Genomic DNA, 115,019 nt, shown 5'->3' with positions numbered 1-115,019 from the left:
TTCGTCGATATCGGCGCCAATTGCGGCTACTGGTCGGCCTATAGCTTGTCGCTCGTGGGCCAGAGCGGCGAGGTGCACGCCTTCGAGCCGGTGCCGCAATATTTCACCTTTGTCCGACGGCTCGCGGAGCTCAATCCCGGTTATCGGATCGTCGCCAATCAGGTTGCCTGCGGCGCGCGGCTTGGCGCCCTCACGATGGCCGTCGTCGCGCCACGCGTGGAGAATTTCGACAATTACGATATCAACATCGGGTCGAGTTCACTTGCTACCGGCTTCCTCGCACACGCCAGCGAGCTCACGGAAAATATGACCGTTGAGGTTATCGCCCTCGATAGTTATGTACGCGAGTGGAAAATCGATCTCGATCGCGTCAGCCTTATCAAGATCGACGTCGAAGGTTTCGAGGCTGAGGTCTTCGACGGCATGCAAGGCGTGCTGGCAAAGAGCGGTCGCAAAGTGCCGATCCTGTGCGAAGTCCTCACCGATCTGAATCGCCCCGAGCCGCTGGACGGCAGACGTATCATTGAACGCCTTGAGGATTGTGGCTACCGCTGCCTCGATGCCACGAATTTGCGACCGATCGATCGTAATGCGCTTGGTTTTGAAGAGAACATTCTCTGCCTCTGACACTCAACTATCTTTCATCAAATTTGCATCAATCCGAATTTGGCTGCGTCGCGAGCTTTCGCAATCACGGCGCCTTCCACGAGGATTGCACGGTTATGATCGGCAAGCGGATCACGGCCGAGATCAAGCCGAAATGGCTTCGCATCGGCGGCTACTGGTATCCGCGCGGCGGCATCCCGATCGACGTGTTCTGGCAGACGGGCAAACTGCCGAAGGACGTGTGGGTGCCCGACCAGGGCGTCGCGCCCTATCGCGGGCGCGGCTAAGCGCCAACCAGAAGGTGGATGCGCAGCTGACCTCCGAGAACGTTTGAGCTCAAGGGGCCGAAAGGTCAGTTGCGCTGCCACGATCCACATATCCATTCAAGCGCAGGCGCAAAAGTCGTATAGTGCATCTATTCTCTATTCTTTTTCAAAGGGAGGAAGGCCATGCGGAAGTCTCTCCTCGGGTTTACGGTCGCAGCTCTCACCCTATCGACATCCCAGCCATCTTTCGCGCAACAAGATGTCGATCAGCAGCTCGGCCAAGTGCACTTTAAAATCTCTTGCAATGAAGTGGCGCAGCGACGCTTCGATCGCGCGATGCGCTATCAGCACTCCTTTTGGTACGTCAACGCCAAAGAGATCTTTGACGAAGTGATCGAGGCCGACCCCAAATGTGCCATGGCATATTGGGGCATCGCGCTCACGCTGATGGATAACCCGCACAACGCAATCCCGCGGCCGAATCTCGCGCCCGGCCTTGCCGCCATCACCAAGGCCAAGGAAATCGGGGCCAACACCGAGCGCGAACGCGACTACATCGATGCGCTTATGGTGATGTACGCGGATTACGACAAAGTGCCTCATGCCCAGCGCATGCGCGCCTTCCGGGATGCCCAGGCGAAACTCGCAGCGAAATACCCAGACGACGACGAGGCTCAGATCGCCTATGCGATCACGCTCAACACGTCGGCGGACATGAACGACAAGACTTACACACAGCAGAGCAAGGGCGCCTCAATTCTCGAGCCGATCTCCGTTCGGCTGCCGCAGCATCCGGGAGTGACGCACTACCTGATCCATCTCTACGATTATCCGGCGACCGCGCACAAAGGTCTCGATGCCGCCAACCGCTACGCCAAGATCGCGCCGGCCGCGCCGCACGCCCAGCACATGCCGTCGCACATTTACACCCGCGTCGGCTACTGGAAGGAATCGATTGCATCCAACATCGCGTCCGTACAGGCAGCCAAGGCCGAGAAGTCGGTCGGCAACTATCTGCACGCCCAGGATTACATGGTTTACGCACACCTTCAACTTGCCCAAGACCAGCAGGCGCGCGTTGTCATGGACGACATGGCAAGAGAGACCAACTTCAAGGCCACGGTCGCGGCAGCCGACTACGCGCTGGCGGCTTCACCGGCCCGTTATGCGATCGAGCGCGGTGACTGGGAAGCCGCCTCACAACTAACTGTCAGGCCGAGCGGCTCACACTTCGCGACGGCGACCTCGCACTTCGCCCGCGCTCTCGGCGCCGCCCGCTCTGGCAAGCCTGAGGCTGCCAAGGCCGACGTCGAAAAACTTGCTGAATTGCGCGACAAGTTGCGCGACGCCAAGGATATCTATTGGCCGGAAATCGTCGACATTCAGCGTCAGGTCGCGGTTGCCTGGGTGCTTCACGCGGAGGGCAAATACGATGAGGCGCTTAAGGCCATGAGCGCTGCAGCGGACGCCGAGGACAAGACCGAGAAGCACGCGATCACGCCGGGCCCGCTGGCACCGGCGCGCGAGCTCTACGGCTTCATGCTGCTCGATCGCGGCATGGCCAAGGAGGCGCTTGCGGCGTTCGAGGCCACCAAGGCCAAGGAGCCGAACCGTCTCCAAGGCTATGCAGGCGCCGCCAAGGCCGCCGACACGCTCGGTGACAAGGCCGCGGCACGAGACAACTATCAGCAACTCGTGACGCTGACGGCGAATGCCGACACGGAACGGCCGGAAGTCGCGGCGGCGAAGAAACATCTCGCCAGCAACTAGTCCAACCAACGGTGGTGCGATGAGGCGGGTAGGTCGTGTCGCCATTATAGCAGCGTCGCTGGGAGTTGTGCTGGCGGCGCTGCTGGCATGGTCTGGTCTGCCACAGAACGCGGCCGCAACTGCGACCGCGCCGGTATGGACCGAGATGGCCTGGCCCTTCCCAAGCGATCCCTTCGGGAAGGGAAAGGCGTTCCGCTGTAAGGCGGCGGATTGCGGCGCCGAGGTGAACATCTATCTGCGTGCCAAGATCGGCTTTTGCAATTGCACGACCGGGATAGCCGATGACGACGATGTGGACCGTATGGGAGATCTTGTGCTCGTCGGCGACGTCTCGCCGCTCGGCACCAGCCGTCCAATCAGAATTGCGTGGATGGAAGGTCGCAGCCGCGCTTACACGCTGAACACTCGCAATCCGCTTGGCAAGACGGCGATCTCGGTCGTTTTCAGGGAACGCTGCGACATGATCGCCGCGACTGCCGTGCTCGGCCACGACCGGCCAGCAGCTATCGAGCCGAGCGTGATCGAATTTCTCAATGGTAGCACTGTGATGCGCTGGGCCGAGATCACGCTGGGCCTCTGATCTGACCTCGCAGTGGGAACGGATCTCTCACTCAATCACCTCATCAGCACCGCTGACGAATGAAGGCGAGAACTCCCGCCCCAATAGCTTCGCCGCCTTCATGTTGATGATGAACTCCACCTTGGTGACAAGCTGTACCGGAAGGTCGGAGGGCTTCTCGCCTTTCAGGATCCGCCCGGCATACATGCCCGCGCGTCGATGCGATTGCGCAAAGTCTCCCCCATAGCTCATCAAGCCGCCTGCCATGGGGAAGTCCCGGGACTGAGTAATTGCCGGCACGCGATATTTCATTGCGAGTTCGGCCAACTGTCTGCTGCGGAATGCCAAAATAGGGGTCCGATGTAAAGACGAGCCCGCCCGCTTCCTCGGCCGCGCCAGAGAAAATCGGTTCGAATTCCTTCTCGGTACTTGCGTTCACCACCTGCAGAAGGATCCCCAAGGTTTCGGCGGCCGAACGCAGCTTCCGCAATTGTGAATTGGCGGTTGGGCTCGTAGGATTGGCGACCACCGTCAGTTTTGCCGCGACTGGCAGCACTTCATGCATCAGCTCAAGCCGTTTCGGCGACACGTCGACGCTCAGGCTCGAAACCCCCGTGATATTGCCGCCCGGCCGCGACAGGCTGTCCACGACACCCAACTGAACGGGGTCGCCACCCATCTCAAAGACGATTGCATTGTTGGAGGCAGCAGCTTTCACAGCGAGTGCCACCTGCGCGCCGCCGGGCGCGACGACAATGTCGACATTGCGCGCAACGAGGTTGGCAGCCAGGGCAGGCAATCGGGTGTACTGCCCTTGGGCCCACTGATAGTCGATGGCGACATTGCGGCCTTCGACAAAGCCAGCTTCACGAAGTCCTTCATGGAAAGCTTTCAGCCGGCTGGCAAACAGCTCGGGAGATTCCGCGCAGAGATAGCCGATGACCGGCATCGTTGCCTTCTGCGCATGTAGCGGGGTCGTCCAAGCGGCGGCGCCCGCCATCAACGCAAGCAAGTCTCGTCGCCTGACGCATCTGCCGGACGTCATTGCGTTGAACTTGGCGCTCGTCATGCTTTCACCGATTGGCCGTGTTTCGGACGCCGCCCCCAGCATATCCCGTGAAGTTGACCTAGTCCCTAACGGATTACGCCAGACCCCTGCGGCTTGATGTCGGCCACGGTGTCGAAGGAAATTCCGAATACCGGAATAGCTTCGTCAAATCCCTTGATTTGGCGGTCGCCAAGTCGCTCCAGGGGACGCTTGCCCCTAACGCGTTCGGCGACTTCAGCGTCTATCAGGATTTCCCGGTCTGCCGCCGATGCGCATAGACGTGCCGCCAGGTTAACCACACTGCCGATGGCGGTGTAATCGAACCGGTCCGCGTATCCGATCCGTCCAACGGTCGCTGCCCCGCTGGCAAGACCGATCCCGAAGCCAACCTGGTAGCCTCGGGATCGCCAGCCGGCGATGAGCCCTTGCACGCTCTTCTGCATCTCTACGGCCAGATCGACAGCCCTTAGTGCCGGTTCTTCAACGGGCACGGGAGCGTTCACGAGAACCATAAGGCCGTCTCCCGAGAAACTGATGAGTGTCGCCGCAAATTGCGTAATGGCTTTGCCAAGGACCTCATAGTACTCCGACAGCACGTTCATGACTTCCTCTGGTGCAAGTGCTGCGGAAAATGCGGTGAAGCCTCGCAAGTCGCAAAATATGACGACGACTTCAGCGCGGCGCCCGTCCAATACACTGTCGTCGCCCGCTCGATCGACGAGGTCGGCCACCTGCGGTGCGAGGAATCGCTTGAGCTTCGCTATCCGCTCCTGGTGCTCCTGCCCCAGCGCCAACTCGGCAGCCATCTTGTTAAAACTGTTTGCAAGACGCTGAAACTCGTCGCCGGTCTCGATGGAAATGCGGTGGTCGAAAGACCCGGCCCCGATCCTCTCAGTCCCTTCCTCGAGAACCCTTATTGGTTCGGTCATCCGGTGCGCCAGTGCGTAGGCAAGCAACGCGGCAAATATCGTACCCGCGGCGAGAAGCGTCGCGGTCCGCCATAAGGCTGCATAGATGGGCGCGTAGGCTTCAGACAGCGGCTGTTCGACTATTACTGTCCAATCGGGGCCCGCAACGGGAGCAGCGACGGCGGCAATCTCACGGCCTTCCGCATCTCGGCTCGTCGCAAAGCCTGCCCCCGCCGGGCCGATTGCGTCGCGTATGATACGGAACGGCTTGGAGGTCGCTTCCTCCGCCCCACGGAGGACAAGACTGATGTCGGGATGCGCAATGAGCCGACCCGGTCGGTCCAGGACGAAGGCAAAGCCACTCTTTCCCACCTTTATCGCTGAAATCACATCCCAGATCAGCTTGAGATTGACTTCCGCGACAACCGCGCCGACCGATGGGCGGTTGCCAACCACCGCAACCGTCAGGTGCGGTTCAGAGCCTCGATGGTAGCTTACATCGCTGAACCAGACTTGTGCCGAGCGGGCGCCAACTACCGCAGGATCAGCGGATCGGTCCGCGCGGCTTTCAATTCGATTGAGCCCGATCCGTGAGACATAGAGGCGTTCGAGGCCCTTGTGATCGATGAGCGCCAGATCGACGATGGCAGGAGCTTGCCGAAGCAAGCGCAACGCCTCGGTCCGCCGACGTTCGTCTGGCTCGTCGCTCCAGGGAACCTGGACAAACCAGCCGAGCTGGTTTGTGATGCCGAAGATGAAGTCATGGATTTCGGCCGCGGCAGACGTTGCTTGAACGCCGAGCAACTGATCAAGCCTCGCTCGCTGGTCGCGATAGCCAAACCAGGCTTCGATAATACCGTTAACCGCGAGCGGAATCGCGACGGCCATAAACAGCACGAGCAAGTACTTCTGGAAAAGGCCGCGAAAACGTTCTCGGACAATCATCGCTGGTACCAATACAAAAGAAAGTCAAAAACTGCATTGCTTCGGCGGTCCACCGGCAATCTTTATCACAGACTCCCAAGCATACAGCCGCTCCGAAGGATATGGCGGCGAGCGAGTCCCGTTTTCTTACATTTTAAGGTCGTCCCGAGGTCGAAATCCCGGCCCTGCGTCGACATCCGGACCGGTTACGACAAGAAGACTATGTCACGGCGGTCTATCTTATCGAGCGCATCGTCGGATTGTTTTAGACCGGCGCTACTTCGCCGCCGCATCCGCCGGCCGCGTCTGGCGCAGCAGTTTGGCACAGACAAAGCCTAGCGCGATCATCACGGCCGCCGCCGCGAGCAAGGCTGGGACCTTCCCGGCATGCTGGATGCCGAAACCGTAAGCGATCGGGCCGACGGTCTGCCCCATGAAGAAAAAGAACGCGTGCAACGACAGTGCAGTCGCGCGCGCCTCCGCCGACAATTCGCTGGCAAATACCTGCAGACTGCCGTGGATCATGTAGAAACCCCAGCCCATGAAGATCAGGCTGAGCGTTTGCAACTTCCATTCCGGACCCATCGCCACTGCTATGAGCTGGACACCGACCAGCGTGCCTCCTCCGATCATCATCCCGTTGACACCGATCTTCGGCAGAAGCCGCGACACTGTCATGGTGTAGAACAGGCCACCGACCGCAAAGCCCGCGATAACGATGCCCGCGATCGACAGCGAGGTTTGTCCGAGGTCGAACAAGAAAGAGGCAATGAACGGAAACAAGCCGAGCACGCAGCAGCCTTCGATAAAGACGGCCGCGTAGCAGATGCGCGCGTTCGGGTTGGTGAAAATCGTGCGATAGCCCTGTTTGAGGGCTGACAGGCTGGTCCGGGGCGGATGTGTCAGCGCCGCGCCGCGGAATCCGATCGCAACCACGATCGAGGCCAGCACGACGATCCCACCGAGCACAGCCAGCACGCCGCGCCAGCCGAGGAAATCGCCGATCAGGCCGGACACCGTAGCGCCCAGAAGATTGCCGGTCATGGCGCCAGCCAGCGTACGCCCGATCGCGACCTGACGCTTCTCGGCACCAACGAGATCGCTGGTCAGCCCCAGCGCGATCGGAAACACGCCGCCCGAACCGATGCCGGCCAGAATTCGGCTCGCAAACAATAGCGGGAACGAGGTCGCCATCGCGCCGAGAATGTTGGCGAAGCCGAGCAATGCCAGGCAGACGATCATCAGCCTCGCCTTGCCGAAAATGTCGGCAAAGGCGCCAAGCACCGGCTGGATCACGGCAAAGGTGAAGGCGAAGGCGGCGGCGAAACTCGCGGCTGTGGCGATGCTGACCGAAAAATCCTCGGCCACATGCGGCAACACCGGATCGAGCGCGCGGGCAGACAGGGCTGCCGAAAAGGTCGCGAGCGCAATGATGTTGAGCGCCGGCGGCATGGCGCTGGCGGCGGTCACGACGGGGCGTTCTTCGCCAGCGCGTCAAAACCCATCAGCGTCTTCACCAAGGATTCGAACTCGCGCAGCGGCACCATGTTGGGTCCATCCGACGGCGCGCGGTCCGGATCAGGATGGGTCTCGATGAACACACCGGCGACGCCGACGGCGACCGCGGCGCGCGCCAGCACCGGAACGAATTCGCGCTGGCCGCCAGACGAGGTGCCCTTCCCGCCCGGTTGCTGCACCGAATGGGTGGCGTCGAAAATGACGGGCGCACCCGTCGTCTGCGCCATGATCGGCAGTGCACGCATGTCGGAGACCAGCGTGTTGTAGCCGAACGACGCGCCGCGTTCGGTAACCAGCACGTTCGGATTGCCGCCGCCGGTGATCTTGGTGACGACGTTGGTCATCTCCCACGGCGCGAGGAACTGGCCTTTCTTGACGTTGACGACCTTGCCGGTCGCGGCCGCCGCAAGCAGCAGATCGGTCTGCCGGCACAGGAAGGCCGGGATCTGCAGCACATCGACTGCCTCTGCCGCCTCGGCGCATTGGGCGGTCTCGTGCACGTCGGTCAGCACGGGTAAACCGAGCGAGGAGCGTATCTCGGCGAAGATCGGCAAGGCCTGCGCCAAGCCAATTCCGCGCGCGGCCGAGCCCGACGTTCGATTGGCCTTATCGAAGGAGGTCTTGTAGACGAGGCCGATGCCGAGCCGGCCTGCGATCTCCTTCAGCGCAGTCGCCACTTCGAGGGCGTGCGCACGGCTTTCGAGCTGGCATGGTCCGGCAATGATCGAAATCGGCAGATCATTGCCGAATCTGACCGGACCGACCGAGACGACCGGGGCTGCGTTGGGTTTCGCGTTCAAGGGATTTTCCTTCATAACTGGCGCGGACCATGCCGGTCCGCGCTTTCAGGATCAACCCCGTTTAACCCCCGAATATAAGGGTTGCGCCCGCGACTATTTTACCGCGGAGAACGCCGTCGGCACCAAGAGCTGGCTGACGATGTTGTCGATGATCTGGCCGTCCTCCTCGCTTCTAGCGCGGCCGGCGATCCAGTCGGGATCAGACTGGAATGCGGTCCACTTCTTCTCGCGTTCGGCGAGCGAGTCCCAGGCGATGAAATAGGTCAGTTCCTGATTGGAGGTGCCGATCAGCGTGGTGTAGAAGCCGGCCTGCTTGATGCCGTGCTTGTCCCACAGCTTCAGCGTCAGCGTATCAAAACGCTTCATCAGCGCCGGCAGGCGGCCCGGCAGACAGCGATAGACGCGCATTTCCATGATCATCGGTGGCACTCCCTGAATTATTGTTCTTGCAGTTTGCGGACGAAGTTTGTCGCAACAATTGACGCGTTCGTCAAAGGCATGGGCATAGCCGTAGGGTGGGCAAAGCGCAGCGTGCCCACCATTCACGGGGGATTATTGCGGATAGATGGTGGGCACGGCGCAATTGCGCCTTTGCCAACCCTACGATTCCGCAAGCAGGTCTAGACCAGCCGGCTCTGCACCACCGCGGCCTGAATGAACGACGCAAACAGGGGATGCGGCTCGAACGGCCGCGACTTCAGCTCGGGGTGGAATTGCACGCCGATGAACCAGGGATGGTCCTCGTATTCGACGATCTCCGGCAGCACGCCGTCGGGCGAAAGGCCTGAGAAGCGCAGGCCGTGCTGTTCGAGGCGGTCCTTGTACGCGGTGTTGACCTCGTAGCGGTGGCGGTGGCGCTCGGAAATCTCGGTGGCGCCTCCATAGACGGCCGAGACGCGGCTGCCGCGCTTGAGCGTCGCGGGGTAGGCGCCGAGCCGCATGGTGCCGCCGAGATCGCCGGACTGCGAGCGCTTCTCCAACTCGTTGCCACGCAGCCATTCCGTCATCAGTCCGACCAGCGGCTCCTTGGTCGGGCCGAACTCGGTGGAGTTGGCTTCCTCGATGCCGACGAGATTGCGGGCGGCTTCGATCACCGCCATCTGCATGCCGAAGCAGATGCCGAAATACGGAACGTCGCGAACACGAGCGAACTGCGCCGCGCGGATCTTGCCCTCGGCACCGCGCTGGCCGAAGCCGCCGGGCACCAGAATGCCGTTGACATGTTCGAGAAACGGCGCGGGATCTTCGTTCTCGAACACCTCGCTCTCGATCCAGTCGAGATTGACCTTCACCTTGTTGGCGATGCCGCCATGGGAGAGCGCCTCGATCAGCGATTTGTAAGCGTCCTTCATGCCGGTGTACTTGCCGACAATGGCAATCGTCACGGCGCCTTCCGGGTTACGGACGCGCTCGTTGATGACGTTCCAGCTTTGCAGCGCCGGCGGAATTTTTGGCGTGATGCCGAAGGCGGCCAGCACCTCGTCGTCGAGACCTGCGGCGTGATAGGCCTCAGGGACGGCATAGATGTTGTCGACGTCCCTCGCCTCGATGACGGCGCTTTCGCGCACGTTACAGAACAGGCCGAGCTTGCGTCGCTCTTCCTTCGGGATTTCACGGTCGGTGCGGCACAACAGGATATCGGGCTGGATGCCGATCGAGCGCAGCTCCTTCACGGAGTGCTGCGTCGGTTTTGTCTTCAGCTCGCCGGCGCTCGGAATGTAGGGCAGCAACGTCAAATGAATGTAGACGGCGTGATCGCGCGGCAGCTCGTTCTTGAGCTGACGGATCGCCTCGAAGAACGGCAAGCCCTCGATGTCGCCGACGGTCCCGCCGATCTCGACCAGCACGAAGTCGTACTCATCATTGCCGGAGAGAACGAATTCCTTGATCGCGTTGGTGACGTGCGGGACGACTTGAATCGTCGCGCCGAGATAATCGCCGCGGCGTTCCTTGGTGATGATGTCCTGGTAAATGCGCCCGGTGGTGATGTTGTCGGCCTTGGTCGCCGGACGCCCGGTGAAGCGCTCGTAGTGGCCGAGATCGAGATCGGTCTCGGCGCCGTCATCGGTCACGAACACTTCGCCGTGCTGATACGGCGACATCGTTCCGGGATCGAGGTTGAGATAGGGGTCGAGTTTGCGGAGACGGACCTTGTACCCGCGAGCCTGCAGCAGGGCACCGAGTGCCGCCGAAGCCAGACCCTTTCCGAGCGAAGAAACCACGCCGCCGGTGATGAATATGTACCGCGCCATGGGATTCTACCTTTAAGGCCACAGCCCCGATTCTCCAAAACGAATCGCATGCACGGGCAAACATTTTGCCGGGCTGTGGGTGACGTGAATTTTAAAGCGATTTCAGAGCATTGATGGGAAGTTCTGATGCAGGACGGTAGAGGGCCGCCCTGCATGGCCACCCTGCTTTATTGCGAACGCGGCGCCTGCGGACCCGACTGGCCCTGCTGCTCATCCACCTTCTTAAGCGTATCGAGCACGCCGCCGGAGGTCGGCGGAGCGACCGGCGTCGCGCCACCCGGCTGGGACTGCGTCGTCGGTGTACCGAGGATCGACGCGGGCTTGCGATCAACGCCCGCGAGCCAGGCCAGCGTCATGCTGGTCACGAAGAAAAGGCCCGCCAGGACTGCCGTGGTGCGAGTCAGCAGGTTGGCGGTGCCACGACTCGACATGAAGCCGGCGCCGCCGCCCATGCCGAGGCCGCCGCCTTCGGATTTCTGCAGCAGCACCGCGCCGATCAGCACGGCGACGATCATGAGGTGAACGACGATAATGACGGTCTGCATCTCAAAACCTTCCGTCACAAGCGAAGAGCGCCGGGCTTCGGCTGCACCAAGAGCTTGCGGGTTTTCCTGAAGTTGCGCGGTGTTACACGATCGGACGGGGCATTGTCACCCCCAACCGCCGCCGTGGAGATAATTGCCGCAGGCGCCACGGCAAGGCTGCCCACGGCTCCGCCCGATGATCGCATCCGGCACTTGAGATCGCGACAATTTCTCTTATAATAGACAAATGGATACTTTAGTAGACGATCTCAGCGCCCGGCTCGCCCACCGCCTGCGGCTCGAACGCGACAGCCGCGGCTGGTCGCTGGCAGATCTTGCCGAACGCTCCGGCGTATCAAAAGCCACCATCAGCAAGATCGAGCGCGCCGAAGTCAGCCCGACCGCAGTGGTGCTGGTTCGGCTCGCCAGCGCCTTCGATCTCACCCTCGCCGGCCTGATGCTGCGCGCCGAAGGCCAGGGAGGGCGTCTTTCGCGCGCCGCCGAGCAACCGGTGTGGCGCGATCCCGAGACCGGCTATTTGCGCCGGCAGGTGTTCAACCGGCCCGATCACCCCATCGAGGTCGTCAAGGTCGAGATGCCGCCGAAGCAGCGCGTGACGCTGCCCGCGTCGTCCTACGCCCACATCCGCCAGGTCCTCTGGGTGTTGTCGGGCGCGCTCGTGCTCATCGATGGCGGTGAACGCCACGAACTCGGGCCCGGCGACTGCCTCGGATTCGGTCCGCCGGCGGAAGTGACGTTCGCCAACGAAACGACATCTCCTTGCGTCTATGTCGTAGCGCTAGCCCGGAGCTGAGGATGTCGCCGATCAGGATCGAAGCGCTGACGTCCTCGCCCGTCGTCTGGACCGCGTTGAGCGAAATGCTGGTGGAGACCGTCGCGCATGGTGGCTCGGTCAGCTTCATGCACCCTCTGCCCTTGGCGGCAGCAGAAGCGTTCTGGCGCGACTCGCTTGCATCTGCCGGCCGCGGCGAGCGCATCGTGCTCGGCGCGTTTGATGGCGATGACCTGATCGGCACTGTTACGCTGCTGCTCAATCTGCCGCCGAACCAGCCGCATCGCGCCGAGATCGCAAAGATGATGACGCGTGTCAGTCACCGCCACCGCGGGATCGCCACAGCGCTGCTGCGCGAGGCCGAGCGGTTGGCGATCGCGCGCGGGCGCTGGTTGCTGGTGCTCGACACCGCCGAGGACGAAGGCGCGGCCGGACTATATGAGCGGATGGGATTCAAGCTAACCGGGGTCATTCCGGACTACGCGCTCAAACCCTATGGCGGGCTGACGGGCACGCTGATCTACTGGAAGCGGTTGCAGGAAGGCGTGCCCGCCTGAGACTTTTTGAATAGACGCATTTTCTTGACGCGAACCGGTCCCCACTTCGCTTGAAAACGCTCTAACACGCCTCCGCAATCGCCAGAAAGTCCACAGCTTTCAGGCTGGCGCCACCAACCAATGCGCCGTTCACATCGGCGACCGCCATCAGTTCCGCTGCATTGGAAGGTTTGACCGATCCGCCATAGAGAATCCGGATCTTGCTGCCTTCGGCCTCAAATCGGCTGATGAGAACATCGCGGATAAAGCGATGAACTTGTTCGACATCTTTTGGTGTCGGCGTCAGACCGGTGCCTATCGCCCAGACCGGCTCATAGGCCACCACCAGATTGGCTGATGTCGCGCCGTCCGGCAGCGAACCGGCGAGTTGCCCGCCGCAGACATCCAGCGTCTGGCCGGCATCGCGTTGCTTCTGGGTCTCGCCGATGCAGACGATCGCCACCAGGCCCGCCCGCCATGCTGCTTCAGCCTTCTGCCGCACCAACGCGTCGGTCTCGCCATGATCGGCACGCCGCTCCGAATGCCCGACGATGATGGCACTGGCGCCGGCATCCGCCAGCATCTCCGCCGAGAGATCGCCGGTATGGGCGCCCGAGGCCTTGGCGTGGCAATCCTGCGCCCCGACGGCGAGTTTTGAACCGAGCGCCCTGTCGGCAAAGCTGCCGATCAGGGTGGCCGGAGGGCAGACCAGCAGGTCGGCCTTGCCGGCCAACGCACCTGCACCGGCGATCATGGCTTCGAATTCACCCAAGGAAGATTTCAGGCCGTTCATTTTCCAGTTGCCGGCGATCAGCGGCCGGATGGCATCGGTCATGTCGATTGTCCCGCAAATGTCAGCGTTCTAGATGCGCTAGCAGAGCCACGCCGCCAGTTCCAGATACCGGTCGGGCGATCCCCGGGCCATTAACCGCTTCAAATAGCTCGCATGGGCGAGGTTGCGAGGGGGGCGCGGCCACTTTATGATGCGTTTTCAACTCGGTGACGCCTTGTTGCGGAATTCGGTCCCGGATCGAATTCCCTTGGGCACGACCCGGTTCCCCCCTCTCCTTTAAAAACAAGTTGGACCCATGCTTCGAGGAATTCGGAAAGCCTCATCAAACTGGCTCGGCAAGGTTGTCATGGCCGTCGTGATGGGCGTTTTGATTGTCAGTTTCGCAGTTTGGGGTATTGCCGACATCTTCAAGGGATTTGGCCAGTCGTCGCTCGCCACGATTGGCAAGACCGAGATTTCGACGGAGCAATTCCGCCAGATCTACACGGAAAGGCTGCAGCAGCTCGGCCGCAGTTTCGGCCGTCCGCTGACCCCTGAACAGGCCCGCGCCTTCGGGCTCGATCGGCAGGTGCTGCAACAGACCATCGCCGAAGCCGCGCTGGATGAGGAAGCCCGGCGCATGGGGCTTGCCCAATCGCAGGACGAAGCCATGCGGCAGATCTACAGCGATCCGAATTTTGCGGGATTGGGCGGCAAATTCGATCCCGCTCGCTTCCAGGCCACGATCCGGCAGTTCGGCTATACCGAGCAACGTTATCTGGCGGAACGCCGGCGGGTCGGGCTGCGGCGCCAGATCGTCGGCGCCGTCTCGGCCGGGGCTGAGCCGCCGAAGGTCCTGATCGAGGCGCTCGCCCGCTTCCAGAACGAGCAGCGCTCGATGGAATACGTCAAGCTCGACTCGGCGCAGGCCGGCACGATCGATCCGCCTTCGCCCGAAGCGCTGGCAGCCTATTTCGAGGAACGCAAAACCCAATTCCGCGCACCCGAGTATCGCAAACTGTCCTTTGTCATGATCAGCCCCGAAGAGATCGGCAAGTGGACCGAGGTCTCCGACGAGGATGCGAAGAAGGCCTTCGAGCAGCGCCGCGACCAGCTCGGGACGCCGGAAAAGCGCGAAGTGTCGCAGATGTTTTTTCCGAACGAAGGCGAAGCGCAGGCCGCGCGCAGCCGCATCACGTCCGGAACATCGTTCGACGAGGTCGCCAAGGAGCGCAACCTCAATCTGGCCGACGTCGATCTCGGCATGATCGCAAAGAACGCGATCATCGATCCGGCTATTGCGGATACCGCGTTCTCGCTGCAGTCAGGCGAAGTCAGCCAGCCGGTGCAGGGCCGGTTCGGCGTGGCGCTGGTCAAGGTCGGCAAGATCGAGCCGGGTGTGACGCCGACCTATGAAAGCGTCGCTGCGCAGGTGAAGAAGGAAATCGCGACCGAACGCGCACGCGCCAAGGTCAACGAAATCCAGAACAAGATGGAAGACGAACGCAGCGGCGGCGCCAATGTGGTCGAGGCTTCGCAGAAGCTCGGCCTCACCCCCGTCACGATCGAGGCCGTCGATCGCTCCGGCCGCACGCCCGACGGCCAGCCGGTGGCGAATGTTCCGCGCGGCCTCGACGTGGTTTCGCAGGCCTTCAACAGCGATGTCGGCGTCGACAACGAACCGATCCAGTTTGCCGGCGGCTATGTCTGGTACGACGTGCTCGGCATTACGCCCTCGCGCGAGCGGTCACTCGACGAGGTGCGGAGCCAGGTCGAGGCAAAATGGCGCGAAGACCAGATTTCGAGCAAGTTGCGCGCGAAGGCAACCGAGATGGTGCAAAAGGTCGAGCAAGGCGGCACGCTCGCCGCCGAAGCGGCTGCGGCCGGGGTAAAGGTCGAGACTGCCACCGGTTTCCGCCGCGACGCCTCGCTTTCAGGCGTGCCCTCCGCCGCCATCACGGCCGCATTCCGGACGCCCAAGGACGGCGTCACGCAGACGCCGGGCACCGGTGGCAGCGAGTGGATCGTGTTGCGCGTGACCGACGTGACGGTGCCGCCGGTCGACATGGCCTCCGATGAGCTGAAGAAGTTGAAGGAGACGTTGCAGCGCGGCCTGACCGACGAACAGATCGCGCAGTACGTGACCAAGATCGAATCCCAGATTGGCACCTCCATCAACGCGGCCGCCTTCGCGCAGGTGACGGGCGCGAACAATTGAGCATAATAACTCACCTCATCCTGAGGAGCGGCCACCTGGCCGCGTCTCGAAGGATGAGAGCCGGGCCTCATGGTTCTTCGAGCGATGCGAAGCATCGTCCGGAGAGGGCGCAAGAACGCCGCCTCACCATGAGGTCTCGATTTTGAAAGCCAAACGATGGACGACCTCAAATCTATCATCGGAAAAGTAGCCACCGGCGCGACGCTGTCGCGTGACGAGGCAGCCTCCGCCTTCGATGCCATGATGTCCGGCGAGGCCACGCCCTCGCAGATGGGCGGGCTGTTGATGGCGCTCAGGGTTCGCGGCGAAACCGTCGACGAGATCACCGGCGCGGTGGCGGCGATGCGTAGCAAGATGCTGCGGGTCAAGGCGCCTGCGGACGCGGTCGACGTGGTCGGCACCGGCGGCGACGGCTCCGGTTCGGTCAACGTCTCGACCTGCGCGGCCTTCATCGTCGCAGGCGCCGGCGTGCCCGTCGCCAAGCATGGCAACCGCGCGCTGTCGTCGCGTTCGGGGGCTGCCGACGTGCTGGCCTCCCTCGGCGTCAAGATCGACCTCACGCCCGACCAGGTCGGCCGCTGTGTGCAGGAGGCCGGCATCGGCTTCATGTTCGCGCCCGCGCATCACCCCGCGATGAAGAATGTCGGCCCAACCCGCGTCGAGCTCGCCACCCGCACGATCTTCAATCTCCTCGGGCCGCTCTCCAATCCGGCCGGCGTCAAGCGCCAGATGGTCGGCGTGTTCTCCAGGCACTGGGTGCAGCCACTGGCGCAAGTCCTGAAAAATCTCGGCTCTGAATCCGTCTGGGTCGTCCACGGTTCCGACGGGCTCGATGAAATCACCCTCACCGGCCCGAGCTTTGTCGCCAGCCTCGACAACGGAAAAGTCACCACCTTCGAGGTGACGCCGGAGGACGCGGGCCTCACCTGCTGCAATGTCGACGCGCTTAGGGGCGGCGATGCGGACGCCAATGCGCTGGCGCTGCAAGGCGTGCTCAACGGCAAGCCCAGCCCCTATCGCGACGTCGCGCTGTTGAACGCCGCGGCGGCGCTGATCGTGGCCGGCCGTGCCAGGGACCTGAAGGAAGGCGTCGCGATCGGCGCGAAATCGCTCGACAGCGGCGCGGCGGCGGCACGGCTGAAGCACCTGATCGCGGTCTCACGCGGCTGATCTGAGGGGCTGTAAGAGATGTCCGATATCCTGACGAAGATCGAGGCCTACAAGCGCGAGGAAATTGCCGCCGCCAAGCGCGCGCATCCGCTTGCCGAGGTCGAGGCTCGGGCGAAAGCGGCCCCGCCACCACGCGGCTTCGTCCGCGTCATTCGGGAAAAACTCGCCCGTGGCGACTACGCGCTGATCGCCGAGGTAAAGAAGGCCTCGCCGTCGAAGGGGCTCATTCGCGCCGATTTCGATCCGCCGGCGCTGGCCAGGGCTTACGAGGCCGGCGGCGCGGCGTGCCTATCGGTACTGACGGACGCGCCCTCGTTCCAGGGCCATCTCGATTTCATGGTGGCGGCGCGCGCGGCAACCAATCTGCCGGTGCTGCGCAAGGACTTCCTGTTCGACACCTATCAGGTGGTGGAAGCCCGCGCCCATGGCGCGGACTGCGTCCTGATCATCATGGCTGCGCTCGACGATGCCGCCGCCAGAGATATCGAGGACGCGGCGATTGCGCTTGGCATCGACGTGCTGATCGAAATCCACGACCGCACTGAGCTCGACCGCGCGCTAAAACTTCGTTCTCCGATGATCGGCGTCAACAACCGTAACTTACGGACCTTCGAGACCACGCTTGCGACCAGCGAGGCGCTGGCGCCGCTGATCCCTCGTGATCGCCTGATGGTCGGCGAAAGCGGTATCTTTACGCCTGATGATCTCGCGCGCCTCGAACGCGTTGGCATGTCGACCTTCCTGGTCGGCGAAAGCCTGATGCGGCAGGCCGATGTGACCGCGGCAACCCGCGCATTGCTGGCGCGTTCCGATACGGCCCGCGCGACCGGGACCGGCTAGCAGATGGCGCGAAAGGCTTCCAGAGGCGGCGCTGCCCTCACCCATATCGATGCCGCCGGCGAAGCGCGGATGGTTGACGTCTCCGCGAAGGCAGCGACCGAGCGCACCGCCATCGCCGAGGGGCGTGTCGTCATGGCCAAGGCGACGCTCGATCTGATCGTCTCCGGCAATGCCAAGAAGGGCGACGTGCTGGGCACGGCCCGCATCGCCGGCATCATGGCGGCAAAGCGCACATCGGAATTGATCCCGCTGTGCCATCCGCTGGCGCTGTCCAAGGTGACGCTCGACATCACGCCTGACAAAAAACTTCCGGGCTGCATCGTCCGCGCCACCGTCAAGGTCACCGGCCCGACAGGCGTCGAGATGGAGGCGCTGACGGCGGTGTCGGTCGCGTGCCTGACGATCTACGACATGATCAAGGCGGTCGAGCGCGGCGTTCGCATCGAAGGCCTCCATCTCGTCGAGAAGAGCGGCGGCAAGTCCGGCCATTATCGCGCGGAGCGGTGAGCCCCGACACGGCGTAGCCCTCGTCACGCGCGTGTGACTGGCGCGGCGAGGAATGCGCTCCGATCGCGCGGGGTTGTCTTCATCGGGACCGTTACAAGGAGGAATCCGATGTCGATCTACAGGCTTGTTGGCGCGGCGACCGCGTTGGCCGTGATCTCGGCACCTGCGATGGCTCAGCAGGTGATCTACGAACCCGGCTATTGCGCGTTCTACTATCCGAACGCCAATTGTCAGAACAACGGTCCGGGTAATCCTTCCGATCCGCGACGATTCAGCCAGGGACATGTCGTGCCGGATGGCTCCGCCACGGCTGGCACTGTAGTGAAGAAGCGCGCGAAGCGACCCCCGACATCCATGCGGTGACGGCTTCGCCACCTTTCGCGAGATCGTGCAATTCTGCGGAGCCAGCGCGTCGATCGACGGCCTATTCAGCGTTGCGTTGGCGCTCGCGATACTTTCTTGTCTTCATGCGGTTTCCGCACAATGACGACATGCACCATCGCCGCGTGGCGGGCTTCGAACGATCGAAGAACACGCGGCGGCATTCGTCGGAAGCGCACATTTTCAGCCGATCAAGCGTTCCATTTCTGGAGCCGTCGTAGAGCTCCGCAACGACCGATGAGAGCCCCGTCAGCGCATCGTCACGCGCTGCCTCAAGCACCATGCCGCCGTCATCCCTTGCCGTCGCGAGCAGCGGAAACAGTTTGAGCACTTTATTCAGTGCGCGGACCGAGTCCCTATTCTTGCCTCGCTCAGGCGGATCACGCTGCAGATAGTCGCGGATCAAGTGCCTCAGCTCAAGCGCGGTTGCGTGCATCGTCGGCGAAACCCTCGCGTCGACGAGCAACAGTCCACGTTGCCGCATCCACACTGCGAATCCCCTAGCGTTTGCCAGTTCATCACCTTGCGGATTCCGCACGCCATGATGCGTGAAATGCCGTAGGTCGAGCGTATTGGCGAAATCGTAGAGATTGGCCAACTCGTCGGGAACCTTGAACTGTCTGGACAGTTTCGACATTGCAACACCGGTAAAGCATATTTACCGGTTGACATCAATAGACACCGGTATAACGTTTATACCGGTGTTGACGACGGACGATGGTCCTTCACCGGAAGATTCCAGGCGCCGCATCGCTGACGGAGGCAGGATGGATATTGGCACCGACGATCTGCACTACCTTGAACTCACGGAGCTTGCGGCATGCATCAGGACCCGCAAAATTTCTCCGCTGGAAGCAACGCGCGCGCAACTCGATCGCATCGCCGCTCTGGATGGCGAACTCGGCAGTTATGTCCGGGTGATGGCCGATGCTGCGATGGCGCAAGCCGAAGCAGCCCACGCCGAAATCGCAGCAGGCCGGTATCGCGGACCGCTCCACGGTATTCCGATTGCGGTGAAGGATCTATTTTGGACAAGGAATGTTCCAACCGCTGCCGGTACCGTCGTCCACAGCGATTTTCGGCCCGATGAAGACGCAACCGTCGTGCACCGCCTGAATGAAGCCGGCGCAGTCGTGCTGGGGAAGCTGCAACTCACGGAAGGCGCCTATTCCGACCACCATCCATCTGTAACGCCGCCCAAGAATCCATGGAGTCCCGACTATTGGCCGGGCATTTCATCAAGTGGCTCGGCGGCTGCAGCTGCAGCGGGGCTCTGCTATGGCTCGCTCGCGTCCGATACCGGCGGTTCGATCCGCTGGCCATGTGCCGCCAATGGTCTTACCGGCTTGAAGCCAAGTTGGGGACGCGTCAGCCGCCACGGCGTGTTTGAACTGGCAGCGACATTGGACCATGTCGGGGTCATTGCGCGGAGCGCGATGGATGCCGGCGCCATGCTTGGCGTCATCGCCGGGCGCGATCATGCCGATCCGACAGCCGTCCTCGATCCTGTGCCCAACTATCTGGCTGCGGCGGAGCAGGACGTAAGAGGCCTGCGGATTGGCTTCGACCCGAAGTGGAGCAGCGACGGCGTAGACGTTGCGACCCAACAGGTGCTGGGCGAAGCAATCAAGGCGTTACGTGCGCTTGGCGCTGACATCGTCGATGTGCGGTTTCCCGACGTGAAGCAGGCCGTCGCCGACTGGGTTCCGAATTGCGCGGTGGAGGCCGCGGTCGCGCACGATGCAACTTATCCCGCGCGCAAAGATGAATATGGTCCGATCCTCGCCACCGTTATCGAGGCAGGCCGCGCGTTGTCCGCTTCCGACTACCAGAGGATCCTGCTGCGGCGGCTGGAATTGCGCGGCCGGATCGCATCGCTGTTCGAGACAATCGATCTGCTGCTCATTCCGGTTCACCCATTCCCACCCTTGACGCTCGCCATGATACGAACGCTCGGCGACCGGCCGGACCTGATCGCCAGATTGCAGGAATACACCTGCCCGTTCAACATGACCGGTCACCCCACGATCACGCTGCCCGGCGGTTTTTCCGCAACCGGAATGCCGATCGCGTTTCAGCTTGTAGCCGCCGATCTGGACGAGGCCACGCTGATACGCGCTGGCGCAGCATTCCAGAGGGACACATCCTGGCATCGCCGCCATCCGTCGCTGAGCCCATGGAGGCAACATTGAGTGCCCAGTCGGCGTTGCCCAATTCCGGCATCTTCTATGGATGGTTTGTGGTGGCTGCCGCTTTTGCCGTGACCTTTGTCGGCTTCGGCTCCGCCTATACGTTCAGCGCGTTTCTCGACTCGTTGCAGCGTGATTTCGGCGCCTCGCGTGGTTCGGTGTCGCTGATATTTTCGTTGGCCGGCTTTCTCTATTTCGGCCTCGGCATCGTCAGCGGTCCCCTCGCCGACCGCTATGGCTCGCGCCGTCTCGCGCTGGCGGGCATGCTGCTGATCGGCCTCGGGCTTGCCGCGGCAAGTGCCGCGCGCAACCTGGTCGAGGTGTACGCAGCCTACGGCCTTGGCGTCGGACTCGGCGTCGGCTGCGCCTATGTCCCGGCGGTCGGCGCGGTACAGCGCTGGTTCGTGCGGCGGCGGGGCTTTGCCTCTGGTCTCGCCGTGAGCGGGATCGGGGTTGGCACACTGGTGATGCCGGCGCAGGCAACGTTCCTGATCGAGACGCTCGGATGGCGCGGCGCCTATCTTGCGCTCGGCGCATTCGCCGCGATTGTCGGCGGGGGGATGGCGCTCCTTCTCGAGAACGATCCGCGCGGCCGGGGCCTCAATCCCGACGGCGATCCACTCCAGCAGGGAGCCATGTTGACACGGGCCGAAGGTGCGTCGGTGCGCGAGGCGATCCGGTCGCGACGCTTCATCTCGCTATATGCCGCCTGCCTGATCTGCTCGTTCGGCTTGTTCGTGCCGTTCGTGCATCTCGTTCCCTATGCCGGGGACCACGGCGTCCCGGCCACATCCGCCGTGCTGCTGCTAGGCATCATCGGCATCGGCAGCACGGCCGGCCGGTTTTTCCTCGGCGGTGTCGCCGACCGGATCGGCCGCCAGTCCGCCCTGCTGCTGCTCTTCGCAGGCATGGCGATCGCGTTGGCGATCTGGACGATCTCGACGACATTCTGGCCGCTTGCCATTTTTGCGTTCGTCTACGGCATGATTTACGGCGCCTGGGTCGCCGTGCTTCCGGCCGTGGTGATGGATTGTTTCGGCGGCCGCAACGTCAGCGGCATCATCGGCATTCTCTACACGAGCGTCGCCTTCGGAACCCTGATCGGTCCCAGCGCTGCCGGCTTCGCGTTCGATCTCACCCACGACTATACGCTGCCGATCCTGGCCGGCGTTGCCGCCAACATCCTTGCAGCGATCATCGTCGTCACGACCCGAATGCCTGGGGATGGCCGGAACCCGACCCTCCCCTGTGGTTGTCACAGCCCACACTCGCCACCGAGCTAACCATTCATTAACCAGACTTCCTAACGTCAATTCCATCTCGGCGCGGTATCGAATCTATTGGCCGGGTTTCGGAGAACGCCGCTTCCGGCAGTTCATTTCCCGGCCGCGATCGCGTTCCATGGCTTCGACCGGCACCAAATCATTGAGGATCGCGTTCGCCTTTCGCGGCGGCCCGATCCGCTGGTTGATCCTGGGCGGCACGCTTTTGATCGCCACCATCGCGATCGGCGCGACCATCATGGCCGGCAATTTCCGCGAGCGCGCGCTGCGCAACAGCGAACGTGAGCTGGAAAACACCGTGCTGCTGCTCGCCCGCCATTTCGACCAGCAGCTCGAGGATTTTCAGGTCGTTCAGAAGGACCTGATCGCGTTCATGCGTTCCAGCGGGATCGCCACGCTCGAAAACTACAAGCGCCGGATGTCCGGCCATGACATCCATCTCATCCTGAAATCCAAGATCGACGCGCTGTCCTATGTCGGCGGCATCAACATCTTCGACGCCGATGGCAACCTGATCAATGCGTCGGCCGCCTGGCCGCCGCCGCCGGTCAACTCGGCGGACCGCGCTTTCTTCAGAACATTCAAGTCCGGCCCGCAATCGCCGGAGATGCTGGTCGAGCCGGTCTACAGCCGCATCACCGGCGCCTGGACCACCGTGATCGCGCGCAAGATCACCGGACCGAAAGGCGAATTGCTCGGCGTCATCGGCCGGGGCATCGAACCCGTCCATTTCGAAAAGTTCTTCGCAACCGTAGCCCTCGGCCCAGGCGCCTCCATCGCCATGCACCACAGCGACGGCACGCTGCTGGCCCGTTACCCGCACGTGCCCGAGCTGATCGGCAAGAACTTCAGGACCGGTCCGGCCGCCCAGCGGCAGGTCTTCGAGCTGCCCCGCAGCACCTCGCGCCTCACCAGCCCGATCGACGGCGAGGACCGGCTGATCGCCTCCCGCGCGCTGACCAATTTTCCGCTTCTGATCGTCGCCTCGATCACCACATCGGCCGCGCTGGCCGACTGGCGCGAGCAGATCGGAATCCTGATCGCCATCACCGGGTTTTCCGTGCTGGCGATCGCCGCCCTGCTGTTTCTCGTCGTCCGCAAGCTTTCCTATCAGCACCGGGCATCCAAGCAGAGGCTGACGCTGGAAAAGCAGCGTCTCGACACCGCCGTCAACAACATGACGCAGGGCCTGTTGCTGTTCGATGCCAGGCGGCAGCTCATCATCTGCAACAGGCGATACCTCGAAATGTACGGCCTCTCGGCTGATGTCGTGAAGCCGGGTTGCAGCTTCCGCGAGGTGATCGCCCATCGCAAGGAGACCGGCTCGTTCGTCGGCGACATCGATCACTACGTCGAGATGGTGCTGCGCGACATCGCGCACCGCAACGTCATGGTCATCTCGACGCCCGACGGGCGCTCGATCCAGGTCGTCAACGAACCGGTGGCGGACGGCGGATGGCTGGCGACCCATGAAGACATCACCGAGCGGCGGCGCGCCGAGGAGCGCATCACCCACCTCGCCCATTACGACGCGCTCACCGATCTGCCGAACCGCACCCTGTTCCACGAGCGGCTCAAGCGCGAATTGTCTTACGCCGCGCCGAACCGGCCACTGGCAGTGCTCTATATCGATATCGACGAATTCAAGAGCGTCAACGATTCGCTCGGCCACATGATCGGCGACGAGCTCCTGAAATCGGTCGCGGCCAGCCTCGCCGCCTGCACGCGGAGATCCGATTTCGTGGCCCGGCTCGGCGGCGACGAATTCGCCATCGTGCAGACCGGGATCGATGATATCGACGATGTGATGAAGCTCGTCAGCCGAATCTTCGAGGCGATCCGCTCGCCCTATCAATGCCTCGGCCATCAGGTCACCACCGACGCCAGCATCGGCATTGCGCTCGCGCCGCAAGACGGCTCCGATATCGACCAGATCCTGAAGAACGCGGATCTGGCGATGTACGCCGCCAAGGCCGCCGGCCGCCGCACCTATCGCTTCTTCGAACCGGACATGGAAGCCGAGGTCCGCGCCCGCCGCAGCCTGGAAATGGACCTGCGCCAGGCGCTCGTCGACGGCGGCTTCGAGGTCTATTACCAGCCATGTCTGAGCCTGCAGACCCACGCGATCACCGGCTGCGAGGCGCTGGTGCGCTGGCGCCATCCGCAGCGCGGCATGATTTCGCCTGCCGAGTTCGTGCCGCTCGCAGAGGACACCGGCCTGATCAATCAGCTCGGCGAATGGGTGCTGACCACGGCCTGCAAGGAGGCCGCGACCTGGCCCGGCAATGTCAGGCTCGCGGTCAACGTCTCGCCGATACAGTTCAGGAGCGGCACGCTGGCGCTGAAGGTGATGGCGGCGCTCGCCGCGTCGGGCCTCGCGGCGAGCCGGCTGGAGCTTGAGATCACCGAGGCCGTGCTGATCAGAGATGACGAGGCCGCGCTCGCCGTCCTGCACGACCTCCGCGCCATCGGGGTTCGCATCGCGCTCGACGATTTCGGCACCGGCTATTCCTCGCTGAGCTATCTGCAGCGTTTCCCGTTCGACAAGATCAAGATCGACCGCTGCTTCATCACCGATATCGCCGAGCCGGAAGGTTCGTCCTGTATCGTGGAGGCGGTGGTGAACATCGCCGCCGAACGCCACATGACGACGACTGCCGAAGGCGTCGAGACCGAACAGCAGCGCGACTTGCTGCGCGAGCTCGGTTGCTCGGAAATGCAGGGCTACCTGTTCAGCGCACCGAAGCCGACGGCAGAGATCAGGCCGCTGTTGCTGGCGGACCGGCAGAAGCCCGAGGCGGCACCGACGAACCGGCCGCGCCGGCGCAAACCGGTTGTGCGGACGGCGTAGTTTTACAACACTGCTTACCACCGTCATTGCGAGCGGAGCGAAGCAATCCATCGTTCCGCACGCGGGGTGACAATGGATTGCTTCGCTCCGCTCGCAATGACGCTGAGATACACGTTCGCATTCTCGCAACATGATTTGCCCGAGTTGTACTGTATCGCTTCGCCCTAAAATTGAGAGGGCGCAGGGAATGCCGGGTGCTTGCTGCACCCGCGGTCTCGTGTGCAAACGCACTTAAGAAATGCGCACACGAGCATACAGGTACAGCCGGAGCAGCCCGGCATTCCCTGCGCGATGGTTTGATGGCTTATGCCGCGCTCTCCCTGGAGACGAATTCCTTTTGCCTCCATCGCCGACAGATTGGCGATTCATCGAACCCGGTCGGGTTTCGAAGAACCTCCGCCGGCTTAACACCAGCCACGGGTGCCAGGACCACACGGTTTTGCCGTACGCAGCTTCCTCTGCCAAAGACTTCAACCAGCCAAGTGCTTGCCGGCCGAAGACCTAACGGAGGCGTTTAAGCGCCGTACGTCCTGCGCGCTGTGTTCGCTCACGGATAGCTGCCCTGCGATCACATCCACGCGCCCGACGCTGCCGCGTCCACCGCAACCCGTCCCAACGTTCGTGACGATGGCCAACGCCCCTCTTCTTCGGGACGGGATGGCTAGATCTTTACCGGTGATTTGGGTCTGGCGCGAAGCGGAATATTTTTGATTCCAGGGCTTGACGCGATTTCTGAAAATCCGAAGTGATTTGCCCCGGATGATCTGCCGGGCCTTCAACGAAAGGTGCTTCCCGCAAATCAGCCATTGGCCCGCATTAGCGCGTAGAGTCGAGGAGAGGCGCGGTGACTTGAGCCATGCGGCAACGTTCCGTTTCCTCTCCCCGCTCATCAAACCGGACGTGCCGGTTTCCGGCATCCGGCTTTCCGACTGGATTCATTGCCGAGCACGGCAGCGGGCCAAGGTGCACGCGTCGTAGCTGCACCACGCCGAGAGGAATTACGGAATTACGGTGACAGTGTCACCGTAATTCAGCGCCCTTGAGAGACCTTTTGCTTCATCGCTTTGACTACCAAAGCTTGTATCGGGCCAATAGTCTTTGCCACCATCCGGCTATAGCCCACGCCGTTGAAATGATTGTCTCCCGAGAGGATGAGCGCGGGATTTTTGTGGTCCTCAACATTGTAAACTGGTGGGCGAATGAAATAGCTCTCAATACCCTTCGCTCGAAGGCGACCGACAATGCCGGCTACATTTGCATACACTTCCGCACGACTCTTGCCGTGCCTGACCACATCATTGACGCCGACCCAAATAACAGCAACGCGTGTACCTGCCGGCACCGCGGAGTCTAGGCGCGCTGCGAGACCAGCGCTTGTATCGCCATTCATACCCCCATTGCTGACGCGAACATCCAACCCGCGCGCTCGGAGAGCCGCCTCAAGCTTGCTCGGATAATTCTCCGAAGGTGAGACGCCCTTGCCATAAACATTGCTGTCACCGATTACGGCGACCTGAACCTGCGCGTAGGCGCCATTCCCATATGCGGTCGCAAAAACGAAAAAAGCTGCGGTAGTCAGTGAAGCAAAGAAAGCTCGCGGTCGTATCGGCAAAATCATCATATGTCCCTAATGGATTGGTTGGATAAAACTGCTGAAGTCGGCAGATGCGCGTACTGCAAAAAGGCAACAAAGCAAGGCCGGGAAAAGGACCGAAAGCGTACCCATCTAGAAAAATCAGTTCAACAATCTGGACTTACTTAATCCTGGTCAATACCCCAAACGGGTGACGCCGCCCGCAGCCCGCCGCGATCGGCGAGCAACACAGCGAAGCCGATTTCCAATCAAACCGTCAGCGGGTTGCGGCAAAATTCACCTGCCGTGCGGCCGAATTGGATAAGCTCCGTTATCGGCGGGAGTCTCTTGCGGCCTGGGCTCTCTTGTTCGCCTGTGACACCCGCCCAATTGTTGACCGCGGGAGTTTGATACTTCGTCGGCGACTCGGAATCGCCTTCATGCCTTCATGTGAAGTGGGCTCATTTGTCGGGCGGGAGAATTGCTGTGCTCTACGAAGAGAAAGCGCTCGCCGGGCCGCTTCTCCCAGCTCCCTCCGCGCCTCAAATTTTTGGAGGCGTGCGAGCTCCTTGTTAACCCGCTTCAGGGCAGCGACGAAAACCTGCTTGCGATGGAGAGAATGCTCGGCAGTCCCCGAAACGCTTTGGCCCCGCGGTTGGGCGGTGCCTTTGCTGATCCGACGCCGCTGAAAGGCGAGCGTACGCTCCTTGTCCCGGAGTTTTCTGAGCGATGATTTCAGGTTTTCAAGCGTCGCGCGATCCGCGTCACCAATTTCGGGGTGATGAGAGGTCTGTATGAGCGCTTTCTCATCGTGATTCAGGATACGTAGCTCGAACTTGCAGGGTGCAGACATATGACACCTCATAAATGCAATTTGTTGCCTTCCCGTCGCGGCGCTAGCCAACGTTGCCAATCATATCCACGGTGCGTTTTCGGGATTCTCACGATAGCTTGAAGAATTACGGTGACAGTCCTGGACTGTCACCGCAATTACGTAATTGCGGGCCCAAGGACGCGGCGCGCACGGCGTAGGACGCACGTCGGTCGAACCACCCCTTGCTGAAACTCAGGGCTAGCGCGGACTGCTACTCGGCGTTGCCCCCTGCTTGCCACTCGTGCCGGTGCCCGAACCCGTCGTCTGGCTGCTCGGATGGGGTTGTCCGGGCGGATGTGCGGAAGCACCGGGCTTTTCCTGTTCGCTTACAAGGCCGGATTGTCCGGAGTCGCGTGTCTTGATTCCTTGATCCGCTTCCTCCTGCATCTGTTTGTCGGTTTGCACCTGCTGGCCGGGCGCCGTCGACTGCTGAGCCAGTGCCGGCATGCTGAGCGCGGTTCCAAAAGCGACCATCATCGCGAGAATTGAGGTTCGCATGAGCCATCCTCCTATGATTCTCTCCGCACAACGCGCGAGAGGGAGATGGTTTCCCGGCCCAATTGTGAAGGAGAAAGTGGCGTTGGGCAGACCGCGGTCAGTTCAGAAAGTCGCCCGTATGAGCGCAACAATCTGCGGGAACAAGCCAACCCAGATGTCGCTTCCGCCTACGCTCTTCGAGCTACGGCGGACAAGTCGCTCGTCCGGGCTCTGCTGCGACGTCTAGAGTCGCGCCTTCTGTGCGAGCGGTATCCGAAAGGGCCTGAAGCCTTCGACTCCGGGAAACCACTCGGCGGCTTGGCGCGACGCCAATGTCAGAACCGCGGCCGGGACTTCGCCGCTGATGAGACGGTCGATCGCCCCTCGCTGTCCTTCGCTGAACTGGATTTCTGCGGCCCCCGCCGCCCTGGCGTTGCGCAATGTAATGCGCGGGGCGCGCGGTACCAGCCGTTAGAAATCTTCAATAGTCATATCACGGCGCCCCATAATTGTGCCTCTTGGCCGCCCTTCCGTTGGTCCAACCAACAGGATGCTATCATCGGCGAATCTAATCCGAACAGTTTCACCCCAAACAACCTCCCTGACCGTTGCACCAATCAAAGACCACAAAACTAGCAGGTTTCCACTCCGCTCTTTCGGACTAATAGTTGTCAACGGCGCTCCGCTCGCGGAGACGTTAAATGAGGTGCCAAGCTGAACCACGGATTCGGCGAAAATGAAATGCACCTCGTAAGGCCGAAGCGAAATTTCAATCAGTTCATCGCCGACCAATGGATCTCTGGTTTCTCGCATCGTCATGGCTTTGTTGTGAGCAGTGGTGGAGCTATGGGATAATGAGCCCAATCTCTTGCTACCGTTCGACCGGTAACGGGTGAAATCACCTGTCCATTCGAATTGTAGGTCACAAAGTACGTGTCGCCTGTTACAGCATTTGAATATCCGACCCTAACCGCTGATTGCGGATTAGCGCCAGGAGTAATTACTGGTGAACCAGGGGGCGGGACTACAAATCCGACCTCCAGATTACCTCTGAATTACGGTGACAGTGCTGGACTGCCCCCGGAATGAGACACGATAATTTCTGTGACAGGCTCATTTCGAGGATGACCTGTGGCAGCATGTAACCTGCGTGAGCGCTGCGATATGCAGGGATGAACCAAACCCGGACGGCGGCTTCGCTCATCCGGGCTTCGATTGCCACGGCGACTAGAGCCGCGCCTTCAGCGACAGCGGTACCCGAAACGTCCTGAAGCCTTCGATATCGGGAAACCCCTCTGCTGCTTCGCGCGAAGCCAGCGTCAGCACCGCTGCGGGGACTTCGCCGCTGATCAGCCGGTCGATCGCCCCTCGCTGTCCTTCGCTGAACTGGACTTCCGCGGCGCCCGCCGCCATGAACGCGGCGCTGACACGTCCGCTCGATGCGGATTGCTTCTCCTCGATCGCAATGCTCTTGTTGTTCAGGTCGGATAGCGAATTGATCTCCGGACGTGCCAGCACAAGCGCCACCAGATCCGGGTCGTCTGGCGCTGCGGATGCCGCTTTGTCGGTATCGCTCACGTCGGCGGGCGCTGTTTCCGGATTGTCGGATTTGTTGGCCGCTTCCCGCCCTGTCCCGATCGCCGTGACGAGATCGGCCAATCCCGTCGCTTCCACAAGCTGCTGCTGGATGGTTCGAGAGGCCGGAGCGGGAGCAACGCCGGCCGAGGAAGGCAACGCAGTCGCCTCGGGCGCGGCAGGCGTCGCGGCGATCTCAAGCGTGGCCGGCGGCGGCAGGGCGACCTCGGATTTGACCTCCGGAGTCTCCGCAGGCTGCGACGCAGCGACGGCGGCTGCCTGACTGGGCTCGGGGCTACCAGGGATTTCCAATTTGCGCTCCGGCGGCTGCCCACCCGCGACGGCCTTTTCGCGAGCCACTGGCGCCGTGGCCGCCGGAATGTTCTTCCTGGCTGCTGCGAGCGCGGGAGCGGCGGCCTTCTTGGCGGTTGGCGGCCTCGTATTGGAGGCCGCCTTGCTGCCGCGCGGCGCAGCGCGGGAAACGGGTGCGCCCTGCCTCGCTACGCGTGCGGGACTGGCGTGTTCTGGTCTTGCGGTTTCGGCCTCAGCCGGCACCACGACATCAGTCTCGCGAACCGCGCGGTGCCGGGCAGACAAGGCCTGATCAGACCAGGCCATGTAGGACTGGCACGCGCGGTTGCATGGCAGCCCGTCGATATAAACGATGTCGGGAGAATCCAGCGGATTGGCCTGCAGGGCTCCACTCGAACCAAGGGACAAGATCAGGGCCGGCAAAATCCATCTTCTCGACATGACTGCTCCGTTCGAACGCGCGTGGTGTTCGACGCGAGCTACGAATGGATGGAGATGAGGTTTCAAAACGATCTTGTTTTGTGGATCGCTACGCGCGCCTTGACGATGCGTTTTCGCTACCCGCCGTGGGCAGCAGCAAGTAGCCCGCATGAGCGGAGCGACATGCGGGAAACAACCCCGGATATCGCGGAGCCTGTCATCACTCCGCGAGCGCCCTTGCGCTCGTCGCTGGCCGCGCATTCGCGCGACCCGTTGGCTCATCCGGGCTACAAGGCTCGCAAGCGGAAGCCGGCTTCGCGACCGGCGTGAGGGCTCAGTTCGGCACCGCACGCTTCGCGGCCGTGACCGCATTTGCATTCACGGTGCCGCCGCGCAGCAGGCTGAACGCGGCGTTGAGCGCCTTGTCGTCCTTGTCGTTCGGCGGGACGTAGGCTTGCGAGCCGGTCTGCTCGGCGCCGTCGGCGGAGAGGTGGCCGCGCATCGAGGCTTCGCCCTTGAGTTCGGCGCGGCCCTTCATTTCATCCGGCACGTCCTGCAGCACCTCGACATCGGGCGCGATGCCCTGGGCCTGGATCGAGCGGCCCGACGGCGTGAAGTAGCGCGCCGTGGTCAGCGCCAGCGCGCCGTTGCCCTGCCCGAGCGGAATGATGGTCTGCACCGAGCCCTTGCCGAAGGTGCGCGTGCCGATCAGCGTGGCGCGCTTGTGGTCGCGCAAGGCTCCCGCCACGATCTCGGACGCCGAAGCCGAGCCGCCGTTGATCAGCACGACCAGCGGCTTGCCCTTGGTGATGTCGCCGCCGCGCGCGGTGAAGCGCTGGGTTTCCTCCGAAGTGCGGCCGCGCGTCGAGACCACCTCGCCCCGGTTCATGAAGGTGCTCGACACCGACACCGCCTGGTCGAGCAAGCCGCCGGGATTGTTGCGGAGGTCGACGATATAGCCCGCGAGTTTTTCCGACGGAATTTCCTTCGAGATGCTGGCGATCGCCTTCTTCAAGCCGTCGGTGGTCTGCTCGTTGAAACGGGTGATCCTGATGTAACCGATGTCGCCGCCGTCGGTCTTGAAACGGACCGGCCGCACCCGGATGATCTCGCGCACGATGGCAACGTCGATCGGCGCGGCGGCCCCCTTGCGCACGACCTTGAGGCGGATCTTGCTGTTGGCGGGGCCCTTCATCCGGCCCACCGCCTGTTCGAGGGTCATGCCCTGGATGACCTCGTCGTCGATTTGGGTGATCACGTCGCCTGACAGCATGCCGGCCTTGGCCGCGGGCGTATCGTCGATTGGCGTGACCACCTTGACGAGGCCGTCTTCCATCGTCACCTCGATGCCGAGCCCACCGAATTCGCCATGGGTGGTCTCCTGCATGTCGCTCCAGCCCTTCTCATTCATGTAGCGCGAATGAGGATCGAGCGCGGAGATCATGCCGTTGATGGCGCCTTCCATCAGCTTGGAATCGTCCGGCTTCTCGACGTAGCTGGTCTTGATGCGCTCGAACACGTTGCCGAACAGATTGAGCTGGGCGTAGGCGTCGGAACGGGCCGCGGCCTTTGCCGCCGCCACCAAATGCGCGCCTTGAGGTCCGATCACGAGAGCGGTCAGACACGCGCCCGTCACCGTGCCGAGAAGAAAGGCAAAATTCCTGCGCATCGTGGGGCGTCCCTCTATCTCTACGGACGCCCACCATCCCTGTGAATCGGCGCCCCTGTCCCGGCCCCGCCAACTCACAATGGCTTTTTGGTCGGATCAAGGCACGCCGACCGGGGGCAATACTGTCGCTTTCAGATTTTGAATGAAATCATCACGTTAGATGGAGAGTTCGTCATGCCCGGGCTTGCCGGCGTCTGCTACTTTGCGGCGCCTTCGGCGGATTTGGCCTTTGACTTCGCTGCCGGCGCCTTGGCCGCCGCTTTCGGCGGTGCGCTGTCGCCGCGCATCGTCCCCCAAGGGTCCGAATTCTTCTGCTGCTCGGGGATGTTGCCGAGCGACCTCCGGTAGGCCCGCTCGGCCTCCTTTTCCGCCGCTTTTTCCGAGGGCGTCTTGTCCTTCTCGGTCTCGCCGTATGCGGGAGGACGGGCTTGTTGGCCCCAGGCGGGGCCGGCCAATAATGCGATCACGGCGACGGCGCCCAGGATTCTGCCAACGGTTTGCATGCGACTACTCCCTGAAAATTGGCCCCAAGAAACTGGCCCAAAGCCTTAGCACAGCCTGCGTACGGGCTTAAGCGCCGGATTGGGCTGCGACGCAAATCGCCGTGGCCGTTGCCGAGGCCGGTCCGGTTTTGTAAACGACTGCCATGAATTCGCCGCCAGCGCCCCATTCCGTCGATGCCTTGCTGTTCGACCTCGGCCGTGTCGTGCTCGACATCAGTTTCGATCAGGTAATGACGTGCTGGGCAGGGCATGCCGGCTGCGCGCCTGCCGACCTCGCCGGACGCTTTGTGATGGACGACAGTTTCAAGCACCACGAGACCGGTCGGATCGACGATGCGGCGTTCTTTGCGAGCCTGCGCCGGTCGCTCGGCATCGGCATCACCGACGCGCAGTTCCTGGAAGGCTGGAACGCGATCTTCACCGGCGAAATGCCCGGAATCTCGCCGCTCCTGGCGCGTGCCGCAGAACGCCTGCCGCTCTATGCTTTTTCCAACACCAATCCGGCCCATGTCACGCATTTTTCGCAGGCCTATGCGGATGTGCTCGGCCATTTCCGTCAGATATACCTGTCCTCCAGCATCGGTTTGCGCAAACCCGACGCCGAAGCCTATGATCATGTGGTAAAAGCGATCGGCGTGCCGGCGTCGCGGATCCTGTTCTTCGACGACTCGGCTGCCAATATCGAAGGTGCGCGGGCGCGCGGCCTTTCTGCCATCCACGTGACATCGACGGATGACGTGGCGAGGGCACTGACCGCACTTGGAATTTGAGGGAGGTCTGCCCGTGGCGTTGATGCCGGTTGCCGATGCATTGTCTGCCATCCTCGCGGGCGCCGATCCCCTGCCCGAAGAAATGGTGGCGCTCGATGAGGCGTATCACCGCATTCTCGCACGCGACGTCGCCGCGCGGCGGACGCAACCGCCGCAAGCGATGTCGGCGATGGACGGCTATGCGGTGCGCGCAGCTGACGCCGCCGATGTCAGCGCGCGGCTAAAGGTGATCGGCGAGGTCGCCGCCGGCCGCCCGTTCGAGCGGAAGGTCGGCCCGGGGGAAGCGGTGCGGATCTTTACCGGCGGCGTGATTCCCGATGGCGCCGACGCTGTCATCATCCAGGAAGACACTGGCGTCGAGGGCGATCATATCACCATCACGGAAGCTGCCGTTCCGGGGCGGCATATCCGCGCCGCGGGCGTTGATTTCCGCGAAGGCGACGTCCTCCTCAAACGCGGGCGCCGCCTCACCGACCGCGACCTCTCGCTCGCCGCCGGCATGAACTACCCGGAGCTTGCGGTGCACCGCCGCCCGAAAGTTGCGATGCTGGCGACCGGCGACGAGCTGGTGATGCCGGGCGCAAGCCCCAGCCCCGGCCAGATCGTCTATTCCAACGGCTACGGCTTGCGGGCACTGGCGCGGGCCGAAGGGGCAGAAATCATCGACCTCGGGATCGCCGCCGACACCGTCGCCGCGACCACGGACGGCATCCGCCGTGCCCGCAAGGCCGACGCGGACATCCTGATCACCCTGGGCGGCGCGTCGGTCGGCGACCACGACCTCGTCAAGCGGTCGCTGGAAGCCGAGGGCGTCGCCATCGCATTCTGGCGGATCGCGATGCGGCCGGGCAAGCCGATGATGCACGGCAGGCTGGGCGCGATGCGGGTGATCGGCCTGCCAGGCAATCCCGTCTCCTCGTATGTCTGCGGCTTCCTGTTCCTGGTGCCGCTGATTCGCGCCTTATCGGGCCGCGATACCATCCATCACCGGCGCGAAAGCGCGCTGCTCGGCCGCGACCTCGCCGCCAATGATCAGCGCGAAGACTATCTTCGCGCCCGCCTCGAAGCGCGCGACGACGGCACGCTGGTTGCCGTGCCGGTGAACCATCAGGACTCGTCGCTATCGGGGAATCTCGCTGCGGCACGTGCACTTGTGATACGTCCGCCGTTCGCGCCGGCTGCCGCAAAGGGATCGCGTTGCGAGCTGCTCCGGCTGCCGGAATGACGCCTGAACGGTGTTCCCCCAGCACCTTGGGCCGGAACCGCAATGCGTTCACCTGAAATTAAGTGGTTGCGGAACACATATCGAACATATAGTGTCCGTTCATGATTTGTTTCGACTGCTAGTGTCTTAGATCGGGAGTTTGGGGACTCCACGATCCGGGCCCTGAAGATTCGGAACGAGACGACGCCAACCCGGGGGATTGCTCGCGATGCTTACGCGCAAACAGTATGAACTTCTGCGTTTCATCAATGAACGGCTGAAAGAGGCCGGCGTGCCGCCCTCCTTCGACGAGATGAAGGACGCGCTCGATCTGCGTTCGAAATCCGGAATCCACCGCCTCATCACCGCACTGGAGGAGCGTGGCTTCATCCGTCGCCTGCCCAACCGCGCCCGCGCCATCGAAGTCATCAAGCTGCCCGAGCTCGCAGCCGCCGCCAACAGCCGCCGCGGCTTCACGCCGAGCGTGATCGAGGGTACGCTCGGCAAACGCACAGTGAGCGCGCCGGCCGCCGAGGACGACGGCAATCGCCCGGTGGCCGTGCCTGTCATGGGCCGGATTGCCGCCGGTACGCCGATCGAGGCGCTGCAGACCCGCAGCCACACCATCAGCGTACCGCCGGACATGCTCGGCTCCGGCGAACATTACGCGCTCGAAGTGCGCGGCGATTCCATGGTGGACGCGGGCATTCTCGACGGCGACATGGCGCTGATCCAACGCAACGAGACCGCCGACACCGGCGACATCGTCGTGGCGCTGATCGACGAGGAGGAAGCCACGCTGAAGCGCTTCCGCCGCCGCGGCGCCTCGATCGCGCTCGAGCCCGCCAACACCGCCTATGAAGTCCGCATCCTGCCGCCGAACCGGGTCCGGATTCAGGGCAAGCTGATCGGGCTCTACCGCAAATACTGACCCGTTATGCCGTCCGGGCCGTGACGGAAAAGAGCCTCGGCCCGCGGCCGGGGTTTTTTGTTGCGCGTTTGGAACCAACGCCCGTTAGCGCGTTTGTGAATGTGGCGCAGTGCGCCAGTCGCAGAATTGCCCAGAAACGAGAAAAGGCTCTGCGCCATGTCCACTCTGATAGAGGCCTGTGCCTCCTTCTAGACACGGGTCAGCTATCTCAAACGAGGGAGCCATCCGATGTGTGACTATAGCCTGCATGCTGTGGCTACGCGGCCTGCCGAGGTCGGCGAGACGCTGATCACCACGACATTCCGCGGTACATCGACCCGCGGCTTTGCGTCGGAACGCGAGCCTGCAGTGGCGGTCTGCATGCTTCCCGGCACCGAACTGGCGTTCGCTGAGGACGTCAAATACGACAACCGGTGGATCTGGACTCGAACCACCGACTGGCGGGTCGGCAAGTTCAATCAAATCGACCCCCATATCTCCGACCGTCACCATGACGCGATCGAATTTCCCGACGGAAGCCATGTGCTGGTGACGCAGCTTTGCGAAGGCCAGCGCGCGACCGTGCTGCAATTGCCGGTGGTCCAGACCGGTGGCGAACGCGCGCCGAAGGTGACGGAAGCGCGTCCGGCCGAATCGATCGTGACCGGATAAACGCCCACGCGCATATGATCCGCCGGCCCAGGCCGGCGGATCAGGGTGGTACATTTTTCAGAGCTCGGCACCGCAGGGGGGCAGTCGGTGGTCAACAAGGTAACGTGGCAAAAAGCCGGGCGCGTCACTGAGCCCGGGCGGTACATGTTCAGGTACGGCTGGCTCACCATCACGGCCGAGGATCTCGCAATCTGGCAGCAATTTCCCGACGCATCGTTCACGCTGGTCGCTCTGCCGTCGGCGCCCGACGCGCCCGAGGAATTCCATCTCGGCGCGTTCGAAATTCCAGCCAAACCCACAGTCGACGAGCACTGACGCCCGTCTACTCCTCCGCCTGAAGGTCTGCCTCGGCCGGCGTGGCATCGACGCTGCGCGGTGGCACGACGCGCGGCGCCAGCACGGTGGTGTCGGCCTCACTCTCGTCGGCTATGGCCGGCGACCAAGGCCGGTCGATCCCCCTCGGCTTGACCGCCTCGACGGCAAATCCCTCGCGGCCACGCCGCAACGCCATCGCGCCCTGGCGCCGGAGCCGTTCGGCGCCGATGACGGAAGCACCGCATGCCGCCGGGGCCTGCCGCAGCGTCACAATGATTGCCGCGCGCTCGCAATCGTCCGAAAACGCCTCGGGCCTGAGCGCCTGTGCGATCAGGCCGCCGCCGACGGCTTGCACCACGCAGCCAAGATCGTCGCATGAGACGCCTGACGTGAGCGAGGCGTCAGCCGCCGTTCGTGCGTCCGCATCCGCCGCCAGCCACTCCTTCAAGAGGAAGACGTCTCGAGACCCCTTGGCCGCGTGCATCAAATGCAGCCGGCCATCCTGGCCGCGCACCCCGACATTGCGCCCGTCGGCGGAAATCAGGATATCCGGCTGCGGCGCCCTCGCCGCCCACAGCGCCGCTGATAGTACCAGCGCCGCTCCCGACCAGCGCAGCGGCGTGCGCAACAGGCCGAGCAGGATGATGCCGAGGCTCGCCGCAATCAGCGGTCCGATGCCGAAGGCCGGCACCCGGCCGACCGCGCCGGGTAACGCCGCGACCCATTGCGTCACCGCAATCATCCAGTCGATGCCGAGGCCCATGGCCGCCCAGAACAGTCGATCGAAGCCGAACGGCATCGCGACGAGGCCAAGCAGGCCCGCCGGCATCACCAGCGCGGAGACCACCGGCATCGCCGCGAGGTTGGCCAGCACGCCGTAAGGCGTGACCCGGTGAAAGTGAAAGGCGGCGTAAGGCATGGTCGCAAGCCCCGCCACCAACGAGGCCAGCAACAGCATGGTGACTTCGCGGCCGCCCCACAGCGCCACGCGCGCCGTTGCGGTATGATCCGCCGTCGCGAACAGGCGCGGCATGCCGATCTGCACCAGCGCCACCAGCCCCAGGGTCGCCGCAAACGACATCTGGAAACTCGGATGTACCAGCGCTTCCGGCGCGACCGAGAGCACGATCAGGGCGGCGACCGCGAGCGTGCGAAACGTAATCGCGCGGCGATCGACCATGACCGCGATCAGCACCACGGCCGTCATGAAGAACGATCTTTGCGTCGCGACCTCGGCGCCCGACAGCAGCAGATAGAACGCGGCGGCAACGAGGGCTGCCGCCGCCGACCACTTCTTTATGGGCTGGCCGACCGTGAGCACAGGGAACAGCGCCAACAGCGCCCGCACCGCAAAGAACACGACGCCGGCGACGACGGCCATGTGATAGCCGGAGATCGACAGCACATGGCCGAGACCGGAGATGAACATCGCATCGTTCACCGGCGGTGAGATCGCATCGCGCCGCCCGGTCAACAGGGCGGTCGCAATCGCGCGCTTGTCGCCTTCCAGCGTGGTCCTGATCCGCGCATCGATCGTATCGCGCAGGCCTTGCATCACAGCCGAATAGCGCAGGCGGAGCCCGCCGCCCGCGGCTGGCGGCTCGGTGGTCTTGATCGCGCCCATCACGAAGCCGGAGGCCCCGATGCCGGCGAAAAACATGTCGCGGCTGAAATCGTAGCTACCCGGCCGCACCGGCGAAAGCGGCGGCAACAGCCGCGCCTTCAGCTCGACGAAGCTCCCAACTGGCGGCGCCGTGCCCTTCCTTACCGACAGCCGCACCCGCTCCAGCTTCGTCGTTCCGCGCGCGCTTTCCATGGTGACGACGCGAAGGACAAAACGGTCGGTGCGCTCGCGGATGTCGCGAGTCTCGACAAAACCCGTCAGCGACACCGAAAACATCGGCCGCGCCAGCACGCCATGCGCGATCCGCGCGGTCTTCCAGGTCGCGACCGCAAAGCCCGCGGCGACGGCCGCGATCATCACCGCGGCGGGAAAGAATTTCTGCCGCCGCAACAGCACCGCCACCGCGCACAGCGCGATTGCCACAATGGTAGCCACTGACAGCGCCGGCTCATGATCGGCGGCGAAGTAAAAGGCAATGCCGGTGCCGAATGCAACGGGTACCCACGGCAGCAGGCGGCCCGCGCCGGCTTCGGCGCGTGCCCATGTACGCAAGGTCTCGATCAGTGGCGGCCAGAACGCGGGACGCGATGGCAAAATGCCGCCGACCAGCGCCGCAGCGCGCGGCGGCCAGGTGCCGGCATAGCCCCGTTTTCGGCCCGACGTGTCGCCCTGCTCCGCCACCGAGCCTACACCTTACGATCTCGTGAAGACCGCAAGACTACCGGACGCTGTATTTGGGCCGCTAGCGGAACGAATGCAGAAACTTGAGGAAATGCACGCCGGCCGGCGTTACAATCGCGTTATGAGACTTGCGGCCTGCCTCCTATTTGCTTTGGCGACGTCGGCATCCGCTGTCGCAGCGGCTGAACAATGCCGCTTCATCGAAGCAAGAGCAGAGCGCGAAGCGTGCTATCAGCGCCAGGACGTTGCGCGGGCCGCCCGGCAAAAGGCTAATGAGGACCGGCAGGCACAGCAAAAGCCGTATGAGCCGATGGCCCAGGAGGATGCTCAGCTCGCCAAATCCCTGCGCAGTATTTGCCGGGGCTGCTAGGCCGATCCTGAGGCGCCGCGGGTGCGAGGCCATCACGCTTAACGCAGCGCCCGTCGCGATCGACCGCTACTCAAGACGTAACCGTCCGGCCTGCGTTGTGTTGCCGCTGCTCTTCCCCCGGAGCCACCATCCAATCCGGGCAGCTCACCGGCAGGAACGCGCTCTTGAAAGCACTCTTGCAAGTGCGCCGCGGCAGGATGCACACTGTGTGCGCGGGATCAGGTGTCAACGTCTACGGTTCTCAGCTCGACTGGAATTCCCGGTCGCGCTCAGAATGAGAGGAGCATGACGCCATGCGAGAAACCGAAATCCACGACTATGCGCGGCAATTACTGGAAGCTCATGGCGCCAAGGCCATTGCGGAAGCTGCCCAGAATGCCATCGAACTTGAGGCAAAAGGCGAGGTCGAGCTGGCCAGAACCTGGCGGCATATCGAAGACGCGATGAAGATGATGCGTGGTCCCCACCAAAGCTGAGATTGCCGGCGCGGCAACGCAGAACGTGGGCCAGGAGCCGTCGCAAGTCGCTTCGCCACGGCTGAATGGCATCGCAACGTCCAAGATGCGGCTCTCCGTTACAGGAGTTGAAGCCATGTTTCCGAAGTGTGCGACAGCCGAAGATCTCGTGAAGGCGATCAAAGACGAGAAGGTGCAGATGATCGATCTGCGGTTTACCGACTTGCCCGGGGTGTGGCAGCATTTTTCCGTCCCACCGGGTGCAGCGAGTATCGATGCTCTCAGCGAAGGCATTGGGTTCGACGGCTCGTCCATCCGCGGCTTTCAGGAAATTCAGGAAAGCGACATGCTGGTCGTGCCGGATCCGGCCACGGCCTTTCTCGACCCGTATTCCCCTGTGTCCACCCTGGTCCTGATCTGCAACATCAGGGATCCCGTGACCGGTCAACCCTATAGCCGTGACGCCCGTTACATCGCCCAGAAGGCCGAAACGAACCTGAAGGGTACCGGCCTCGCCGATACGAGTTACTTCGGCCCGGAGGCGGAGTTCTTTGTGTTCGACGAGGTGCGCTACGGGCAGGGCATCAATCATGCCTTCCACGAAATCGATTCCAGTGAAGGCAGCTGGAATACCGGCGCGGAGGAAGAGCCGAATCTGGGCCACAAGCCGCGCCCCAAGGAAGGATATTTTCCCGTTCCGCCGACCGATAGCATGCAGGCTCTCCGCACCGAAATGGTGCTGACAATGGAGCAGCTGGGCATCCAGATCGAGGCCCATCACCATGAAGTCGCGACCGGCGGCCAGAACGAGATCGACATGCGTTTCACTACGCTCACCCGCATGGCGGACAATCTGATGATCTACAAATACGTGGTGAAGAACACCGCCCGCGAGCACGGCAAGACCGCGACGTTCATGCCGAAGCCGCTGTTCGAGGACAACGCCTCGGGAATGCACGTTCACCAGTCCCTGTGGAAGGGCGAGACCAATCTGTTCTACGACAAGGGCGACTATGCCGAATTGAGCCAGCTCGGCCGCTACTACATCGGCGGCCTGTTGACCCACGCCTGGGCGTTGTGTGCGCTTTGCGCCCCCACCACGAATTCTTATCGGCGTCTGGTGCCCGGCTATGAGGCTCCGATCAATCTGGTCTATTCCCAGCGCAATCGCTCAGCCTGCTGCCGGATTCCGATGTATTCGCCGAACCCGCGGGCAAAGCGGGTTGAATTTCGCTCGCCGGATCCCTCCTGCAATCCCTATCTGGCCTTTGCCGCGATGCTGATGGCCGGTCTCGACGGCATCATCAGCCGGATCGATCCAGGCAGCCCGATCGACAAGAACCTTTATGACCTGCCGCCCGCCGAGGCGAAGAACGTGAGGTCGACACCAGGGTCGCTGGATCAGGCGCTTGACGCGCTCGATCGCGATCACGCCTTTCTGCTCCGTAACGACGTGTTCACCGAGGACGTGATCGAGACTTGGCTCGACTACAAGCGGAAGAAAGAGGTCGATCCAATCCGGCTGCGCCCTCATCCATATGAGTTCCATTTGTATTACGACATTTAGGATGTGAACTCATCCGCAGGCATGCGCGGATTTCGGCTTCAGTGGGTCTGGAAAACCGCCAAAATGGACTCGTGCCGCGCAACAATTGCCATTGCTACTCGCTCAGCTCGCGGCGAGCCGAGGCGCCGTGACTTCGGGTGGAACCTATTGCAACGTGACACGTTCTCTCCGCCCAATGAGCAGCGCCGTTGCCCCGGCGCAGCGAGCGCCGAGGCGGAGGCGTTGCGTTGCACCGGTCGGAGGGAACGCTCATGAGACTTACCCTTTCCGTCATCAAGGCTGACATAGGCTCCGTCGGCGGCCACACGAAACCGTCCACACGCATGATGGCGGCTGTCGAGGGCGAGGTCGCGAAGGCGATCTGCGATGGCCTGCTGATCGACGGTTTCGTCTGCCACACCGGCGACGACATTGCGATCATCATGACGCACACACGAGGCGAAGGGAGCTCCGAGGTCCATCAACTTGCCTGGAAGGCGTTCCTCGCGGCCACCTCGGTCGCGAAAACCTCCGGGCTTTATGGTGCCGGCCAGGATCTTCTCGTCGACGCACCGTCCGGAAACGTCCGCGGCGCCGGCCCGGGCGTCGCCGAGCTCAGCTTCGACCACAGCCTCTCGGGCACGAGACCTGCGGAGTCCTTCATGGTGTTCGCCGCCGACAAATGCGGCCCCGGCGCCTACAACCTGCCGCTCTACCTCGCCTTTGCCGATCCCATGTATTGCGCCGGGCTGATGCTGCCCCCAATGATTAAGGGATTCCGTTTCCATGTCATCGACATGGACAACACGGCCGGCGACAGCGTGATCGAACTCGACGCGCCCGCGGACGGTTACCACATTGCCGCGCTGCTCCGCGACAACGAGCGCTTTGGCATTGATCGCATCGTTTCCCGGACCCATGGCGAGGTCGCCGTCGCCGTTTCGGCGCAGCGTCTTCACGCGATCGCAGGCAAGTACACCGGCAAGGACGATCCGGTCGCGATCGTCAGGAACCAGGGGATTTTCCCGGCACCTGAAGAAATCGTCTCGCCGTTCGCGAAGGCGCACTTCGTAGGCGGCGATGCGCGCGGCTCGCACGTGATGCCGCTCATGCCGGTGCCAATTAACACACCGGTGACAGGCATGTACTGCCTCCCGATCGTTTCCTGCGCCGGCTTTTCGATCGACAAGGATGGCCGCTTCTCCGAGTCCTATACCGATTTCTTCGACAATCCGGCGTGGGACGAGGTCCGCCGGCGCGCCCAGCGCAAGGCAATCGAGATGCGCAACCAGGGTTGGTCCGGTGCCGCGATGCTGCCCTATTCCGAGCTGGAGTATGGTGGCTTCCGCGACACCGTGTCCTCACTGCTGAAGCGCTTTCAGGTGCGCAAGGAGCGCAAGCCGGAAGCGGCCGAGTAAGGGATCGCCTGCGAGGTGGGTATGGCAAAAAGGCGTATCGGCATTCTCACGGGCGGCGGCGACGTTCCCGGCCTCAACGCTGTTATCAAGAGCGTGACCTATCGCGGCAGCGAGAACGACATCGAGGTCGTCGGCCTCCGCCGTGGTTGGGAGGCCCTCACGCACGTAAACCTCGAGGACCCGGCCAGCAGGTCCCACTACATCATCCCGCTGAACCGTGACAACACGCGCACCATAGACCGGAGCGGCGGCACCATGCTGCACTCGAGCCGCACCAATCCGTCCAAGATGAAGAAGCTGCCGGATCATCTCGTCGGCAAGGACTTTCCAGCCTCGCTCAGCACGAAGGGCGGCATCGCAACCAAGACGTGGGACGTTACTACCCAGGTGCTGGCTAACCTCTCTGGGCTTGGCATCGAGCACCTGATCGCCATCGGCGGCGACGACACGCTGAGTTACGCAGCCAAGCTCAACGAACTCGGTGTCAAGATCATCGCCATTCCGAAGACCATGGACAACGACGTCCGCAACACCGAGTACTGCATCGGCTTCTCGACCGCGATCACCCGCGCCAGCGACGCCATCCAGCGGCAGCGCACCACGGTCGGTTCGCACGAGCGAATCGGCATCTTCCGCGTCTTTGGCCGCGATGCCGGATTTACAGCGCTCTATACCGCGTACGCCACCTCGATCCGGTGCGTCATACCGGAGTACAAGTTCGATCTCGACAAGCTGATCCGGTTGCTCGTCGAGGAGAAGCGCGCCAACCCAAGCAACTACGCGCTGGTCGTGCTCAGCGAAGGCGCCGCGTGGGAGGGCTACGAGGTGCCGGAATACGGTGAACCTGATGCCTACGGTCATCGCAAGAAGGCGAGCGTGGCGGAATCGTTCGCCGACGAGATCAAGCGACGCGTCGGCGAGGAGACAATCACCTCCGACCTCACCTACGACCTGCGATCAGGCAATCCGGACTTCATGGACAAGCTCGTGGCCCTGACTTTCGGTAACATGGCCTACGATGCCATCCTGGAAGGCAAGACCGGCCGCATGTCGGCGCTGGTGGAGGGGCGCTACGACCTCGTGCCCATCCCTGACGCCAAGCTCGGGCCGCGCAAATTGGACGTCGCCAGCACGTACAATACGGAGCGCTACCGCCCCATCTACGGCAATAAGCGAGGGCTGCCGATCTTTCTCACCCGCGCGTCATAGGGTGGCAGGCCTACGGCTCGATCAGCGGGGTCTTGGACGAGACATGATGGCTGACGATCTTCCAGTCGCCGTCCTCGCGAAGGATCACCCAGGTGATTTTGACCGACAGCGGCGAGGCCTCTTCGCCGAGATCGAAATTCGCGATTCCGGCGAAATTGATCAGATCGGAGCTGACCTGCGCGATCATCACATCCGTGAACTGCACCGTTGGCGCACGCCAGCGTGGAAGCGCATTGAAATAGGCTACAACGCCTTCACTGCCGCGATAGAGCGTGGGGTTCGATCCGTAAAAGAGCGCGTGTCGCGAATAAAGCGCAGCAAGCGCGTCTGCGTCGAGCTTGCGGAACGCCGCCGACCATTTCTCGATGATGGTGGATACCGCGTCGTCGGCCGCGCTTTGCACCGTCGCCTCACCCCTTCCCGCCAAGTTCCTTGGCAAAGGTGTCGCGCAGCCCAATGGTGCGGTTGAACACCGGCTTGCCCGGCGCGGAATCCTTGTCGCGCACGAAATAGCCCTGCCGTTCGAACTGCATCACCTCGCCGGAGTTGTCTGATGCGACCAACGGCTCGACCCGCGCCCCAGGCAGCACTTCTAGCGATTCTGGACTGAGGTCGGCGGCGAAATTCGCGGCACTCGGGCTCGGGTTCGAGAAGAGCTGATTGTAGACGCGCACTTCCGCCGGTACCGAATCCTTGGCCGATAGCCAGTGCATGGTGGCCTTTACCTTGCGGCCGTCAGGGGCGTTGCCGCCCTTGGTCGCGGGATCGTAGGTGCAGCGCAGTTCGATCACTTCGCCCGCGTCGTTCTTGATGACGCCGGTGCATTTCACAAAGTAGGCGTAGCGCAGCCGCACCTCGTTGCCCGGCGACAGGCGGAAGAATTTTTTGGGCGGGTTCTCCATGAAATCATCGCGCTCGATATAGAGCTCGCGGCCGAACGAGATTTTGCGCGTGCCCGCGGCCGGATCGTCGGGATGGTTGACGGCCTCGAGTTCCTCCGTCTGCCCTTCCGGATAATTCTCGATGACGACTTTCAGCGGCCGCAGTACCGCCATCCGCCGCTGCGCCGTCTTGTTGAGGTGCTCGCGAATGCAGAATTCCAGCATGCCGACATCGACCACGCTGTTGGCTTTCGCCACCCCGATGCGCTTGACGAATTCGCGCACCGCGGCCGGCGGCACGCCGCGCCGTTTCAATCCCGCGATCGTCGGCATGCGCGGATCGTCCCAGCCGGAGACGTGGCCGTCGCGCACGAGCTGCGTCAGCACGCGCTTCGACAAGAGCGTGTAAGTCAGATTGAGGCGGGCGAATTCGTACTGCCGCGGCTTTGACGGCACCGGCAGCTTGTCCAGCAGCCACTCATAGAGCGGCCGGTGGTCCTCGAATTCCAGCGTGCAGATCGAATGCGTGATGCCTTCGATGGCGTCCGACTGGCCGTGAGCGTAGTCGTAGCTCGGATAGATCGACCATTTGGTGCCGGTGCGCGGATGCTCGGCATGGAGGATGCGGTAGAGCACGGGGTCGCGCAGGTTGATGTTGCCGGCCGCCATGTCGATCTTGGCCCGCAGCACGCGGCTGCCGTTCGGAAACTCGCCGGCCTTCATGCGTCGGAAGAGGTCGAGGTTTTCCTCCATCGTGCGACCACGGAACGGCGAGTTCTTGCCGGGTTCCGTCAGCGTGCCGCGGTTGGTACGGATTTCCTCCTGCGACTGGTCATCGACATAGGCGTCGCCCGCCTTGATCAGGCCCTCCGCCCAGTCATACAGACGATCGAAATAGTCGGAGGCGTAATAGAGGTCGGTTCCCCAGTCGTAGCCGAGCCAATGCACGTCGGCCTGGATGGAATCGATGTATTCCTGCTCTTCCTTGGTCGGGTTGGTGTCGTCGAAGCGCAGATGACACTTGCCTCCGAACTCCTGCGCGATGCCAAAATTGAGGGCAATCGACTTGGCATGGCCGATATGCAGATAGCCGTTCGGCTCCGGCGGAAATCGGGTCACGATCCGGCTGTGCTTTTTGGAAGAGAGATCGGCCTGGACGATGTCGCGGATGAAATCGCGCCCCGCCTCTGCCGTTACCGGTTCTGTGGTCATCCTGAGTTCCTGTTAGGGATTGGCGAACCTTCTGCCAAATTCGCCCCTGTGAGCCAAGCCCACTTTGCCACCGGCCCGGGCTTTAGTTATGCACCGTTCCTGCTATACACCACCGCCGTTCACCGCTCACGCGCTTGGTAATGACTGATTCCGTCGTCACACGCTTCGCCCCTTCGCCCACCGGCTTCCTCCATATCGGAGGCGCCCGGACCGCGCTGTTCAACTGGCTCTATGCCAAGAAGCGCGGCGGCAAGATGCTGCTGCGGATCGAGGACACCGACCGCGAGCGCTCCACGGAAGCCGCCATCGCCGCGATCCTTGACGGGCTGAAATGGCTCGAGCTCGATTGGGACGACGACGTCATCTACCAGTACAGCCGCGCCGCAAGGCATCGCGAGGTCGCCGAGTCCCTGCTCGCCAGTGGCAATGCCTATCGTTGCTATGCCACTGCAGAGGAGCTGACCGCGATGCGCGAGAAGGCGCGCGCGGAGGGCCGCACCCGCCTCTATGACGGGATGTGGCGGGATCGTGATCCGGGAGAAGCGCCTGCCGGCATGAAGCCGACCATTCGCCTGAAGGCCCCGCAGACCGGCGAGACCGTGATCGAGGATCAGGTGCAGGGCCGCGTGGTCTGGCAGAACGAAAACCTCGACGACCTCGTGCTGCTGCGTGGCGACGGCAATCCGACCTACATGCTGGCTGTCGTGGTCGACGACCACGACATGGGCGTGACCCATGTCATCCGCGGCGATGATCATCTGATCAACGCCGCGCGCCAGAAACAGATCTATGATGCGCTTGGATGGGACATCCCGAACATGTCCCATATCCCGCTGATCCACGGGCCCGATGGTTCAAAACTGTCGAAGCGCCATGGCGCGCTTGGTGTCGATGCCTACCGCGCCATGGGATATCTGCCGGCGGCGCTGCGCAATTACCTGGTCCGGCTCGGCTGGAGCCATGGCGACCAGGAGATTTTCTCGACGCAGGAAATGATCGACGCGTTCGACCTGCCCGCGATCGGGCGGTCTGCTGCACGCTTCGATTTCGCCAAGCTGGAAAACCTCAACGGCCACTACATCCGCCACGCCGATGACGGCGCGCTGGTGGCCCAGTTCGAGAGCGTCTTGGACTATGTCCCCGACGGCGCCGAGCTGAAGGCAAAACTCAACGACACCACCCGCGCACAATTGCTGCGGGCGATGCCGAGCTTGAAAGAACGCGCCAAGACCTTGATCGAGCTGATCTCGGGCGCCTACTTCATCTTTGCCGACCGTCCGCTCCAGATCGAGCCGAAGGCCCTGGCTCTGCTGACGCCGGAAACCCGGGCGCTGATCGGCCAACTTCGCATCGCGCTGGAAACCGTGACCGACTGGCGCGCCGAGACCACCGAATCCGCCATGCGGAATTTCGCGGAGCAGAACAACCTCAAGCTCGGCGCCGTCGCCCAGCCACTTCGGGTGGCGCTGACCGGACGGACGACTTCGCCCGGCATTTTCGACGTTTTGGCGGTCCTGGGGCGGGAGGAATGCCTGGCCCGTCTGGGCGATCAAGCGGTCGGCTGAGCCCCTACCATATGGGGGGCTGCGGCCATCTTGCAGTGCACAGGGCAATAAGCTACGCCTTTGGCGCCGCTTCTAGACAGTCCGGCCTCTCTTGCTACTGCCTTACGAATGGCACCAAGGTCGGCCCGGTTTTTCGTAACGATTTCATCGGGGATTCACGATGGACGCAAAATCCAGCAACAAGACTGCAACGCTCACCGTAGGTAATAAGACCTACGATTTCCCGATCCTCAGCGGCACGGTGGGGCCAGATGTCATCGACATCGCCAAGCTCTACGCCCAGGCCGGGATGTTCACCTACGACCCCGGCTTCACCTCCACCGGAAGCTGCCAGTCGAAGATCACCTATATCGACGGCGACGCCGGCGTGCTGGAATACCGCGGCTACCCAATCGAGCAACTCGCCGAACAGGGCGACTTCCTCGAGACCTGCTATCTGCTGCTCTACGGGGAACTTCCGACCAAGTCCCAGAAGCAGGATTTCGACTACCGCGTAATCCATCACACCATGGTTCACGAGCAGATGGCCCGCTTCTTCCAGGGTTTTCGCCGTGACGCCCATCCCATGGCGATCATGGTCGCCGCCGTCGGCGCGCTGGCCGCATTCTATCATGATAGCACCGACATCAACGATCCGCGGCAGCGCATGATCGCTTCGATGCGCATGATTGCGAAGGTCCCGACGCTGGCCGCGATGGCCTACAAATACACCGTCGGCCAGCCCTTCATGTATCCGAAGAACTCGCTCTCCTTTGCCGAAAACTTCCTGCACATGTGCTTCGCGGTGCCTTGCGAGGAATACAAGATCAATCCGGTGCTGGCTGACGCGCTCGACAAGATCTTCATCCTGCACGCCGACCACGAGCAGAACGCCTCGACCTCGACGGTGCGTATCGCCGGCTCCTCCGGCGCCAATCCGTTCGCCTGCATCGCCGCCGGCATCGCCTGCCTGTGGGGTCCGGCGCATGGCGGCGCCAACGAGGCCGCGCTCGCGATGCTCGCGGAGATCGGCACGGTCGACAAGATTCCGGAATTCATCGCGAAGGTGAAGGACAAGAACAGCGAAGTCCGCCTGATGGGCTTTGGCCACCGTGTCTACAAGAACTACGACCCGCGCGCCAAAATCATGCAGAAGATGTGTCACGCCGTGCTGGCCGAGACCGGCCACGGCGACGATCCGATGCTGAACGTCGCGATGGAATTGGAAAGGATCGCGTTGAGCGATCAGTACTTCATCGACCGCAAGCTCTATCCGAACGTCGACTTCTATTCAGGCATCACGCTGAAGGCCATGGGCTTCCCGACCTCGATGTTCACCGTGCTGTTCGCGGTCGCCCGCACCGTCGGCTGGATCAGCCAGTGGAGCGAGATGATCGAGGATCCGCAGCAGAAGATCGGCCGTCCGCGCCAGCTCTATACCGGCGTCGCCCGCCGCGACTACGTGGCGATGGACAAGCGGAAGTAACCGACGTCGCGTACACGACAGCTCGGAAAGCCGGATGCGATCACCGCGTCCGGCTTCTCTGCTTTTTCGTAGGATGAGTGGAGCGGAAGCGATACCCATCGCCAGTGTATGCCGCGATTGATGGGTATCGCTTCCGCTGCACCCATCCTACAATCCTACCCCCGCCGCGCCTGCCACATCGTCGCCAGCACGACGTCGGCTGCGCGCACGCTGGGCGGCTGGTTGCCGCTCGACATGATGCCGTCGATCTTGCCGAAAGCCTCCAGTTGCCTTCGACGCAGGTCGCTGTCGCTCAACACATCACGCAGCGCTGCTGCGAGCTTTTCCGGAGTACAGTCTTCCTGCAGGAGTTCGGGAATGACGTTCTCGCCGATCACGAGATTGGCCAAGATCACCGAGTTCACCTTGATCGCGCGCCGCAAGATCCAGGCTTCCATGGCGCCGACCCGGTAGCCCGTCACCATCGGCACACCGGCCAGTGCCAGTTCGAGCGTCACCGTACCGGATTTGGCCAGCGCCGCATGGGCGATCCGAAAGGCCGCCCGTTTGTCCTGCTCGCCGATTACGACCTGGGGCTGGACCGGCCAGCCCTTCACCGCATCGACGACCGCTTCCTGCAGATGCGGCATGGTGGGCAGCACCAGTTCGAACGGCGTGCCCTGCTCCTGCAGCAGTCCCACCGCCTGGCCGAACACCGCCATGTGGTGGCGGATTTCGTTGCGCCGGCTTCCCGGCAGCACCAGCAGCACCGGCGGCGATTCCGCCCGCCGTCTAGCCTCATCGGCGTTCGGGCGCAGCGATGACAACTGCTCGGTCAGGGGATGGCCGACATAAGTGCAAGGCGGCCCGTGCAGCCTGCGATAGGCCTCCGGCTCGAACGGCAACAGCGTCAGCACGTGATCGACGTATTTGCGCATCGCGCGCGCCCGGCCTGGCCGCCACGCCCATACCGAGGGTGACACATAATCGACGATCGGAATCTTGGGATCCTTGGCGCGCACGCGCCTGGCGACGCGATGGGTAAAGTCGGGGCTGTCGATGATGATGAGAATATCGGGCGATGCCTCCGTCACCACGATGGCCGTTTCCTTGATGAGCCCGAGGATCTTCGGCAATTCCTTGACGACTGCGGCCAGCCCGATGATCGAGAGTTCTTCAATCGGAAACAGCGACTCCAGGCCTTCGCGCGCCATTGCGCGGCCGCCGACGCCCTCGAACTGTACCGCATCACCAAGGCGCTGGCGCAGCACCTTCATCAAGCTGGCGCCGAGGCGATCGCCGGATTCTTCCGTCGCGATCAGAAATATCCTCCGCTCCATCCCGGCGGTCGCGCGAGGCGGCGTCACGCGGGCAAGCCCTGGATGAACAAGCCGGCACTATCAGCAACCTCGATCATGGCTTGCGAGTCCGCGGCAATGGTGTGGCCGGCGATCACGGCAATGCCGGCGAGCCCAGCTTTTGCCACGCCTTCGATGGTTTTTGCGCCCACGGCCGGCAGGTCGAACCGCAAATCCTGCCCGCTCTTCGGCGCCTTCACCAGCACGCCGCGGCCGGATTTGGCGCGAATGCGCCCCGCCTCGCGCAGCCTCGCCACGCGCGCCAGCAGCCCGTCGGTACCCTCGATATCCTCCACCGCGACCACGTGCCCGTCGATCACGACCACGGCCTGGCCGATGTCGAACGGACCGAGCGCGCCGAGCACTTCCCGCCCCTTGGCAATATCGGCGGTGGCGGCAGCATCCGGCATGGCACGGGCAATTTGCCCCTCTGGCATCAGCACGTCGGGGGCGACATCCCTGATACCGACCATCCGGAAACCGTCCTGTTCGAGGATGCGGCCGATCCCCGACAACAGGTGATCGTCGCCGCCGCGAAACGCCGCCCAGACGCGGCCGATCACGCGGATCGTTCCCCAGTCCAGCCTGATTTCCGACAGCGCAGGCCGCAGCAGCGTACCGATGAAGATCAGGTCGCGGCAGCCCTCACTACGGAACAGCCTTGTCGCGCGGCCGAGTTGTCCGACCGAGATCCAGTGATGGCGGAAGCGGCCGACGCGATCTGGATCGCAGGCGCCGCGCAGTGCGAACAGCACTGGCGCCAATCCCCGCGCGGCAAGCGAATCCGCCACCGCAAATGGCATTGCGCCGCCGCCTGCGATGACGCCGACGGGCGATGAAATGTCGGAAGCCGCTGAGATCATGGCTGCGGCGATCCCGTCATCAAGGCTTGTTGCCGTCGCCGGCGGGAAGGCAGAGCGGACGAAGTTTACCGTCGCCGATGAAGGCAAGGATTTCGGCGATCGCCGGATCCTCTCCAGCCATCGGCTGAACTGCATTCAGCCGCTCGGCAAAAATACCGGGTCCGTGAAACAGCTTTTGGTAGAACGAGCGCACCTTGGCCAGCCGCTCCCTGGTGAACTTGCGGCGCTTCATGCCGATGATGTTCAGCCCTTCGAGGCTGGCATACTGTCCATTGGCGAGACCGAACGGAATGATGTCGCCGCGGACGCCGCAGACGCCACCGATCATAACCTGCGGCCCGATCCGCGTGAACTGATGCACGGCAGACAGCCCGCCGATGTAGACGAAATCGCCGATCTCGCAATGACCGCCCAGCGTCGCAGACGTCGCGAAGATAACATCGCTCCCCACGACGCAATCGTGGCCGACGTGGCTGTTGTTCATGAAGTAACCGCGTGCGCCCACCCGCGTGAGGCCGCCGCCCTTCTTCGTTCCGACATTCATCGTTACGCCTTCGCGGATGGTGCACCCTTCGCCGATCTCGAGCCGGGTCGGTTCACCGCGATAGCTGAGGTCCTGCGGCGGGCCTCCCAATGCAGCAAATGGGTAAATGACACAGCCATCGGCGACGGTCGTATGCCCCGCCACGTTCACATGCGCGGTCAACTTGCAGTTCGCGCCGATGGTGACGTTCGGCCCGATGATGCAATAGGGGCCGATTGTCGTCCCCTCTCCGATCACAGCGCCATCCTCAACCCGCGCGGTTGGATCGATCGTACCCATCAAGCAGCCCAGCCCATCGATTGCGCGCGAATATCTCGCGTTTTCCGGTGGTTAGCGCGGCATTTCAATGCTGTCTAGTGACGTATGATTACGTCATGTGTCGGGCGCGCAGCGCCCGCAAGATTCCCCTCCGCTGCCGCAGGCCGAGACAAGCCGTCACTATGTCATGCTGCCGGGCAGGAAGCAGCGGATCGAAATCCCGAGCGAATCCTTGAGCGGCCACACCATGGTCCGGCCAGCGCGATTTGGTTCGGTAATCACCGCATCGTCAGGGACGTCGATCCATTGGCCCTCGAGCCGCACACGGTAATGACCGTCCTTGGATTCCCAATCGACATCGGCGACAGCAGAGCCATCAGCGTCGGAGCAACATGGCCCCTTTCCGCTCCTGAGGCTGTCGAACCACGACTTCAGCGGGGATTTGGCGTAGCGACCGTCATCGCGGGCTACGGCATGTCCGCCGAGAACAATAGCTGCGCCTAGCAGTGCAACACCGACCCAGAGAGACTTCATGCGGCCATCCGCCAACAGATTCCCCACGGTATCTATAAAGCTGCTGGGCCGGCTGAAGTTCCCTCAACACGTCACAATTAGGCTGGACCGATCACCCAAGGTTGATGCACGGTCGAACGGTGTCCTGCTGGAGTGTTTTCCAGCGAAAGCCTGCCCCGGACTTGGTCCGGGGGCGGACAGCGGTTCTCGCGTCAAGAAAACGCGGAAAAACAAGAATCTAAAGCCCGGTTCTGATTCAATCAGAACCGAAAAAGGCTCTAGCTGCCGGTCTGAGCAATCCATTCGCCAGGTTGCACGCGCGTGACCAGGACGGCCGGGCCTGAGCCACCGGTCTTGTAGACGAGCGCCTCGCCCTCGCGGATATCGCCAAATTCCTTTCCGAAGGCATCGGCGACGTTGGTCTTGTGTGTCACGACCACATTATTGACGCCGGCTTTCAGAGGCGCATTGACGAGATCGCGGACGGCGCGCCCAATTTTGGCGTTCTTGCCGTCGGGGTTCGCCATCGCCGACGCACTGCCCGCGCCGCTGTCGGTCAGGGCGTCGACGGGAGAGACGTCCTTACCGCTGAGCAGCTTGCCTGTCTCGACCGCGCGGTTTAGCTGGCTCGTGTAGACTTCGCCGATCGGTATGCCAAGTTTCGCGAGCGCGGCCCCAAGTTCGCGCGCAAGCGTGCGGCCCTTCTCGCTCAGTTGGCGCTGTGCACTCATATCGTCGAATTTGAAGGGGTAAATGTCCTTCTGGCTATCGTCAGTGGCGCCGTGTCGAAACACGATGACGTAGCCGCAACCCTTGAGAGAGGCGACAAGACCATTGAGGTCTGCCGCGTAACCTTGCGGCGGCATCAGCAGAAAAATGACCAAACACGAGATGGACGCAAACTTGTTCAAGGACGCCTCCGTTAAAAAACGTCGACCCAAGCCAGGTCTAATCCGCAAATTTCGTCAAACGACCTCGAAAATGGGTCCCACTACCAAGGATTGAACAAAGACATCAGGAAGACGTCAGGTGTGTGACGGGTAAATTCAATCCGGCTCAATCCGTCAGCATCGCGCCGACGTCGGCTTCCGCGACCACGGCACCATTTACCTTGGCGTCGCCGTGAAACCACCACATCGCCTTGCGGCGGCCGATCGAGCGCATGTGGTACTCGATGGTGTCGCCGGGCATCACCGGCTTGCGGAATTTGCACTTGTCGATGGTGAGGAAATAAACCGCGCGTGGCTTCTCGGTGCCTTCGACCGACTTGATGCCGATCACGCCGGCGGTCTGCGCCATGGCCTCGATCATCATCACGCCGGGATAGACCGGACGTTCGGGGAAATGGCCGAGAAACGGCGGCTCGTTGAAGGTAACGTTCTTGATGCCGATACCGCTGTAATCGGTCCGGATCTTGATCACCCGATCGATCAGCAGCATTGGATAACGGTGCGGGAGCGTCTTGAGGATCTCGTTGATATCCACGAGCTCAAACCTGACCGGTGCCTCCTCCATCACTCGCGCCCCTCGCCTTTCGGATCGACGGTGCCACCCTGCACCAGCCGCTCCACTGCAACAATCTCCCTGAACCACTGCTTGGTCGGTTTGGCAAAATGTCCGCCCCAGCGGCCATTGGGTGGGATATCGTCCTTGACCGCGCTCATCGCCGTCACCTGCGCGCCATCGCCGATCTTGAGGTGGTTGTTGATGCCCACCTTGGCGCCCAGCGCGACGTTGTCACCGATCGTCAGGCTGCCCGCGAGCCCGATCTGGGCCGCGAGCAGGCAGTGCCTGCCGATGGTCACATTGTGGCCGATCTGGACCTGATTGTCGATTTTGGTGCCCTCGCCGATCACGGTATCCCGCAGGCTGCCGCGGTCGATGCAGGTGCCAGCGCCGATTTCGACATCGTTCTGGATCAGGACGCGGCCGGTCTGGGGCACCTTCAGATGGCCCTCGGGGCCGAAGAAAATGAAGCCATAACCGTCCTGGCCGATGCTGCAGGCGGGGTGGATCAGCACGTTGTTGCCGATCAGGGCGAACTGGATCGCGGTGCGCGCACCTACATTGCAGTCGCGGCCGATTTTGACGTCGGCGCCGATTACCGCGCCGGCACCGATTACGGTGCCAGTGCCGATCTCGACCCGCGGGCCGATCACCGCGAGCGGATCGACGATGACGCCGTCCTCGAGATGGGCGGACGGGTCGATGATCGCCGACGGCGCGATGCCGTCATTGTCGAACCAGGATTGCGGGCGGAGCGCATCGGCGTGCCACTCGCGCGCCAGCTTCACGAAGGCGCGGAACGGCTGGGCCGCCCGCAGCACCGCCACATGGGCGGGCACCTGGGCCTCGAAACGCGGGCTGACCAGGCAAGCGCCAGCTTTGGTCGCCTTGAGCTGATCGGTGTATTTGAGATTGTCGAAGAACGCCAGATGCATCGGACCGGCTTCGTCAAGCGAAGCGAGGCCCCTGATCACGTCACCGTCCCGCGCAGGGTCGACCAATACCGCTCCTGTCAACGCGGCCAGCTCGGCCAGCGTTGAGGAAGGAGGTTGCTTGAAGAATATCGGCTGCGCCATTTCACCCGTCGCAGTCCGGCCGCTATTCACACCAGAGAGCCGGCTTCGAAGACGCGAAGCCGAACCCTCCTCCTATTCCTTGGTGTTCTCGTCACGTGGACCTTAGTCCATTTCGCTTCAAGACACCTTAGAACGATGTGCCACCGCCAAACTTGAATTCCTGCACGCGGTCAAACTGGCCCTTCGTAAGCGGAACCGCATAGTCGAAGCGGAGCGGACCGAAGGGCGAGGCCCAGATCAGGCCGACACCCACCGAGGTGCGAACCACATTGCCGTTGTCGAACTGCAATCCCGTACAAGTTCCGGCACTGGCCGGAGTGGTCGCCGTCGCCTGCGTCGGCGGGATGCAACCAGGCAGGTTGACCTCGCCCGTTGCCGCCCACGACGTCGGTCCCTTGTAGTCGAACAGTCCACCGGCGTCGGCATAGACCGAGCCCTTGAGCCCGACTTCCTTCGGCAGGAACCAGAACGGCATCTGCAATTCGAACGAAGCGCCCCAGTACTTGGTGCCGCCGAGCGCATCACGTGTACCGAACGGATTCAAATCGCGCGGACCGATACCGTTTGGCGCAAAACCGCGCACCAGGTTCGGACCCATCTGGAAGTGATCGAGCATGCGCAGTTCGCTGCCGCCGAACTGGTTGAGAATGCCGCCCTGGAGATGGATCAGGCCGACGATATCGGCGACCAGCGGGGTGTAGTACTTCGCGTCGATCGCCGACTTGATGTACTTCACGTCGCCGCCGACGCCGGCGAAGTCCTGCTTCCAGTCGATCAGCAAGCCGTCGGTCGGGTTCTTGTTGTTATCAAGCGTGTTGTAGTTCAGCGAATAGCCGACCGACGAGGTCAGCGCCTTGCCGCTCTGCAGTTCCCTGCGGATCGGCAGCGAAGCTTCGCCGTCGAAGTAACATCCGAGACCGTTTGTGGATGTCAGGTCGATGGGGGGAGTCTGACTCGCCGCAAAGGCCGGGCTTGGATTGAAGGCGAGCAACGAGTTCGCCGGGTTGTTGTTACAGTTGGCGAGCGTGCTCGGCAGCGAGATTTCCTGCTGATAGATCGAGTAGCGCAACTGAAGCGCGAGATCTTCGCGCAAGGTGAAGCCGAGCCGCGGGCTGAAGCCCAACGTCTTGGTGCCGTACGCGATGTAGCTGTTGGCGAGCTGTTCACGATAGAACAGGTCGAGGCCAAGCGCGACGCGATAGTCGAACAAATAGGGGTCGACGAACGACAGCGAACCGCCGCGCGCGTACTGACCGTAGGTCACAGCAGCCTTCGCATACAGGCCGCGGCCGAGGAAGTTGCGCTCAGAGATGCTGACTTCGGCCAGTGCGCCGTCCGTGGTCGAATAGCCGCCCGACACCGAGAAGTCGCCGGTCGATTTTTCTTCGAGGTCGACGATCAGGATCACGCGATCGGTCGACGAGCCGGGCTCGGTCAGGATCTTCACGCTCTTGAAGAAGTCGAGGTTCTTCAGCCGGCGCTCGGCGCGATCGACCAGGGCGCGGTTGTAGGCGTCGCCTTCGGACAGGTCGAACTCGCGGCGGATCACGTAGTCGCGGGTACGGGTGTTACCGCGGACGTTGATGCGCTCGATATAGGTTCGCGGGCCTTCGTCGACGGCGAACACGATCGAAACGGTGTGCTGCTCGAAATTGCGATCGCCGCGCGGACGCACCACGGCGAAGGCGTAGCCGCGCCGTGAAGCCTCGATCTGCATTTCCTCGACGGATTTCTCCAGCGCCTCGGCATTGTAAACCGAGCCGACGCTGACGCGCGAGAAGCTGCGCATCGAGGCGGCATCGAGGGTCGGGATGGAGGTCTGGAAATCGACGGAGGCAACGCGATATTGCTGCCCCTCATCGATCTTGAAGGTGACGAGGAAGCCCTTCTTCTCGGGGTCATACTCGGTCAGTGCGGCGACCACCTGCACGTCGGCGTAACCGTTCTTGAGGTAGAAGCGGCGAATCAGATCGCGGTCCGCCTCGACCCGGTCGGGATCATAGACGTCGGCGCCGCCGAGGAAGCTCAGAAGGTTCGATTCGCGCGTCTTGATAACGTCCTTGAGGCGATAGGACGAATAGGCGACGTTGCCGATGAACTCGATCGACTTGACGCCGGTTTTGCCGCCTTCGGTGATCGTGAAGATCAGGTCGACGCGGTTGTTCGGCTGCTCGATGATTTCCGGAGTGACGCGCACGTCATAGCGGCCGGAGCGCCGGTAGATTTCGGCGATGCGCTGGGCGTCCGACTGAACCATCGGACGCGAGAAAGTACCGCGCGGCTTGGACTGGATTTCAGCCGAAAGCTGTTCGTCCTTGACCTTCTTGTTGCCTTCGAAGGCGATGCGCCCGATCACGGCGTTTTCGACGACCGTCACGACCAGCCGACCGCCGACCTGGTTGATTCGCACGTCCTGGAACAGGCCGGTCTCGATCAGCGCTTTCAGGCCATCGTCGATCTGGGCCTGCCCGAGGCGGCCGCCGGGGCCCGGCTTGAAATAGGAGCGGATGGTCTCGACCTCGACACGCCGGTTCCCTTCAACGACGATCGACGCCGCGGTCTGGGCCGCAGCCGGCACAGACACCAACGCGCCCCCCATCGGCGCGGCAACCATGATCAGAGCGGCCAGCAGACCCCCCCGCACTCGCATTCCCAACATCATGCGCAACGCGCCCTCGTCATTGCACTGCCGGCTCGTACCCCTACGAACCGGCAGAATCCCAAAGTTGCATTGCTTGTAGCCAATTTCGACAGGGGGGCAAACCAGACATCGCGATGCGATTCCAATTTCATTCCAAGACGTTGCCAAAGGGCAACGTCATAAAAAAGCCGCTTCTACGACCTCCCGAACAGCCCCTTCAGCCACGGCACCTGATGGAAGTCGTTATAGAAGGCGAACACCATCAGCATCAGGACCAGAACCAGCCCGACTCGGAACCCGTATTCCTGGGATTTTTCCGACAATGGACGCCCGCGGAGCACCTCGGCCGTGTAGAACATAAGGTGACCGCCATCGAGCAAGGGCACCGGGAACAAATTCAATAGCCCGATCGAAATGGACAGCACCGCCGCCAGATGCAGCAGCGGAATGATTCCCAAGGTAGCCACCTGCCCCGAAATCTGCGCGATCCGAATCGGCCCGCCGATCTGGTCCGCGCTCGCCCGGCCGGTAAAGATGTTACCGATATAGGCGAGCGTCTGCTCGATGACGAACCAGGTTTCCTTGATTCCGAGCCAGAATGCGGTCGCCGGATCGACCTTCTCGGTGGTCACCTCGCCCGGCGAGGTCGCACGGGTAATGCCGAGAATTCCGAGCCTCTGGGTATTTCCGAACGGATCCTTCACTTCGCGCAGTTCCGGCGTGCCCTTCAATTCAAACGTGGAATCACCCCGCTTGACGGTGAAGGTCATGGTCTCGCCTGCGCGAACGCTCACGAAGCGCTGCATGTCGGAGAAGCTGCCGATCTTTTTGCCGTCGATGGCGGTGACGACGTCGCCGACCTGAAAGCCCGCCCGCTCGGCGGCGCTGCTGGCTTCGATCTTGTCGACGCGTGCCGTCGTGCTCGGCTTGCCGAAGAAAGTGAAGAGACAGGTGAAAATGACGATCGCCAGAATGAAATTCGCGATCGGACCGGCGGCCACGATGGCTGCGCGCGCGCCGACCTTCTTGTGATGGAAACTGCCCGCGCGCTCTTCCTCGCTCATGCGGGCGAGCGATTCGGCCGACGCGGGCGTCGAGGCTTCCGATTCGTCGCCGAAGAACTTCACGTAACCGCCGAGCGGGATCGCGGAGATCTTCCAGCGCGTGCCGTGACGGTCGTTGAAGCCGGCAAGTTCCGGCCCGAACCCGAGCGAGAACGTCAACACCTTCACGCCCGCCCAGCGGGCGACCAGGAAGTGGCCGAGTTCATGGAAGAACACGACGATGGTCAGAACGAACAAAAAGGGAATGATGTAGCCGATGAGCCCGTGGCCCAACGTACTGAAACTGCTTAGAAAAAACTCTGACATCAGGTTCCCCTCGACAAGAGCCGATGGCTCCGTCCCCAACCCTCTAGGATGCCTTTAAGGCAATTTGAGGCAATAGGGAGGCGGCTCGATTTCGCGCGTTATGGTCAACGGAGATCGCGTCGTCCGCCGAGCTCAAAGGCGCAAGGTTCCCGGCACGAATCCAATCGTTGATGGTGGCTTCGACGAGGCGCGCGATCGATCCGAATTTGATCTTTCCGGCGATGAACGCCGCCACCGCCACCTCATTGGCGGCGTTGAATACCGTGGTCGCGCCACGCCCTGTACGTAACGCCTCGTAGGCCAGCCGCAAGCCCGGGAACCGCTCGAAGTCCGGCGCCTCGAACGTGAGCTGGCCGATTTTTGCGAGGTCCAGCCTGGCCGACGGGCCAACGATTCGATCGGGCCATCCAAGGCAGTGCGCGATCGGGATGCGCATGTCGGGCGCGCCGAGCTGCGCAACCACAGAGCGATCGGAGAATTCGACCATGCCGTGGATGATCGACTGCGGATGCACGAGGACGTCGATCTCGTCGGCCGAGAGCGCGAACAGATAGGAGGCTTCGATGACTTCGAGGCCCTTGTTCATCATCGAGGCCGAATCAATGGTGATCTTCTGGCCCATGCTCCAGTTCGGATGCTTCAAGGCCTGCTCAAGCGTCGCCTGCTCGATGTCGGCCGGCGCCCAGGTGCGGAACGGGCCACCGGATGCGGTGATGATCACGCGCACCAATTCCTCGCGATTGCCGGAAGAGAGCGCCTGAAACAGCGCGTTGTGTTCGGAATCTGCCGGGAGGATGCAGGCGCCGGCCTTCGCCGCGCGCTGCATGAAGAAATCGCCGGCACACACCAGGCATTCCTTGTTCGCCAATGCGACGGCGGCGCCGCGGTCGACCGCAGCAAGCGCAGGCTTCAGCCCAGCCGCGCCGCTCACCGCCGCCATCACCCAGTCGGCGGGACGCGCGGCGGCTTCGATGATCGCGCTTTCGCCGGCGCCGCATTCGATATTCGTGCCTGCCAGCGCATCCTTCAGTTCGCCAAGGCGCGTGGGGTCGGCGATCGCAGCGAATCGTACGCCGAATTCCTTCGCGAGCCTGGCCAGCGCTTCGACGTTGGAATTCGCGGTCAGCGCCTCGACCTGGTAGCGGTCGCGCGCGCCGCGCAGCAGATCCATGGTGCTGTCGCCGATGGAACCGGTGGCGCCCAATACCGTGACGGTGCGCGCATCCGACCAAGCGGCCTTGTTGTTACGCAATGGAACTGCGCTCATCGTTTCACCAAACCATAAGACCGCGACCGACGCCATCGGCGCCGCCCCGCAGAAAGCCGAAAAGTGCCGCCACGACAACGGCTGCGACAAACCCATCCAGACGATCCATTAGTCCGCCATGGCCGGGGATGATGTGACTTGAGTCCTTTACGCCAAAACGGCGCTTCACGGCGGATTCGAAGAGGTCGCCGAGCTGCGAAACCACCGAAAGGGCCGCCGAAAGCGCCAGCAGCGGCCCCACTTTGCCGAGACCAAAGGCGGCAAATCCGCCTGCCACGGCCAGACTGGCGGCAAATCCGCCGACGGCGCCGGCCCAGGTCTTTTTCGGGCTGACGCGCGGCCACAGTTTTGGTCCGCCAATACCGCGGCCCGCGAAATAGCCGCCACTATCGGTCACCCACACAATCAGCAGCACGAACATCAGGGCGGCAAATCCCTTTACGGAATCCAGACGCACCAGGACCGAGGCAATTTCGGCCGCGGCCGCGTACAGAAATCCGGCCGCTGCCCAGTTTCGCCGCTCCGGCGCGATCGACACCACCGCGACAAAGCCGATGCCGAGTACGATCAGCGCGGCATCGAGCCGGCCGATCGCAAAGCAAACTCCGCCGAGCGCAAGCGCGGCCACGCCCGGGACGATTACACGCGTTGCCCCGGCGAGGCCCACGATCGCAAGCCATTCGACGAACAGGCCGACGGCCGCCAGCGTCACCAGCGCGGCCCACAGCCAGCCGCCCGCATAGGCGATGGCGACCGCAAGCGGAATCAGCACTGCGGCGGCGGCGATACGCATCACGAGATTGCGCGAATCGGGCGCGCTTGCTGCCGCCGGCGCGGGCTCGGGGTCGGTCACGATCCGGTTTTCGCAACCAGACCGCCGAAGCGGCGTTCCCGTCTGGCATATTCGGCAATGGCGCTTTCGAGCGCGGCCTTGTCGAAATCGGGCCAGTGGATCGGCACGAATACAAGTTCGCTATAGGCCGCCTGCCACATCAGGAAGTTCGACAGCCGCTGTTCGCCGCTGGTGCGGATGATCAGGTCGGGATCGGGAATGTCAGGTGCATCGAGATAGCGGCCGAGCGTATCGGCATCGATCGAGGCGGGATCGCGCTTGCCCTCCGCGACTTCACGCGCCAGCCGTTGGGCAGCGCCGGCAATTTCCTGGCGCGATCCGTAGTTGAACGCGACTACGAGATTGAGCTTGGTGTTACTTCTCGTCAGTTCCTCGGCCTCGTTCAAGAGTGTGCAGATATCGGGCTCCAGCCCCTCTCGTTCGCCGATCACGCGCACGCGCACGCCGTCGCGGTGCAGCGTCGCCAGATCGTTGCGGATGAAGCGGCGGAGCAATCCGAAGAGATCGCCGATTTCGGTCGCCGGCCGCGACCAGTTTTCGGAGCTGAACGAAAAGATCGTCAGATAGAGCACGCCGAGTTCATGGGCGGCGCGAACGACGCGGCGCAGCGCCTCGACGCCGCGGCGGTGGCCTTCGGCGCGCGGCAAGCCGCGCGCTGCCGCCCAGCGCCCATTTCCGTCCATAATGATCGCCACATGCAACGGGACGGAGCGATCCGGTCCTTCCGTGGCGGGGGCGGCGGCGTTCGGCATTATCTGAATTCCAGGGCCAGTCTCAACTCGTGAACCTTGTCATCAAACGGTGAGGATTTCCTTTTCCTTCGCCGCCAGCAACTGATCGATTTCCGCAATTGTACTATCGGTCGCCTTCTGCACGTCATGGGCCAAGCGCTCCTGATCGTCTTCGGAGATCTCGTGATTCTTCTCGAGCTTCTTGACGATATCCAGGCCGTCGCGACGGACGTGGCGAACGGCAACCTTGGCCGCCTCGGCGTATTTATGCGCGACCTTCACCAGTTCCTTGCGCCGTTCCTCGTTAAGCTCGGGGATCCGCAGGCGCAGCACCTGCCCTTCGGTCGCGGGTGAGAGGCCGAGATTGGAATCGACGATCGCCTTCTCCACGGCTTTCACCATCGACTTGTCCCACACCTGGACGGAAAGCAGCCGCGGCTCGGGCACGCTGACGGTGGCGAGCTGGTTGAGCGGCATGTGCGATCCGTAGGCCTCGACCTGCACCGGCTCCAGCATGGACGCTGCCGCGCGGCCGGTTCGCAGGCCACCGAGCTCGTGCTTGAGCGCGTGAGTGGCGCCTTGCATGCGGCGCTTCAATTCGTTGATGTCAAAACCGGGCGTGGGCATAACGCTCTCCCCTCCTTGGAAACCAGCCGCTGGCGTCTTCAAGCCGCGGTTCGAAAAGTGCAACCGGCATATCAGCCGGCAACCACCGTGCCGTGGCCGGTCCCGCGCAGGATCGCGCCGATCGAACCCGGCTCGGCGATCGAGAATACGATGATAGGCAGTGACGTCTCGCGGGCAAGCGCGAATGCAGTCGCGTCCATCACCTTGTAGTCGCCGGCGATCGCCTGCGAATGCGTCAGCCGATCAAAACGCTTGGCGGACGGGTCCTTTTTGGGGTCGGCGCTGTAAACGCCGTCGACATTGGTGGCCTTGAGCACCGCCTGAGCGCCGATTTCGGCCGCCCGCAGCACTGCCGTGGTATCGGTGGTGAAGAACGGATTGCCGGTTCCGCCACCCAGCAGCACGATACGCCCCTCGGCGAGGTATTTGTGCGCTGCACCGCGGGTGAAGACCTCGGAAATCTCAGGCATTACGAACGCCGACAGGGTCCGCGCCGGCGCCCCCTTGCGCTCGATGGCAGCCTCCAGCGCCAGGCAGTTCATCACGGTGGCTAGCATGCCCATGGTGTCACCGGTCGGGCGCGAAACGCCGCGCGAGGACACTTCCACGCCGCGAACGATGTTGCCGCCGCCGATCACGACGGCCACCTCGACGCCGAGCTTGTGGGCCGCGATCAGGTCGTCGGCGATGCGGTCAACGGTTGGCTGGTCGATGCCGAAGAAATGGCTACCTGCGAGATACTCGCCCGAGAGCTTGATCACGACGCGACGATAGACCGGCTCAGCCATGGCTTACGCTTCCCTCTCCCGCGCAGGCGACTTCCGGCGCATTTGCGCCGGAAGACTGTGACCGCAGCGGTTACTTCTTGCCGCTGGCCGCCGCGACTTCGGCTGCGAAATCGGATTCCTGCTTTTCGATTCCCTCGCCGAGAGCATAGCGCACAAATCCGGCAATCTTCACCGGCGCGCCGATCTTGCCTTCGGCTTCCTTCAGAGCTTGCGCGACCGACTTGCCCTTTTCGTCGTGGATGAACGCCTGCTCCAACAGGCAGACTTCCTTGTAATAGGTCTTCAGGCCGGACTCGACGATCTTCTCGATCACGTTTTCCGGCTTGCCCTGCTGGCGATACTTGTCGGCCAGCACGTCCTTTTCGCGCTTCACGATCTCGGGGTCGAGGCCGGACGGATCCAGCGCCTGCGGATTGGTTGCAGCCACATGCATCGCAAGCTGCCGGCCGAGATGCGCGAGTTCATCGGACTTGCCGGTGGATTCAAGCGCGACCAGCACGCCCATCTTGCCGGCGCCATCGATCACGGCGCCATGGATGTAGCTCGACACCACGCCCTTGCCGACTTCGAGGGAAGCCGCGCGGCGCAGCGTCATGTTCTCGCCGATGGTGGCGATCGCGTCCGAAATCGCGGTTTCGACCGTGACGCTGCCGACCTTCGCCGCCTTGATCTTCTCGACGTCGGCGCCGACGTCGAGCGCGACCTGCGCGATCATCTTGACGAGGCCCTGGAACTGCTCGTTGCGGGCGACGAAATCGGTCTCGGAATTGACTTCGACCACGACGCCCTTGGTGCCCGACGTCACCGCACCGATCAGGCCTTCCGCCGCGACGCGGCCGGCCTTCTTGGCGGCCTTCGAGAGGCCCTTCTTGCGCAGCCAATCCTGGGCGCCCTGCATGTCGCCCGAAGTTTCGGTGAGCGCTGCCTTGCAGTCCATCATGCCCGCGCCAGTCGACTCGCGCAGTTCCTTGACCATTGCCGCAGTGATCGTTGCCATCGTCGAATATCCTTCTTGCCTGTGAGCTGCGGGCGCGGCGCGCGCTTTGCGCCGTGCCGTCGTCAGCTACAGGGAATGCCGTATCTGGGGAGCAGGACCGGTGGCCGGAAGACCCGGCCACGCGGCGAACCAATTATTCCGCTTCCGCGGTCAGCGTCTTGGCCTGGGCGACCCAGGCATCGGCGCGGCTCGGAAGACCAACCTCTTCACCGATCTTGTGCGCGGTGTCGTGGTCGAGTTCGGCAAGCTGCCAGTAATGGAAGATGCCGAGGTCGTTGAGCTTCTTCTCGATCGTACCCGACACGCCGGTGAGCTTCTTGAGGTTGTCGGCAGTGCCGCGCGGACCGGCCAGTCCCTGGAAGCCGGTCGGCTGGGGCGCTGCCGGAACTTCCTCGCGGACCGGCTGAACGGCGGCGCCGATATCGATGCCGGAGTCGCCCTGCGCGCGCGAAATGCCGTCGATGGCGGCGCGGGCAATCAGGTCGCAATACAGCGAAATGGCGCGGCCGGCATCGTCATTGCCCGGCACCACGAAGGTGATGCCCTTCGGGTCGGAGTTGGTGTCGACGATCGCGGCAACGGGAATGTTGAGCCGCTGCGCTTCCTGGATCGCGATGTCTTCCTTGTTGGTGTCGATCACGAAGATCATGTCGGGAAGACCGCCCATGTCCTTGATACCGCCGAGCGAGCGGTCGAGCTTGTCGCGCTCGCGCTGCAGCGTCAGCCGCTCCTTCTTGGTGTAGGAGTTGGCCTCGCCCGACGACAGCACCTCATCGAGGTGACGCAGGCGCTTGATCGATCCTGAAATCGTCTTCCAGTTGGTCAGCGTGCCGCCGAGCCAGCGCGAATTGACGAAATACTGCGCCGAGCGCTTGGCCGCCTCGGCAACGCCGTCCTGCGCCTGGCGCTTGGTGCCGACGAACAGGATGCGGCCGCCCTTGGCAACCGTGTCGGAAACCGCCTGCAGCGCGCGATGCAGCATCGGCACGGTCTGGGCGAGATCGATGATGTGGATGTTGTTGCGGGCACCGAAAATGTAATCCGCCATCTTCGGATTCCAGCGGTGCGATTGGTGGCCAAAGTGGACGCCAGCTTCCAAGAGCTGACGCATGGAAAAATCGGGTAGCGCCATAGTAATAGTTCTCCGGTTGGTTCCTCCGGAAACGTGTGAGCAAACGAGCCTGACTGGCCCGGTTGCCACCGGACGGCCTTTGAGAGCCATGTTTCCGTGTGAGATGGCGCGCTATATAGCCGGATTCCAGCCGGAAGCAAGGAAATACGGCCGGTTTTTCGGTCTTCCAGATCAGCGATTTAGGGCCGCTCCGGCCAGACCCGGGATCTGGCCGGCTAACGATCAGCATCGGCCCGGCAGGCACCCCCTGGCCGCGGCCGCCGGAGCCGGCGCCGCACGCGGTGCAGCCATCGGCGGTGGTGCGGCCACACGCGCGGGTGCCGGGGGTGGTGCGGCCATCCTTGGTGGAGGCGGTGGCGGCGCAGCCATCCTCGGTGGAGGCGGTGGCGGCGCGGCCATCCTCGGTGGAGGCGGTGGCGGCGCGGCCATCCTCGGTGGAGGCGGTGGCGGCGCGGCCATCCTCGGTGGAGGCGGTGGCGGCGCGGCCATCCGCGGCGGCGGCGGTGGGGGTGCGGCCATGCGCGGCGGCGGGGCCGGCGGCGCAGCCATCCTGGGTGGAGGCGACGGTGCGGCCATCCTCGCTGGTGGAGGCGGCGCGGCCATCCTGGGCGGGGGCGATGCCGGGGCTACTCGCGCTGCCGGCGGTGGCGGGGGCCTTGCCACATGCGCCGCAGACGGTGGCGGGCCACGCCGCAGCTCAGGTTGTAGTTGAGGTTTTGGCGCAACCGCAGCAGACGGCCTTGATGGCGCGGCGGCGCTGGGTGGCGGCGCAACCGCGGGCTGCCGGCCTGCCGGAACCGCGGGAGCCGTCGCGCCAACGGCCGGCCGTGCACCGACCGCGCCGGGTGCAGTGGGCGCCGCTGTTCCTCCCGGGCGCAACGCACCCGGCGCTGGCCTTGCGTTCGGATTGACGGCGGCGCTCGGGGGCGCGGCTGGCGCGCCCCTGGCGCCCGGAACCGGCAGGGCGTTGGTCCTCGGCGGGGTCTGTGTCGACGGCAGCGCGGCTGGTGCGTTCGCCGGCTGCACCGCGCCCGGCCGTCCGGTCTGCCCGGCGGGAGCGGCGGGCAAACCGGTCCTCACGGCAGGACTGATCGCGGCGCTTGGCGGCACCGGCGCCTTGCCCTGCTGGATCAAGGTGGCCCGTTGCGCCACGGCAGGCGGCAGCGTCGGTGTGGCGCCACCAACCTGGCCCGGCGCAACCACCCTCGCCGCCGGGGAGCCGGGACGTCCCCTGTCGCCAAGTCCCGCCGCAGGCAAAGTGGGCTGCGGCCTGTTGATGACGTTGTTGATCACGGCCCGGTTGTGGATGTTGGCAAAGATGATGTTGTTCGGCGGCGGCGCGACATAGCGCGGCGGCCTCACATAGACCGGTATCGGCACAAAGATCGGCTGCGGCAGGATGAACAGCCCGATCGGCGGCGGTGGCGGCTCCAGCACCACGAAATCATCCGGCGGCGGCGGCAGGTAGTAGACCGGCGCCGGTGGCGGCGGGACAAAATCGAACTCGGGATCGCTGAACACCAGCACGGGACGATCGACATAGATGATCTCGTCCGGCGGCGGCGGCGGCACGTCGTAATCGATCACATCGAATGTCGGCGGCGGCTCGACCGGCGCAGTGAGAATGACCAGCCGGCGGCGCGCGTCGGCCGCATGAGGCCCGCGCGGGTAGCGTTGCAGATACGACCAATAGGCGTTCGGGGTGTCGGCGCGGTAGGTGCGGCGCCAGGTGATCGCTTCGCGCCGTGCCGCAGCGATCGCCCTCACCCGCTTCGCCATGGGATCGTCGGGATAGGCGGCGAGAAAATCCTCATAGGCCGGCAGCGTGTCGCGCTCCAGCGCCGCGGTGTAAGCGTCCTGCGCGCCGAGATCACGGATCGGTTTGCTGCGGATGGCGGCGACCTGATCCGGCGGCGCCGGGGCGGGCGCATCCGGTGAGCGCTCAAAGAACGTGAAGCTAGCGTCGACCTTCTGGCTGTCCCAGGGCACCTGCGCGCCCTTGCTGGCTTCGTTGACGCGAAGCCGGACGCGATTGAAAACCTCCGGCAGCGGCAATCCACCGGTCCGGATCATCTCGGCCAGCGATTGGGCGTAGATGCCGTACGGTCCTTGCTCGGCAGGCGCTACCGTCCCGGGCGCCGCGTTGAACGCGATCAGCATATGCGGGTCGGCCTCGACCAGAGCGAGACCGCTTGCGATCTGTCCCTCGACGAACGGCTGCTGCCGCGCCGCGTCCAGCACGACGATTCCGGCCTTCAACGGGAGCGAGGCGAGTTGGCGGATGTAGTCGCCGGTCCGCAACGCCTCGGTCGGAACATCGGTATCCCGGTTGATCGCGGAGTCGACCGGCACGAAATAGTTCTCGCCGGCCAATTGCAGCCCGTAACCGGCCAGATAGACCATCGCGACCGTGTCCGGCCCCGAGCTTTCGGCCTTCTGGATGAAGTCGCGGAAACTCTTGCGCAGCGTGTCGCCATCGAGGTCGCGGGCGCCGATCACGTCGAATCCCGCCGCCTGCAAGGTTTGGGCGATCAGGCCGGCATCGTTGGCCGCGGTTGCCAGCGGCGATTTCGCATAGGCGGCATTGCCGACCACCAGCGCGATGCGCTTTTCCTGCTGTTGCGCAGCGGCGGAGGTCAAATGACCGGCCAGACCGGACATCGCGACGAGACACACCGAGAGGATCGACAAACTTCTTACTACCTGCATGGGATCCCACCCTGTCTCCGCCCGCGCTGTATGAGACGCGCGTTAAGCTGAACCTTTCTTGAACAAATGCGCTCTCAGCAAGGCATGCTGCAAGTCAAATCGAGCCCGAACGCCCTCGCCGCCCGGTTCCGGCACGGAGATTCGCATTGTCGCGGCCGCCCGGCGGGCGTATCCTTCCATCCTAATCGTGTTCGCCCGCATCGTGAGGCGACTGCGCGAGTTCCTCCCGGTGTGCGGAATGCCCATGCAATGGAGGAAATCGTCATGACCGTCGCCCCAACCCTGCAAAAATACCTGGATCAAAGCGTCACCTACGATGTGATCCCTCATGCCCCCACGAAGTCATCGACGCGCACAGCAGAAGCCTGCCACGTGCCGGGCGATGCGCTGGCCAAGGCCGTCGTGCTGCGCCGCGACGGCGGCTACATGATGGCCGTTCTTCCGGCCTCCCATCACCTGCATCTGTCGACCCTGAAAAGTCAGCTCGGCCACAAGGTCGACCTGGCGAGCGAAAAAGAGATCGCGGAGCTGTTTGTCGACTGCGACATTGGAGCGATCCCGCCGGTTGGCGAGTGCTATGGGCTCGACGTCATCGTCGACGACAGCATCGACCCGCGACGGGATATCTACATGGAGGCCGGCGATCATGCGACGCTGATCCGCATGGACGGCGAGCAATTCGCGCGACTTAACGCCAAGGCCTGGCGCGGCCACTTCAGCACGCACGATTGAGGCCGCTCGATCATGCCGACGCCCGCGTCGATCTCGACGCGGGCTGTACCCGTTAGCGCGAGGGCTGCCGCGCGTCAGTGATGGGCGGCAACGCTCTTCACGCATCCGGCCAGCAAATCATTGGGCGCCGAACGGCTGACGTCGCCCAGGCTGATCATGCCGACCATTCGCTTGCTCTTGTTGATCACCGGCAACCTGCGGACCTGCAGCGTCTCCATGTGATGGACGGCCTTGGCAAGGTCATCGTCCTCGCGGCAGCAATGGATGCCTTCGGTCATCACGTCGCGCGCCTTCGCACGGCTGGGGTCGAACTTGCCGTCCGCAAGCCCTTTGCAGACGATGTCGCGATCGGTGACCATCCCGACCAGGTGGTCGTCCTCTCCGATCGGAATGCAGCCGATGTCATGTTCTCGCATCAGTTTCGCGACTTCGGTGATAGGCGTATCGGGGTTGACCCAGTCGACCCCCTTGTGCATCGCGTCTTTGACTTTCATGGCGGACCTCCGTAACTGCGATTTCAGGTAATACTCCCGTGATGCAGCACAGTTCCCCCTCGACTCGATTAAATGACGGTTTCGGGTAGGTCGGCATCGAAAAAGGCAATGACAACTTCTTGAATTCGCGAAACGTCGTTGCGCGGGTTTGAAGTGCCCCGCGCAACGCCGTCGCCCAAGTCAGAAGGATGTCAGAAGAAGCCGAGCTTCTTCGGGCTGTAGCTGACCAAGAGGTTCTTGGTCTGCTGGTAGTGGTCCAGCATCATCTTGTGGGTCTCGCGGCCGACACCCGATTGCTTGTAACCGCCGAATGCGGCATGTGCCGGATAGGCGTGATAGCAATTGGTCCAGACGCGGCCCGCCTGGATGGCGCGGCCGAAGCGGTAGAGCCGGCTCCCATCGCGGCTCCAGATGCCGGCGCCGAGACCATAGAGCGTGTCGTTGGCGATCGCGAGCGCTTCGTCGTCATCCTTGAAGGTCGTGACCGAAACGACCGGTCCGAAGATCTCTTCCTGGAAGATGCGCATCTTGTTGTTGCCCTTGAACACCGTCGGCTTGACGTAGAAGCCGCCGGCGAGGTCGCCCGGCAGTTCGTTGCGCGCCCCGCCGGTTAGCACCTGCGCCCCCTCCCCGCGGCCGATATCGATATAGGACAGGATCTTGTGCAGTTGCTCGGAAGATGCCTGCGCGCCGATCATGGTCGCTGGATCGAGCGGGTCGCCCTGCACGATCGCCTCGACCCGCTTCAACGCCCGCTCCATGAAGCGGTCGAAGATCGATTCATGGATCAGCGCGCGGCTCGGACAGGTGCAGACTTCGCCCTGGTTGAACGCGAACATGACGAAGCCTTCGATCGCCTTGTCGAAGAACTCGTCATCCTCGGCAGTGACGTCCTTGAAGAAGATGTTGGGCGACTTGCCGCCGAGTTCGAGCGTCACCGGAATGAGGTTCTGGCTGGCATATTGCATGATCAGCCGGCCCGTCGATGTTTCCCCGGTGAAGGCAATCTTGGAAATGCGCGGCGATGAGGCCAGTGGCTTGCCGGCCTCTAGGCCGAAGCCGTTGACGATATTGAGCACGCCGGGCGGCAAGAGGTCGCCGATCAAGCCTGCCCACACCATGATCGCCGCCGGGGTCTGTTCGGCCGGCTTCAGCACGACGCAGTTTCCGGCAGCCAACGCCGGCGCGAGTTTCCAGCACGCCATCAGCAGCGGGAAGTTCCAGGGAATGATCTGGCCGACGACGCCGAGCGGCTCGTGGAAATGATAGGCGACGGTATCGTGATCGATTTCGGATAGGCTGCCTTCCTGGGCGCGGATGGCGCCGGCGAAGTAGCGGAAATGGTCGATGGCGAGCGGAATGTCGGCAGCGGTGGTCTCGCGGATCGGCTTGCCGTTGTCCCAGGTTTCGGCGAGCGCAAGCAGATCGAGGTTTTCCTCCATGCGATCGGCGATACAGTTCAGGATCAGCGCGCGTTCCGCGACGCTGGTGCGGCCCCAGGCTTCCTTGGCAGCGTGCGCCGCGTCGAGCGCATCTTCGATGTCCTTGTCGTCAGAGCGCGCGACCTCGCAAAGCAGCCGGCCGTTGACCGGCGAGAAATTCTCGAAATAGCGGCCCGAGCGCGGCTCGGCCCATTTTCCGTTGATGTAGTTCCCGTATCGCCTTTCGAACGGGGCCTTCGCAGTTCGTGAAAATTCAACCTTGTTCATGGCTGTTCCTCGCTATGGCGTCGCTGAATGCGGCGCTCGGAAAAAACCATGGCGAAGGCCGGTTTTGCTGTCTGCCCACCGAAACCGGATCGCGGGGGCGTGTGTCGCAGAACTGCGACAGTCGAACGGGAGAATCTTTAGTGAGCGCGATGGAGGTCGAGGCGCCGCAGCTTCCGGTGCAGGGTCGCGCGGCTGATGCCGAGCGCCTCAGCGGCGGCCGAAACGTTGCCGCCGCTGCGCGCCAGCGCCCGTTGCACGGCCGCCCGCTCGGCCTGGTCGAGATCGCGAGCCGGACTGGACGCGCCGCCGAGCAGGTCCGCCGCCGGCAACGGCTTCTTCAGAAAATCCCGCGTCACGCCGAGCGCCAGCCGCGCCGAACGCGTTGCACCGATGACGAGGTCATCGGCATCGACCGCGATCAGCCCGCCGCCGCCGCGATTGATGTCGGGCGCAAACAGGAAGCGGGCGTTCGGAAACGCCAGCCGGAAATTCTCCGTCTCGATCCGGCGGGCGGCATCGCTGACCGCCACCGCAATCAAATTGACGAACCCTTCCGTGAGGTCGGCGCGGCAGGAAGACACGTCGAGCGCGGCAGCCAGCCTGCCCTCGTGGTCGTAGATCGGCGCCGACGTGCAGCTCAAAAGTGTGTTGCGCGCGTAGAAATGCTGGTCGCGATGGACGGTGAGCGCGCGCTGCTCGGCCAGACACGTTCCGATGCCGTTGGTGCCCTCACACTCCTCGCTCCAGACCGTCCCGGTCCACAAACCCCACGCCCTGAACGTCTCGTCGTCGGACGCGGCGCCGCGCCGGTCGACAGGCACGCCGTCGCGATCAGCCAGCAGCACGCAACAGCCGACGCCGCCGACGGCAAGAAACAGCCGGTCGAGATTGGATTGCGCGGCGCGAACCAGCGGCTCGATCTGCCGGCGCGCCAATTCGAATTCGGCCCGGCTCAATCGGCGCGGCAGATTGCATTCGGCGGGGTCGAGGCGATGAAAATTCGACGACCGGCGCCAGGAAGCAACCACAGCTGACGTGGCAGCCGAGCCATGCGCGACTGTCGCCTGCACCTGATCGGCATGGTGTTTGGTGGTCTGCGCCACGCTCCATCCTCCCGGAATGCAACCCTACCCGGCGGGCGTGACATAGCGAATTGATCTGGATCAAACGAGGGCGACCTTGGTCTATCTCGCGTCAAGCTGCAGGGGGCCGCGGCCATCACGGCGATGATGCTGACACAAATTGGCAGTATATCGTCTCAGCCAAGCGCTATCCGCGCCGCTCCGGCCCGCCTACAGCGTCTGCACATCCACCACGCCGGCCACCGCCTTGATCGCACCGGCGATCTGCGGCGAGACCTTGAAGCGGCCCGGCAGCTTCATCTCCACCTCGGTCTGCAGATCGAGCATGATGACGAGCGAGACGTCGCCATCGGCGCCCCCCGACGGCGCGGGCGCCGGCTTCGCCGGCAGGCCCTTGGCCGAACCGTTTTGCGCCGATGCTTCCGGCATGTTGAGCCGTCGTGCAATCGAATCCAGCGGTTTGGTGTCGCGAACGAAAATCCGCAGGCCCTTCTGGGTTTTGGCCGCTGCGTCATCCAGCGGCTCGGCATGCAGCACCCGCGCGCGCACGTCTTCGCCCTGCAACTCGGCGCCGAGCTGCAGCAATACGGCCGCCCCCGGCTCCAGCACATCGCGGTATTGCGCCAGGCCTTCAGAAAACAGCACGGCCTCGAAATGTCCGGTCGGATCCGACAGGCCCATGATGCCCATCTTGTTGCCGGTCTTGGTGCGGCGCTCCATGCGCGACACCACAGTGGCTGCAACTCTGCCCGCCGTCGCACCGGTCTTCACGGCACGCGAGAATTCCGCCCAGGACTGCACCCGCAGCCGCTTCAACACGGTGGCGTAGTCGTCGAGCGGATGGCCAGACAGGAAGAAGCCGACGGCATCGTATTCGCGGCGGAGTTTTTCGGCCGGCAACCAGGGCTCGATCTGCGGCAGCATGATGGTCGGCGCGTCGGCAGCATTGCCGAACATGTCGTTCTGACCGATCGTCGCGGCTTCGTGGCTGCGCTGGCAGGCAGCGAGAATCGCGTCCGCCCCGGCAAAGACATGGGCGCGGTTCGACTCCAGCGTGTCGAATGCGCCGGCCGCGGCGAGGCTTTCGATGATGCGCTTGTTGATCGCGCGCGGATTGACGCGGGCGGCGAAGTCCGCAAGCGAGGTGAAGGCGCCCTTCTTGCGCTCCTCCACGATCTGCTCGACCGCCTGCAGGCCGACGCCCTTCAGCGCCGCCAGCGCATAGTAGATGGTTTTCTCGCCAACCTCGAAGGTGGCGCCCGAGCGGTTGATGTTCGGTGCCTCGACCTTGATGCCGAGCCGCTGCGCCTCGGCGCGAAACTCCGAGAGCTTATCGGTGTTGTTGAGTTCGAGCGTCATCGACGCCGCCAGAAACTCCACCGGGTAATGCGCCTTCATGTAGGCGGTGTGGTAGGACACCAGCGCGTAAGCCGCGGCGTGGCTCTTGTTGAAGCCGTAGTCGGCGAATTTGGCGAGCAGTTCGAAGATCGTGTCCGCCTGCCCTTTCGGCACGCCGTTCTTGACGGCGCCGGCAACGAAGATCGCTCGCTGCTTCTCCATCTCGGCGCGGATCTTCTTGCCCATCGCGCGGCGCAGCAGGTCGGCGTCGCCGAGCGAATAGCCGGCCATCACCTGCGCGATCTGCATCACCTGTTCCTGGTAGATGATGACGCCGAACGTCTCTTTCAGGATCGGCTCCAGGATCGGATGCAGATATTCCGGCTCCTCGTCGCCGTGCTTGCGCGCGCAATAGGTCGGGATGTTGGCCATCGGACCCGGGCGATAGAGCGCCACCAGCGCGATGATGTCCTCGAACCGGTCGGGGCGCATGTCGATCAGCGCGCGCCGCATGCCCTGGCTTTCCACCTGGAACACGCCGACCACATCGCCCCGCGCCAGCATCTGGTAACTCGGCGCATCATCGATCGGCAGCGTCGCCAGGTCGACATGGATGTTGCGCTGTTTGAGCAGTTTCACCGCGACGTCAAGCACGGTCAGCGTCTTCAGGCCGAGGAAGTCGAACTTCACGAGCCCGGCCGGCTCGACCCATTTCATGTTGAACTGGGTCACCGGCATGTCGGACTTGGGATCGCGATAGAGCGGCACCAGTTCGCTTAAAGGTCGGTCGCCGATCACGATGCCGGCAGCGTGGGTCGAGGCGTGGCGCGTCAGTCCTTCGAGGCGCTGGGCGATGTCAAAAGCGCGCGCGACCACCGGGTCCTCGTCGCGAAACGCCTGCAGCTTCGGTTCACCCTCGATCGCCTGCGCCAACGTCACCGGCGCGGCAGGATTTTGCGGCACAAGTTTTGTCAGCTTATCGACTTGGCCGTAGGGCATCTGCAGCACGCGGCCGACGTCGCGCAGCACGCCGCGCGCCTGCAGCGTTCCGAAGGTGATGATCTGCGCCACCTGATCGCGGCCATAGCGCTGCTGCACGTAGTCGATCACCTCGCCGCGGCGGTCCTGGCAGAAGTCGATGTCGAAGTCCGGCATCGAGACGCGTTCGGGGTTGAGGAAGCGCTCGAACAGCAGCCCAAAGCGAATGGGATCGAGGTCGGTGATGGTGAGCGCGTACGCGACCAGCGAGCCGGCGCCGGAGCCGCGGCCCGGACCGACCGGAATGTCGTGGGCCTTGGCCCATTTGATGAAGTCCGAGACGATCAGAAAGTAGCCCGCATAGTTCATGCGGTTGATGACGTCGATTTCGAAGGCGAGACGCTTCTGGTATTCCTCTTCCGTCGCGCCGGGCGACAGGCCATGAACCTGGAGACGCCGTGCGAGCCCCGCCTCGGCCTGACGCTTCAGCTCCACGGCTTCTTCGGTTGCCGCGTCGGAGCCCGAATCGGCGCCGACGGTGAAACGCGGCAGGATCGGTTTTCTTGTCTTCGGCCGAAACGAGCAGCGTTCGGCGATCTCGATCGTGGAGGCCAGCGCTTCCGGAATGTCGGCAAACAGCACCGCCATTTCGGCGCGGGTCTTGAAGCGGTGATCAGGGGTGAGCTGCTCGCGGTCGGTCTCGGCGATCAGCTTGCCGCCAGCGATGCACAACAACGCATCATGGGCCTCGTAATCGTCGTTCGATGCGAAATATGGCTCGTTGGTCGCGACCAGCGGCAGGCCCTTGGCGTAAGCGAGATCGATCAGGCCGGCCTCGACGCGACGCTCCTTGTCGATGCCATGGCGCTGCAATTCGACATAGAGGCGATCGCCGAACAGGCCCGCCAGCCGGTCGATACGCGCGGCTGCAAGCGCTGTGTGATCGGCGTTGAGCGCCAGCGAAATCGGACCGTCGGGGCCGCCGGTCAGCGCGATCAAATCCTCGGCATCGCCCTTCAGCCATTCGAGCTTGATGTGCGGGGATTGATGGACCGGTGTTTCCAGAAACGCCCGCGAGTTCAGCCGCATCAGGCTGCGGTAACCGCGCTCGCGCGCCGCCAGCAGTACGATTCGCGACGGCGTGGCAGCCAGCGAATTGCGGGCGTTGGGATCTTGGTCGCCGAAATCGACGGCGAGCTCGCAGCCGACGATCGGCTGGATGCCGTAGCCAGCCATCTTGTCGGAGAATTCCAGCGCTCCGAACATGTTGTCGGTGTCGGTCAGCGCCAGCGCCGGCTGGCGATCGGCTTTCGCCAGTTCGCCGAGTTTGGCGATCTTGATGGAGCCCTTCAGCAGCGAATAGGCCGAATGAACGTGGAGATGAACGAATCCGGCACTGGACATGGTCGCTTAACAGGCTCTCGCATATGGTTAGGAGCGATCATCGGCCGCTGGGTGCGCGCCGACTCGCCGCCGCAATGGTGATGCCTTGGCCGGACGGAGTCCACGCGGAACGCCGCTTGCGCACCCGCCATCCGGCTTTTCCCCAGCCCGTCGCAAGCCGAATCGGGCCGGTTCTCCGCCCCGCCTCAAAGCTGCGGGATCACCTGCGCCCACACCGCGATCATCCCGACAAACAGCGTAATCGACGCCAGCGCCGCCGCCTCTTCCACGAACATCCGCAACATGATCCGACTCCCACGGTCAAAGAACATATGAGGAACATTGTTCCTTTTTTGTTCTTGGAGTCAAGTCCGTCTCACGGCGCGTCTTACGACAATTCCGGCTTGGTTAACCGGCGCGCCACACCAATAAAAAAAGCCCCGGGAAGGTCCCGGGGCTTCGATGTTGGTCGCAGGTCGCGCGCGAGATCAGTACCTCGTGACGGCCGGGCCGCCGAAGCGATAGTTGATGCGGGCGGTGACGAGATCGACGTCCTGGTCGATGCGAACATTGCCGGCGAACGCGCCACCCGGCGTGGTGAAGGCGTAGGTACGGTCCTGCATGAACAGGTGATTGTACTCGACGCCGACCGACCAGTTCGGGGCGAAGCCGTATTCGAGGCCTGCGCCGACCACGCCGCCCCAGCGGGTGTCGTCATTGGTCGTAGCCAGCAGTGCGCCGGTAGGAACGTCGAACCTGCGATACTCGTTCGAGGTCACAGCCGCACCGCCCTTGACGTAGAGCAGGACGTTGTTGACGGCATAACCAACCTGACCAGTGAACAGGCCGAACGCATTCACCCGCGATTCGTTGCGAACCGTGGGATCGAGCAGGCTGAGGTTGCTGCCCTGGAAGTCGGCCCAGTTGCCCTGCGCTTCAACGCCGAACACCCAGGTGCCAGCCTGCCAGCGATAGCCGATCTGGCCACCGATCGTGCCGCCGTCCGCGTCATGGGAGCCTTCGCCGAAAGTGCCAACGCCCGGCAGGAGATTCCAGCTATTGCGGCTCGTGCCATAGCCGCCGTTCGCACCGATGTAGAATCCGGTCCAATCATACACAGCAGCGACCATCGGGGGCGCCTTGGTGTAAGGGCGCGCAGCGAGATCAGCAGCAACAGCCGGCGCAGCCGCGCCGAGCGCGATCAGACTGGCCGTAACAAGCAAAACCTTCTTCATTCTTATTCCCGTTCCTTTTTTGACAGCCCCCAAGGCCGTGGCATGCTCATAGCATCGTCAGCTCGAATTGCTGTAACCTCACTGCAACAACGCACATCAAACGGCCTCAGTGTGAACGTAAGTTAATGTTGTCCTGCAGGCATCTTTTGAAACATTGCGCCGAGCCTCGCCGCAAAAAATTCACATTTTAGTTTTGCGGCGGTATTGCAAGGCGGATTGGCTTGACGGGATTGCAGAGCTGCGGCTTGTGTCGATCAGAATGGAACGCGAAGTGCCGATGCGCCGTGAGGGAGATTCGAAATGCGTAGAGCGATTCTGGCTGTGCTGACCGCGATCGGATTGACAGCTATCGGCGCTGCGCCTGCCGAAGCGGTCGGCACTCGATATCCGTTCTGCCTTCAGGGAGACGAGTATCCGGCGCTGAGCTACTGCACGTTCACGAGCTACGAGCAGTGCCAGGCGACTGCATCGGGACGCTTTCTCACCTGCATCGCCAATCCTTATTATGTCGGCGAGAGCGAACCGCCGCCCTCCAACTATCGCCCGCTGCCCGGCCGCGCGCTGCCGCCCGCCCCCGGCTACGGCAGGTACTGACCACCACCGAGGGCTCGTTGCGCCCTGTTTGCGCCCCGCCGACGGCCATTCCAACGCGCGAACGTGATTTGACGCGGACGTTGGCGAGTCGTCTGCTTAGCGACTGAAGATTGCAAACGCTGCGGCGGAGGATGCATGCGAAGGGCATTGCCGGCGCTCATGGTCGCCGGTGCTGTGTCGGCAGCGGTTGCGATGCCGGCGGCGGCGCGCGAGTTTCCCTACTGCGTCAAGGGCTGCGATTTCGGCGCCGGTGCCGGCGATTGCAGTTTTTCGTCGCTCGCGCAATGTCAGGCAACCGCCTCCGGGCGAGATGCGGGTTGCGCTGCGAATCCCTATTTCAACGCCAAGGCGGAAATGCAGACCGATCGCAGCCGCCAATCCCGAAGGAGATTCTGATGCGTATTTTGGCTTTGGCAATTTTGGCAGTCGGAGCGGCACCGGCGCAGGCACAGACTTACGATCCCCGCTATCCGGTTTGCCTGCATGTTTATAACAGGGGGATCAACTACTACGAATGTGCCTATACCTCCCTGCCTCAATGCAACATGTCGGCGTCGGGACGCTCGGCGCAATGCGAGATCAATCCGTATTTCGCACATGCATCGCAAGAACCGTCGGCACGACGCAACAAGCGCTACCGCAACGGCTACTGACCGCGAGCCCTTGCAACGCGCGAACGTGATTTGACGCGGCCGTTGGTGGGTCGTCTGCTTAGCGACTGAAGGTTGCATGGGCTGCGGCAGACCGCCCGCGGCCGCCAACCCAAGGAGCTTCCAAATGCGCATTCTGGCTTTGGCAATTCTGGCAATCGGCGCAGCTTCGGCCGCTGCACCGGCGCAAGCGCAGACGTACGATCCCAGCTATCCGGTTTGCCTGCATGTGTACGGCAAGATCAGCTATTACGAATGCAGATATACTTCGCTGGCCCAGTGCAACATGTCGGCGTCGGGCCGCTCGGCGCAATGCGTCGTCAATCCCTATTACGCACAGGCTCAGGGACCGTCGGGACCTCGCAACAGGCGGTACCGCAACGTCTACTGACGTCGCCGTTATTCGAGTTCGACGACCCGGCCGTCGACCAGCGACACCCGCCGGTCCATGCGGCCGGCCAGCTCCATGTTGTGGGTGGCGATCAGCATCGCGACCTGCGTCGCCTTCACGAGCTGCATCAGCGCCTTGAAGACGTGATCGGCGGTATGCGGATCGAGATTTCCGGTCGGCTCGTCGGCGAGTAACGCCCGGGGCGCATTGGCGACCGCGCGCGCGATGGCGACGCGCTGCTGTTCGCCGCCGGACAGTTCCGCCGGACGGTGCGAGATGCGATCGCCGAGGCCGAGATAGGCCAAAATCTCCTGCGAGCGCTTGATCGTCTCGGAGCGTTTGAGGCCGCGGATCATCTGCGGCAGCATGACGTTTTCGAGCGCGGTGAATTCCGGCAACAGCCGATGCGATTGATAGACGAAGCCGATGTCGGAGCGCCGGATCTGGGTGCGGTCGATATCTGATAGTTGCGAGGTCGGCGTGCCCGCTACATAGACCTCACCATCGTCGGGGCTTTCGAGCAGGCCCGCGATGTGCAGCAGCGTCGACTTGCCCGATCCCGACGGCGCCACCAGCGCCACCGACTGTCCCGCCCACAGCGCAAGCTTGGCGCCGTTGAGGATGGTCAGCGTCGCCTCGCCCTGTCGGTACTCGCGTTTTATCTCGTGGAGATAGATAACGGGTACATCTTCCGCCTCCTCGGCCATCGCGCCCTCACTCATAACGGAGCGCGTCGACGGGATCGAGGCGCGCTGCGCGCCAGGACGGATAGAGTGTCGCTAGGAACGACAGCGTCAGCGCCATGATCACCACCGCAGTGGTTTCGCCGAAATCGATCTCGGCCGGCAGCCGGGAGAGGAAATAGAGTTCCGGCGAGAACAATTCGGTGTTGGTCATCCAGGACAGGAACTGCCGGATCGATTCGATATTCAGGCAGATCAGCATGCCGACGAAAAATCCGGTCAGCGTGCCGACCACACCGATCGCAGCGCCCGTGATCAGGAATATCCGCATGATCGAGCCCTGCGACGCACCCATGGTGCGCAGGATGGCGATGTCCTGGCCCTTGTCCTTGACCAGCATGATCAGGCCCGAAACGATGTTGAGCGCGGCAACCAGCACGATCATGGTCAGGATCAAAAACATCACGTTGCGCTCGACCTGAAGCGCGTTGAAGAAGGTCGAGTTGCGCTGCCGCCAGTCGACCAGGAACACCGGCCGCCCGGCTGCCTCCGTCACGCTCTTGCGGAACGCGTCGATTCGATCGGGATTGCTGGTGAATACCTCGATCGCGGTGACGTCGTCCTTGCGGTTGAAATAGGCCTGCGACTCCGGCAGCGGCATGAACACGAAGCTTGCGTCATATTCCGACATGCCGATCTCGAACACGGCCGCGACCTTGTAAGGCTTGATGCGCGGCGTCGTGCCCATTGGGGTCACCGCGCCCTTGGGCGCAACCAGCGTGATGGTGTCGCCGGCATGCAGCGACAATTGATCGGCGAGCCGGCGTCCGATGATGACGCCCTGCCCCTCGTCAAATCCCTCCATCGTGCCTTGCTTGATGTTCTTGGCGATCGAAGTGAGGTTGTTCAGGTCCGCAGCGCGCATGCCGCGTACCAGCACACCGGCGGCGTTGAAGGCCGAGGACGCCAGCGCCTGGCCGTCCACGACCGGCGCGGCAAGGCGGATGCCATCGACCTGGCTGATGCGCTCGGCGACGTCCTTCCAGTCGGTTAGCGGCGATTCCAAGGGCTGCACCAAGATGTGGCCGTTCAGCCCGAGGATCTTGTCCAAGAGTTCCTTGCGAAATCCGTTCATCACGGCCATCACGATGATCAGCGTGGCGACGCCGAGCATGATGCCGAGGAACGAAAAGCCGGCGATGACGGAAATGAAGCCTTCCTTGCGACGTGCCCGCAGGTAACGCCCAGACAGCAGCCATTCGAAGGGCGCAAAAGGCGGAGTTCGGGCTGTCTCGTTCATGGTCTCATCCATTACTCGATAATCCCATGATTCGGGCCAAATGTGGCCGTATTGGCCAACATATCGGCCGCAGTGGATATCTTATCCCGCGATCTTCGCCACCACTTCCGCCGGACTGAGATTCTCACGCGAGCCGTCGCTGCGCCGCTTGATCTCGAGCTTGCCCTCGGCGAGGCCCTTCGGCCCGACCAGAATCTGCCAGGGGATGCCGATCAGGTCGGCGGCCGCGAATTTCGCGCCGGCGCGCTGGTCGGTATCGTCATAGAGCACGTCGACACCCTTGGCCTGAAGCTCGCGATAAAGCTTCTCGCAAGCGCCATCGACGGCTGCGTCCCCCTGCTTCAGGTTCAAAATCACGGCCGTGAACGGCGCCACCGCCTCCGGCCATTTGATGCCGGCATCGTCGTGGCAGGCCTCGATGATGGCGCCGACCAGCCGCGACACGCCGACGCCGTAGGAACCGCCATGGATCGGCACGTCGACGCCGTCAGGGCCGGCCACCAGTGCCTTCATCGCATCGGAATATTTGGTGCCGAAGTAGAAGATCTGGCCGACCTCGATGCCGCGCGTGTTGACGCGCTTGTCGGCCGGCACTTCGCGCTCGTAACGAGCGGCGTCGTGGACGTCCTCGGTCGCAGCATAGACCGACGTCCATTGCTTGATGATCGGGGTCAGATCGCCGTCGTAATCGACATCGTCGGGCGGAATCGGCAGGTTCAGCACATCGCTGTTGCAGAACACGCCGGACTCACCGGTTTCCGCCAGCACAATGAATTCGTGGCTGAGGTCGCCACCGATCGGCCCGGTCTCGGCGCGCATCGGGATCGCCTTCAATCCCATCCGCGCGAAGGTGCGCAGGTAAGCGACGAACATCCGGTTGTAGGACCGGCGCGCCGCTGCCTCGTCGATATCGAAGGAGTACGCATCCTTCATCAGGAACTCGCGGCCGCGCATCACGCCGAAACGCGGGCGCTGCTCGTCGCGGAACTTCCACTGGATGTGATAGAGATTGAGCGGCAGGTTTCTGTAGGATTTGACGTAGGCGCGAAAGATCTCGGTGATCATTTCCTCATTGGTCGGCCCATACAGCAACTCGCGCTTGTGGCGGTCGCTGATGCGCAGCATCTCCGGGCCGTAGGCGTCGTAGCGTCCGCTCTCGCGCCAGAGGTCGGCGAGCTGCAGCGTCGGCATCAACAGTTCCAGGGCGCCGGCGCGGTCCTGTTCCTCGCGGACGATCTGCTCGATCTTCTTCAGCACCCGGAAGCCGAGCGGCAGCCAGGCGTAAATGCCTGCCGCCTCCTGCCGCATCATGCCCGCGCGCAGCATCAGCCGATGCGAGACGATCTCCGCCTCTTTCGGATTCTCTTTCAGGATGGGTAGAAAAAACCGCGACAACCGCATGGGACAACTCGAGGAATCAGTGGGCTACCGGAAGAGGTGCAGTGAAACCGGATCGGCTGCGAAAACACAAGGCCGGAAGCCGCGAAAAATGCCGAACCGCGAGCAGCGCCTTGGCGATCATCTGCAGGTGCGGGTGGCCCGCCACGAGTTCCTCGATCCGTCCCGCGAACTCCTGCCTGCTCGTTTTGCCAACCTTTAAGCCAAAACCGCGCAGGATCCCGCGCAGACTGTTCTCCACGTCGAGAAGCTTCAATTGCACCAGCTGCGTGCCGTCAGCAACGATCGAGTCTCTTGCGCACTCATCGATTTGCAATGCACCGGCCGGAACCAGCCCAGCCGCATCAGTTGCGCGATGCCGCGTGCATCGTTGCGGTCCGACTTGACCGGCATCGCCTCGAACGCCTTCCGCACGTGCCGCGTCTCCAGCAGTTCCACGGCAAGGCCGGCTGCCTTCATTGCTGCAAACAGCCATTGCGACAAAGGTCCGGCCTCCAGGCCGATCCGTTCCAGGCCGAAGCCCAGCGAACCGAACCAGGCGATCAGGGTTTGCGGCTCGCTCGCCACCTTGGCCTCGCGCACGATCTTGCCACTAGCGTCGACAACGCACACGCTCGAGCATTCCAATGACGCGTCGATTCCTGCATAATACTCCATGGTCGTCTCTCCCTGATGCTTGGAGCGAGGCTCATCCCTCTGACTCCGTAACACCATCAATGTGAGGGACGACCGCCCGCCTTCCAGGCACGCCGCGCGAAGCGCGCTACCCAACAGCGCCGTAGCAAGCGCGGCTTGCCTGGAAGGCGGACCGGGGCCCGTTACCCCATCTACACAAGCCGCTCGCTATTTCTTCATCCCGGAATGATCGTGCTTCATTTCACCGCCGGATGGCCCCTGCGCACCGACGCCCTGCACGTCGAGCGACAACGTCACCTTTCCCGCCTTCTCGAATTCGAGGGTGACCGGCACCTTGTCGCCCTGCTTGAAGGGCTGCTTGAGATCCATCAGCATCAGATGATAGCCGCCCGGCGCGAGCTTGACGGTCTTGCCCGGCTCGATCGGCAGGCCCTTGTCGAGCGGCCGCATCGTCATGACGCCGTTGTTCATCGCCATCTCGTGAATTTCGACCTTGCCGATGTCATCGCCCGAGCCGCCGACGAGCTTGTCCGGCGCGCTGCCCTTGTTTTCGACCGTGAGATAGCCGCCGGCGATTTTTGCACCGCTCGGCGTAGCGCGGCTCCAGGCTTGCTTGATGACGAGGTCTCCGGCCTTGACCTCCTGGGCGTGTGCGGGCGTGCCCAGGAGAGCAAACAGGGTGGCGAAGGCGAACAATGGCAAGACAGGTTTCATCGGATGTCTTTCGATTTCTGAAGTATGGCCGCCAAACAACGGACGGCCGAGGCCGCCGTTGCATTAACGTGAGAATGCAACGTTCATGTTCACAATAGCGGGATTGCGTCCTTATTTCTTCGCGGCCTTTTGCTGAACCAACCATTTTTCGAGGTCCGGTATTTCTGCCGAACCTTCGATCGTGGTCACGGTTCCATCCCGCCCAATCAGGAGCGTGCGCGGGATATCACCCTGCCAGGCTGGATCAATCTCAAACCGAAGGCGTTCGACGAAGCCGTCGCTGAAAATCCAGTTCTCCGCCGATCCCAGCCCGGCCTTCTCCAGCATCGCGCGCGTTGCGCGGTCCAGATTCGGAACAAGGTCGGCACTGACCATCACAACGTCGATCTCGGAATGGTCCTTCATGAATTGTCCGAGCAGCGGCAATTCGACCTTGCAAGGACCGCAGGTGACGCCCCAGAAATGCACCAGCGTCGGACGTCCGGCGTGCGCACGCAGCACGTTCTGCCAGCTTCCCCGCACGAACGGCTTGAGCGTGAGCTCGGACGGCATCTCGGCGCCGGGCGCGGCGCCCAGACAGGCAACGAGGAATATGACGGCGAGCAGGAGGCGTTTCATGAACCGTCTCCGATCGGTAGAAGGCGATAGCCGTCGGCCTTGGTCATCCACGAAAGGTAGACCTTCTGCCCGTCACTGACCAGCAATGGGTGGTCAGACGTATCAGTCGTCGTGGCGATCACGACCGGCTTTGACCAGCTCTTGCCCTCATCATGCGACGTCATTGCGTTGACCGCGGTTTTCTCGCCATTGAACTCTTTCCAGACCATGGTGGCGCCGCGCGGGCCGGCAAGCACATAGGGCCGCGTGGGATTGCGGTCGGAACGGCCGAGCGGAAGCGGATCGGAAAACGTGCGCCCCTGGTCTTGCGAGCGGGCATAGAACAGCCCCTTGCGCATCTTGCCGTTGGTGTACCACGTCACGTGGTGAGTGCCGGCGGGCGAGATCGAAAGACTTGGCCCGTGATGCGGGCACGCGGCAATCTGCCAATCGTCGTTGCTGACGCGGCGAGCCTCGCCCGGCGTCGCAGGATCGGCGAACGTCATGATCGCGTGATCCCGCACACCGCCTTCGAAGATATTCCTGAACACCACCACGGGACGGCCCGGGCCCGCGAACGCCAGGCCGAGCCGGCAGCATTCGCAGGTGTTGTCGGCTGCGAGGTGCGTCTCGGAATAGGTCGCGCCGCCATCCTTCGATGATGCGAAGAACAGCCCTGCCCCTTCATATTTCCTGCCCTCCTCACGCGCAGGCACCCGGTTGCGCTTGTCGATCCAGGCCGCAAACACCGAACCGTCAGCATCGAGGCCGAGCGCGACAAAGCGCTGGCTCTCGTTGCTTGAGGTAATCGGCCGCAACTCGGAAAAGCTCTGGCCGCCATCGGTCGACCTCGTGGTCAGCACCTGACCATTGAACGCCTTGTCCCGGAAGCGCGAAAACGCCAGCGCAATGCCGCCGTTCTTTTCGATGACGATCTGCGGACGCGCATCCGGACCCCAATCGAGGTTGAGCTTTTCTTTGGTCACCTGAACCGGCGTCGAAAAGCTGCGCCCCTGATCCTTCGAACTCGCGACCGATATCTGGCCTCCCGCCATCCAGGCGAGCCACAGCGTTCCGTCCGGCGCGAAGGCCGGCATGACCTTCGACGCACAGCGCAAGGCTGTCTCCTCGCACGCCGCTTCCGAGGCGTGCTGATGATGGCTCATTTGCGCTTGCGCTGCACTTTGGCAAAGCGAGAGGGCGAGCATCGCGAGCAGGCTCATTCGCAGCATGGCTTTACTCCTCCTGCGTTGTTGTCCGGTCATTTGAACGCCAGCTTCATTCCGGCGATGAACGCACGCGGGGAACCCGCGTAGATCGAGCCGGTCGTATTCGCCAATACGCTGGCGGGATTCTGGATACCGCCTGCCGTCACCGAATTTGCGATGTTGTTCGCTGAAGCCACATAGGTCCGGTCGAACACGTTCCTGACTTCGACATACATGCTCAATGACTTGAAGTAGTCGGACTTGAGGTCCGTATTGTAGTGCACGTTGAGATTGACCAGTTCGTAACCGGGCGCCTTCAAGAGATTGGCGTTGTCCATGTAGAACGAATCCTTCCACTGGACTTCTACGAATGCTCCGAGGCCGGCAAGCGGCCCCCACATCTGCTCATAGCCAAGACGCGCCGTCAGTTCGTGCGGCGAGATGCCGGGAATCTTGTTACCTGCACGGTTGAAGCTGAACGTCGCGCCGTTGACGATATTCTCGGTGTATTCTGTATAGACCTCGTCGAGATAGGTGTAGGCGGCCGTGAAACGCCAGCCGGGGTAGAACTTCCAGTCGGCGGCCAGCTCTACGCCGCGATGTTCGGATTTCGGGGCGTTGAACGTGAAGCTTGCATTGGGCGCGCCGACCTGGGTGGCTTGCGAGACCAGCTCGTTTTTGAAGAATTCGTAGAAGCCGGTCGCGCTGAATTTGAGCGCGTTATTCGGCGTCCAATCGAATCCGATGTCGTAACCGACGTTCTGCTGCGTCTTTAGCTGTGTATTGTTGCCGTTCTGGCCGTTCGGGAGGACGAAGAGATTTCCGACCTGCGGGGTGCCGTAGCCGGTGGCGACGCGCGCGCGGAACAGCCATTCGGGATTCAGCTTGTAGAGCAACGCGAGCTCGGGCGCGGTGTTCTGAAATTGCCGATCGGCGGTCGTCGTGGTGATCGTCGGCATCGGAATCGGCGAGTTTCCGTAATTGTACGCGGAATTGATCCCCTTCAGATGCGTGGTTTCCCATCCGATGCCGGCAATAGCGGTTAATTGCGGCGTCAGCTTCAATTCCTCGCGAGCGCGAACGCCATAGTTCGTGGTGTCGCTCCAGGTATTGCTTTGCAGAAGGCCGAGCTTCGCATTGCCTCCCGGCATGACGTGGCGTGAGTCGCTTGACGCGGTCAGCGTGTTGTAGAACGCGCCGAAATATGTCGTCGATTCCATGCCGAGGATTTCGCCGCGCTTGGTGACGTCGCTCATGTAGTTATACGACGGGAAATCGCCGATCGCGCTGGTCGCTCCCGTCGGCTGGCTGATATTGCGATCGTCGAACACGAACTGGTTGCGCCAGGTGGTCGTGTTGTCGAAGTCGTGCTCCCATCTACCGCCGACGATGGTGCGGCGATCTTCGCGGCCGAGCCCGGCCTGGATGGCCGTGATCGCAGTCCTTGTGCCGTTGAAGCCGTTGTTGAGGAGGTTAACTGAGGCGCAGCCGGCGACGCTCGCCATGTCGCATCCCTCCTGGAACGGGTTCTGATAATACTGGTTGAGCGACAGCCGGAGCGGCAGCCTTGTATCGAGATTGTTGTTGATGAACTTGACGGTGAAGCGGTCATCGGGCGTGGCCTGCAACGTGCCTAAAAAATTCACCGTCTGGGTATTGAACCAGCTATTCTGGATAAAGCCGTCGCCGCGCGCGTCGCTGGCGAACAACGAATACTCGAAATTGCCGACCTTCTTGCCCGCGGCGAGATAGTTATTGAGATAGCCGAAGCTGCCGCCATCGACGCCGTATTCGACCCCGTCGATGGTACGCCCCGGGCGGGTGCGGAAGTTGAGCGCGCCGCCGGTGGCAAAATTGCCAAAGAGCGCTGACGACGGTCCTCGAATGACATCGATCGCGCCATAGGCCTTGGGATCGATCAGGTCGCTGCGGGAAAGCCCGTCCGGCTGCGTGACCGGAAAGCCGTCGTCAAAGATCACGAGGTTGCGGATGGCAAAGCCGTTTCGGGCGTTGGAACCGCGGATCGAGATGCCGATATCGCGCGGCCCGTTGCCCTGTTTCACCGAGATACCCGGGCTCTCGCGCAGCACGTCGGCCACGGAGAACGACGGCCGGTTGTCGAACTGGCTACGATCGATGGTCGTCTCGGTCTGGCCATTCGGCGCCTGGTAAAGCAGCGCGCGCGCCACGCTCGGGGTAATGCCCGCGGTTAGCGACGCTGAAGGCGCTGGGTTGGCCGCAGGTGGCCTTACCTGCGTCCGGGCAGACGCGCGAACGGCCGGCTTTCGGGCCGCAGGTCTGGCGGTCGCCGCGCGCGGCGCGTCGACGGTCACCGCCGGCAACGCCGTCTGGGCGGTCGCGTTCGACGGCGTGAGGGATAGCGCACTACCAAGCACAAGCAGGCTCGCGCTTCCCAAAACACGATGGGGGTACATAAGACATTCCTGACGCCAGCGCTTTGACTGGCTTGCTCAATTGAACGAACTGGCACGGCCGCGGCCGCACCATTTGACGAAGGTCAAGTGAGGTCAGGAAATGGAAGGAGGCGCGCGCGCCTGCGCGTGGCTGCCGGCGCGAGCGTTTGTCAACCGGAAAGCAAAGTCGAACCAAGCCACCTGCTCGGCAACCCGATCGACGTCGATCGCCGCAGTCTGCGGCACGTGGACCGGCGCACCTGTCTGCAGCACGCTGCAAACCGAACAGCATCCGTCATGGGCGCGATGGTTGGCTTGGTCAGCCTGCCCGGCATCGGGGGCGCCATTGCCATGGCAAATGATGGCGCCAGCGAGCGGATCGGAGGCCGCGATGCTCGCCGCCCAGCATGCGCCGATCGGTGCAAAAATCTGCACCACCAGAGCAATCAGGACAATTGGCAGAAAATTCTTCAGCCGTCGGCGCATCGCAAACCCATCCGCTTCAGACCTTAATCACCCTTGGAGTCCGAAGTCGAGATCAGGTTCCTGGAACTATGTTGCAGCTTCAAGGAGAGATGCTGGCGAAAAGCGACGCGTTTTGCATCATTTGGAGGGCGCCTTACCCCGATACCAAGCCCCGGGCGAATTGGAGCTAAATCCACAACCTTCAGTCGTAAATTCCCAATCATTTCGCAGAGTGCTGGAATTTTGAACAAACGTTGCCGAAATTGGTGACAAGACGAAAAAGATGGTCTACCAATTCGGGCTCAGGCTTGCCGACAGGCAAAGCTTGGTGGTCCAAGTCTCGGGAGGAGCCCTGACGCGCACAAGCAGCGTCGCCTCGACAATCAAGAGCAAATCTCACTTTTCGAGGAAATTAAGGGTCGACACAATTTTTGAGCAGGGCTTGGTGCCCTGCTCTTTTTTTTCGCTACGATCGCAAACGACAATGACGGCATCGTCAAATCCGATCGAGCGAAGTTTTGAACTGGCCGCCGAGCGCTGCGAAGATCTGACGCCGGTGGTCTATCACCGCCTGTTCGAGGCGCATCCCGAAGCGCGGACGATGTTTCGGACTGAGGGCAGCGAACTCGTCAAGGGCTCGATGCTGGCCTTCACGATCGATGCCATCTTGGACTTTGCCGGCGAGCGTAGCGGGCATTTCCGCCTGATCGCATCGGAAGTTTCATCACACGATGCTTACGGCACGCCGCGGGAATTGTTCGTCGCGTTCTTCGGCATCATTGCGCAGACGCTCCGCGACATCGTCGGAGCGGACTGGTCCGACGAGATCGACTCGGCATGGCGGAAATTGCTCGGCGAGATCGATGGCCTCGTTGCAGCGCAGTGTGAAAATAGCCAGCCCTGACCACGGCCGATTGGCCGAAACGATTCCCTGGACGTCCTAGTGCCGGCGATCAAGTCATTCGGTGGCGCAAACGCGCCGAGTGTGAAAGACTGCCTCGATCCGCGGTGCGTGCAATCGACGCCGACGGCCATAACAAACGACAAGCGAGGGAGCAAACGATGTCCGGAACTGACAAAACGGCAACGACCAGGCGCGACCTTCTTCAGGCCGCGGGCGCGGCTGGCGCAGCCACCGCCCTGCTCGGGGGACTGGGTATTAATCCAGCGCTGGCGGCAGCCGCCCGTTCAGAGAAACCGTTGAAGGCTGCGTTCTCCAATGCTGGCCTGCAGGCGACCTGGTGCGCCCAGGGCAAGCAGGCGGCGGAATGGTGGGGCAAGCTGTTCAACGTCGAAGTCACCTGGTTCGACGGCCAGCTCGACGCGGTCAAGCAGCGCGCGGCGATCGATAACATGGCGTCGCAAAAATGGGATTTCGTCGCCATCCAGGCATTCGGCATCGGCACGCTGACCCAGCCCGTGCAGAAGATGATCGATGCCGGCATTCCCGTGATCGACATGGACACGCTGATCGCGCCGCTCGATCAGATCAAGGTTCATTCGTTCCTGGCGCCCGACAATGAATTCATGGGCGCTTCGGTGACCCAGGCGCTGTGCAATGCCATGGGCGGCAAGGGCAAGATCATCATGACGCAGGGCGCGCTCGGCCATACCGGCGCGCAGGGCCGCGCCAAGGGCTTTAACACGGTGGTGAAGCAATTCCCGAACATCGAGGTGCTGGACACTCAGCCCGCGGATTGGGACGTCTCGAAGACGGCGCGGCTGTGGGAGACCTATCTGACAAAGCACCCGCAGATCGACGCGGCCTTCTTCCACAATGACGACATGGCGCTGGCCGCCTACAACATCATGAAGGCGCGCAACCGCACCAACATCCTGATCGGCGGCGTCGACGCCATGCCGCCGGCGATCCAGGCGGTGAGCGAAGGCCGCATGTTCGCGACCGTCCGCAATCCCTCCTGCCGCATCCACGGCGGCGCCATCATTGCCGGCGTCGCCGCGGTAACCGCGGGCGAGAAGAGCGGACAGGGTATTCCAAAGCACGTCATCACCGACGGCCCGGTCGTAACAAAGGCCAATGCCGCCGGCATGCAATGGATGGAGGACCATTTCCTGATCTGAGTCAGCATGCCCGTGGGACTTAAGCCCATCCTCGAACTGCAAGAGATCACGAAGGCCTTCGGCGGCGTCGAAGCCCTTCGTGGTGTCGATTTTGCGCTTTCTCCCGGCGAGATCCATGGTCTCGTCGGCGAGAACGGCGCGGGCAAAAGCACGCTGATGAAGATCATCGCCGGCGTGCATGCCGATTTTTCCGGCCGCTTTATCCTGGACGGCGGGGAAACCCGATTTCGATCGGTGCGCGACGCGCATGCGGCGGGTATCGCGATGGTGCATCAGGAACTGAGCGTGGCGCCAGATCTGTCGGTGGCCGAGAACGTGTTTCTCGGCAACCAGCCGACCAACCGTTTTGGTTTCGTACAGTGGCGGCGCATGGCACGCGAGGCCGGCGAGCAACTCAAACGTTTCGGCATCGCCGTCGATCCGATGTCGCGGCTCGGCGACCTGCCGATCGGCCTGCAGCAACTGATCGAGATCGCCCGCGTGCTGTTCTCCGGCGCCCGCATCATCATCCTCGACGAGCCGACCTCGGCGCTGTCCCCGCCGGAAGTGGAGCGCCTGTTCGCGACCCTGAAGCGGCTGCGCGACGAAGGCACCAGCATTGTCTTCATTTCGCATTTCATCGAGGATATCCTGCGCGTCTCCGACGTCGTAACGGTGTTCCGCAACGGCAGGAAGGTCGCCGAGGCGAGGGCCGCCGATACCAACAAGCCCGCGTTGATCGAGGCCATGATCGGCCATGGCCGCGAGGCGCTGGAGGAGACCTACACGCATGACATCATGCTGCCGCCGCCCGCCGAGAAGCCGGTGGTGCTGAACGCGAGCGGGCTGTCGCTCGCCCGCAGCCTGCGCGACGTTTCGTTCGACGTCCGCGCCGGCGAAGTGCTGGGCATCTACGGTTTTATGGGGTGCGGGCAGCTCGAACTGGCGCGGATCCTGTTCGGCAAGCTCAAACCCGACCAGGGCTCGCTGGCGATCGCCGGAGAACAAAAAGCCTTCCGCAGCACGGCCGGCGCGCGCCGCGCCGGCATCGCCTTTGTGCCCGAGAGCCGGCGCGACATGCTGTTCCACCAGGAGCCGGTCTACAAGAACATCTCGATCAGCGTCCTCGACCGCATTTCATCCCTGCTGCTGAAGCCCTCGCGCGAACGCGAGATCGCCGCGCGCCAGGTCGACCAGTTGCGGATCCGGCCCGCCGCGGTCGAACTCGATCTCGGCATGCTCTCGGGCGGCAATCAGCAGAAGGTCGCGCTGGCGAAGTGGTTGAGCTATCCGCCGCGGCTATTGGTGCTGTGCGAACCGACCCGCGGCATGGATGTCGGCGCCAAGGACGACGTCATCCATATCGTCAGGGATTTGCGCGCCAAGGGGCTCGCCGTCATCGTGCTCTCCACCGAGCCGGAGACGGTGCTGTCGCTTGCCGACCGCATCATCGTGCTCAAGCGCGGCGCAGTGGTGCGCGAATTTTCCAACGAACGGATCAGCAAGGACCGCCTGCTCGAAGCGGCGTGAGGAGACCGACATGACTTCAGGTGAAAGCGTGAGAGTCCCCGCTTCCGATCGCAAACGCCCGCACCGGCTCGCTGTGATGCTGCGCTCCCAGATGCGCAACATCGCGCCGTTCCTGACGCTGATCTGCCTGTTCGGCTTCTTCGCCGCCGCCAGCCCCTCGTTTGCAACGCTCGACAATCTCGGCAACATCCTCACCCAGATATCGGTCACCGGCATCATCGCCGTCGGCCTCACCTTCGTGATTCTCTGCGCTGAAATCGACCTCTCGATTGCCGCCATCGCCAACGTCACCGGCATTGCAGTCGCCTATTTCACGCTGCAGGAATCCTACGTCAACATCGCCAACGTGCCGATGCCCGGATGGGCCGCCATCCTCTTGGCGCTGGCGCTCTGCGCCCTGCTCGGCCTCGTCAACGCGTTCGGCCTGACGGTGATCGGCATCCCCTCCTTCATCATGACGCTGGCGATGATGCAGATCGCGGCCGGCATCTCGGCGCTCCTGGTGCGCGGGCAGATCGCCTACAAGGTCCCTCCGCTGGTCACGACGCTCGGGTCGACATCGATCGGCGGGATTCCCTGGATCGTGATCGTGGCGGCCTTGATGCTGCTCGGCGGCCATCTGGTGCTGACCTATACCCGCTTCGGCCGCTACGTTTACATGGTCGGGGGAAATCGCGAGGCCGCCGAATATTCCGGCCTCAACGTCAAGCTCATCCTCGGCAGCGTCATGGTGATATCAGCCGTCTGCGCCGGCATCGGCGGCATGCTCGGCGTCGCCCATTTCGGCAGCGCGCAGCAGAACGAGTTCGACACCTATCTTCTGGATTCAATCGCCGCCGTCGTGGTCGGCGGCACTAGTCTCTTTGGCGGCCGCGGCGGCATCGGCAACACCATCGTCGGCCTGTTCGTGCTCGGCGTCCTCAACAACGGGCTCGATCACGTCAACATCGACAGTTTCCTGAAGATTCTAATCCGCGGCCTGATCCTGCTGGCCGCGCTGGTGATCAACGTCTATGCGCAACGATTGCAGGAAAGGACGGCGGACTAAAGGATAGCCCGCTAACGTTAGCGCGATGCACGGTGACCCAGCTATCAGTTCGCAGCAGAGCCTTGATTGCGCGGCGCTCGCAGCCTGACGAGCTCATCTTCGGTATTGTTCGTCGGTGACGTGCTCCAGCCAGTCGACGTTCTTGCCATCCTGCAATTCGTTGACCGCGATATGAGTCATCGCCGTGGTCGGCGTCGCGCCGTGCCAATGCTTGAGGTTCGGCGCGATCCACACCACGTCGCCGGACCGCACCTCCTCGACCGGGCCGTTCTCGCCCTGGACCCAGCCGACCCCCGCAGTGATGATGAGCGTCTGACCGAGCGGATGCGTGTGCCAGGCAGTGCGGGCTCCCGGCTCGAACGTGACGGTTCCCGCGCCGGCGCGCGCAGGATCTGGCGCCTGGAAAAGTGGATCGATCCGTACATTCCCCGTGAAGTACTTCGCCTCTCCCTTGCGGGATGGTTGCGAGCCGGATCGTGTGATCTGCATGGCTCCGGTCCTTCCTTGTGTGGCGGCAGCCATGGGCTGGACCGCGGCGACGCCGGTGAATGCCACGGCCGCAATGCCGCAGGTCGAGCCAAGCATGCCTCTGCGAGTGATCATCAGGCGTTCCGAATGGTTGCGGCGTCCGCTGTGGATGCCCCGCGGCGATGATGGCAGATTAGAAAATGGCTCTGGCGCGACTAGCCGCTAGGATCCGCAAGGACCTATAAGCTGGAGCAATAATTGCGCGCGGGAGTTTCGACGACCGATGCGAAACGCTTTTGATAAGCCAAGACTCGCAGGGACATTCCTGGCGGCACACGGCGCTAATACCTCGGCCTCATGAGGGCGGGCAATGTGCGCCAGTATCAGCCCAGGCCCGCAGCAAGGCGCCGAACGCGGCCTGCGTGCCCGGCGCTGGCTCGCGGCCCGGGCCGGGCGACCAGCCCCAGCCCACGAGCGAGTCCTCCGCCATGTGGTGAAGGAGCGCGGCCATGTCCTTGCCGCCGTTGCGGTTCGGATCCTTGATCTGCGCGCAGATCTCGCCAAGCGTGCGCCCCTCCCAAGCCATCGACGCCGGGGCGAGGTGCCACTGCGGATGGCCGGGCACGCGGGCGGCATCGAAATTCGCGGTGTGGTGGCAGGTGTTGCAGGTCATGCCGGGCACGCCGTGCCCGTCGGCCCCGCGCACCACGAGCGGCTGATGCGGCCGCATCGCGTCGCTCTGCAACGGTCGCTCGGTCGCCGGGTGGCAGTTCACACAACGCGGATGATGCAGCACCTTGCCGGCCTCTTCGAACAGCGCGATCGAACGCGCCTGTTGATCGGCGATGCTCTGGAAGCTCGAGACGGGGCGCAAGTCCTTCGCGGTAGTCTGTTGGCGGGTGGTCTGCGCCACCGCGCCCGCGACCAGAACCGTGACGGCGGCCACGCCCGCCGCGAGGAAAGCCTGTGCGCGCATCATGCGATCGCCCTCACCAGTGGCAGGCGGCGCGGCCGCCCGAGGCCGAGCCGTGCCATTGCGTTCGCAACAGCGGGCCCGATCGGTGGCACGCCCGGCTCGCCGACGCCCGTCGGCTTCTCGGTCGAGTTGACGACGCGCACCTCGACCTGAGGCATCTCGTGGATGCGCAGCACGCGGTAAGTGTCGAAATTCGTCGGCACCGGCCGGCCCTCGTCGAGAGCCACCTCGCCATAGAGTGCCGCGCCGACACCGAAGCCGATGCCCCCTTCCATCTGCGCGCGGATCACGTCCGGATTGACCGGCACGCCGCAATCGACGGCGCACCAGACCTTATGCACGCGCGGGCCGTCATCGCCGGCCGAAACCTCGGCGATCTGGGCGACGTAGCTGTCGAAGCTCTTCACTACGGCAACGCCGCGGGCGCGGCCATTGACCGGGCTGGGCCCGGACCATTGCGCGAGCTCGGCCACGGCGCGCAGCACGCCAGCCTCGCGCGGTGCCTTGCCCATCATGGCGAGCCGGCCCGCCACCGGATCCTGCCCTGTCGCCTGCAGGAGTTCGTCGACGAAGCATTCGACCGCATATCCGGTGTGCGTATGGCCGACGGAGCGCCACCACAGGACCGGCACGCCGACATCCGTCGTGTGCAGATCGCAGCGGAAATCGGCGATATCGTAGGGAATTTCTTTCGCGCCCTCGACCGACGTGGCGTCGATGCCGCCCTTTGCCATCACGGCCTCGAAGGGCGAACCCTTCAAGATCGATTGGCTGACGACGGTGTCGGTCCAGGCGACGATCTTGCCATCACGGAGGCCGCCGCGCAGGCGGTGCACGATGAGCGGACGGTAATAGCCGCCGCGGATGTCGTCCTCGCGCGTCCAGACGAGCTTCACCGGCCGGCCAGGGCCGATCGCCTTCGCCACCTCGGCCAATTCCGCCGCCAGATGACTCGTCTGCTGCGCCCGGCGCCCGAAACTGCCGCCGGCGAGCATCGTTTCCAATTCCACCTGCTCCGGCTTGAGCCCAAGCACCTTGGCGATCGCCTGGTGATCGAGCGTTTGCAACTGGCTGCCGAAGCGGGCATGCGCGCGCTGTCCGTCCCAGCGCAGGAAGCCGTCGAGCGGCTCCATGGGGGCGTGCGCGAGATAGGGGAAAACGTATTCGGCTTCGATGATTCTCTCGGCGCGCGCGAGCGTCGTGATCGCGTCTCCGTGGGCGCCGGCAATGCGGCCAGGCCGGCGTGCCAGCGCGCGGTATTCCTCGATGAGCTGGTCGCTGCTGCGCTTCTCGGCGGCCGACTCGTCCCAACTGATGCGCAATTGTTCGCGCCCCTTGATCGCCGGCCAGGTGCCGTTGGCGTAGACGGCCACGCCGGTCGGCACCTGCTTGACGTCGACCACGCCCTGGACCGCGCGTGCCGCGCTCGCATCGAAGGACGCGACCCGGGCGCCGAACCGCGGCGGGTGCGCCACGACGACGGTAAGCATTCCGGGTTCGCGCATGTCGATCGTGAACTGCGCCGTTCCGTTGGATTTCGCGGCACTGTCGAGCTTCTTGACCGAGCCGTCGTCGCGGCCGATCAACCGGAAGGCGGACGGGTCCTTGAGCGGCGGGTCGGCCGGGGCCGGCTGGCGTGCAGCTGCCTCGGCGAACTGCCCAAAGCGGCCCTCGCGACCGGACCCGGCATGGCGCAGCACGCCGCGCTCGACCGTGATCTCCCGCGCCGGCACGCCCCAGCTTTGCGCCGCGGCGGCGACCAGCATGGCGCGCGCAGTCGCGCCCGCCTTCCGCATCTGATCGTACGAATTGGCGATCGCGGTGGAGCCGCCCGTGCCCTGCACGCCGAAGGCCAAATTCTTGTAGAAGTCGGTGTTGGAGGGCGCATGCTCGGCCCGCACCTTCGACCAGTCGGCGTCGAGCTCCTCGGCGACAAGGGTTGCGAGACCGGTGAAGGGACCCTGGCCGAACTCGATATGCTTGATCAGTACGGTCACCGTATCGTCCGCGCCGATGCGAATGAAGGCGTTGGGCGCGAAATCAGTGCCGCCGGCGGCGCGACGGAAGGCGTGCGCCGCGCCCGATTGCGCGCGCGCCATCTCGGGCAGATAAAGGCCGATGACGAGGCCGGCGGCGCCCTTGAGCATCGCGCGGCGTGAAAGCGCAGCATCGTGGATCGTCATGGCTCAGCCCTCCAGCGCGCGGGCGGCGTCGTGGATCGCGGCGCGGATGCGGACGTAGGTGGCGCAGCGGCAGACGTTGCCGTTCATTGCGAGATCGATGTCGCGGTCGCTCGGTTTCTTGACCTGCTTGAGGAGCGCGACGGCGCTCATCACCTGGCCTGACTGGCAGTAGCCGCATTGCGGCACGTCGCGCGCGATCCAGGCCTGCTGTACCGCCTCGGCTTCCCGCCCGGAGACGCCCTCGATGGTGGTCACCTCGCGGGTGCCGAGCGCCGAGATCGGCAGGGTACAGGAGCGCATTGGCTTGCCATCCACGAACACGGTGCAGGCGCCGCATTGTGCGACACCGCAGCCGAACTTCGTGCCGGCCAGGCCGAGCGCATCACGCAGGACCCAGAGCAGCGGCGCGTCATTATCGACATCGACGCTCTGCATGGTACCGTTGACCTTGATCGCGAGCGCCATTGCTGCCTCCCGGTTTGCTGAGCACTGATTGATGCAGACGGCGGCCTATGCGCCGCCCCGCGGGCATCGAATAACTACTCCACCTCCTGACCGGTTCCCGGGCTCCGAACACGATTCATCGGTGAGCAGCATGTGCGATGTGATCGCAGCTTCGGGAAGCATCGCGTTGCCCGATGCCTCGGGCCACGATGACAATTAGGGCATGGCTCTGCCGCGACTAGTCCCTATAATCTGCAAGGACTTATTAGGTGGTGCAATAAATGCCGCGCGGCAGCTTCGACGACCTTCGCTACCTCATCGCCGTCGCCCGGGAGCAAAGCTTTACCAAGGCGGCTGGAAAGCTCGGCGTGTCGCAGTCGGCTCTCAGCCAGACGATCCGTCAAATTGAAGAGCGTCTTGGCGTGCGGCTTCTCACCCGCACGACCCGCAGTGTCTCGCTGACCGAAGCGGGTGAGCGGCTGGTGCGGACGGTGGCACCCCGCTTCGAGGAGATTGAAGCCGAGCTCGAGGCCTTGAGCGAACTTCGGGAAAAGCCCGCTGGCACCGTGCGGATCACGGCCGGGGACCACGCAATCAAGTCGGTCCTCTGGCCGAAGCTGCAGAAATTCCTGCCGGATTACCCTGATATCAAGGTCGAAATCGTTATCGACTACGGCCTGACGGATATCGTTGCCGAGCGCCATGATGCCGGCGTGCGCTGGGGCGAGCAGATTGCGAAGGACATGATCGCGGTGCGGATCGGACCGGACATCCGCTTCGCCGTTGTCGGCACAAAATCCTACTTTGCGAAACGAGCAGTCCCACGAACGCCGCAGGATCTGATCGATCACAACTGCATCAACCTGCGCCTGCCGACCTATGGCGGCACTTATGCCTGGGAGTTCGAGAAGGACGGGCGCGAGCTGAAAGTACGCGTCGAGGGCCAGCTCGTCTTCAACGGCATTTTCCAGGTGCTGGATGCCGCCGCTGCCGGGCTTGGACTAGGCTTCGTGCCGGAGGATATTGCGCAGCCTTATCTCGCGAAGGGACGCCTGAAGCGCGTGCTTGAAGAGTGGTGCCCGCCTTGGTCGGGCTACCACCTCTATTATCCTCACCGCCGTCAGTCTTCACCGGCCTTTGCCTTGCTGGTCGACGCGCTGCGCTACCGGGGATAACAGCGTTCAAGAGGAGGCGTACCGGTCGCCCTCCACTTTGCCTTGGCGCCGAGCATAAGGGGGTCCGTCCGGACAAGTTTGAGTGACTTGACCATCTTCTCCGTCGTGGCCTTATATTTTTTGAAATGAGCGGATTCCAAGTGCGACTTGTACGCATCCGCATCCCTATAGATTTCAAAAACCCTGATGCTGGCGGGATTATCCTTTTCAGACATGGCGTATAAGACCAGAACTCCTGGCTCCAGGCGAATAGCAGCGTCGATTTGCTCCAGAACCGCAGCCTTGTAGCTTTCCAACTGAGCGGGATCGATTTCCAATTCTGCTAGCTGTACGTATTGGCCTTGCGTCTCCTGGGTAAGCGCGGGCCCGCACAGACATAACGTCAGCACCGCGGCCCTAAGAATTAGAGGCTGCTTAATGCTCATGTCGGCCTCCCAAATCAACGGGGACGCTTCTCGAAGACATCTTTCGCGACCGGCAGCGCCGAGAAGGCGTTGGGCCAACCTGCATAATAGGCGAGATGCATGATCGCTTCGGCGGCCTGCTCTTGCGTCAGGCCATTATCCATCGCCCGATTGAGATGGTATGGCACCTGCGCGACCTGGCCCGACGCGATCAGCGCGCTGACGGTCACGAGACTCCGGTCACGTGGTGCGAGGTCCGGGCGTAACCATAGATCGCGGAACAGGACATCGGTGGTATGTTGAACGAGTCCCGGAGAGGTGGCGCCGAACTGCTGCCCGACCCGTGCAACGCGGTCGGCCTCCGCGGCTTCGTTTAGCGGCAGGGACTGAGGCGACACGGGAGGGAGCTGATCGGGTCCGACTCCGCGCTGGGCAAAGACGTCCCTGGCGGGTCCTATTGCCGCGAAGGCGTTCGCCCAACCCGAATAGAACGCCAGATGGGTAATGATCTCGGAAAGCTCGCCTGGCTTGACGCCATTATCGAGCGCCTGATTGAAATAGTGAGGCATCGGCAGGGTCAGCTCGCGGGCGATGAGCGCGGCGACCGTGACAATGCTTCGATCGCGCGGGCTCAGACCGGGCCGTTTCCAGACCTCGCCGTAAAGGCGTTCCTGCGTGTACTTCTCAAGAGCTGGAGCAACCCGCCGCACGTCTTCTGGCGACAGCCTCCTGCCCGTGACATTGGGTTGCTGCGCTTGTGCGAATGACGATGCCATCAAGAACACCGATGCAATTGTGGTGCGGAGAAACTTCACGTCGAACTCCATTCATGGGGTTTCTGTCGCTCGCCTGTATTCCGCATGGCGCAGGCGCCGCTTGGCGGAGCGATGAGCGCGAATTTCCCGATAGGTGCGGCGCACCACTGGCTTCAACACGCAGGCTGTCAGACCCGGCGTTGGTTCGTGTGCTTGTTATAGGCAGCGCCGAGCCATCCGATTAGGCGGCAGAATGCGCATGAAGCTATTAGAGTAGCTGATTAATCGTTCCGACGACATTCAGCCGCCGGCCCCTGTAACGAAGCTAGCTAGGGCGCGCGAGCACCATCGTCGGTACCTGGATGGCTCGGGCTTTACTACCCGGCTTTAGTTTCGACCAGGGCTGGAGCTGCGATCTTGTCCTTCATTTCCTCGCAGATCTTGCGTACCTCCGCCGTCAACAACGAGCAGCTCTCAATTTGAAGGAAGACGCGTTTGGCTTCCGCGCGGTAGCGCGCCGCGGTTTCCTTCAGTTCTTCGGTCACTGCGAGCGCTTCGCGGGTCATTGCCTCGCACTGCCTGGCCTGCTCGATGAGCTCAACGCCCAGGGCCTCGATGTCCTTCGCGGCGGCTTCATATTCGCGGACAACAGCTTCCGCTGACAACTTGCCGATCTCCGTGGCACCGTCGCTGTGCTCCACATAATCCGGCATCCCCAACTCTGGAGCGCGTACGGAAGGCGGCGCGTAGTCGGTCGGCTGGGATTCGCGAACTGACGGCAGTTTGCGAAACTCTTCTTCGATCTCGCGCTCGAGATCGATCGTATCTAAAATCGGCGGTTTTGTTGAACGTGCCATGGCAGCGCCCCCTAATGAAAAGAAATCTCTCGAAATGCGGCTTAGACGGTTAGCTCTCCCGTTGAGGCGAGCAACCGAATTGCTTGGGTAAGCTTGTTATTTAACCTTGACGTCCGCGCTGGCGGTTAATTCTGGAACTATCGAAGCTAAGGTCAACCCGACGGCAAGAACCAGATACCGGACTCCCGGTATCTGCCTAAAGCGGACATTGCCACCAGCCCCCTCCGTGCGCCGGCGGGACGGCTCTCACCTGGCGAAATCCGGCCACCAATCGCGCACGTCCCGGGTTGCCTTGGTCACGGCACCGATGGTCGGGAACGACGCCGTGTCCAACATCATCGCGCGCGCCAGTCGCAGGCTGCGCGCCTCGGAGATCGCCCGCCGCTTCGGGTCTTCGATCAATTCGAAATCGATGTTGTGCGCAAGCCCCAGAATGCGGCGAATGATTTTTGCCGCCGCGAATCCGATCGTGTCCTCAAACAGCCGCGTCATATAGGCCTGCCGCTCGGCCTCCAGCCGTGCGGCGCCGGCCTCGCCTTCGAACAGCGTCCGCGGATAGGCATCGCCTGCGGCTTGCGTTCTCCACAGCTCCAGGAACTTGCGAGCGAACTCCGTCCAGATACCCTCGACGGTCTCCAGCACCCACGCCTCGAAGGCGCGGCGCTCGACGGGCGAACGCTCGTGACCGGCGGACGCGAGATAGGCCATCAGCAGGTTGGCGATCACCGCGCCGATATCGAAGCCCATCGGACCATAGAACGCGAATTCGGGATCGATCACCTTGGTCTCACCTTCCGTCACCATGATCGATCCGGTGTGAAGGTCGCCGTGGATCAGGGCTTCCGGCGCGTTCAGGAATTTCAATTTCAGCCGCGAGATCGCGACGTGGAGGTCGAGGTCTTCGCGAAAGGCCGCCGCGGTCGCATCGAGCCAAGGCTGCGTCCAGCGGTTCTGTTCGGCGACACGGTAGGGATCGGTGAAGATCAGGTCCTCGGTGATCTTGCAGAGCGCATGGTTGCCTGCGAACGCAGCGATCCCCTCCTTCTTCTCGGCGGCTGATACCGCGAGGTCGGAGGACAGGAAGAGCGTCCGGGCCAGGAACGTCGTGACGTCCGCGACGAAGCGCGGATAGGTCGCGCCGGCCACCAGCCCCTTGCGCATGATGATGTGCGGCTCGAGCAGTTCCATGACGACAAGCGCGAGCGCCTCGTTGTGGTGCAGCACATCAGGCACCAGGCCGGGCGCCAGCCGGGCTTGATGCGTCAGCGCCAGATATTCGTAATGCGAGCGCGACAGCGGCAGCGGCCAGCTCTCGCCGACGAGGCGCACGTAAGGCAGCGCCTGCTTGACGGCAACGCCGCCCGCCGTTCCCTTGACGATGAAGACGAGATTGAGGTTGCCGTCGCCGACTTCGCTTATCAACCAGGAAGCCGGATCGCCGCCAAGACGTGCCGCGACCTCGGGAATTCCTGCGAGGTAATCCCGCAGATCGGCTTCATGCAGAATTCGATAGTCGTCCTGCCGCGGATCGGCCAATAATCGACGCTGTGAACTCATCCCCTGCCCCCTTGTCGGTGCGGGAGGCGCGCTCACTCCCGTTCCAGGAAATTCGATCCGAAATCGGCCTTCTTAATCAGATGATAATCGCAAAAGACACGTCGGCGAACGGCCAGATTGAAGTGTCAGAACGGCAGCCCCATCAGCTTCGACAGCCGTTCGATGTTCAGATAGCCCTGGTGATACGCCCACATCCCGATGCCGAAAATCACGGCCGAAACAATCGTGGTCCACATCAGTTTCCAGCCCATCCGCGCCATGACCGGCGCGCCGGGATCGGTGCCGGGAGCGCCCTCGCCGTCTTCATGCTGGCTGCGGACGCCGAACGGCAGCGTCGTGAACAGCACGACCCACCACAGCACGAAGTAGATCGCAAGCGCGGTGGAGATGCTGTAAGCCATCAGTATTCAAGCCTGTTCGATTTCGACGAGCGCGCCGGAGAAATCCTTCGGGTGGAAAAACAGCACTGGCTTGCCGTGCGCGCCGATCTTCGGCTCGCCGTCGCCCAGCACGCGCGCGCCCTGCGCAATCAAGGTATCGCGCGCAGCGATGATGTCGGGCACGTCATAGCAGATGTGGTGGATGCCGCCGTCGGCATTGCGCTCGACGAATTTGGCGATCGGCGAGGCCTCGCCAAGCGGCTGGATGAACTCGATCTTGGTGTTGGGCAGCGTCACGAACACGGTGATGACGCCATGCTCCGGCAGCGGCACCGCGCCGGAAATTTCGGCGCCGAACGCGCTGCCGTAGATCTTGGCGGCTTTTTCCGCGTCCTTGACTGCGATCGCGACATGATTGAGCCGGCCCAGCATGATTACTCCACTCCCTGCCTCTAGCGCTCCCGGCGAGGACTAGTGTCCGCCCGAAAGGTCTTTTACCTCAAACCGTTAGAACGTGAACGAGGCAAATCGGCTTCTTACCCCAATTCTCGGCAATGACCGCGCGGACCGCGCGCCGCACCGATTCCGCCGTGGCGTCCGCGTCGCGGCGCCGCGCCCGCGGCAGGCCTTCAACGGTCGAGACCACCAGGTCGAACACGATCTCGTCGATCAGCTCGCCGGCGGTATTCTTCTCGGGGATGCCGACGAGATCAACCTCGGGATCTTCGGCCAGCTCACCCTGTTCGGTCATGGCGATGGCGACAAAGGCGCAGCCGGCAAAGCCCATCCGGCGCCGTTCGACCACGGCGCGGGATTTGGAATCCTCCAGGATCGCGCCGTCCTTGTAGAGCCGCCCCGACGGCAATTCGTCGATGATGCCGGGATCGCCGGGCCCAAGCTTGACCAGATCGCCGTTGCGGCAGGTCATTACCTTGGGCACGCCAGCGGCGCGGGCGAGCTTGGCGTGCTCCGACAGATGCAGCGCCTCGCCATGGACGGGAATCAGTATCTGCGGGCGCACCCATGAGATCATGTCGCGCAGCTCGTCGCGGCGCGGATGGCCGGAGACATGGACGAGATCGTTGCGGTCGGTGATGACTTCGATGCCCTGAACGATCAGCCCGTTGATGATGGAGCCGACCGCCTTCTCGTTGCCGGGAATAGTGCGCGAGGAAAAGATCACGCTGTCGCCCTTGTTCAGCGTCACCTGCGGGTGGTCGTTGTTGGCGATGCGGGCCAGCGCGGCGCGCGGCTCGCCCTGGCTGCCGGTGCAGAGCGCCAGCACCTTGTCCGGCGGGAAATGGCCGTAATAGTCGGCGCCGCGAAAATTCTGCACGCCATCGAGATAGCCGGTCTCGCGGGCGACCTGCACCACGCGCTCCATGGCGCGGCCGACCACGACCACCTCGCGGTCGGCGGCCTTGGCGGCGTCGGCCACCGCCTTCACCCGCGCGACGTTGGAGGCAAAGGTGGTGACGGCGACCCGGCCCTTGGCCGCGCCGACCAGCTTCTTGATGGTGGCGGCGACCTCGGTTTCCGAGGGCGAGCGTCCGTCCCGCACCGCATTGGTGGAATCGCCGACCAGCGCCAGCACGCCCTCATCGCCAAGCTCGCGCAAGCGGCGCTCGTCGGTCGGCAGACCGATGATCGGGGTCGGATCGATCTTCCAGTCGCCGGTGTGGAGGACGGTGCCGACGGAAGTGTGGATCGCCAGCGCATGCGATTCGGGAATCGAATGCGCGACCGGAATGAACTCGACGGTGAACGGTCCAAGCTCGATGCGGCCGCCCGACGGCACCACTGTCACCGGGATTTTCGGCGGGTTGCGCTCGGCGGCGCATTTGGCCTCGAACAGCGCAGCGCTGAATTTAGTCGCATAGACCTTGCATTGCAGCTTCGGCCAGAGGTCTATAATGGCGCCGAAATGGTCCTCGTGGGCGTGCGTCAGCACCAGGCCCATCAGGTTGTTGCGCTCTTTCTCCAGGAAACGGATATCGGGCATGATCAGGTCGATGCCCGGCAGATGCTCCTCGTCGCCGAACGAGACGCCGAGATCGACCGCGAGCCAGGACCGCTGGTGGCGGTTGCCGAGCCCGTAAATCGATAGGTTCATGCCGATCTCGCCGACACCGCCAAGAGGCGCAAAGGTCAGTTCGTCCGGCCGCGCCATCAGGCAGCTCCCACCGACGCTGCCGCGCCGAAATAGACTTCGCCCGCCGTGACGGCCGCGCGCTTGCCCTCGGCGTTGCGAACGATCAGGCAGCCGCTCTCGTCGATGGTGTCGAATGTGCCTTCGACGGTCGTGGTTCCCGTGTTGATCGCGACCTGCTCGCCGAGACCGAAGGCACGCTCCAGCCAGGCTTTCCGAATGTCGGTAAAGCCGCGGCCGTTGTCCCAGATGCCGCGAAACTCAACCCAGGCGTCCGACAGCGCCGTGAAAAGCTCCTCCGCGCCGACATGAACGCCGAGCGCGGCAAGCGAGGTCGCCGGCGTAGGCGTGCCCTCGGGCGCGGCAATGACGTTGGTGCCGATGCCGACCACCACGGCGAGACGGTTGCCCGCCACGGCTTCAGCCTCCAGCAGGATCCCCGCGAGCTTCTGCCGCTCCGCCAGCACGTCGTTCGGCCATTTCAAGGCGAAGTTCAGGGGATCCGCACCGGCCCGGCGCATATTGGCTTCGATGCTGAGTTTCTGCAGCGCGCGTTCCAGCGAAAGCCCGGCGGCAAAGCCAAGCGTCGCCGCCACGGCCGGCGAAACATCCATGACTTCCAGAATGCTGCTGGCGAGGTTGCCGCGCGGCGCGCTCCAGGCGCGCTGCCGGCGGCCGCGCCCCGCGGTCTGCTCTGTTGTCACGAACCACATCGGCCCAACTTCGCCGTTCCGGGCGCGCGTCATGGCTTCGGCGTTGGTCGAACCGATCTGGTCGAAAGCGGCGAGACGGTAGCCCGCCGATGTGGCTTTGGGACCGAGCGAGAACGTCATTTCCTATTTCTGCGCATGATCTTCTCCGAAACCCGGGGCCCGCTTTCTGGGATCATGCACGCTAAAACAGCGACTTCGCCGCCGCCGTGGCTACGCTGACCAGCGGCCCCGGATAGACGAAGAAGAAGATGTTGAAGATACCGGCAACCGCCAGCACCGTGCGCAATTCAATGCGCATCGGCTCGACCTCGCCGGCCGGCTCGTCGAAATACATCAGCTTGATGATGGTGAGATAATAGAACGCGCCCACCACGCTGGTCAGCACGCCGATGACGGCGAGCGTGAACAGGCCCGCCTTGATCGCGGCCACGAACACGTACCATTTGGCAAAGAAGCCCGCGAGCGGCGGAATGCCGGCCAGCGAGAACAGCAGCATCGCAAAGAAGAACGCTAGCATCGGATTGGTGCGCGACAGCCCTGCGAAATCGCTGATCTGCTCGACCGCCTGCCCGTTGCGCTTCATGGTCAGGATGACGGCGAAGGAGCCGAGCGTCATCGCGACGTAGATTGCGATGTAGACCAGCACGCCCTGCGCGCCCTCCACGGTGCCAGACGCAAGCCCGACCAGTGCAAAGCCCATATGGCCGATCGACGAATAGGCCATCAGGCGCTTGATGTTCTTCTGCCCGATCGCGGCGAACGAACCCAGCGCCATCGAGGCAATCGCGACGAACACGAGGATCTGCTGCCATTGCGGGACGATGCCGGGGAAAGCGGTCAGCGTCACGCGGGTGAATACCGCTAGCGCTGCGACCTTCGGCGCCGAGGCAAAGAACGCCGTGACCGGCGTCGGCGCACCCTCATAGACGTCAGGCGTCCACATATGGAACGGCACGGCGGATACCTTGAAGCAGAGCCCGGCCAGCAGGAACACGAGGCCGAACACGATACCGACGCTGCCGGTCTTCACCGCCGCCGCAATGCCCGCAAAATCGACCGTGCCGGTGAACCCGTAGATCAGCGAAGCGCCGTAGAGCAGCATGCCCGAGGACAGCGCGCCAAGCACGAAATACTTCAACCCGGCCTCGGTGGACTTGGCGTTATCGCGGTTGCTTGCTGCGACCACGTAGAGCGCGAGCGACATCAGCTCAAGCCCGAGATAGAGCATGATCAGATCGGCGGCCGAGATCAGCACCATCATGCCGAGCGTGGAGAGCAGCACCAGGATCGAATATTCGAAAATGCGCCGCGACGGATCAGACAGAAATTCCGTCGACAGGATCAACGTCACCGCCGAGCCGATGATCGCAAGGATCTTCAGGAAGCGGGCAAAGTCGTCGACGACGAAGCTGCCGCCGAAGGTCGTGAGCTTGCCGGCCGGCAGCATCAGCTCCAGCGCGCCGGTGACGACGAGCAGCACGACCGCGAGGCTGGTGACGATTTTCGTGGTCCCCTCGCTGCGGTACGCGCCGAGCATCAACAGCGCCATGGCGCCGACGGCGAGCACCAGCTCCGGCAATACCGGCAGCAACTGATAACCTGCACTCGAAAAGCTCATGACGTTCTTATCCTTGGCGCGTCTTCTTCATGCGAACCGGCTTCCACTTCGCCTGAAAACGCTACGTTATTGCGCGACCAGCGCGGCTGCCTTCACGGCAGTCACGGCGGCGTTGTAGTTGTTGACGAGTTGCTGAACCGAGGCCGCCGACATGTCGAGCACCGGCTTCGGATAGACACCGAACAGGATGGTCAGCGCGACCAGCGGGAACAGCGTCAGGCTTTCGCGGGGCGTCAGGTCCTTGATGCTGGCGAGCGACGGCTTGGTCAGCGCGCCGAACACGACCTTGCGATAGAGCCACAGCGCATAGCCCGCCGACAGGATGACGCCGAGGGTGGCAAAGGTTGCGGTCGGGATCGAGACCTTAAAGGTGCCGAGCAGCGTCATGAACTCGCCGACGAAGCCGCTCGTGCCGGGCAGTCCGACATTGGCCATGGTGAACACCATGAACACCAGTGCGTAGAGCGGCATCCGGTTGACGAGGCCTCCATAGGCCACGATCTCGCGCGTATGCATGCGGTCGTAGACGATGCCGACGCACAGGAACAGCGCGCCGGAGACGATGCCGTGCGACACCATCTGGAACACGCCGCCGGCGACGCCTTGCGTGGTCGCGGCGAAGATGCCCATGGTGACGAAGCCCATATGGGCCACCGACGAATAGGCGATCAGCTTCTTGATGTCTTCCTGCATCAACGCCACCAGCGAGGTGTAGACGATGGCGATCACCGACAGCGAGAAGATCAGCGGCGCAAAATCATGCGACGCCAGGGGGAACATCGGCAGCGAGAAGCGCAGGAAGCCGTAGCCGCCCATCTTCAACAGGATCGCGGCCAGGATCACCGAGCCTGCCGTCGGCGCCTCGACGTGCGCGTCGGGCAACCAGGTGTGCACCGGCCACATCGGCATCTTCACCGCAAACGAGGCAAAGAATGCCAGCCACGCCCAGGTCTGCAAGCTACGCGGCACGGCGGTTTGCATCAGGGTCGGGATGTCGGTGGTGCCGGCATTCCAGTACAGCGCCATGATCGCGAGCAGCATCAGGACCGAGCCGAGCAGCGTGTAGAGGAAGAACTTGAACGACGCGTAGACCCGGCGCGGACCGCCCCAGACACCGATGATCAGGAACATCGGGATCAGGCCGCCTTCGAAGAACAGATAGAACAGCACGAGGTCGAGCGCCGAAAAGGTGCCGACCATCAGCGTTTCCAGGAACAGGAACGCCATCATGTATTCGCGCACGCGATTGGTGACGGATTTCCAGCTCGCGATGATGCAGAGCGGCATCAGCGCCGTGGTCAGAATCACGAACGGCAGCGAGATGCCATCGACCCCCATGTGATAGCTAATGCCACTGGCGAGCCAGTTCGCTTTTTCGACGAACTGGAAGTCCGCACTTGCGGCATCGAAGCGCCAGACCAGAATCAGCGACACCGCGAAGGTGACCAGCGTGGTCCACAGCGCGATCCAGCGCGCGTTGCGCCGCGCGGCTTCGTCGTCGCCACGGCTAAGATAGACTACCAGCGCGCCGAGCACCGGCAGGAAGGTGACGACGGAAAGAATCGGCCAGGTTGTCATTACTGGCCTCCCAAGCCGAACATGAACCAGGTGATCAGCCCCGCGACACCGATCAGCATCGCAAAAGCATAGTGATAGAGGTAGCCGGTCTGGATCTTCACCACATTGCGGGTGACGTCGAGCACGCGCGCCGAGACACCATCCGGGCCGAAGCCGTCGATGACGAAACCGTCGCCCTTCTTCCACAGGAAGCGGCCGAGCCGCTTCGCCGGGCGAACGAAGATGATTTCATAGAGCTCGTCGAAGTACCATTTGTTGAGCAGGAAGTGGTAGAGCATCTGGTGCTGACCGGCGAGTTCGACCGGCAGATACGGCCGCCGGATGTAGAACAGCCACGACACCAGGAAGCCCAGCACCATCATCACCGTCGGCAGGAAGGCGATGACCGGCGAAATGTGGTGCATCTCGTCGATGATGTGCGGGTGCATCTTGAGCGAATCGCGGAAGAACTCTTCCACGCCGTGGCCCGCAAACACTTCCTTGAACGGGAAGCCGGCCAGGATCGATCCGGCGGCGAGAAGGCCGATCGGGACCAGCATCCACAGCGGCGACTCGTGGGCGGCCTCGTAATGCTGCTGGTCGTGCGGCTCGCCGTGGAACGTCTTGAAGATCAGCCGCCACGAATAGAACGAGGTCAGGCCGGCCGCGACCACCGTCATCGCAAAGCCGTAGAACGCGAACGGATTATGCGCGACGTAGGCCGACTCGATGATCGCGTCCTTGGAGAAATAGCCGGCGGTGAGCGGGAAGCCGGTCAGCGCCAGCGTGCCGATCACCATCACGCTGTAGGTGTAGGGGATCTTGTCCTTCAGCCCGCCCATGTTGCGGATGTCCTGCTCGTGATGCATCGCGTAGATCACCGAGCCTGACCCCAGGAACAGCAGCGCCTTGAAGAAGGCGTGCGTGAATAGATGGAACATGCCGACCGAATAGGCCCCCGCCCCCATCGCCACGAACATGTAGCCAAGCTGCGAACAGGTCGAATAGGCGACGATGCGCTTGATGTCGTTCTGGACGAGGCCGACGGTTGCAGCGAAGAACGCGGTGGTGGCGCCGAAGAACATCACCACAGCCTGCGCGTTGGGCGCGAGTTCGAACAGCGGCGACAGCCGCGCCACCATGAACACGCCCGCCGTCACCATGGTCGCGGCGTGGATCAGCGCCGAGACCGGGGTCGGGCCTTCCATCGCGTCCGGCAGCCAGGTGTGCAGCAGGAACTGGGCTGACTTGCCCATCGCGCCCATGAACAGCAACAGGCAGATCAACGTCAGCGCATCGGCATGCCAGCCGAAGAAGTCGATGGTCTTGCCCGAGAGTCCCTGCGCGCCGGCAAAGATGGTCTCGAAATCGGTGGTATTGAGCAGCATGAAGACGGCGAAGATGCCGAGCGCAAAGCCGAAGTCGCCGACACGGTTGACCACGAAGGCCTTGATCGCCGCCGCATTCGCCGACGGTTTTTGGTACCAGAAGCCGATCAGGAGGTAGCTCGCCAGACCGACGCCCTCCCAGCCGAAGAAAAGCTGGACCAGGTTGTCCGCGGTCACCAGCATCAGCATCGCGAAGGTGAACAGCGAGAGATAGGCGAAGAAGCGCGGCCGGTGCGGATCCTCGTCCATGTATCCGATGGAATAGAGGTGCACGAGCGAGGAGACGGTGTTGACCACCACCAGCATCACGGCGGTCAGCGTGTCGACGCGCAGCGCCCACGACACCTGCAGATCGCCGGAATTAATCCAGGGAAACAGCGCGATCCGGGCGTCATGGTGCATGAAGCCGACATCGACCAGCGTCACCCAGGAGAGCGCGGCGGAAACGAACAGAAGTCCCGTCGTGATCAGTTCGGCCGCGCGCGAGCCCTGAGCCGGCAGCTCGGCGACGTGATGATCGCCGTGACCATGATCGCCATGGGCCTCCGCGGCGTGCGCGTGATCGCCAAGGCCTTGATCGCCATGGCCGTGGCCGTGATGCTTGACCTCATCGCCGCTCGGGTTGCGTGCATGCGCCCCGAAGATCGCGATCAGGCCGGCCAGAATGGCGCCCAGCAGCGGCAGAAAGACGATTGCCTGAACCATAGCCGCGCCCTAGCCCTTCATCAGATTGACGTCTTCAACCGCAATGGAACCGCGGTTGCGGAAATAGACCACCAGCACCGCAAGACCGATCGCGGCTTCAGCCGCTGCAACCGTCAGCACCAGGAGCGCGAACACCTGGCCTACGATGTCGCCGAGGAAGGTCGAGAACGCCACCAGGTTGATGTTGACGGCGAGCAGGATCAGCTCGATCGACATCAGGATGACGATGATGTTCTTGCGGTTCAGGAAGATGCCAAGGATCCCGATCGTGAACAGGGTGGCGGCGACCGCGAGATAGTGGCCCAGACCGATCGTCATTTCACCCACTCCGCCGCGTCCGAATCCTGCAGCCCCTGCCCCGACGCCACCTTGCGCACGGCCATCGCGAGCTCCGGCGTCCGCGCGTTCTGCACGTTGATGTCCTGCCGCTTGACCTTCGCCTTGTGGCGCAGCGTCAGCACGATGGCGCCGATCATCGCGACCAGAAGCACCATGCCGGCGATCTGGAAGTAATGGATGTACTTCGTATAGAGCACCAGCCCGAGCGCCTCGGTGTTGCTGACATTGGCCGGAATCGCAGCCGTAATCGATTTCGTCGTGCCGGGACTCATGACCCAGCCGCCGGCAACCAAAAGCAATTCGGCGAGGAAGATGCCGCCGATCACCAGACCGATCGGCAGATATTCGATGAAGCCCTCACGCAGCTCGGTGAAATCGACGTCGAGCATCATGATCACGAACAGGAACAGCACCGCGACCGCACCGACATAGACCACGATCAGCATCATGCCGAGGAATTCAGCGCCCATCAGCACGAACAGGCCGGACGCATTGACGAAGGCCAGGATCAGATACAGCACCGAGTGCACGGGATTGCGCGAGACAATCACCATCACAGCCGAGGCCACGCAGACGCCGGCGAAGAGGTAGAAGAACAGTGCGGGAAGGATCATATCCTCACCTCACCGGTACGGCGCGTCGAGTTCGATGGCTTTCGCAATCTCGCGCTCCCAGCGGTCGCCATTGGCGAGCAGTTTCGCCTTGTCATAGTAGAGTTCCTCGCGGGTCTCGGTCGCGAATTCGAAATTCGGTCCCTCGACGATGGCATCGACCGGGCAGGCTTCCTGGCACAGGCCGCAATAGATGCATTTCACCATGTCGATGTCGTAGCGCACGGTGCGCCGGGTGCCGTCGTTGCGGCGCGGGCCCGCCTCGATCGTGATCGCCTGCGCTGGGCAGATCGCCTCGCACAGCTTGCAAGCGATACAGCGCTCTTCGCCGTTCGGATAGCGGCGCAGCGCATGTTCGCCGCGGAAGCGCGGCGAGATCGGGTTCTTCTCGAACGGATAGTTGATCGTCGGCTTCGGCTTGAAGAAATAGCGCATGGCGAGAAAGAACGCCGATACGAATTCGCTCAAGAGAAGCGCGCGAGCTGTTGCGTTGACGTTGACACTCATGATGGCCTCACTTCGGCGCAATGCCGGCGAATTGCAGCACCGCGGCCACAATCACCACCATCGCCAGCGACAGCGGCAAAAACACCTTCCAGCCGAGCCGCATCAGTTGATCGTAGCGGTAGCGCGGCACGATCGCCTTCGCCATAGCGAACAGGAAGAACATGAAGAACAGTTTCAGCGCGAACCAGACTACACCCGGGATCCAGGTGAACGGCGGCAGCGCCACCGGCGGCAGCCAGCCGCCGAGGAACATGATCGTCGCCAGCGCGCACATCGTGGTGATCGCGACATATTCGCCGAGCATGAACAACAGATACGGCGTCGAGCCGTATTCGACCATGAAGCCGGCCACCAGTTCGGACTCCGCTTCCACCAGATCGAACGGCGGACGGTTGGTCTCGGCCAGCGCCGAGACGTAGAACACCACGAACATCGGAAACAGCGGCCACACGTACCAGTTCAGGATGGTGAGCTGCGGCAGCCCGATCAGGCTGGCGAAGCCACGGGCATTCTGCGCTTCCACCACCGCCGAAAGGTTGAGCGAGCCGGCGCACAACAAAACCGTGATGATGACGAAGCCGATCGAGACCTCGTAGGAGACCATCTGCGCCGCGGAGCGAAGCGCCGCCAGGAACGGGTATTTCGAGTTCGACGACCAGCCGGCCATGATGATGCCGTAGATCGACAGCGACGAGATCGCGAAGATGTAGAGAACGCCGACGTTGATATTGGCGATCACCCAGCCGGCATCCATCGGAATGACGGCCCAGGCGGCCAGCGCCAGCACGCAGGACACCAGCGGTGCCAGCAGAAACACACCCTTGTTGGAGCCGGACGGGATGATCGGCTCCTTCAGCACGAACTTCAAAAGGTCCGCGAAGGATTGCAGCAAGCCCCAGGGACCTACTACGTTGGGGCCGCGGCGGATTTGCACCGCCGCCCAGATCTTGCGGTCGGCGAGCAGGATGTAGGCGATCGCGATCAGCAGCACGACGAGCAGCAGCAGGCTCTGCGCGACCATGATGATCAGCGGCCAGAGGAAGCCGGTCCAGAACGAGCTTGCGAAGAATTCAGCCATCAGATCACGCTCACTCCGCTGCCGTCAGCATTTTCCCGGACGCCAGCCGGGAACATTCCGCCATCACCGCCGAGGCCCGCGCGATGGGGTTGGTCAGATAGAAATCCTCGACCGAACTCTTGAACGGGGTCTTGTCGACCTTGCCGCCCTTCTTGCCTGCGAGCGCCTTGACGTCACCTGCCTTGCCGGGCTCGATCTGGTCGATCCGCATCAGATGCGGGAAGGCCTTGAACAGCGTCTGGCGCAGCGCCTGCAGCGAGTCATAGGGCAGCTTCTTGCCGAGCACGTCCGACAACGCGCGGACGATCGCCCAGTCCTCGCGCGCCTCTCCGGGCGGAAACGCCGCGCGGCTGGCGATCTGCGCCCTGCCCTCGGTGTTGACGTAGAGGCCGGACTTTTCGGTATAGGCTGCGCCCGGCAGGATGACGTCGGCGCGGTGCGCGCCGCGGTCGCCATGGGTGCCGATATAGACCACGAACGTGCCGTCCGGCACCTTAACCTCATCCGCTCCCAACAGAAAGAGCACGTCGAGCGTGCCGAACGTCGTCATCTGCGCCAGGTTGAGGCCACCTGCGCCTGCCGCAAAGCCGATATCGAGCGCGCCCGCGCGCGAGGCGGTATCCTGCAAAACGGCAAAGCCGTTCCAGCCGTCCTTGAGCGCGCCCGTGCCTGCCGCGACCTTGGCCGCCAGCGAAAGCACCGCCGCCCCGTCATGGCGCGCCAGCGAACCGGCGCCGACCAGCACGATCGGGTTCTTGGCGTCCTTCAGCACCTCGACGAAGGAATGCTTGCCGCTGGCGAGTTCACCAAGCGTACCCGTGCCCGCGCCGAGATAGTCGTAGTCGTAGGTCAGATCGGCTTTGGCGCCGACGAGAGCGACCTTGAGCTGACCCGTGCGCCAGCGCTTGCGGATCCGCGCGTTGAGGACGGCAGCTTCCTTGCGCGGATTGGAGCCGATGATCAGGAGCGCGTCGGCCTGCTCGATGCCCACAATGGTCGGATTGAAGATGTAGGTTGCCCGTCCCGCCTTGGGGTCGAAGGCGTCGCCGCCCTGCACCGCCAGATTGCTGGAGCCGTATCGGCCCAACAGATCCTTGAACGCGAACATCTCCTCGACCGCAGCGAGGTCACCGGCGATGGCTCCCATCCGCTTGCCGTCGCTCATCCTGACCTTGGCAGCGACCGCCGCGAAGGCCTCCTGCCACGACGCGGCGCGAAGCTTGCCGTTCTCGCGGACGTAGGGCCGGTCGAGCCGCTGCGTACGCAGGCCGTCGACGACGTGACGGGTCTTGTCGGAAATCCATTCCTCGTTCACCGCCTCGTTGATGCGCGGCAGGATCCGCATCACCTCGCGGCCACGGGTATCGACGCGGATCGCGGAACCTACGCCATCCATGACGTCCACCGACTGCGTCTTGCCGAGCTCCCACGGACGCGCGGCGAAAGCATACGGCTTCGAGGTCAGCGCGCCCACGGGACAGATATCGACGAGGTTGCCCTGCAGCTCGGAAGTCAGCGCCTGCTCCAGATAGGTCGTGATCTCCATGTCCTCGCCGCGCCCGGTGGCACCCATTTCCGGCGTGCCGCAGACTTCGGCGGAGAAGCGGACACAGCGCGTGCACTGGATGCAGCGGTTCATCGAGGTCTTGACCAGCGCGCCCAGATATTTGTCCTCGACCGCGCGCTTGTTCTCGGCAAAGCGCGAGGTGTCGACGCCATAGCCCATCGCCTGGTCCTGCAGATCGCACTCACCACCCTGGTCGCAGATCGGGCAATCCAGCGGGTGGTTGATCAGCAAGAATTCCATCACGCCTTCGCGTGCCTTCCTGACCATCGGCGAACGCGTGGAAATCTCCGGCGGCTCGCCCTTGGGGCCGGGCCGGCAATCGCGCACGCCCCAGGCGCAGCTTGCGACCGGCTTCGGGCCGCCCTTTATCTCGACGAGGCACATTCGGCAATTGCCGGCGATCGACAGCCGCTCGTGGTAGCAGAAGCGCGGGATTTCGGCGCCCGCGGCCTCGCACGCCTGCAACAGGGTGTACTCCGCAGGCACATCGATCTCTTTGCCGTCGATGATGAGTTTGGTCATTGCTGTCTCAAGTCTTTCCCAGCTTGCAGTCTGGCGGTGTAACGCTGGCGGTCTTCAGCGCCGTCTTGATCCATTTCTGGGTCTCGGCGCCATAGGTGGCGAGATAGGCCGGCTGCGCCGCATTCTTCTCGCACAGGAACGGCAGATGCGGCTTCAGGTCGTAATCGCAGGACGCCAGCCACTCGCGCTTTCCGGAGAACGCGCCGATCGCTTCCTCGCAGGCATAGAGGAAGTACGTGATGAAGCTTTCATACTGAACCTGCTCATCGCCGCCGGCGGCCTTGATCTTCTCGTAGTCCGGCTGCGCAAATTTCGGATTCTTGAACGCCAGATCGGTGTAGCCCAGATATGCCTGCCGCGCACTCGCGGCGCGGTTGTTGGTGCGGATTTCGTTGATCTGGAACAGGATCGCAACAAAGCCGAGCAGCGCCACGGCCGCCTGCGCCATTTGCGCCAGCGTCCCGTATCTCTGCCACCAGAAGCTCGGTTGCGACATCGGCATCACTCCGCCGCGACCAGATTCTCGGGATCGCGCACGCCGGCATCGTCGATGTCGGCCTTATGCGAATACTGGTCGATGCGCGCCTCGATCTCGTGGCGGAAATGCGCGATCAGGCCCTGGATCGGCCAGGCGGCAGCGTCGCCGAGCGCGCAAATGGTATGGCCTTCGACCTGTTTTGTAACCTCCAGCAGCATGTCGATCTCGCGCTTATGGGCGCGGCCCTCGGCCATCCGCGTCAAGACGCGCCACATCCAGCCTGTGCCTTCGCGGCATGGCGTGCACTGGCCGCAGCTCTCG

General features: G+C 63.0%; 104 protein-coding genes and 3 pseudogenes (2 of these 107 only partly in view). 36 read left to right on the top strand and 71 right to left on the bottom strand.

From position 1 onward, the window contains the following. The 4 genes and pseudogenes from V1278_RS21240 to V1278_RS21225 all read left to right on the top strand — a co-directional run. A protein-coding gene (locus V1278_RS21240) for an FkbM family methyltransferase (protein WP_334382101.1) crosses the window boundary here: on the top strand, window positions 1-627 show its 3' portion. 255 nt of this gene lie to the left of the window's left edge; 627 of the gene's 882 nt are visible here — the last part of the coding sequence; its start codon lies off the left edge, out of view; the stop codon is at window positions 625-627. Window positions 628-674: 47 nt separating this feature from the next. Continuing rightward, window positions 675-893: pseudogene (locus V1278_RS21235) on the top strand (preQ(1) synthase); the annotation flags it as partial. Between the two features lie 162 nt (window positions 894-1,055). After that, window positions 1,056-2,642 carry a tetratricopeptide repeat protein gene (locus V1278_RS21230; protein WP_334362882.1) on the top strand — a complete coding sequence of 529 codons (1,587 nt, stop codon included), beginning with the start codon at window positions 1,056-1,058 and terminating at the stop codon, window positions 2,640-2,642. Between the two features lie 19 nt (window positions 2,643-2,661). After that, window positions 2,662-3,222 carry a hypothetical protein gene (locus V1278_RS21225; protein ID WP_334382100.1) on the top strand — a complete coding sequence of 187 codons (561 nt, stop codon included), beginning with the start codon at window positions 2,662-2,664 and terminating at the stop codon, window positions 3,220-3,222. Between the two features lie 27 nt (window positions 3,223-3,249). On the opposite strand, the pseudogene V1278_RS37005 reads toward V1278_RS21225, so the two are convergent. The 7 genes and pseudogenes from V1278_RS37005 to secG form a co-directional block, all read right to left on the bottom strand. Then, window positions 3,250-4,201: pseudogene (locus tag V1278_RS37005) on the bottom strand (ABC transporter substrate-binding protein). Between the two features lie 134 nt (window positions 4,202-4,335). Beyond that, window positions 4,336-6,102 (bottom strand): adenylate/guanylate cyclase domain-containing protein, encoded by a 1,767-nt coding sequence (locus tag V1278_RS21210; RefSeq protein ID WP_334382098.1) that lies wholly within the window; start codon window positions 6,100-6,102, stop codon window positions 4,336-4,338. Between the two features lie 255 nt (window positions 6,103-6,357). After that, entirely contained in the window at window positions 6,358-7,533 is a 1,176-nt protein-coding gene (locus V1278_RS21205) for an MFS transporter (RefSeq protein WP_334384226.1), read from the bottom strand. A 14-nt stretch (window positions 7,534-7,547) separates the two neighbouring features. Continuing rightward, window positions 7,548-8,414: a 3-deoxy-8-phosphooctulonate synthase gene (gene kdsA / locus V1278_RS21200; protein WP_442893750.1), complete on the bottom strand. Its 867-nt coding sequence runs from the start codon at window positions 8,412-8,414 to the stop codon at window positions 7,548-7,550. Window positions 8,415-8,492: 78 nt separating this feature from the next. Next, entirely contained in the window at window positions 8,493-8,819 is a 327-nt protein-coding gene (locus tag V1278_RS21195; RefSeq protein WP_334362888.1) for an NIPSNAP family protein, read from the bottom strand. Window positions 8,820-9,019: 200 nt separating this feature from the next. Continuing rightward, window positions 9,020-10,651, bottom strand: coding sequence for a CTP synthase (locus V1278_RS21190; protein ID WP_065747222.1), 1,632 nt, complete (start codon window positions 10,649-10,651; stop codon window positions 9,020-9,022). Between the two features lie 167 nt (window positions 10,652-10,818). Further along, complete coding sequence (gene secG, locus V1278_RS21185) at window positions 10,819-11,196, bottom strand: preprotein translocase subunit SecG (protein ID WP_334382096.1); 378 nt, start codon at window positions 11,194-11,196, stop codon at window positions 10,819-10,821. Between the two features lie 226 nt (window positions 11,197-11,422). Between secG and V1278_RS21180 the strand changes: the two genes are divergently transcribed. Both V1278_RS21180 and V1278_RS21175 read left to right on the top strand, forming a co-directional pair. Beyond that, window positions 11,423-11,989 carry a helix-turn-helix domain-containing protein gene (locus tag V1278_RS21180; protein ID WP_334382095.1) on the top strand — a complete coding sequence of 189 codons (567 nt, stop codon included), beginning with the start codon at window positions 11,423-11,425 and terminating at the stop codon, window positions 11,987-11,989. Between the two features lie 2 nt (window positions 11,990-11,991). Next, window positions 11,992-12,525, top strand: coding sequence for a GNAT family N-acetyltransferase (locus V1278_RS21175; protein WP_334382094.1), 534 nt, complete (start codon window positions 11,992-11,994; stop codon window positions 12,523-12,525). Window positions 12,526-12,586: 61 nt separating this feature from the next. Here V1278_RS21175 and tpiA read toward each other — a convergent pair whose 3' ends face one another. Next, window positions 12,587-13,339 (bottom strand): triose-phosphate isomerase, encoded by a 753-nt coding sequence (gene tpiA / locus V1278_RS21170; RefSeq protein WP_334362892.1) that lies wholly within the window; start codon window positions 13,337-13,339, stop codon window positions 12,587-12,589. Window positions 13,340-13,592: 253 nt separating this feature from the next. On the opposite strand from tpiA, the gene V1278_RS21165 reads away from it, so the two are divergent. The 5 genes from V1278_RS21165 (at window position 13,593) to V1278_RS21145 (ending at window position 18,374) form a co-directional block, all read left to right on the top strand. Then, window positions 13,593-15,494, top strand: a complete 1,902-nt coding sequence (locus V1278_RS21165; protein WP_334362893.1) for a peptidylprolyl isomerase — start codon at window positions 13,593-13,595, stop codon at window positions 15,492-15,494. A 156-nt stretch (window positions 15,495-15,650) separates the two neighbouring features. Next, the gene (gene trpD, locus V1278_RS21160) at window positions 15,651-16,664 is read left to right on the top strand and encodes an anthranilate phosphoribosyltransferase (RefSeq protein WP_334362894.1); all 1,014 of its coding nucleotides are present in this window, start codon (window positions 15,651-15,653) and stop codon (window positions 16,662-16,664) included. A gap of 18 nt (window positions 16,665-16,682) precedes the next feature. Continuing rightward, on the top strand, window positions 16,683-17,504 hold the full coding sequence (gene trpC / locus V1278_RS21155; protein WP_334362896.1) for an indole-3-glycerol phosphate synthase TrpC: 822 nt from the start codon (window positions 16,683-16,685) through the stop codon (window positions 17,502-17,504). A 3-nt stretch (window positions 17,505-17,507) separates the two neighbouring features. Then, window positions 17,508-18,011 carry a cyclic pyranopterin monophosphate synthase MoaC gene (moaC, locus tag V1278_RS21150; protein WP_334362897.1) on the top strand — a complete coding sequence of 168 codons (504 nt, stop codon included), beginning with the start codon at window positions 17,508-17,510 and terminating at the stop codon, window positions 18,009-18,011. 108 nt (window positions 18,012-18,119) lie between these two features. Next, entirely contained in the window at window positions 18,120-18,374 is a 255-nt protein-coding gene (locus V1278_RS21145) for a hypothetical protein (protein ID WP_334362898.1), read from the top strand. A gap of 61 nt (window positions 18,375-18,435) precedes the next feature. Here V1278_RS21145 and V1278_RS21140 read toward each other — a convergent pair whose 3' ends face one another. Next, the gene (locus tag V1278_RS21140; RefSeq protein WP_334362899.1) at window positions 18,436-19,029 is read right to left on the bottom strand and encodes a CGNR zinc finger domain-containing protein; all 594 of its coding nucleotides are present in this window, start codon (window positions 19,027-19,029) and stop codon (window positions 18,436-18,438) included. A gap of 130 nt (window positions 19,030-19,159) precedes the next feature. Between V1278_RS21140 and V1278_RS21135 the strand changes: the two genes are divergently transcribed. The 3 genes from V1278_RS21135 to V1278_RS21125 all read left to right on the top strand — a co-directional run bounded on the left by V1278_RS21135 (window position 19,160) and on the right by V1278_RS21125 (window position 24,715). Then, entirely contained in the window at window positions 19,160-20,584 is a 1,425-nt protein-coding gene (locus V1278_RS21135) for an amidase (RefSeq protein WP_334362900.1), read from the top strand. After that, window positions 20,581-21,864 carry an MFS transporter gene (locus V1278_RS21130; protein ID WP_334362901.1) on the top strand — a complete coding sequence of 428 codons (1,284 nt, stop codon included), beginning with the start codon at window positions 20,581-20,583 and terminating at the stop codon, window positions 21,862-21,864. Before V1278_RS21135 ends, V1278_RS21130 begins: the two co-directional genes overlap by 4 nt. 118 nt (window positions 21,865-21,982) lie before the next feature. Then, window positions 21,983-24,715: a bifunctional diguanylate cyclase/phosphodiesterase gene (locus tag V1278_RS21125; protein ID WP_334362902.1), complete on the top strand. Its 2,733-nt coding sequence runs from the start codon at window positions 21,983-21,985 to the stop codon at window positions 24,713-24,715. Between the two features lie 1,030 nt (window positions 24,716-25,745). On the opposite strand, the gene V1278_RS21120 is transcribed toward V1278_RS21125, so the two are convergent. The 6 genes from V1278_RS21120 to V1278_RS21095 all read right to left on the bottom strand — a co-directional run bounded on the left by V1278_RS21120 (window position 25,746) and on the right by V1278_RS21095 (window position 32,118). After that, window positions 25,746-26,333 (bottom strand): GDSL-type esterase/lipase family protein, encoded by a 588-nt coding sequence (locus V1278_RS21120; RefSeq protein ID WP_334382093.1) that lies wholly within the window; start codon window positions 26,331-26,333, stop codon window positions 25,746-25,748. 1,027 nt (window positions 26,334-27,360) lie between these two features. Beyond that, on the bottom strand, window positions 27,361-27,660 hold the full coding sequence (locus V1278_RS21115; RefSeq protein ID WP_334382092.1) for a hypothetical protein: 300 nt from the start codon (window positions 27,658-27,660) through the stop codon (window positions 27,361-27,363). A gap of 450 nt (window positions 27,661-28,110) precedes the next feature. After that, window positions 28,111-28,458: a hypothetical protein gene (locus V1278_RS21110; protein WP_334382091.1), complete on the bottom strand. Its 348-nt coding sequence runs from the start codon at window positions 28,456-28,458 to the stop codon at window positions 28,111-28,113. Window positions 28,459-28,866: 408 nt separating this feature from the next. Further along, the gene (locus V1278_RS21105) at window positions 28,867-29,967 is read right to left on the bottom strand and encodes a hypothetical protein (protein ID WP_334382090.1); all 1,101 of its coding nucleotides are present in this window, start codon (window positions 29,965-29,967) and stop codon (window positions 28,867-28,869) included. Window positions 29,968-30,280: 313 nt separating this feature from the next. Continuing rightward, complete coding sequence (locus tag V1278_RS21100) at window positions 30,281-31,615, bottom strand: S41 family peptidase (protein ID WP_334362907.1); 1,335 nt, start codon at window positions 31,613-31,615, stop codon at window positions 30,281-30,283. A 197-nt stretch (window positions 31,616-31,812) separates the two neighbouring features. Further along, entirely contained in the window at window positions 31,813-32,118 is a 306-nt protein-coding gene (locus V1278_RS21095) for a hypothetical protein (protein WP_334362908.1), read from the bottom strand. 143 nt (window positions 32,119-32,261) lie between these two features. Between V1278_RS21095 and V1278_RS21090 the strand changes: the two genes are divergently transcribed. The 5 genes from V1278_RS21090 to V1278_RS21070 all read left to right on the top strand — a co-directional run bounded on the left by V1278_RS21090 (window position 32,262) and on the right by V1278_RS21070 (window position 35,989). After that, window positions 32,262-32,888, top strand: a complete 627-nt coding sequence (locus V1278_RS21090; RefSeq protein ID WP_334382089.1) for an HAD-IA family hydrolase — start codon at window positions 32,262-32,264, stop codon at window positions 32,886-32,888. A 13-nt stretch (window positions 32,889-32,901) separates the two neighbouring features. Beyond that, a complete protein-coding gene (locus tag V1278_RS21085; protein ID WP_334382088.1) occupies window positions 32,902-34,113 on the top strand; it encodes a molybdopterin molybdotransferase MoeA in 1,212 nt (403 codons plus the stop codon). A gap of 208 nt (window positions 34,114-34,321) precedes the next feature. After that, window positions 34,322-35,023 (top strand): transcriptional repressor LexA, encoded by a 702-nt coding sequence (gene lexA / locus V1278_RS21080; RefSeq protein WP_057843135.1) that lies wholly within the window; start codon window positions 34,322-34,324, stop codon window positions 35,021-35,023. Window positions 35,024-35,251: 228 nt separating this feature from the next. Next, window positions 35,252-35,674, top strand: a complete 423-nt coding sequence (locus V1278_RS21075; RefSeq protein WP_334362915.1) for a hypothetical protein — start codon at window positions 35,252-35,254, stop codon at window positions 35,672-35,674. Between the two features lie 45 nt (window positions 35,675-35,719). Beyond that, window positions 35,720-35,989 (top strand): hypothetical protein, encoded by a 270-nt coding sequence (locus tag V1278_RS21070; RefSeq protein WP_442893751.1) that lies wholly within the window; start codon window positions 35,720-35,722, stop codon window positions 35,987-35,989. 7 nt (window positions 35,990-35,996) lie between these two features. Here V1278_RS21070 and V1278_RS21065 read toward each other — a convergent pair whose 3' ends face one another. Next, window positions 35,997-38,294, bottom strand: a complete 2,298-nt coding sequence (locus V1278_RS21065; RefSeq protein ID WP_334382087.1) for a ComEC/Rec2 family competence protein — start codon at window positions 38,292-38,294, stop codon at window positions 35,997-35,999. A gap of 73 nt (window positions 38,295-38,367) precedes the next feature. Here V1278_RS21065 and V1278_RS21060 point away from each other — a divergent pair, with 73 nt between their 5' ends. From V1278_RS21060 to V1278_RS21040, 5 genes are all read left to right on the top strand, one after another. After that, window positions 38,368-38,664: a hypothetical protein gene (locus V1278_RS21060; RefSeq protein WP_334382086.1), complete on the top strand. Its 297-nt coding sequence runs from the start codon at window positions 38,368-38,370 to the stop codon at window positions 38,662-38,664. Between the two features lie 293 nt (window positions 38,665-38,957). Continuing rightward, the gene (locus V1278_RS21055; protein ID WP_065729174.1) at window positions 38,958-39,140 is read left to right on the top strand and encodes a hypothetical protein; all 183 of its coding nucleotides are present in this window, start codon (window positions 38,958-38,960) and stop codon (window positions 39,138-39,140) included. Window positions 39,141-39,255: 115 nt separating this feature from the next. Then, entirely contained in the window at window positions 39,256-40,686 is a 1,431-nt protein-coding gene (glnA, locus tag V1278_RS21050; protein WP_334362917.1) for a type I glutamate--ammonia ligase, read from the top strand. Between the two features lie 251 nt (window positions 40,687-40,937). Beyond that, on the top strand, window positions 40,938-42,083 hold the full coding sequence (locus tag V1278_RS21045) for a fructose-1,6-bisphosphatase (RefSeq protein ID WP_334382085.1): 1,146 nt from the start codon (window positions 40,938-40,940) through the stop codon (window positions 42,081-42,083). Window positions 42,084-42,104: 21 nt separating this feature from the next. Then, complete coding sequence (locus V1278_RS21040; protein WP_334382084.1) at window positions 42,105-43,292, top strand: 6-phosphofructokinase; 1,188 nt, start codon at window positions 42,105-42,107, stop codon at window positions 43,290-43,292. Window positions 43,293-43,302: 10 nt separating this feature from the next. On the opposite strand, the gene V1278_RS21035 is transcribed toward V1278_RS21040, so the two are convergent. Continuing rightward, complete coding sequence (locus V1278_RS21035) at window positions 43,303-43,695, bottom strand: YybH family protein (RefSeq protein ID WP_334382083.1); 393 nt, start codon at window positions 43,693-43,695, stop codon at window positions 43,303-43,305. A gap of 7 nt (window positions 43,696-43,702) precedes the next feature. Further along, a complete protein-coding gene (locus tag V1278_RS21030) occupies window positions 43,703-45,385 on the bottom strand; it encodes a glutamine--tRNA ligase/YqeY domain fusion protein (protein ID WP_334382082.1) in 1,683 nt (560 codons plus the stop codon). 140 nt (window positions 45,386-45,525) lie between these two features. Between V1278_RS21030 and gltX the strand changes: the two genes are divergently transcribed. Both gltX and gltA read left to right on the top strand, forming a co-directional pair. Next, window positions 45,526-46,950 (top strand): glutamate--tRNA ligase, encoded by a 1,425-nt coding sequence (gene gltX / locus V1278_RS21025; RefSeq protein WP_334382081.1) that lies wholly within the window; start codon window positions 45,526-45,528, stop codon window positions 46,948-46,950. Window positions 46,951-47,110: 160 nt separating this feature from the next. After that, window positions 47,111-48,415, top strand: a complete 1,305-nt coding sequence (gene gltA / locus V1278_RS21020) for a citrate synthase (RefSeq protein WP_334362925.1) — start codon at window positions 47,111-47,113, stop codon at window positions 48,413-48,415. A 155-nt stretch (window positions 48,416-48,570) separates the two neighbouring features. On the opposite strand, the gene lpxB is transcribed toward gltA, so the two are convergent. The 17 genes from lpxB to V1278_RS20935 all read right to left on the bottom strand — a co-directional run bounded on the left by lpxB (window position 48,571) and on the right by V1278_RS20935 (window position 67,627). After that, window positions 48,571-49,734, bottom strand: a complete 1,164-nt coding sequence (gene lpxB, locus V1278_RS21015) for a lipid-A-disaccharide synthase (protein ID WP_334384225.1) — start codon at window positions 49,732-49,734, stop codon at window positions 48,571-48,573. A gap of 23 nt (window positions 49,735-49,757) precedes the next feature. Next, complete coding sequence (locus tag V1278_RS21010) at window positions 49,758-50,615, bottom strand: LpxI family protein (protein WP_334362926.1); 858 nt, start codon at window positions 50,613-50,615, stop codon at window positions 49,758-49,760. A gap of 19 nt (window positions 50,616-50,634) precedes the next feature. Further along, a complete protein-coding gene (gene lpxA, locus V1278_RS21005; RefSeq protein ID WP_334382080.1) occupies window positions 50,635-51,438 on the bottom strand; it encodes an acyl-ACP--UDP-N-acetylglucosamine O-acyltransferase in 804 nt (267 codons plus the stop codon). A 159-nt stretch (window positions 51,439-51,597) separates the two neighbouring features. After that, a complete protein-coding gene (locus V1278_RS21000) occupies window positions 51,598-51,951 on the bottom strand; it encodes a hypothetical protein (RefSeq protein WP_334362929.1) in 354 nt (117 codons plus the stop codon). 257 nt (window positions 51,952-52,208) lie between these two features. Beyond that, window positions 52,209-52,841, bottom strand: a complete 633-nt coding sequence (locus tag V1278_RS20995; protein ID WP_334382079.1) for a histidine phosphatase family protein — start codon at window positions 52,839-52,841, stop codon at window positions 52,209-52,211. Between the two features lie 145 nt (window positions 52,842-52,986). Further along, on the bottom strand, window positions 52,987-53,445 hold the full coding sequence (gene fabZ / locus V1278_RS20990; RefSeq protein ID WP_028345839.1) for a 3-hydroxyacyl-ACP dehydratase FabZ: 459 nt from the start codon (window positions 53,443-53,445) through the stop codon (window positions 52,987-52,989). Further along, window positions 53,445-54,512 (bottom strand): UDP-3-O-(3-hydroxymyristoyl)glucosamine N-acyltransferase, encoded by a 1,068-nt coding sequence (gene lpxD / locus V1278_RS20985; RefSeq protein ID WP_334382078.1) that lies wholly within the window; start codon window positions 54,510-54,512, stop codon window positions 53,445-53,447. Before lpxD ends, fabZ begins: the two co-directional genes overlap by 1 nt. A 127-nt stretch (window positions 54,513-54,639) precedes the next feature. Then, window positions 54,640-57,174 carry an outer membrane protein assembly factor BamA gene (gene bamA, locus V1278_RS20980; protein ID WP_334382077.1) on the bottom strand — a complete coding sequence of 845 codons (2,535 nt, stop codon included), beginning with the start codon at window positions 57,172-57,174 and terminating at the stop codon, window positions 54,640-54,642. Between the two features lie 173 nt (window positions 57,175-57,347). Continuing rightward, entirely contained in the window at window positions 57,348-58,523 is a 1,176-nt protein-coding gene (gene rseP / locus V1278_RS20975) for an RIP metalloprotease RseP (RefSeq protein ID WP_334382076.1), read from the bottom strand. A 43-nt stretch (window positions 58,524-58,566) separates the two neighbouring features. After that, window positions 58,567-59,790 (bottom strand): 1-deoxy-D-xylulose-5-phosphate reductoisomerase, encoded by a 1,224-nt coding sequence (dxr, locus tag V1278_RS20970; RefSeq protein ID WP_334382075.1) that lies wholly within the window; start codon window positions 59,788-59,790, stop codon window positions 58,567-58,569. Between the two features lie 4 nt (window positions 59,791-59,794). Then, window positions 59,795-60,643: a phosphatidate cytidylyltransferase gene (locus V1278_RS20965; RefSeq protein WP_334382074.1), complete on the bottom strand. Its 849-nt coding sequence runs from the start codon at window positions 60,641-60,643 to the stop codon at window positions 59,795-59,797. After that, window positions 60,640-61,395: an isoprenyl transferase gene (locus tag V1278_RS20960; RefSeq protein ID WP_334382073.1), complete on the bottom strand. Its 756-nt coding sequence runs from the start codon at window positions 61,393-61,395 to the stop codon at window positions 60,640-60,642. The genes V1278_RS20965 and V1278_RS20960 overlap by 4 nt, the downstream gene beginning before the upstream one ends. Before the next feature lie 42 nt (window positions 61,396-61,437). Then, window positions 61,438-62,001 carry a ribosome recycling factor gene (gene frr, locus V1278_RS20955; protein WP_028345832.1) on the bottom strand — a complete coding sequence of 188 codons (564 nt, stop codon included), beginning with the start codon at window positions 61,999-62,001 and terminating at the stop codon, window positions 61,438-61,440. Between the two features lie 71 nt (window positions 62,002-62,072). Next, the gene (pyrH, locus tag V1278_RS20950; protein WP_028345831.1) at window positions 62,073-62,789 is read right to left on the bottom strand and encodes a UMP kinase; all 717 of its coding nucleotides are present in this window, start codon (window positions 62,787-62,789) and stop codon (window positions 62,073-62,075) included. A 70-nt stretch (window positions 62,790-62,859) separates the two neighbouring features. Continuing rightward, on the bottom strand, window positions 62,860-63,786 hold the full coding sequence (gene tsf / locus V1278_RS20945; protein ID WP_334382072.1) for a translation elongation factor Ts: 927 nt from the start codon (window positions 63,784-63,786) through the stop codon (window positions 62,860-62,862). A 133-nt stretch (window positions 63,787-63,919) separates the two neighbouring features. Further along, complete coding sequence (locus V1278_RS20940; protein ID WP_057843031.1) at window positions 63,920-64,918, bottom strand: 30S ribosomal protein S2; 999 nt, start codon at window positions 64,916-64,918, stop codon at window positions 63,920-63,922. 222 nt (window positions 64,919-65,140) lie between these two features. Beyond that, window positions 65,141-67,627 (bottom strand): caspase family protein, encoded by a 2,487-nt coding sequence (locus V1278_RS20935; protein WP_334382071.1) that lies wholly within the window; start codon window positions 67,625-67,627, stop codon window positions 65,141-65,143. 264 nt (window positions 67,628-67,891) lie between these two features. Here V1278_RS20935 and V1278_RS20930 point away from each other — a divergent pair, with 264 nt between their 5' ends. Next, window positions 67,892-68,359, top strand: coding sequence for an aminoacyl-tRNA deacylase (locus V1278_RS20930; RefSeq protein ID WP_028345827.1), 468 nt, complete (start codon window positions 67,892-67,894; stop codon window positions 68,357-68,359). A 74-nt stretch (window positions 68,360-68,433) separates the two neighbouring features. On the opposite strand, the gene V1278_RS20925 is transcribed toward V1278_RS20930, so the two are convergent. From V1278_RS20925 to V1278_RS20905, 5 genes are all read right to left on the bottom strand, one after another. Continuing rightward, on the bottom strand, window positions 68,434-68,853 hold the full coding sequence (locus tag V1278_RS20925) for a CBS domain-containing protein (RefSeq protein WP_334362945.1): 420 nt from the start codon (window positions 68,851-68,853) through the stop codon (window positions 68,434-68,436). 191 nt (window positions 68,854-69,044) lie between these two features. Continuing rightward, window positions 69,045-70,562 carry an aldehyde dehydrogenase gene (adh, locus tag V1278_RS20920; protein ID WP_334362946.1) on the bottom strand — a complete coding sequence of 506 codons (1,518 nt, stop codon included), beginning with the start codon at window positions 70,560-70,562 and terminating at the stop codon, window positions 69,045-69,047. Window positions 70,563-70,699: 137 nt separating this feature from the next. Next, entirely contained in the window at window positions 70,700-71,665 is a 966-nt protein-coding gene (locus tag V1278_RS20915) for a helix-turn-helix domain-containing protein (RefSeq protein WP_334362948.1), read from the bottom strand. 189 nt (window positions 71,666-71,854) lie between these two features. Then, window positions 71,855-75,364: a DNA polymerase III subunit alpha gene (dnaE, locus tag V1278_RS20910; RefSeq protein WP_334382070.1), complete on the bottom strand. Its 3,510-nt coding sequence runs from the start codon at window positions 75,362-75,364 to the stop codon at window positions 71,855-71,857. 467 nt (window positions 75,365-75,831) lie between these two features. Continuing rightward, window positions 75,832-76,578, bottom strand: a complete 747-nt coding sequence (locus tag V1278_RS20905) for an outer membrane protein (RefSeq protein WP_334362950.1) — start codon at window positions 76,576-76,578, stop codon at window positions 75,832-75,834. A 300-nt stretch (window positions 76,579-76,878) separates the two neighbouring features. Between V1278_RS20905 and V1278_RS20900 the strand changes: the two genes are divergently transcribed. The 4 genes from V1278_RS20900 (at window position 76,879) to V1278_RS20885 (ending at window position 78,213) form a co-directional block, all read left to right on the top strand. Then, window positions 76,879-77,172 (top strand): DUF3551 domain-containing protein, encoded by a 294-nt coding sequence (locus V1278_RS20900; RefSeq protein ID WP_334362951.1) that lies wholly within the window; start codon window positions 76,879-76,881, stop codon window positions 77,170-77,172. Between the two features lie 135 nt (window positions 77,173-77,307). Further along, window positions 77,308-77,568, top strand: coding sequence for a DUF3551 domain-containing protein (locus V1278_RS20895; protein WP_334362952.1), 261 nt, complete (start codon window positions 77,308-77,310; stop codon window positions 77,566-77,568). After that, complete coding sequence (locus V1278_RS20890; protein ID WP_334362953.1) at window positions 77,568-77,825, top strand: DUF3551 domain-containing protein; 258 nt, start codon at window positions 77,568-77,570, stop codon at window positions 77,823-77,825. Before V1278_RS20895 ends, V1278_RS20890 begins: the two co-directional genes overlap by 1 nt. Before the next feature lie 124 nt (window positions 77,826-77,949). Then, window positions 77,950-78,213, top strand: a complete 264-nt coding sequence (locus V1278_RS20885; protein WP_334362955.1) for a DUF3551 domain-containing protein — start codon at window positions 77,950-77,952, stop codon at window positions 78,211-78,213. 8 nt (window positions 78,214-78,221) lie between these two features. Here V1278_RS20885 and V1278_RS20880 read toward each other — a convergent pair whose 3' ends face one another. The 9 genes and pseudogenes from V1278_RS20880 to V1278_RS20840 all read right to left on the bottom strand — a co-directional run bounded on the left by V1278_RS20880 (window position 78,222) and on the right by V1278_RS20840 (window position 87,649). Beyond that, window positions 78,222-78,920 carry an ABC transporter ATP-binding protein gene (locus V1278_RS20880; RefSeq protein ID WP_334362956.1) on the bottom strand — a complete coding sequence of 233 codons (699 nt, stop codon included), beginning with the start codon at window positions 78,918-78,920 and terminating at the stop codon, window positions 78,222-78,224. Between the two features lie 7 nt (window positions 78,921-78,927). Then, on the bottom strand, window positions 78,928-80,208 hold the full coding sequence (locus tag V1278_RS20875; protein WP_334362958.1) for a lipoprotein-releasing ABC transporter permease subunit: 1,281 nt from the start codon (window positions 80,206-80,208) through the stop codon (window positions 78,928-78,930). 69 nt (window positions 80,209-80,277) lie between these two features. Beyond that, window positions 80,278-81,597, bottom strand: a complete 1,320-nt coding sequence (gene proS / locus V1278_RS20870; protein ID WP_334362959.1) for a proline--tRNA ligase — start codon at window positions 81,595-81,597, stop codon at window positions 80,278-80,280. 91 nt (window positions 81,598-81,688) lie between these two features. Then, window positions 81,689-82,251 (bottom strand): annotated as a pseudogene (locus V1278_RS20865) (IS110 family transposase); the annotation flags it as partial. A gap of 186 nt (window positions 82,252-82,437) precedes the next feature. After that, a complete protein-coding gene (locus tag V1278_RS20860; RefSeq protein ID WP_334362960.1) occupies window positions 82,438-82,944 on the bottom strand; it encodes a copper chaperone PCu(A)C in 507 nt (168 codons plus the stop codon). A gap of 111 nt (window positions 82,945-83,055) precedes the next feature. Beyond that, complete coding sequence (locus V1278_RS20855; RefSeq protein ID WP_334382069.1) at window positions 83,056-83,562, bottom strand: TlpA family protein disulfide reductase; 507 nt, start codon at window positions 83,560-83,562, stop codon at window positions 83,056-83,058. After that, on the bottom strand, window positions 83,559-84,773 hold the full coding sequence (locus tag V1278_RS20850) for a sialidase family protein (RefSeq protein ID WP_334382068.1): 1,215 nt from the start codon (window positions 84,771-84,773) through the stop codon (window positions 83,559-83,561). The genes V1278_RS20855 and V1278_RS20850 overlap by 4 nt, the downstream gene beginning before the upstream one ends. A 29-nt stretch (window positions 84,774-84,802) precedes the next feature. Further along, complete coding sequence (locus V1278_RS20845; protein ID WP_334382067.1) at window positions 84,803-87,184, bottom strand: TonB-dependent receptor family protein; 2,382 nt, start codon at window positions 87,182-87,184, stop codon at window positions 84,803-84,805. Window positions 87,185-87,277: 93 nt separating this feature from the next. After that, window positions 87,278-87,649: a DUF2946 domain-containing protein gene (locus tag V1278_RS20840; protein WP_334382066.1), complete on the bottom strand. Its 372-nt coding sequence runs from the start codon at window positions 87,647-87,649 to the stop codon at window positions 87,278-87,280. Between the two features lie 463 nt (window positions 87,650-88,112). Here V1278_RS20840 and V1278_RS20835 point away from each other — a divergent pair, with 463 nt between their 5' ends. The 4 genes from V1278_RS20835 (at window position 88,113) to V1278_RS20820 (ending at window position 92,267) form a co-directional block, all read left to right on the top strand. Beyond that, complete coding sequence (locus tag V1278_RS20835; protein ID WP_334382065.1) at window positions 88,113-88,532, top strand: globin; 420 nt, start codon at window positions 88,113-88,115, stop codon at window positions 88,530-88,532. A gap of 158 nt (window positions 88,533-88,690) precedes the next feature. After that, on the top strand, window positions 88,691-89,710 hold the full coding sequence (locus tag V1278_RS20830) for a sugar ABC transporter substrate-binding protein (RefSeq protein WP_334362966.1): 1,020 nt from the start codon (window positions 88,691-88,693) through the stop codon (window positions 89,708-89,710). A 6-nt stretch (window positions 89,711-89,716) separates the two neighbouring features. Further along, a complete protein-coding gene (locus V1278_RS20825) occupies window positions 89,717-91,219 on the top strand; it encodes a sugar ABC transporter ATP-binding protein (protein ID WP_334382064.1) in 1,503 nt (500 codons plus the stop codon). 10 nt (window positions 91,220-91,229) lie between these two features. Beyond that, on the top strand, window positions 91,230-92,267 hold the full coding sequence (locus V1278_RS20820) for an ABC transporter permease (protein WP_334382063.1): 1,038 nt from the start codon (window positions 91,230-91,232) through the stop codon (window positions 92,265-92,267). A gap of 93 nt (window positions 92,268-92,360) precedes the next feature. Here the strand turns inward: V1278_RS20820 and V1278_RS20815 are convergent, their stop codons facing one another. From V1278_RS20815 to V1278_RS20800, 4 genes are all read right to left on the bottom strand, one after another. Then, a complete protein-coding gene (locus tag V1278_RS20815) occupies window positions 92,361-92,756 on the bottom strand; it encodes a (R)-mandelonitrile lyase (RefSeq protein ID WP_334384224.1) in 396 nt (131 codons plus the stop codon). Between the two features lie 334 nt (window positions 92,757-93,090). Continuing rightward, a complete protein-coding gene (locus V1278_RS20810) occupies window positions 93,091-93,714 on the bottom strand; it encodes an Isoquinoline 1-oxidoreductase subunit (RefSeq protein WP_442893752.1) in 624 nt (207 codons plus the stop codon). Beyond that, window positions 93,711-95,894 (bottom strand): xanthine dehydrogenase family protein molybdopterin-binding subunit, encoded by a 2,184-nt coding sequence (locus V1278_RS20805; RefSeq protein WP_334382062.1) that lies wholly within the window; start codon window positions 95,892-95,894, stop codon window positions 93,711-93,713. The genes V1278_RS20810 and V1278_RS20805 overlap by 4 nt, the downstream gene beginning before the upstream one ends. Window positions 95,895-95,897: 3 nt before the next feature. After that, window positions 95,898-96,359, bottom strand: a complete 462-nt coding sequence (locus tag V1278_RS20800) for a (2Fe-2S)-binding protein (RefSeq protein ID WP_275186306.1) — start codon at window positions 96,357-96,359, stop codon at window positions 95,898-95,900. A gap of 260 nt (window positions 96,360-96,619) precedes the next feature. Here V1278_RS20800 and V1278_RS20795 point away from each other — a divergent pair, with 260 nt between their 5' ends. Then, on the top strand, window positions 96,620-97,513 hold the full coding sequence (locus V1278_RS20795) for a LysR family transcriptional regulator (RefSeq protein ID WP_334382061.1): 894 nt from the start codon (window positions 96,620-96,622) through the stop codon (window positions 97,511-97,513). Here V1278_RS20795 and V1278_RS20790 read toward each other — a convergent pair. The 18 genes from V1278_RS20790 to nuoF all read right to left on the bottom strand — a co-directional run. Beyond that, on the bottom strand, window positions 97,501-97,938 hold the full coding sequence (locus V1278_RS20790; protein WP_334382060.1) for a putative quinol monooxygenase: 438 nt from the start codon (window positions 97,936-97,938) through the stop codon (window positions 97,501-97,503). The genes V1278_RS20795 and V1278_RS20790 overlap by 13 nt on opposite strands. A gap of 14 nt (window positions 97,939-97,952) precedes the next feature. Next, window positions 97,953-98,744 carry a carboxymuconolactone decarboxylase family protein gene (locus tag V1278_RS20785; protein ID WP_334382059.1) on the bottom strand — a complete coding sequence of 264 codons (792 nt, stop codon included), beginning with the start codon at window positions 98,742-98,744 and terminating at the stop codon, window positions 97,953-97,955. Window positions 98,745-99,049: 305 nt separating this feature from the next. Next, window positions 99,050-99,529: a hypothetical protein gene (locus tag V1278_RS20780; protein ID WP_334382058.1), complete on the bottom strand. Its 480-nt coding sequence runs from the start codon at window positions 99,527-99,529 to the stop codon at window positions 99,050-99,052. A gap of 246 nt (window positions 99,530-99,775) precedes the next feature. Next, window positions 99,776-101,086, bottom strand: a complete 1,311-nt coding sequence (gene mtnK / locus V1278_RS20775) for an S-methyl-5-thioribose kinase (RefSeq protein ID WP_334382057.1) — start codon at window positions 101,084-101,086, stop codon at window positions 99,776-99,778. Window positions 101,087-101,211: 125 nt separating this feature from the next. Further along, complete coding sequence (locus tag V1278_RS20770) at window positions 101,212-101,487, bottom strand: DUF1467 family protein (RefSeq protein WP_028345796.1); 276 nt, start codon at window positions 101,485-101,487, stop codon at window positions 101,212-101,214. Window positions 101,488-101,493: 6 nt separating this feature from the next. After that, window positions 101,494-101,898, bottom strand: a complete 405-nt coding sequence (gene mce, locus V1278_RS20765; protein ID WP_334362976.1) for a methylmalonyl-CoA epimerase — start codon at window positions 101,896-101,898, stop codon at window positions 101,494-101,496. A gap of 67 nt (window positions 101,899-101,965) precedes the next feature. Next, window positions 101,966-103,636, bottom strand: a complete 1,671-nt coding sequence (locus V1278_RS20760) for a ribonuclease J (RefSeq protein WP_334382056.1) — start codon at window positions 103,634-103,636, stop codon at window positions 101,966-101,968. Further along, window positions 103,636-104,448 (bottom strand): biotin--[acetyl-CoA-carboxylase] ligase, encoded by an 813-nt coding sequence (locus tag V1278_RS20755; RefSeq protein ID WP_334362978.1) that lies wholly within the window; start codon window positions 104,446-104,448, stop codon window positions 103,636-103,638. Before V1278_RS20755 ends, V1278_RS20760 begins: the two co-directional genes overlap by 1 nt. A gap of 61 nt (window positions 104,449-104,509) precedes the next feature. Beyond that, on the bottom strand, window positions 104,510-105,946 hold the full coding sequence (gene nuoN, locus V1278_RS20750; RefSeq protein ID WP_334362980.1) for an NADH-quinone oxidoreductase subunit NuoN: 1,437 nt from the start codon (window positions 105,944-105,946) through the stop codon (window positions 104,510-104,512). A gap of 66 nt (window positions 105,947-106,012) precedes the next feature. Further along, window positions 106,013-107,524 (bottom strand): NADH-quinone oxidoreductase subunit M, encoded by a 1,512-nt coding sequence (locus tag V1278_RS20745; protein WP_334362981.1) that lies wholly within the window; start codon window positions 107,522-107,524, stop codon window positions 106,013-106,015. Next, window positions 107,524-109,596 (bottom strand): NADH-quinone oxidoreductase subunit L, encoded by a 2,073-nt coding sequence (nuoL, locus tag V1278_RS20740; protein ID WP_334382055.1) that lies wholly within the window; start codon window positions 109,594-109,596, stop codon window positions 107,524-107,526. The genes V1278_RS20745 and nuoL overlap by 1 nt, the downstream gene beginning before the upstream one ends. Window positions 109,597-109,605: 9 nt before the next feature. Beyond that, complete coding sequence (gene nuoK, locus V1278_RS20735) at window positions 109,606-109,914, bottom strand: NADH-quinone oxidoreductase subunit NuoK (RefSeq protein WP_028345789.1); 309 nt, start codon at window positions 109,912-109,914, stop codon at window positions 109,606-109,608. Further along, on the bottom strand, window positions 109,911-110,549 hold the full coding sequence (locus V1278_RS20730; RefSeq protein ID WP_334362983.1) for an NADH-quinone oxidoreductase subunit J: 639 nt from the start codon (window positions 110,547-110,549) through the stop codon (window positions 109,911-109,913). Before V1278_RS20730 ends, nuoK begins: the two co-directional genes overlap by 4 nt. 9 nt (window positions 110,550-110,558) lie before the next feature. After that, window positions 110,559-111,053: an NADH-quinone oxidoreductase subunit NuoI gene (gene nuoI / locus V1278_RS20725; protein WP_028345787.1), complete on the bottom strand. Its 495-nt coding sequence runs from the start codon at window positions 111,051-111,053 to the stop codon at window positions 110,559-110,561. 7 nt (window positions 111,054-111,060) lie between these two features. After that, window positions 111,061-112,131: an NADH-quinone oxidoreductase subunit NuoH gene (gene nuoH, locus V1278_RS20720; RefSeq protein ID WP_334362985.1), complete on the bottom strand. Its 1,071-nt coding sequence runs from the start codon at window positions 112,129-112,131 to the stop codon at window positions 111,061-111,063. Window positions 112,132-112,141: 10 nt separating this feature from the next. Then, complete coding sequence (nuoG, locus tag V1278_RS20715) at window positions 112,142-114,220, bottom strand: NADH-quinone oxidoreductase subunit NuoG (RefSeq protein WP_334382054.1); 2,079 nt, start codon at window positions 114,218-114,220, stop codon at window positions 112,142-112,144. A gap of 7 nt (window positions 114,221-114,227) precedes the next feature. Then, window positions 114,228-114,716 (bottom strand): hypothetical protein, encoded by a 489-nt coding sequence (locus V1278_RS20710; protein ID WP_334362987.1) that lies wholly within the window; start codon window positions 114,714-114,716, stop codon window positions 114,228-114,230. Between the two features lie 5 nt (window positions 114,717-114,721). Further along, on the bottom strand, window positions 114,722-115,019 hold the end of the coding sequence (gene nuoF / locus V1278_RS20705) for an NADH-quinone oxidoreductase subunit NuoF (RefSeq protein ID WP_334362988.1). Its footprint extends 1,028 nt past the window's final position; only the last 298 of its 1,326 coding nucleotides appear in the window; its start codon lies beyond the right edge, outside the window — the gene reads right to left on this strand; it ends in the stop codon at window positions 114,722-114,724.

The sequence above is a fragment of the Bradyrhizobium sp. AZCC 1577 genome (genome assembly GCF_036924575.1).
In the GTDB taxonomy this organism is placed as follows: Bacteria; Pseudomonadota; Alphaproteobacteria; order Rhizobiales; family Xanthobacteraceae; genus Bradyrhizobium.
This window is presented reverse-complemented; position numbering and strand designations above follow the sequence as displayed.

Excerpts from the sequence above, each read along its gene's own strand:
- V1278_RS21115 (WP_334382092.1), bottom strand. The coding sequence starts at position 27,660 with ATGCGAACCTCAATTCTCGCGATGATGGTCGCTTTTGGAACCGCGCTC.
- proS (WP_334362959.1), bottom strand. The coding sequence starts at position 81,597 with ATGCGGTTGTCGCGGTTTTTTCTACCCATCCTGAAAGAGAATCCGAAA.
- V1278_RS20880 (WP_334362956.1), bottom strand. The coding sequence starts at position 78,920 with ATGGCCGAGGAGGCGGAAGATGTACCCGTTATCTATCTCCACGAGATA.
- V1278_RS20845 (WP_334382067.1), bottom strand. The coding sequence starts at position 87,184 with ATGTACCCCCATCGTGTTTTGGGAAGCGCGAGCCTGCTTGTGCTTGGT.
- V1278_RS21225 (WP_334382100.1), top strand. The coding sequence starts at position 2,662 with ATGAGGCGGGTAGGTCGTGTCGCCATTATAGCAGCGTCGCTGGGAGTT.
- pyrH (WP_028345831.1), bottom strand. The coding sequence starts at position 62,789 with ATGGCTGAGCCGGTCTATCGTCGCGTCGTGATCAAGCTCTCGGGCGAG.
- V1278_RS21075 (WP_334362915.1), top strand. The coding sequence starts at position 35,252 with ATGTGTGACTATAGCCTGCATGCTGTGGCTACGCGGCCTGCCGAGGTC.
- V1278_RS21045 (WP_334382085.1), top strand. The coding sequence starts at position 40,938 with ATGAGACTTACCCTTTCCGTCATCAAGGCTGACATAGGCTCCGTCGGC.
- dnaE (WP_334382070.1), bottom strand. The coding sequence starts at position 75,364 with ATGTCCAGTGCCGGATTCGTTCATCTCCACGTTCATTCGGCCTATTCG.
- nuoK (WP_028345789.1), bottom strand. The coding sequence starts at position 109,914 with ATGACGATCGGTCTGGGCCACTATCTCGCGGTCGCCGCCACCCTGTTC.
- adh (WP_334362946.1), bottom strand. The coding sequence starts at position 70,562 with ATGAACAAGGTTGAATTTTCACGAACTGCGAAGGCCCCGTTCGAAAGG.
- V1278_RS20835 (WP_334382065.1), top strand. The coding sequence starts at position 88,113 with ATGACGGCATCGTCAAATCCGATCGAGCGAAGTTTTGAACTGGCCGCC.
- bamA (WP_334382077.1), bottom strand. The coding sequence starts at position 57,174 with ATGATGTTGGGAATGCGAGTGCGGGGGGGTCTGCTGGCCGCTCTGATC.
- V1278_RS21230 (WP_334362882.1), top strand. The coding sequence starts at position 1,056 with ATGCGGAAGTCTCTCCTCGGGTTTACGGTCGCAGCTCTCACCCTATCG.
- V1278_RS20805 (WP_334382062.1), bottom strand. The coding sequence starts at position 95,894 with ATGACGATCCACGATGCTGCGCTTTCACGCCGCGCGATGCTCAAGGGC.
- V1278_RS21105 (WP_334382090.1), bottom strand. The coding sequence starts at position 29,967 with ATGTCGAGAAGATGGATTTTGCCGGCCCTGATCTTGTCCCTTGGTTCG.
- V1278_RS21110 (WP_334382091.1), bottom strand. The coding sequence starts at position 28,458 with ATGACGATGCGAGAAACCAGAGATCCATTGGTCGGCGATGAACTGATT.
- mce (WP_334362976.1), bottom strand. The coding sequence starts at position 101,898 with ATGCTGGGCCGGCTCAATCATGTCGCGATCGCAGTCAAGGACGCGGAA.
- dxr (WP_334382075.1), bottom strand. The coding sequence starts at position 59,790 with ATGAGCGCAGTTCCATTGCGTAACAACAAGGCCGCTTGGTCGGATGCG.
- V1278_RS20755 (WP_334362978.1), bottom strand. The coding sequence starts at position 104,448 with ATGACGTTCTCGCTCGGTCCCAAAGCCACATCGGCGGGCTACCGTCTC.
- V1278_RS21190 (WP_065747222.1), bottom strand. The coding sequence starts at position 10,651 with ATGGCGCGGTACATATTCATCACCGGCGGCGTGGTTTCTTCGCTCGGA.
- V1278_RS21140 (WP_334362899.1), bottom strand. The coding sequence starts at position 19,029 with ATGTCGAAACTGTCCAGACAGTTCAAGGTTCCCGACGAGTTGGCCAAT.
- tsf (WP_334382072.1), bottom strand. The coding sequence starts at position 63,786 with ATGGCAACGATCACTGCGGCAATGGTCAAGGAACTGCGCGAGTCGACT.
- nuoN (WP_334362980.1), bottom strand. The coding sequence starts at position 105,946 with ATGAGCTTTTCGAGTGCAGGTTATCAGTTGCTGCCGGTATTGCCGGAG.
- V1278_RS20900 (WP_334362951.1), top strand. The coding sequence starts at position 76,879 with ATGCGTAGAGCGATTCTGGCTGTGCTGACCGCGATCGGATTGACAGCT.
- V1278_RS20770 (WP_028345796.1), bottom strand. The coding sequence starts at position 101,487 with ATGGCTTACAGCATCTCCACCGCGCTTGCGATCTACTTCGTGCTGTGG.
- V1278_RS20730 (WP_334362983.1), bottom strand. The coding sequence starts at position 110,549 with ATGATCCTTCCCGCACTGTTCTTCTACCTCTTCGCCGGCGTCTGCGTG.
- nuoI (WP_028345787.1), bottom strand. The coding sequence starts at position 111,053 with ATGAGTGTCAACGTCAACGCAACAGCTCGCGCGCTTCTCTTGAGCGAA.
- V1278_RS21180 (WP_334382095.1), top strand. The coding sequence starts at position 11,423 with ATGGATACTTTAGTAGACGATCTCAGCGCCCGGCTCGCCCACCGCCTG.
- V1278_RS20905 (WP_334362950.1), bottom strand. The coding sequence starts at position 76,578 with ATGAAGAAGGTTTTGCTTGTTACGGCCAGTCTGATCGCGCTCGGCGCG.
- V1278_RS21195 (WP_334362888.1), bottom strand. The coding sequence starts at position 8,819 with ATGATCATGGAAATGCGCGTCTATCGCTGTCTGCCGGGCCGCCTGCCG.
- V1278_RS20895 (WP_334362952.1), top strand. The coding sequence starts at position 77,308 with ATGCGAAGGGCATTGCCGGCGCTCATGGTCGCCGGTGCTGTGTCGGCA.
- V1278_RS20875 (WP_334362958.1), bottom strand. The coding sequence starts at position 80,208 with ATGGATGAGACCATGAACGAGACAGCCCGAACTCCGCCTTTTGCGCCC.
- V1278_RS21125 (WP_334362902.1), top strand. The coding sequence starts at position 21,983 with ATGGCTTCGACCGGCACCAAATCATTGAGGATCGCGTTCGCCTTTCGC.
- glnA (WP_334362917.1), top strand. The coding sequence starts at position 39,256 with ATGTTTCCGAAGTGTGCGACAGCCGAAGATCTCGTGAAGGCGATCAAA.
- V1278_RS21145 (WP_334362898.1), top strand. The coding sequence starts at position 18,120 with ATGTCGATCTACAGGCTTGTTGGCGCGGCGACCGCGTTGGCCGTGATC.
- V1278_RS20850 (WP_334382068.1), bottom strand. The coding sequence starts at position 84,773 with ATGCTGCGAATGAGCCTGCTCGCGATGCTCGCCCTCTCGCTTTGCCAA.
- kdsA (WP_442893750.1), bottom strand. The coding sequence starts at position 8,414 with ATGAAGGAAAATCCCTTGAACGCGAAACCCAACGCAGCCCCGGTCGTC.
- V1278_RS21000 (WP_334362929.1), bottom strand. The coding sequence starts at position 51,951 with ATGAAGTCTCTCTGGGTCGGTGTTGCACTGCTAGGCGCAGCTATTGTT.
- V1278_RS21175 (WP_334382094.1), top strand. The coding sequence starts at position 11,992 with ATGTCGCCGATCAGGATCGAAGCGCTGACGTCCTCGCCCGTCGTCTGG.
- V1278_RS21120 (WP_334382093.1), bottom strand. The coding sequence starts at position 26,333 with ATGATTTTGCCGATACGACCGCGAGCTTTCTTTGCTTCACTGACTACC.
- V1278_RS20890 (WP_334362953.1), top strand. The coding sequence starts at position 77,568 with ATGCGTATTTTGGCTTTGGCAATTTTGGCAGTCGGAGCGGCACCGGCG.
- V1278_RS20800 (WP_275186306.1), bottom strand. The coding sequence starts at position 96,359 with ATGGCGCTCGCGATCAAGGTCAACGGTACCATGCAGAGCGTCGATGTC.
- V1278_RS21060 (WP_334382086.1), top strand. The coding sequence starts at position 38,368 with ATGCAGAAACTTGAGGAAATGCACGCCGGCCGGCGTTACAATCGCGTT.
- mtnK (WP_334382057.1), bottom strand. The coding sequence starts at position 101,086 with ATGAGTTCACAGCGTCGATTATTGGCCGATCCGCGGCAGGACGACTAT.
- V1278_RS21135 (WP_334362900.1), top strand. The coding sequence starts at position 19,160 with ATGGATATTGGCACCGACGATCTGCACTACCTTGAACTCACGGAGCTT.
- V1278_RS20830 (WP_334362966.1), top strand. The coding sequence starts at position 88,691 with ATGTCCGGAACTGACAAAACGGCAACGACCAGGCGCGACCTTCTTCAG.
- V1278_RS20855 (WP_334382069.1), bottom strand. The coding sequence starts at position 83,562 with ATGAAACGCCTCCTGCTCGCCGTCATATTCCTCGTTGCCTGTCTGGGC.
- V1278_RS20935 (WP_334382071.1), bottom strand. The coding sequence starts at position 67,627 with ATGCAGGTAGTAAGAAGTTTGTCGATCCTCTCGGTGTGTCTCGTCGCG.
- nuoL (WP_334382055.1), bottom strand. The coding sequence starts at position 109,596 with ATGGTTCAGGCAATCGTCTTTCTGCCGCTGCTGGGCGCCATTCTGGCC.
- V1278_RS20795 (WP_334382061.1), top strand. The coding sequence starts at position 96,620 with ATGCCGCGCGGCAGCTTCGACGACCTTCGCTACCTCATCGCCGTCGCC.
- lpxD (WP_334382078.1), bottom strand. The coding sequence starts at position 54,512 with ATGGCGCAGCCGATATTCTTCAAGCAACCTCCTTCCTCAACGCTGGCC.
- fabZ (WP_028345839.1), bottom strand. The coding sequence starts at position 53,445 with ATGGAGGAGGCACCGGTCAGGTTTGAGCTCGTGGATATCAACGAGATC.
- V1278_RS21210 (WP_334382098.1), bottom strand. The coding sequence starts at position 6,102 with ATGATTGTCCGAGAACGTTTTCGCGGCCTTTTCCAGAAGTACTTGCTC.
- nuoG (WP_334382054.1), bottom strand. The coding sequence starts at position 114,220 with ATGACCAAACTCATCATCGACGGCAAAGAGATCGATGTGCCTGCGGAG.
- V1278_RS20825 (WP_334382064.1), top strand. The coding sequence starts at position 89,717 with ATGCCCGTGGGACTTAAGCCCATCCTCGAACTGCAAGAGATCACGAAG.
- V1278_RS21055 (WP_065729174.1), top strand. The coding sequence starts at position 38,958 with ATGCGAGAAACCGAAATCCACGACTATGCGCGGCAATTACTGGAAGCT.
- V1278_RS21100 (WP_334362907.1), bottom strand. The coding sequence starts at position 31,615 with ATGCGCAGGAATTTTGCCTTTCTTCTCGGCACGGTGACGGGCGCGTGT.
- V1278_RS20815 (WP_334384224.1), bottom strand. The coding sequence starts at position 92,756 with ATGCAGATCACACGATCCGGCTCGCAACCATCCCGCAAGGGAGAGGCG.
- V1278_RS20760 (WP_334382056.1), bottom strand. The coding sequence starts at position 103,636 with ATGGCGCGGCCGGACGAACTGACCTTTGCGCCTCTTGGCGGTGTCGGC.
- trpD (WP_334362894.1), top strand. The coding sequence starts at position 15,651 with ATGGACGACCTCAAATCTATCATCGGAAAAGTAGCCACCGGCGCGACG.
- frr (WP_028345832.1), bottom strand. The coding sequence starts at position 62,001 with ATGCCCACGCCCGGTTTTGACATCAACGAATTGAAGCGCCGCATGCAA.
- V1278_RS20820 (WP_334382063.1), top strand. The coding sequence starts at position 91,230 with ATGACTTCAGGTGAAAGCGTGAGAGTCCCCGCTTCCGATCGCAAACGC.
- V1278_RS21030 (WP_334382082.1), bottom strand. The coding sequence starts at position 45,385 with ATGACCACAGAACCGGTAACGGCAGAGGCGGGGCGCGATTTCATCCGC.
- V1278_RS20860 (WP_334362960.1), bottom strand. The coding sequence starts at position 82,944 with ATGAAACCTGTCTTGCCATTGTTCGCCTTCGCCACCCTGTTTGCTCTC.
- V1278_RS20790 (WP_334382060.1), bottom strand. The coding sequence starts at position 97,938 with ATGAGCATTAAGCAGCCTCTAATTCTTAGGGCCGCGGTGCTGACGTTA.
- V1278_RS20930 (WP_028345827.1), top strand. The coding sequence starts at position 67,892 with ATGACCGTCGCCCCAACCCTGCAAAAATACCTGGATCAAAGCGTCACC.
- moaC (WP_334362897.1), top strand. The coding sequence starts at position 17,508 with ATGGCGCGAAAGGCTTCCAGAGGCGGCGCTGCCCTCACCCATATCGAT.
- nuoH (WP_334362985.1), bottom strand. The coding sequence starts at position 112,131 with ATGGCTGAATTCTTCGCAAGCTCGTTCTGGACCGGCTTCCTCTGGCCG.
- V1278_RS20885 (WP_334362955.1), top strand. The coding sequence starts at position 77,950 with ATGCGCATTCTGGCTTTGGCAATTCTGGCAATCGGCGCAGCTTCGGCC.
- V1278_RS20785 (WP_334382059.1), bottom strand. The coding sequence starts at position 98,744 with ATGGAGTTCGACGTGAAGTTTCTCCGCACCACAATTGCATCGGTGTTC.
- V1278_RS21205 (WP_334384226.1), bottom strand. The coding sequence starts at position 7,533 with ATGCCGCCGGCGCTCAACATCATTGCGCTCGCGACCTTTTCGGCAGCC.
- V1278_RS21040 (WP_334382084.1), top strand. The coding sequence starts at position 42,105 with ATGGCAAAAAGGCGTATCGGCATTCTCACGGGCGGCGGCGACGTTCCC.
- V1278_RS20840 (WP_334382066.1), bottom strand. The coding sequence starts at position 87,649 with ATGCGCCGACGGCTGAAGAATTTTCTGCCAATTGTCCTGATTGCTCTG.
- lpxA (WP_334382080.1), bottom strand. The coding sequence starts at position 51,438 with ATGGGTACGATCGATCCAACCGCGCGGGTTGAGGATGGCGCTGTGATC.
- V1278_RS20810 (WP_442893752.1), bottom strand. The coding sequence starts at position 93,714 with ATGATGCGCGCACAGGCTTTCCTCGCGGCGGGCGTGGCCGCCGTCACG.
- gltX (WP_334382081.1), top strand. The coding sequence starts at position 45,526 with ATGACTGATTCCGTCGTCACACGCTTCGCCCCTTCGCCCACCGGCTTC.
- tpiA (WP_334362892.1), bottom strand. The coding sequence starts at position 13,339 with ATGACCGATGCCATCCGGCCGCTGATCGCCGGCAACTGGAAAATGAAC.
- V1278_RS20925 (WP_334362945.1), bottom strand. The coding sequence starts at position 68,853 with ATGAAAGTCAAAGACGCGATGCACAAGGGGGTCGACTGGGTCAACCCC.
- V1278_RS21095 (WP_334362908.1), bottom strand. The coding sequence starts at position 32,118 with ATGCAAACCGTTGGCAGAATCCTGGGCGCCGTCGCCGTGATCGCATTA.
- trpC (WP_334362896.1), top strand. The coding sequence starts at position 16,683 with ATGTCCGATATCCTGACGAAGATCGAGGCCTACAAGCGCGAGGAAATT.
- lexA (WP_057843135.1), top strand. The coding sequence starts at position 34,322 with ATGCTTACGCGCAAACAGTATGAACTTCTGCGTTTCATCAATGAACGG.
- secG (WP_334382096.1), bottom strand. The coding sequence starts at position 11,196 with ATGCAGACCGTCATTATCGTCGTTCACCTCATGATCGTCGCCGTGCTG.
- V1278_RS20710 (WP_334362987.1), bottom strand. The coding sequence starts at position 114,716 with ATGTCGCAACCGAGCTTCTGGTGGCAGAGATACGGGACGCTGGCGCAA.
- lpxB (WP_334384225.1), bottom strand. The coding sequence starts at position 49,734 with ATGGAGCGGAGGATATTTCTGATCGCGACGGAAGAATCCGGCGATCGC.
- V1278_RS20960 (WP_334382073.1), bottom strand. The coding sequence starts at position 61,395 with ATGCCGAACGCCGCCGCCCCCGCCACGGAAGGACCGGATCGCTCCGTC.
- V1278_RS20745 (WP_334362981.1), bottom strand. The coding sequence starts at position 107,524 with ATGACAACCTGGCCGATTCTTTCCGTCGTCACCTTCCTGCCGGTGCTC.
- V1278_RS21010 (WP_334362926.1), bottom strand. The coding sequence starts at position 50,615 with ATGATCTCAGCGGCTTCCGACATTTCATCGCCCGTCGGCGTCATCGCA.
- gltA (WP_334362925.1), top strand. The coding sequence starts at position 47,111 with ATGGACGCAAAATCCAGCAACAAGACTGCAACGCTCACCGTAGGTAAT.
- V1278_RS21090 (WP_334382089.1), top strand. The coding sequence starts at position 32,262 with ATGAATTCGCCGCCAGCGCCCCATTCCGTCGATGCCTTGCTGTTCGAC.
- rseP (WP_334382076.1), bottom strand. The coding sequence starts at position 58,523 with ATGTCAGAGTTTTTTCTAAGCAGTTTCAGTACGTTGGGCCACGGGCTC.
- V1278_RS20940 (WP_057843031.1), bottom strand. The coding sequence starts at position 64,918 with ATGGCGCTACCCGATTTTTCCATGCGTCAGCTCTTGGAAGCTGGCGTC.
- V1278_RS20780 (WP_334382058.1), bottom strand. The coding sequence starts at position 99,529 with ATGGCACGTTCAACAAAACCGCCGATTTTAGATACGATCGATCTCGAG.
- V1278_RS21165 (WP_334362893.1), top strand. The coding sequence starts at position 13,593 with ATGCTTCGAGGAATTCGGAAAGCCTCATCAAACTGGCTCGGCAAGGTT.